Origin of the sequence: Streptomyces sp. CBMA152, from assembly GCF_014596475.1 — a bacterium.
GTDB lineage: Bacteria > Actinomycetota > Actinomycetes > Streptomycetales > Streptomycetaceae > Streptomyces.
In genome coordinates this window covers 1-115,343 of sequence record NZ_MECJ01000025.1, presented here as the reverse complement: position 1 = coordinate 115,343, position 115,343 = coordinate 1, and the positions used below count along the sequence as shown (strand labels likewise).

Genomic DNA, 115,343 nt, shown 5'->3' with positions numbered 1-115,343 from the left:
ATCCTGCGCCGGATGTCGACCACACCGGTGCGGCCCGGCGCGCTGCTCACCGCCCAGATGGGGCTGCACGGCGCCGCCGCGCTGGTCTCGGCGCTGCTCGCGCTCACCGTCGGCCGCCTCGCCTTCGACGTGCCGCTGCCGGGTCAACCGGTCGGTTACGTCCTGGCGTTGGCCCTCTCGATCGTCGCGGCCCTCTCGCTCGGCGCCCTGGTCTCCGCGCTCTCGCGTACCGCGAAGGTCGCCAACTCGGCCGGTGCCGCGATGTTCTTCCCGATGATGTTCAGCGCCGGGCTGTGGCTGCCGGTCCGCTCGATGCCGGACGTGCTGGCCCGGATCGTCGAGTCCCTGCCGTTCGGCGCCGCCGCCCAGGCCCTCACCGAGGCGGGCGCCGGGGACTGGCCCGACTGGAAGTACCTCGGCGTGCTCGCCCTGTGGACGGCGGTGCTGTCGGGCGCGGCGACCCGCTGGTTCCGCTGGGAGTGAGGACTTCATGGACCGGGCGGTGTACGAGACTGGGCGCATGGACGACGGGGTGACGGAAGTGGCGGAGCGGCCCACCAGTGCGCGGGTCGAGGAGCGGTGGGGGCTTTTCCACCGCTGGGGCCCCTTCGGGCTGCTCGGCTTCGGCACCCTCGCCTCGGCCGCCACCGCCGACAAGATCATGAACACCGGCACACGGTGGGCGGCGGCCGCGCTGGTCGTCGCGGCCCTGGTGCTGATGGCCGGATGGGACCGCGTACGCCTGCGCCATCCGGGCCCGTCCGCCTCCTCCGCCGTCTACTACTGGGTGCGCTGGGCGATCGCCTTCGCGCTGACCTGGCTCAACCCGTTCTTCGCGTTCTACGCGGTCGTCGGCTACTTCGGGACCGAGCTGCTGCTCCCGCGCCGCTGGTCGCGGGTGGGCGTGTGCGCCTCCGCGGTGACCATGGCCGGTTCGCAGTCCGGCGGGATGCCGCCGCACGGCGCGAGCGGCTGGGTGGTGTTCGGCGCGCTGCTCGTCGTCAACCTCGTCCTGCTCAGCGTCTTCGCCCATCTGGCGGCCCAGGAGGACGAACGGGCCCGCTTCCAGGCCGTCACCATCGACGAGCTGGAGACCGCCAACGCCCGGCTCCAGCAGGCCCTCGACGAGAACGCGGCGCTGCACGCCCAACTCCTCGTCCAGGCCCGGGAGGCGGGCGTCGCCGACGAGCGGCGCCGGCTCGCCGCCGAGATCCACGACACGATCGCCCAGGGACTCGCCGGCATCATCACCCAGCTCCAGGTGGTGACGAACAGCCAGGACCCGGCGGTGGTGAGTACCCACCTCGCCAGCGCACAGTCGCTCGCCCGCGCCAGCCTCGGCGAGGCCCGCCGCTCGGTGCAGAACCTGGGACCCGCGGCGCTTGAGCACGACGCGCTGCCCGAGGCGCTGAAGAAGACCGTCGCGGAGTGGGGCGCGCAGCAGGGGGTACGGGCCGAGTTCACCGTCACCGGCACCGCCGAGCCGCTGCACGACGAGATCGAGGCGACTCTGCTGAGGATCGCCCAGGAGGCGCTGGCGAACGCGGGGCGGCACTCGGGCGCGGGACGGGTCGGGGTGACCCTCTCGTACATGGGTGACGAGGTCTCCCTCGATGTCCGCGACGACGGGCGGGGGTTCGACCCGCTGAAGCTGCCGCCGCGCTCCGGTACCGGCGGCTTCGGTCTTGACGGGATGCGGGCCCGCGCCGAGCGGATCGCGGGCTCGGTGACCGTCGAGGCCGAGCCCGGTCATGGCACGGCGGTCTCGGCCCGCGTACCGTTGGTCCGCCATGGCTGACGAAAAACCCCTCATCACGCTCCTGATCTGCGACGACCATCCCGTGGTACGGGACGGTCTGCGCGGCATGTTCGCCTCCGCCGACGGCTTCGAGGTCCTCGGCGAGGCGTCCGACGGCGTCGAGGGGGTGGAACTCGCCGCCCGCCTCGACCCGGACGTGGTCCTGATGGACCTGCGGATGCCGGGCGGCGGGGGAGTGGCGGCGATCGCCGAGCTCACCCGGCGCGGGCTGCGCGCGAAAGTGCTGGTCCTCACCACGTACGACACGGACTCGGACACGCTCCCCGCGATCGAGGCGGGCGCGACGGGTTACCTGCTCAAGGACGCGCCGCGCGACGAACTCTTCACGGCGGTGCGCGCCGCCGCAGAAGGCCGCACGGTGCTGTCCCCGGCGGTCGCCTCCCGCCTGGTCTCCCGCGTCCGTACCCCGGCCCGCCCCGACGAGTCGCTGTCCGCCCGCGAGCGGGAAGTGCTCGTGCTGGTGGCGAAGGGCACGTCGAACCGTGAGATCGCCCGGGTGCTGTTCATCAGCGAGGCGACGGTGAAGACCCATCTGACGCATATCTACGCCAAGTTGGACGTCAAGGACCGCGCGGCGGCGGTCGCGGTCGGCTACGACCGCAAGATCCTGGGCTAACACCTATTCGGAGCTGTTACGCGGTCACCCGCAGCACCAGCACCGACCGCGCCCCCACCGTCACCCCCTCCCCGCCCCGATGCGTCCGCGCGGGCGCGTCGGACTGCGGCTCCAGGGCCGTGTCCACCAGCACCTCGTACGCCTCGGCCCACGGCGCCCCCGGGACCGTGAAGCGGGCCGGGCGCGGTCCCGCGTGCAGGACGATCAGGAAGCTGTCGTCCGTGATCGGCGCGCCCCGCGCGTCCCGGCCCGGTATGTCACGGCCGGAGAGATAGAGGCCGAGGGTCGCGGTCTGCCCGTACCAGTCCCGCTCGGTCATCTCCTCGCCCCGCACCGTGAACCACGCCAAGTCCCGCAGCCCGTCCGCCCCTTGGGCCCGGCCGGAGAAGAACGCGCGGCGGCGCAGCACCGGGTGGCGGTGGCGCAGCTCGACGAGGCGGCGCGCCAGATCGAGCAGCCCGCTCGGGCCCGGCTGTTCCAGGAGGGACCAGTCGACCCACCCCACCTCGCCGTCCTGGCAGTACGCGTTGTTGTTGCCCCCTTGTGTACGCCCCATCTCGTCCCCGGCGACCAGCATCGGCACCCCGGTCGACACGAGCAGGGTCGTCAGTAAGTTGCGCAGCTGCCGGCGGCGCAGGGCGTTGATCCGGGGGTCGTCCGTCTCGCCCTCGACCCCGCAGTTCCAGGACCGGTTGTCGTCGGTGCCGTCCCGGTTGCCCTCGCCGTTCGCCTCGTTGTGCTTGCGCTCGTACGAGACCAGGTCGCGCAGCGTGAAGCCGTCGTGCGCGGTGATGAAGTTGATCGAGGCGTACGGGCGGCGACCGCCCCACGCGTACAGGTCGCTCGACCCCGACAGGCGATAGCCCAGATCGCGCACGTCCGGCAGCGCCCCGCGCCAGAAATCCCGTACCGCGTCCCGGTAGCGGTCGTTCCACTCGGTCCACAGCGGTGGGAAGGAGCCGACCTGGTAGCCGCCCCGGCCCACGTCCCACGGCTCCGCGATCAGCTTGACCCGACGCAGGACCGGGTCCTGCGCGATCACCGCCAGGAACGGCGAGAGCATGTCCACGTCGTGCATCGAGCGGGCGAGGGCCGCCGCGAGGTCGAAGCGGAAGCCGTCCACGCCCATCTCGGTGACCCAGTACCGCAGTGAGTCCGTGATCAGCCGCAGCACCTGCGGCTGCACCACGTGCAGGGTGTTGCCGCAGCCCGTGTAGTCCGCGTACCGGCGCCCGTCGGACTGGAGGCGGTAGTAGCCCCGGTTGTCGATGCCGCGCAGCGAAAGCGTCGGGCCCAGCTCGCCCGCCTCCGCCGTGTGGTTGTAGACCACGTCGAGGATGACCTCGATGCCCGCCGCGTGCAGTGCCCGCACCATCCGCTTGAACTCGCCGACCTGCTGCCCGGCCGTCCCGGACGCGGAGTAGGCGGCGTGCGGCGCGAAGTAGCCGATCGAGTTGTAGCCCCAGTAGTTGCGCAGACCCCGCCGCAGCAGATGGTCCTCGTGGGCGAACTGGTGCACCGGAAGCAGCTCGACCGCCGTCACCCCCAGCCGTACGAGATGGTCGAGCGCGGCCGGGTGCGCCAGGCCCGCGTAGGTGCCGCGCAGCTCCTCGGGGATGTCCGGGTGCCGCTTGGTGAAGCCGCGTACATGCAGCTCGTAGATGACCGAGTCCGCCCACGGCGTCTTGGGGCGGCGGTCGTCGGCCCAGTCGTCGTCATCGTGGACGACGACGCCCTTGGGGACGTACGGCGCCGAGTCGCGGTCGTCGCGCACGGTGTCCGCGACGTGCTGCTGCGTCCAGTCCCGGACGTGCCCGTACACCTGCGGCGGCAGTGCGAAGTCCCCGTCCACCGCGCGCGCGTACGGGTCGAGGAGCAGCTTCGCCGGGTTCCAGCGCGCGCCCGTCCACGGGTCCCAGCGGCCGTGCACCCGGTAGCCGTACCGCTGCCCCGGCCGGATGCCGGGCACGAAGCCGTGCCAGATCTCATGAGTGAGTTCGGCGAGCGCGAGGCGGCGCTCGGCTCCCTCCGCGTCGAAGAGACACAGCTCGACCGACTCCGCCCCGCCCGCCCACAGCGCGAAGTTGGTGCCCGCCACCCCGTCGGGACCGACCCGGAACCGGGCCCCCAGCGGGGTCGGGGCGCCCGGCCAGACCGGCGGGCGCAGCGCCCCCGGCTCGCCCCGGTGGCCTCGGTGCCCATTGAGCCCGCGGCGCCGTTCCTCCTCCGGAACCGGCCGCTCCACGCCCCGCTCTGCCTCCTGCTCGGCTGCGCTCGACACCCCTCGGCCTCCCGCGGCTCGGCGCCTGGACGGAGCGCGGCGTCCCGGCCGTGCTCCCCACGCGTGTCCTTGCACGTTTTCTTCCCGTTACCCGGCTCGTACTCACGTTTCCCTGGGCGGGGCGCGGTCGTTGAACGGGCGTGAGATTCGTACTGAAGCGGGCAGGAGCGACCGGCGCGGGCGCTCCTACATGGGTGGTGCTGGCGGTCGCACTGGTGGCCGGGCTGAGCGGGTGCAGCGGCGACCGCCTCGACATCGGCGACGTCGGCAAGGTCGGCGACGTGGTCGCGGGCAAGGCGGCCTCGCCCCGGCAAGCGATTCTGGTGACCCCCGACGACGGGGCCAAGGGCGTCAAGGCGGACGGGAGGATCGAGGTGCGGGTGCCGGGCGGGCGCCTGGAGCGGGTCAGGGTGATGAAGGCCGAGGACGCCCAGCCCGAGGAGGTGCCCGGCACGATCGCCGACGACGGGCTCTCCTGGTCGCCGAGCCAGGACGCGCCGGGGCGGCTCGAACTGGCCGCCAAATACACGGTGGACGCGGTGGCGCTGGACGGCCAGGGCCACCGCCAGGCCCGGCACACCAGCTTCACCACGCTGGTGCCCGAGCACCGGTTCATCGGCTACTTCAAGCCCGAGAACCGCTCGACGGTCGGCGTCGGGATGATCGTCTCGTTCAGCTTCAACCAGGCGATCGTGAACCGGGCGGCCGTCGAGCGCGCCATCAAGGTCACCTCGAAGCCGCCGGTCGCGGTGGTCGGCCACTGGTTCGGCAAGGAGCGCCTGGACTTCCGCCCCAAGGAGTACTGGAAGCCCGGCACCAAGGTCACCGTCGACATGAAGCTGCGCGATGTGCCCGCGGCGCCCGGTGTCTACGGCATCCAGGAGAAGAAGGTCGGCTTCACCATCGGCCGCGACCAGGAGTCCCTGGTGGACGCCGAGGCGCACACCATGGAGGTGCGGCGGGGCGGCGAGCTGGTCAGTACGATCCCGATCTCGGCGGGGTCGCCCAAGAACACCACCTACAACGGCAAGATGGTCGCGATGGAGATGTTCGACGTGACCCGGATGAACAGCCGGACCGTCGGCTTCGGCGGCGAGTACGACATCCCGGACGTCCCGCACGCCATCCGGCTCACCGCCACCGGCACCTTCCTGCACGGCAACTACTGGGCCCCCTCCGGCACGTTCGGCAGCTCCAACACCAGCCACGGCTGCGTCGGGCTGCGCGATGTGAAGGGCGGCAGCCCGGACACCCCGGCCGGCTGGTTCTTCGACCGCACGCTCGTCGGGGACGTGGTGGAGGTGGTCAACTCCCGCGACCGGACGGTCGCCGCCGACAACGGGCTCGGTGGCTGGAACCTGGACTGGGCGAAGTGGAGGGCGGGCTCGGCCCTCTGACCGCCCCTCGGCCGGCGTACGGCCCGTACAGGTCCCGATGACGTCCAGATGTCGCCACAGCGAACGCACAGGACCATTGGGACTGAACAGTGACATTCGCGAGGCCTTGAGCGCGCTTCCGGTGTGATTACCTAAGCAACCGTGCGCGCGCGAGGACGCGCGCGGGGGTGATTGTTCAGTGCGGGCCGTGGCGTGAAGCAGGCCGTGCGAGGGGAGAGAACTGTCGTGAACGGGCAGCCAATTTCGGGGGCTCCACACAGAGCGGCGGGACGTCGGCGGGGTACGCCGGGTCTGCTGGCTCTGCTGCTGGGGGCGCTGCTTCTGCTGGTCACCGCGTGCGGTGGCGGCGACGACTCGGGCAGCGGCGACGGCAAGGGCAAGGGCGGCGCCGGCAAGGCGGCCGAGGACACCAAGGCCTCGGCCGCCGTCGTGACGATCGCGCCCAAGGACGGCGCCGGCGATGTGGAGACCAGCGGGGCGCTGAAGATATCCGCTGCCCAGGGCAAGCTCTCCGCCGTCGCGGTCGCCGACACCAAGGGCAACGCGGTGGCCGGAAAGATATCCGCCGACGGCAGCTCCTGGGCCCCGGACCTGCACCTCGCCGCGGCCACCAAGTACAAGGTCCACGCGGTCGCCAAGGACGACAAGGGCCGTGAATCGGCCAAGGACACCACCTTCACCACGCTGGTCCCGAAGGACACCTTCGTCGGCCAGTACACCCCGGAGGACGGCGACACCGTCGGCGTCGGGATGCCGGTCTCCATCAACTTCAGCCGGGGCATCACCAACCCGGACGCCGTCCAGAAGGCCATCAAGGTCACGGCCGAGCCGGCCGTCCCGGTCGAGGGCCACTGGTTCGGCAACGACCGCCTCGACTTCCGCCCCGAGAAGTACTGGGCGGCGGGCACCAAGGTGACCGTCAAGTTCGACCTCGACGGCGTCGAGGGCCGGCCCGGCGTCTACGGCAAGCAGACCCGTACGGTGAAGTTCACCGTCGGCCGCTCGCAGGTCTCCACGGTCGACGCCAAGGCCCACACCATGACGATCGTGAACGACGGCAAGGCCCTCAAGACCATCCCGATCAGCGCGGGTGCGCCCTCGACGACCACGTACAACGGCCAGATGGTCATCAGCGAGAAGTACGAGATCACCCGGATGAACGGCGCCACCGTGGGCTTCGGCGGCGAGTACGACATCAAGGACGTGCCGCACGCGATGCGCCTGTCCAGCTCGGGCACCTTCATCCACGGCAACTACTGGGGCGACCCGTCGGTGTTCGGCTCGACCAACACCAGCCACGGCTGCGTCGGCCTGGAGGACGACCGCGGCGCGGGCAACCCCTCGACCCCGGCGGCGTGGTTCTACAACCACTCGCTGATCGGTGACGTGGTCATCGTCAAGAACTCCAAGGACAAGCAGATCGAGCCGGACAACGGCCTCAACGGCTGGAACCTGTCCTGGGCGGAGTGGACCAAGAAGTAGCCGTACAGGACACGCCTGACGGGACGGACCCGGTCGCTGTGACGCACAGCACCGGGTCCCTCGTCGTTAACGCCGATTAACCTGCTGCCATGACTGTGACCCTCGAAGTCTCCGAAGGCGTCGGCACCATCCGCCTGGACCGCCCCCCGATGAACGCCCTGGACATCGCGATCCAGGACCGGCTGCGCGAGCTCGCCGAGGAGGCGACCCGGCGCGACGACGTGCGCGCGGTCGTCCTCTACGGAGGGGAGAAGGTGTTCGCGGCCGGCGCGGACATCAAGGAGATGCAGGCGATGGACCACACGGGGATGGTCCTGCGGTCCCGCGCCCTGCAGGAGTCCTTCACCGCCGTCGCCCGTATCCCCAAGCCCGTCGTCGCGGCGGTCACCGGCTACGCGCTGGGCGGCGGCTGCGAGCTCACGCTCTGCGCCGACTTCCGTATCGCCGCCGACAACGCCAAGCTCGGTCAGCCGGAGGTCCTGCTCGGCCTGATCCCGGGCGCGGGCGGCACCCAGCGCCTCGCGCGCCTGATCGGCCCGTCCAAGGCCAAGGACCTCATCTTCACCGGCCGGATGGTCAAGGCGGACGAGGCGCTCGCGCTCGGCCTCGTCGACCGCGTGGTCGCGGCGGACAAGGTGTACGAGGAGGCGCACGCGTGGGCCGCGAAGCTCGCCCAGGGTCCGGCGCTGGCGCTGCGCGCGGCCAAGGAGTGCGTGGACGCGGGTCTGGAGACGGACATCGAGACCGGGCTCGCCATCGAACGGAACTGGTTCGCGGGCCTGTTCGCGACCGAGGACCGCGAGCGCGGGATGCGCAGCTTCGTCGAGGAGGGCCCGGGCAAGGCCAAGTTCCTCTGAGAGGCGGCCGGTTGACGGGTGCGGGCGTGCGGTGGACGGCCTTGCGGACAACAGCCGTCCACCCTGCGGGTGGATTAGCCTGGCCTTAAAGAAACCTTAAGTACGACCGCTTCCGAACGCTTGGTGATCATTCGGGTGCGGGCTGTCAGCGCAGGCCGGGGGTGGTTTGTGCGGAGTCGACCGCCCCCGGCATATGCTGAACGGGCCCTGCGGAACCTCTGGTTCCGGGGGCCGTTTTCCCCGGGAACGGCCCCGCGGACCCCTTCGGGCGGCCATGATGGGTCCATGGCGGGGCTGGAGGGTGTGGAACAACCGCGGCAGCGCGGCAGCGCGACCGCGGCTCGGTGGACGCCGGCCGTCGAGGACGAACGGGCGCTCCAGGCACTGGAGTTGTTCGGCAACCCGACGGAAGAAGAGGTGCGGCTGCCGTCCCGCCCCGAGTCCGCGGCCACCGCGAGACGGCTCACCCAGTGCGTGATACTGCGCCAGTGGGGCCTGTCCCCGGCGCTCGCCGAGCAGGCGATCCTGCTCGTCTCCGAACTCGTCGGCAACGCCGTGCGGCACACCGGCGCGCGCGCCTTCGGGCTGCGGATGCTGCGCCGCCGGGGCTGGATCAGGATCGAGGTGCGCGACCCCTCACGTGGGCTGCCCTGTCTGATGCCGGTCCATGAGATGGACACCAGCGGCCGCGGGCTCTTCCTCGTCGACAAGCTCTCCGACCGGTGGGGCGTCGACCTGCTGCCCCGGGGCAAGACGACGTGGTTCGAGATGCGCGTCGCCGACCGCTGAGCCGGGCCGTCGAGCCGGGCCACGGCCGTGCCCCGGATGCGCCGAAGCCCCCGTGCGCGCCGGGGTGGGGCATGGCTGCGGGGGCTTCTGCGGAGCGCCGCCGCGGACCGAAAGGGGTGTGATCCACGGCGACTGAAGACGACCGAACTCGGGTCAATGAGGGGTCGTGTCCCCGACTATGGCAGACGGGGGGCCTTCACGCCAAAAGTCCTTACTCGGACAAACTTCCACAGACCGCCACAGTTTAGCTGTGAATCGTAGGTGAGCTAGAGCACGGACCTTCCAAATGATGAATAAGTATCGAACTCTATGGGTGATTCCTCGATCCAGACGATCTCGATCATGGCGTGTCCGGGGCGACCCGCAAAGGTCCTCAATTGGGTCAATCATTACGTTCCGCCCCCCGCCGCACTTAAATGTCCATGTGCTGAATCCATTTCCCCGTGGGGTCGACCGCCGCAGCGCACTGCGAGCCGGGGCGGGGGCGGCCGTCGCGGGGGCCTTCGCCGCCGCCTGCTCGGACGACAAGGGCGGCGCGGCCCCGGCGTCCCGCTCGCCCACCCCCGCCGCGTCCCGGGCCTCCGCCCGTCCCGGCACCACCCGCGCCGCCCCCGCGCCCCGCTCGTATCCCGGTCAGCCCGGCCAGATCGCGCACGGGCCGAGAGACCGCCCGATGGTCGCCCTCACCTTCCACGGCCAGGGCGACCCCAAGATCGCCAACGCCGTCCTCGCCGAGGCCGAGCGCGGCGGCGCCCATGTCACGGTCCTCGCCGTCGGCAGTTGGCTCGACGAACACCCCGAGATGGCCCGCCGCATCCTCGACGGCGGCCACGACCTCGGCAACCACACCCAGCGCCACATCGACATCTCGGCCCTGCCGGAGCAGGAGGCGTACGCGGAGATCAGCGAGTGCGCGGACCGGCTGCGCCGGCTCACCGGCTCCGTCGGGACCTGGTTCCGCCCGTCCCGCACCCAGTACGCGACACCGCTCGTGCTGCGACTGGCCCGGCGGGCCGGGTACCCGCACGTCCTGTCGTACGACGTCGACTCGCTCGACTTCACCTCGCCCGGCGCGTCGGCCGTGACGCGCAACGTCACCGGGCGGATCCGCAACGGATCCGTGGTGAGTCTGCACTTCGGCTACGCGGACACGGTCGCCGCGCTGCCGGCCCTCCTCGCCGACCTCGACCGCCGCCATCTGCGCGCGGTGACCACCACGGAGTTGCTGACCTGATGCTGACCGCCACCAAGAGGACCGCCGCGCTGCTCGCCGGCCTCCTGCTCGCCGCGCTCGCCGGCTGTTCGTCCGGGGACAAGGGCGGGGACGAGGCCCTGGGCACCAAGGCCGTCGCGCCGCCCGTGCAGAAGAAGGCCGCGGTGCAGGGCCTGCCCGGGATGCCGCCGGTCCTGGACCCCAAGGACGCCTACGCCGCCGACCGGCCGAACGCCCTCCAGCCCGCAGTGAAGGACTTCCTCGACCGCGTCTACGTGCCCAACACCAACTCCAACACGGTCTCGGTGATCGACCCCAAGACGTACAAGGTCATCGAGACCATCAAGGTCGGCCACCAGCCCCAGCACGTGGTCCCCTCCTGGGACATGAAGACGCTGTGGGTCAACAACGACCTCGGGGACAGCCTCACCGCCATCGACCCGGCGACCGGCAAGGCCGGCCGCACGGTCCAGGTCTCGGACCCGTACAACCTCTACTTCACGCCCAACGGCAAGTACGCGGTCGTCATGGCGTCGATGGACCGCGAGCTGGCGTTCCGCGACCCGGTCACCATGAAGCGGGTCAAGACCGTCCCGGTGCACTGCGCGGGCGTCAACCACGCCGACTTCTCCATGGACGGGCGGTACTTCATCGTCTCCTGCGAGTTCTCCGGCGAACTGCTCAAGGTCGACACCGAGAAGATGGAGGTCGTCGCCCATCAGAAGCTGCCGTTCGACGGGGCGATGCCGCAGGACGTCAAGATGTCCCCGGACGGCAAGACCTTCTACATCGCCGACATGATGGCGCACGGGATGTGGGTGCTCGACGGCGACCGGTTCGGCACGCCGACGCTGCTGCCCACCGGCAAGGGCTGCCACGGCCTCTACATCAGCCGCGACTCGAAGGAGATGTACATCTCCAACCGCGGCGAGGGCTCCATCTCCATCTTCGACTTCGGCCAGAACAAACTCACCAAGAAATGGCATCTGCCGGACGGCGGCAGCCCCGACATGGGCGGTGTCTCGGCGGACGGCAAGGTCCTGTGGCTGTCGGGCCGTTACGACGGCGAGGTGTACGCGATCGACACCGCCACCGGCCAGGAGCTCGCCCGGATCCCGGTCGGCTCCGGCCCGCACGGCCTGGCGGTCTACCCGCAGCCCGGCCGCTACTCGCTGGGCCACACCGGCATCTTCCGCTGAGGCAGGGCGCGTTCGTACGTACGGCTGCCCCCGGGGATCGCCCGGGGGCAGCCGTGTGTCCGCCGTCCTCCGGGTTCACCAGAGGACGGGCAGCCGCTCCGGCAGACGCTTGATGAAGCCGGTGCGCCACACCAGTTGCTCGGGCGGGACCGCCAGGCGCAGCCCCGGCAGCCGCTCGACCAGGGCGGTGAGCGCGATCTCCGCGTGCACCCGGCCCAGGCCCGTCGCCGGGCAGAAGTGGCGGCCCGCGCCGAAGGAGAGGTGCGGGTTGTGCTCGCGGTCCAGGTCGAGGCGGTCCGGGTCGGTGAAGACCTCCGGGTCGAAGTTGGCCCCCTCGACCAGGACGAGCACCAACTCGCCCTTCTTCACCAGGACTTCGCCGACCTGGGCGTCCTCGGTCGCCAGCCTCGGCAGGCCGTCGCCGATGGACAGGTTCCAGCGCAGCAGCTCGTCCACGGCCCGGCCGATGCGCTCCGGGTGCTCCCGCAGATACGTGATGAGCTCGGGGTGCTGGAGCAGCGCGAGCACCGCCAGGACCAGGAACGCGGACGTCGACACCGCTCCCGCGCCGAAGAGCGAGACCGCGACCGTCGCCAGCATCTCGTCGGTAAGATGCGCGGACTCCTCCTCCGTACGCAGGTCGGCGAGGCGGGCGAGCAGGCCCGCGCGCTGGTCCGGGGGCGCGTTGAGCCGGTCGACCATGTAGCCGAGGTCCTTGTACCAGTTGAGGCGGGAGCCCTCGAAGGAGTGCGGGCTGGTCATGAACGCGATGTCCAGGCCCGACATCAGGCGGCGCCAGTCCGCGAACGGCACGCCGATGACCTTGCAGTGCAGCGCCGCCGAGAAGGGGTCGGCGAACCCCGCCCGGAAGTCCGCCGGAGGCCCCTCGGCGAGCAGCCCGTCGACGAACTCGTCGGCCCGCTCCCGCAGCCACTCGCGCAGGTCGTCGGTGCGCGGATTGAGCGCCTTCATCACGGCGCCGCGCAGCCCCGCGCTGTTGATGTTGCCCATGTTGTTGACGACTTCCGGCGGGATCGTCAGCGCGTACTGGCGCGGCGCGTCGGGGGCGGCGGTGTCCTTGAGGCTGAACCGGTCGTCCTCCAGGACCCGTTTGGCCAGCGCGTAACTGCTCACCAGCCAGGCGGTGTCGCCGGTCATGGTGCGCACCTTGGCCACCGGCTCCTTGGCGCGCAGCGCGGCGCACTCCTCGGGGAGTACGTCGCCGCGCCGGCCGAGCGGGAAGTCGAGCAGCCGCTGGGTGCCGGTGCCGGTGTCGGTCGTGCCGCTCATGCCGCGACTCCTTCCGCGGGAACGGGGTGCGGGCGCACGACCGCGTACGCCTGGTTGCGTGAGGCGCGCAGGCCGCCGCCCTTGGCGTACAGCAGCTCGGTGAGCGGGATCAGCGCGTGGTAGCAGGACACCGAGGACGGGACGCCGAGGATGCCCGGGGTGTCGAGGAAGAAGGGCAGTTCGGCGGCGATGTAGTCGAGGCAGGCGGCCAATTGCTCGGGGCTCGCCTGGGTGCCGTCGGCCTTGCCCGAGAGGAACGCCGCGGCCATCTCCTCGCAGCCCGTGCGGAATTCGCGGTCGATGGCGAGGAAGTGCCGCACCCGGCGGTGCAGCAGGTCGTACACCTGGTTCCCGGCGAACTCCGAGAGCGCGTGCACGCCGACCGGCAGACCCGGCCGGGCCGCCTCCTCGACACCGCGCACGATGCGCCTGCGGACCGCCTTCAGCTCCTTCGACGCCCGCCGCTCGGCGTGCTCCTCGTCGTAGCCGAACGCGGCGAACATCCGGGCCACATGGCGGTCGGCGTAGACGAGATCGACCCGGTCGAAGCGGGTGGAGGCCCAGCGGACGAGTTCGGCGATGCGGTCCGCGCTGAAGTAGCTGTTGCCCGGGCTCACCCCGATGAGGACGTGATCGCCCTCGTCCCAGATGAAGCGGCAACTGCGGGTGAATGGCTGGAAGGTAAACGTGGTGGTTGCTTCAGTGGTGGCAGTCACTCCTGAATCGCCCCAGCGCCGCGAGTCCCTGGGAGCCCTGTGCTCCCGGTGTGGCGGCGACAGCACGAAGTTATCGCCCGGGTGCGGAGCGTAGGGAAGGGGGTCCCGGCCTTTTGGCGGGAATTCGCCCCCTCGAAACACCGGGGGTGATGTTTGCGGGCGGGGCGACGACCAAGTGCGTTGGCGACCGGCCGCCGCACCGGGCGGGCCCGGGGCCCGTTAGTCTGACCCCCGTCAAAAACGCACCAAGATAGGGGTGGACCCAGTGGCGGACATCGAAGAGGCCCGCAAGGCGTTCGCGAAGCTCGACATCAACGGCGACGGTGAGATCACCGCGGCCGAGTACAAGCAGGTCATGGCGCAGCTGGGCGACTACCACGTCACCGAGACCGTGGCCAAGGCGATCATCGCGGCCAAGGACGCCAACGGCGACGGCAAGCTCTCCTTCGAGGAGTTCTGGGCGTCCCTGAACAAGTGACCCCGCCTCCGGCCGGGCGGCCCGCCAGATTCGTGCCGCCCGCCCGGAATTTCCTTCCGGCCACCCGAGTTGTGGATCTCGCAACACAAGGCAACGACACGGGGAAGGCCAGTTTCATGAAGATCGGCATCATCGGCGCGGGCAACATCGGCGGCAACCTGACCCGTCGTCTCACCGCGCTCGGGCACGACGTCTCCGTCGCCAACTCGCGCGGCCCGCACACCCTGACGGCCCTCGCCGAGGAGACCGGGGCCACGCCCGCCGACATCGCGGACGTCGCCAAGGGCGCGCGGCTCGTCGTCGTCACCATCCCGCTCAAGAACGTCCCCGACCTGCCCGCCGGGTTCCTGGACGGCGCGGACGAGAACGTCGCCGTGCTCGACACCGGCAACTACTACCCCCAGCAGCGCGACGGCCTGATCGCCGAGATCGAGGCGGGGCTCACCGAGAGCCGCTGGACCGAGCAGCACATCGGCCACGCGGTCGTGAAGGCGTTCAACGGCACGTACGCCGAGGACATCATCACCAAGGCCCTGCCCCAGGGCGACCCCGACCGCGTCGCGCTGCCGGTGGCGGGCGACGACAAGGCCGCCAAGCAACTGATCCGCGACCTCATCGACGAGCTGGGCTTCGACACCGTGGACGCGGGCGGCATCGACGAGTCCTGGCGCCAGCAGCCCAACACCCCGGTGTACGGGCTCCGGGGCGGCGTCGAGGAGATCACCGAGGCGCTCGCGGCGGCCTCGCCGGAGCGCACGGACGACTTCAAGGCGTAACGGTTCATCCCGTACCACGCACGACGGGCGCGCCCCGCAAGGAGCGCGCCCGTCGCGTACGTACGGATCAGTGAGCGATCAGCATTCGATGATGTTGACCGCGAGCCCGCCGCGCGCGGTCTCCTTGTACTTGACCGACATGTCCGCGCCGGTCTCCTTCATGGTCTTGATGACCTTGTCGAGGGAGACCTTGTGGCTGCCGTCGCCGCGCATCGCCATCTTCGCGGCGGTCACGGCCTTCACGGCCGCCATGCCGTTGCGCTCGATGCACGGGATCTGGACCAGACCACCGACGGGGTCGCAGGTCAGGCCGAGGTTGTGCTCCATGCCGATCTCGGCGGCGTTCTCGACCTGCTCGGGGGTGCCGCCCAGGACCTCGGCGAGGGCGCCCGCGGCCATCGAGCAGGCGGAGCCGACCTCGCCCTGGCAGCCGACCTCGGCGCCGGAGATCGAGGCGTTCTCCTTGAAGAGCATGCCGATCGCGCCGGCCGAGAGCAGGAAGCGGACCACGCCCTCGTCGTCGGCGCCGGGCACGAAGTTCATGTAGTAGTGCAGCACGGCCGGGATGATGCCCGCGGCGCCGTTGGTGGGCGCGGTGACCACGCGGCCGCCCGCCGCGTTCTCCTCGTTCACCGCCATCGCGTACAGCGTCGCCCACTCCATCGCGTGCGCGTCCGGGTTGCCCTCGGCGCGCAGCTGGCGGGCGGTGGTGGCGGCGCGGCGGCGGACCTTCAGGCCGCCCGGCAGGATGCCCTCGCGGGACATGCCGCGCGAGACGCACGCCTGCATCACCCGCCAGATCTCCAGCAGCCCGGTGCGGATCTCGTCCTCGGTGCGCCAGGCCTTCTCGTTCTCCAGCATCATCGCGGAGATCGACAGACCGGTCTCCTTCGCCAGGCGCAGCAGCTCGTCACCGGTGCGGAAGGGGTACTTCAGGACGGTGTCGTCCGGCATGATCGGGTTCTCGCCCGCGACCGCGTCCTCGTCCACGACGAAGCCGCCGCCGACCGAGTAGTACGTCTTCTCCAGGACCAGCGCGCCCTCGCTGTCGTACGCGAAGATCGTCATCCCGTTGGCGTGGTACGGCAGCGCCTTGCGGCGGTGCAGGATCAGGTCCTCGTCGAAGTCGAAGGGGATCTCGTGGGCGCCGAGCAGGTTGATCCGCCCGTCCGCCTTGATCCGCTCGACCTGCTCGTCGGCGCTCTCCACGTCGACCGTGCGCGGCGAGTTGCCCTCCAGGCCCAGCAGGACCGCCTTGGGGGTGCCGTGGCCGTGGCCGGTGGCGCCGAGCGAGCCGTACAGCTCGGCCCGTATCGAGGCGGTGTGGGCCAGCAGGCCCTCGTTCTTCAGGCGGCGCGCGAACATCCGGGCAGCACGCATCGGGCCGACCGTGTGGGAGCTGGACGGGCCGATGCCGATCGAGAACAGGTCGAAGACCGAGATGGCCACGAGAGACTCCTTGGTGAGGTAGACGCCGTTGTCTGCCAGGTGGTGCAGAGCGAGCAGGTGGAACGGGCGGTGCAAGGGTTCGGGGCACCGCACTCACTGTCCAGTGTGCGCGGTGCCCCGAAGGTTCGTACGAATAAAAGGGTACGAAACTACTTCAGGCCGGGGTACAGCGGGTGCTTCGCGGCCAGGGCGGAGACCCGGGCGGCAAGGGCGTCCTTGTCGAAGTCCGGCTTCAGGGTCTCGGCGATGATGTCGGCGACCTCACGGAAGTCGTCCGCGCCGAAACCGCGGGTGGCCAGCGCCGGGGTGCCGATCCGCAGGCCCGAGGTGACCATCGGGGGCCGCGGGTCGTTCGGGACGGCGTTCCGGTTGACCGTGATGCCGACCTCGTGGAGGCGGTCCTCGGCCTGCTGGCCGTCGAGCTCGGAGTTGCGCAGGTCCACCAGGACCAGGTGCACGTCCGTGCCGCCGGACAGGACCGAGACGCCGTGCGCGGTGACGTCGTCCTGGACCAGGCGCTCGGCCAGGATGCGGGCGCCGTCCAGGGTGCGCTGCTGGCGCTCCTTGAACTCCTCCGAGGCGGCGACCTTGAAGGACACCGCCTTGGCCGCGATCACGTGCTCCAGCGGGCCGCCCTGGAAGCCCGGGAAGACCGCGGAGTTCAGCTTCTTCGCGAAGTCCTTGTTCCGGGCCAGGATGATGCCGCCGCGCGGGCCGCCGAGCGTCTTGTGCGTGGTGGAGGTGACCACGTCCGCGAACGGCACCGGGTTCGGGTGCAGCCCGGCCGCGACCAGCCCTGCGAAGTGCGCCATGTCGACCCACAGGAGGGCCTCGACCTCGTCCGCGATGCGGCGGAACTCCGCGAAGTCCAGCTGGCGCGGGTAGGCGGACCAGCCCGCGATGATGACCTTGGGACGGTACTCCTTGGCCAGGCGCTCGACCTCGGCCATGTCGACCAGACCGGCCTCGTCGACGTGGTACGGGACCACGTTGAACTGCTTGCCGGAGAAGTTCAGCCGCATGCCGTGGGTGAGGTGGCCGCCGTGCGCCAGGTCCAGGCCGAGGATCGTGTCGCCGGGCTGGGCGATCGCGAACAGGGCGGCCTGGTTGGCGGAGGCGCCGGAGTGCGGCTGGACGTTGGCGTACTCCGCGCCGAACAGGTCCTTGACCCGGTCGATCGCGATCTGCTCGGTCACGTCCACGTGCTCGCAGCCGCCGTAGTAGCGGCGTCCCGGGTAGCCCTCGGCGTACTTGTTGGTAAGGACCGTGCCCTGGGCCTCCATGACCGCGACCGGAGCGAAGTTCTCCGAGGCGATCATTTCGAGGGTGGACTGCTGACGGTGGAGCTCGGCGTCGACGGCGGCGGCGACGTCCGGGTCCAGCTCATGGAGGGGGGTGTTCAGAAGCGACATCGGAAGATCAGTCCTTACGCCGGGGTCAGCTGCCTGCGAACGCGGTGTACTCGTCGGCGGAGAGCAGGTCGTCCGGCTCGCCCTCGACGCGCACCTTGAACAGCCAACCGCCCTCGAACGGGGCCGAGTTGACCAGCGAGGGGTCGTCCACGACGTCCTGGTTGGCCTCGACGACCTCGCCCGAAACCGGCGAGTACAGGTCGCTGACCGACTTGGTCGACTCCAGCTCACCGCAGGTCTCGCCCGCGGTCACCGTGTCACCGACCGCCGGGAGCTGGACGAACACGACGTCACCGAGCGCGTTGGCCGCGTGCTCCGTGATGCCGACCGTCGAGACGCCGTCCTCGGCGCCCGACAGCCACTCGTGCTCCTTGCTGTAGCGCAGCTGCTGGGGGTTGCTCATGACCTGAATTCTCCTGTACGAGGGGGAGTGGTGGTGAACAAGGAAGTGGTGCGGGGTGTGTGCGAGGGGTCACTTCTGGCGCTTGTAGAACGGCAGCGCCACGACCTCGTACGGCTCATGCGTACCGCGAATGTCCACGCCGACGCCGGAGGTGCCCGGTGCGGCGTGCGCGGCGTCCACGTACGCCATGGCGATCGGCTTGCCGAGGGTCGGGGACGGGGCGCCCGAGGTCACCTCGCCGATCATCTGACCGTCCGCGACCACGGCGAACCCGGCGCGCGGCACCCGGCGGCCCTCGGCGATCAGGCCGACCAGCTTGCGCGGGGCCTTGGCGGCGGCGCGCTCGGCGGCGGCCTCCAGGGCGGCGCGCCCCACGAAGTCGCCCTCCTTCTCGAACTTCACGACCCGGCCGAGCCCCGCGTCGAACGGGGTCAGCGAGGTGGTGAGCTCGTGCCCGTACAGCGGCATGCCCGCCTCAAGGCGCAGTGTGTCGCGGCAGGACAGGCCGCACGGCACCAGGCCCGCGTCCTTGCCCGCCTCCGTCAGCGCCTGCCACAGCTTCTCGGCGTCGGCCGGGGCCACGAAGAGCTCGAAGCCGTCCTCACCGGTGTACCCCGTACGGGCGATCAGCGCCGGGACGCCCGCGACGGTGCCGGGCAGGCCCGCGTAGTACTTCAGACCGTCGAGGTCGGCGTCGGTGACGGACTTCAGGATGCCGGGGGACTCGGGGCCCTGGATGGCGATCAGCGCGTAGTTGTCGCGGTCGTCGCGGACCTCGGCGTCGAAGCCGGCCGCGCGCTCGGTGACCGCGTCCAGGACGACCTGGGCGTTGCCCGCGTTGGCGACGACCATGTACTCGCTCTCGCCGAGGCGGTAGACGATCAGGTCGTCGACGATGCCGCCGTCCTCCTGGCAGATCATCGTGTACCGGGCGCGGCCGACGCCGATGGTGGCCATGTTGCCGACCAGCGCGTAGTCCAGGGCCTTGACGGCCTCCGGGCCGGTGACGGTGATCTCGCCCATGTGGGAGAGGTCGAAGAGACCGGCCTTGGTGCGTACGGCGGTGTGCTCGTCGCGCTCGCTGCCGTACCGCAGCGGCATGTCCCAGCCCGCGAAGTCGGTCATGGTCGCGCCCAGCGAACGGTGCAGCGCGTCAAGGGCGGTGAGACGGGGGGCGTTGCTCATAAGGATGTGGCTCCCAGGGCATGACGGCGAGGACGATCCTCCCCATCTGTCATCGGAACCTGAGAGGTTCGCCGGACGCCCGTCGGGGTCACGGCTTGCACCTTGGGTGGAGCCACACGCGTGGGCTCGCTTTTCAGATCTGCCTCATCCACGCGGTACGGGGCCTGAGAGATTCAAGGGAGGGACTTGCTCCTTCGGCGCCCCAGGGCAACACGTACTGGGGACTCTCCCGCGCGGATTCAAGCGGCCGGTATGCAGTTGGCGCGCACATCATTGCACGCATCCCCGGGGCGGCAAACGCCTGCGTCGCATTACCGGTTCTTTACACTGCCTGGGCAGGGTCCGTACGACCCGGCAGGGGGAGGGCCGATGAAGGTTCACAGGCAGGCGGCGGCGCAGGGGTACGCCGCACAGTGCTCGGCCGTGCCCGCGCGCACCAAGGTGGTCTGGGATCTGCGCGGCCGCGGCGGGCGCACCCCGCACACGCTGTCGTTCGCCGAGGGCGACGTGGTGGTGGTCTCCGGGCTGCCGGGCAGCGGCAAGACGACACTACTGCGCCGGGCCGCCGCGGGCCTGGGCATCGACTCCCAGGACACCCGCCGGGCCTGGGAGGCCCGGATGGGCCCGGTGCCGTATGTGCTGTACCGCCCGGTGGTACGGGTCGCCCACTTCCTGCGGACGCACTGGAGGCTGCGGTCGGGCGCGAGCCTGGTCGTCCACGACTGCGGCACGCACGCGTGGGTGCGCTGGTCCCTGGCCCGGGGCGCGGCCCGCGACGGCCGCGCGCTGCATCTGGTGCTGCTCGACGTCCCCCCGGAGCTCGCCCTGGAGGGCCAGCGCTCCCGGGGCCGCAAGGTCTCCGCGTACGCCTTCGCCCGCCACCGCAGGGCGGTCCCGCGCCTCATAGACGAGGTGGCGGAGGGCCGCCTGCCGCGCGGGGTGGCGTCGGCGGTGCTGCTTGACCGGGAGGCGGCGGAGGTGGTGGGGCGGATCGCCTTCGAGGAGAGCCCGCGCCGACGCTAGAGTTCGGTGCCGGGGGACTTCAGGTGCCGGGGCACCCGTACCCCCTTGTTGTTTTGCTTTTAGGGGCGCGGGGCTGTGACATTTGCGGCTCCGCCGCGTGGGCGCGACCAGCCACTGACGGCCAGCAGACAAAGGACGACGGCACATGGAATTCCCCCACCCGCTGGGCGGCGGCGGTTGGCCGGGCAACGAGCTGGAAGAGGCCCTGGCGGCGGCCCTGGGCAACCCCACGGCGGGCCCGAGGCTGATAGAGGTCCTGGGACGCAACGCGGTATGGGTCCCGCTGCCGAACGGTGGCGCCCAGGACAGCCGCGACCTCGACCTCCCCACGATGGAGATCGACGGCGCCCCCTACGTTCCGGTGTACAGCTCCGAGCAGCAGTTCCTCCAGTGCGTCGGCCCCCATATGTCGTTCGCGATCGCCCCCGCCGTGGAGTTCGCCCGCGGACTGCCCCCGCAGCTCGGCATCGCGGTGAACCCCGAGGGCGCGGTCGGCGTGCCCCTGCCGCCGCCCGCCGTCGCCGAGTTGTGCCGTACGGGACGCACCGCACTGGACGGCCCCGCCACCGGCGGCCGGGTGCGGCTCTTCGAGCCGGACTGGCAGGAGGACCCGGTCGACTTCCTGACCGCCGCCGCCGCCGAGTTCGAGGCGACCGGCGTGGTGCGCACCGCCCGCCGCGCGCTCGCCTCCATCGAGGGCAACGCGCCGACCCTGTTCATCGGCGTCGAGTTCTCCACCTGGGACGGGGCGGGCCGCAACGCCCCCATGGAGGCGCTGGGCCGGGCGCTCGGCCGCGTCCCGGTGGGCTGGCCGGTGAACCTGGTCCTGCTCGACGTGGCCCAGGACCCGGTGGTCACCTGGATGCGCGAGCGCGTACGCCCCTTCTACACAAGGGCCACGGCCCAGTAGTCCCGCATAAGCTGGTTTCATAATCCGTAGACCCCCACGGCGGCACGCCTGTGCACCGGCGGCGCGGGGGACCGAAGAGGGGCGGGACCCAGGGTGAGTGCGTCAGGCACCGCGGCGGCCGGGCAGGTCGAGCACATGCTGCGCCAGGTGGCCCCCGGACGCTACGACGCGTACGAGGCGCTCCTCCACGCCCTCGCCGACCCCTCCGCCGGCCGGCTCTGGATGCTGCTCTGGCACGGCCGGGCCGGTGCCCCCGACGCCCAGTACGGGAACATGGAGGTCGACGGCATCGCGTACGCGCCCTGTGTGACCTCCGCCCAGGAACTCGCCGCCAGCGGCTGGAACCGCGAGCACGAGGTGGTCACCGGCCGCGACATCGCGCGTGCCCTCTACCCCGACCGGTACGGGATCTGGCTGAATCCACACGCCCCCGGCGGCGGCGTCGGCATCCCCTGGCCCGATCTGCGCCGGATCGCCACCGGCCTCGACCGGATGCCCGCCGGGCCCCTGCGGCTGTCCGAACCGGCCGTGGAGATCCCGCAGTTCTACGCCCTGCTCGCGCAGAACGCGCACCGCACCCCGGCCGTCCGCTCGCTGCGGCGCGCCTGGGTGCAGCCCGCGATCGGCGCGCCCTATCTGGCCATCGGCCTCGATCTCTACGACACCGGTCGCCAGTCCGTGGACGCGGTGCGCGCCATGATGCAGCAGTCCGTGGCCGCCGTACCGGACGGGCTGCCGGTCTCCACGGTCGCGATGTCGGACGAGTACGACCCGGTCGGGATGTGGCTGCGCGCCCACGCGCGCCCGTTCTACGACCGCGAGGCGCACGCCGCCCCGGCTCCCACCGGCGGATACGGCTACCCGCCGGCCGCCCCGCGCGCGTACTGATCCGGCAGCCCCGCCCGCCCCCGCGCACTTACTGACGGTAGCCACCGTGTGCGTCCACCGACGCCACTCCTTTTTCTCCCGCACCGCCTCTCTGTATTTCTCCCGCGCCCTCGCTCCCTTCAAATGCGACGGACAATTCCCCCACCCGCCTTTCTATCCGAGGCGGTGACCCCCCTTGCTCCGGCATTGCACTCAAATACGCTCCGCTTCAAGGGAGTTGGGTGACATGACCGTTCTGGTCGCTTAGTGCCCGACTGGTCCGCTCAGACGATCACGACGTCCGGATAACGGAAGCTGTCTGACCGCATCACGTTTAGGCAACCATTCCCCGCCAGGTCTGGCGGGTGATCGCAAACGCGTTGAAGACTCCCGGCTAACAGAGGGCCGGTTGGCCCGTCGCAGCATCACCGCACCACCTGATGGAACAAGCCGCCACAGCGGCTGGTACGGGCCGGCCACCGCCGGCCGGGAGGGGTCAGAGGCACTGTGACCGCACCGCTGGAGACCACCGGATCGGCTGCCGAGGTGCCGCCGGAGGCAGTACTCACGGGGGCCAAGCAGAGCCAGATCGAAGGCCGTTCGCTCGGACAGATCGCCTGGACGCGCTTCAAGCGCGACAAGCTTGCCGTCGCGGGTGGAGTGGTCGTCGTCCTGCTCATCCTGCTCGCCGTTCTCTCCAAGCCCATCCAATGGGCGTTCGGGCTCGACCCGAACGAGTTCCACCAGGACCTGATCGACCCGGCCCTCCTGGCACCCAAGGGCGCCTGGGGCGGCATGAGTTGGGAGCACCCGCTGGGTGTCGACCCGCAGTACGGACGCGACATCCTCTCCCGCATCATCGAGGGCTCCTGGGTGTCGCTGCTCGTCGCGGGCGGTGCCACGCTGCTCTCCGTGGTCATCGGCGTGATCATGGGCGTCACGGCAGGTTTCTACGGCGGTTGGGCGGACAGCCTGATCAGCCGTGCGATGGACGTCTTCCTGGCGTTCCCGCTCCTGCTGTTCGCCATCTCCATCTCCGCGTCCCTCCAGGACGGAGCGTTCGGCATGTCGGGGCTGCCACTGAGGATCAGCGTGCTGATCTTCGTGATCGGCTTCTTCAGCTGGCCGTACATGGGCCGTATCGTCCGGGCCCAGACGCTCAGCCTGCGGGAACGCGAGTTCGTCGAGGCCGCCAAGAGCCTCGGCGCCCGTGGTCCGTTCATTCTGATCCGGGAGCTGCTGCCGAACCTGATCGCTCCGATCCTGGTCTACGCGACGCTCCTGATCCCCACGAACATCCTGTTCGAGGCCGGACTCAGCTTCCTCGGCGTCGGTATCTCGCCGCCGCAGGCCTCCTGGGGCGGAATGCTCAGCACCGCGACCGACCTGTACCAGGCGGACCCGCAGTACATGATCGTGCCGGGCCTGGCGATCTTCATCACCGTCCTGGCGTTCAACCTGCTGGGCGACGGGCTGCGAGACGCCCTCGACCCGCGCAGCAAGTAAGCACGCGGCACCGCCACATGCTCACGTCCGCCGCAACCATCCAAAGAGGGGGCTTCCTCAGGTGAAGTCAAGAAAAGCAACCCTTGTGCTCGCCACTGGCGTGGCGCTGACCCTTGGTCTGTCCGCGTGCAACGACTCGAAGAGCAACAGCGGCGATGGCAAGAAGGGCGTCACTGACGCCGCTCTGAGCTCCATCGTCAACAAGTCCGACAAGAAGGGGGGCACGGCCACCTACGCACTGTCGGACGTGCCGGACTCCCTGGACCCGGGCAACACGTACTACGGCTGGGTGCAGAACTTCTCCCGTCTGTACGGCCGCACCCTCACCACGTTCAAGCCGGCCGCCGGCAAGGACGGCCTGACCGTCGTCCCGGACCTTGCGGAAGGGCTGGGCAAGGCCAGCCCCGACGCGAAGACGTGGACGTACACCCTGCGCAAGGGTCTGAAGTACGACGACGGCACGCCGATCACCTCGAAGGACGTCAAGTACGCCGTCGAGCGCTCGAACTTCGCCCCCGAGGCGCTGTCCAACGGCCCGACGTACTTCAAGTCCCACCTGGAGGGTGGCGACAAGTACCAGGGTCCGTACAAGGACAAGAACCCGAACGGCATCGCGTCGATCGAGACCCCCGACGACAACACCATCGTCTTCAAGCTGAAGGACGCCTTCGCGGACTTCGACTACCTGGCGACCTTCTCGCAGACGGCCCCCGTGCCGCAGTCGAAGGACAAGGGCGCGGCGTACGTCCAGCACATCGTCTCCTCCGGCCCGTACAAGTTCGAGTCGTACGAGGAGGGCAAGGGCGCGACCCTCGTCCGCAACCCGCAGTGGGACCCGAAGACCGACCCGATCCGCCCGGCCCTGCCGGACAAGATCGACATCCGCTTCAAGGTCAACGGGGTCACGGTCGACAACGACCTGCTCGCCGACAACCTGACCGTCGACGCGGCCGGTACCGGTGTCTCCCCGCAGACCCAGCCGAAGGTGCTCCAGAGCACCAAGTACAAGTCGCAGACGGACGGTTCGTACGCCGGCGCGACCTCGTACATCGGTCTGAACGTCAACGTCGCGCCGTTCGACAACATCCACTGCCGCAAGGCCGTCCAGTGGGGCATCGACAAGGCGTCGGTCCAGGCCGCCGCCGGTGGCGCGCCCAAGGGTGACGTCGCCACGACGCTGCTGCCGCCGACCGTCAACGGGTACAGCAAGTTCAACCTGTACGAGACCCCCGGTGACAAGGGCGACGAGGCCAAGGCCAAGGACGAGCTCAAGCAGTGTGGTCAGCCGAACGGCTTCACCACCAGCCTGACCGCTCGCTCGGACCGCGCTTCCGAGATGTCGATGGCGACCGCCGTGCAGGCGTCGCTGAAGAAGATCGGCATCAACATGGACATCAAGTCCTTCCCCGCGGGCAAGTACTTCCAGAACTTCGCCGGCAACCCGCAGTACGTGCACGACCACAAGCTCGGCATGATCATGACCGCGTGGGGTGCCGACTGGCCGACCGGCTTCGGCTTCCTGGACCAGATCGTCAACGGCGCGGCCATCAAGCCGTCCGGTGGCAACAACGTCCAGGAGCTGAACGACCCGGCGATCAACAAGGCGCTGAACGACGCCATCGCCAACACGGACAAGGCCGGCCGTGAGAAGGCCTGGGGCGACATCGACAAGATGGTCGCCGAGAACGCCTCCGCCGTTCCGCTGATCTACCGCAAGAACCTGCTGTTCCGCCCGACGTCGGCCACCAACGTCACCGTCACCCAGGCGTACCTCGGTATGTACGACTACCTGCTGATGGGTTCCTCCAAGTAAGCAAGCGGCTGAACCCCCGAGTTCTTTTGAAAGGCAGGTGAAGGCACCGGTGCCCGCCGGGTCGGGAGACCCCCGGCCGGGCGGGCACCGGTTGCCGGACAGCTGTGGCTGCGTACATCATCCGACGCGTTTTCGGCGCGGTGCTCCTGCTGCTGATCGTCAGCGCGGTCACCTTCGCGATTTACTTCCTGGTGCCCCGGCTCGCCGGCCAGACGATGGACCAGCTGGCCGCCCAGTACGTGGGCAAGGACGCCAATGCCAGTGCGATCGCAGCGGTGAAGAAGAACCTCGGGTTCGATCAACCGCTCTACACCCAGTACTGGCACTTCATCAAGCAGATCTTCGTCGGCGCGACCTACAAGTTCGGTCCCGACGCCTCGGTCTGCCACGCCCCCTGCTTCGGCTACTCGTTCAAGAACCACGTCGAGGTCTGGCCGCAGCTGACCGCACGTATCCCGGTCACCTTCTCGCTCGCCATCGGTGCGGCCGTCATCTGGCTGATCTCCGGTGTGGGCGTGGGTGTGGTCTCCGCCCTCAAGCGCGGATCGCTCCTGGACCGGTTCTTCATGGGCGTCGCCCTCGCCGGCGTCTCCCTCCCGATCTTCTTCACCGGAATGCTGTTCCTCGGACTGTTCACGGTCCAATGGCCCATCTGGTCCGGAGTGAACTACGTATCGTTCACGGACAATCCGGCCGACTGGGCATGGAACCTGCTGATCCCCTGGTGCAGCCTCGCCTTCCTCTACTCCGCGCTCTACGCCCGGCTCACCCGGGCCGGAATGCTGGAGACCATGGGGGAGGACTACATCCGCACCGCCCGCGCCAAGGGCCTGCGGGAGCGGACCGTCATCGGCAAGCACGGCCTGCGTGCCGCGCTCACCCCGATCGTCACCATCTTCGGCATGGACTTCGGTCTGCTGATCGGCGGCGCGGTCATCACCGAGCAGGTCTTCTCCTTCCAGGGCCTCGGCTTCTACGCGGTCGACGGCGTCCGCAACAACGACCTCCCGGTCGTCATGGGAGTGACCCTGGTCGCCGCCTTCTTCATCGTTCTCTGCAATCTGCTGGTGGACCTGGTGTACGCCGCGATCGACCCCAGGGTGAGGCTCTCGTGAGCGACCTGAACAAGACCGGCGCCGCCGTGGGCGAGCCCGAGGCCGAGCGTCCCGCCGACGCCGGTGACGCGTTCCTGTCCGTACGGGACCTGCGCATCCACTTCGACACCGACGACGGCCTGGTCAAGTCCGTCGACGGGGTCAGCTTCGACATCAAGCCCGGCCAGACCCTCGGCATCGTGGGCGAGTCCGGCTCCGGCAAGTCGGTGACCTCGCTCGGCGTGATGGGGCTGCACCGCAGCGCCAACGCCAAGATCTCCGGCGAGGTCTGGCTGGACGGCGAGGAGTTGATCGGCGCCGACCCCGAACGCGTACGGCGCCTGCGCGGCCGGAAGATGGCGATGATCTTCCAGGACCCGCTCTCCGCGATGCACCCGTACTACTCGGTCGGCGCGCAGATCGTGGAGGCCTACCGGGTCCACAACGAGGTCTCCAAGAAGGTCGCCCGCACCCGGGCCATCGAGATGCTCGACCGCGTCGGCATCCCCGAGCCCGGCAAGCGGGTCGACTCCTACCCGCACGAGTTCTCCGGCGGTATGCGCCAGCGCGCGATGATCGCGATGGCGCTGGTCAACAACCCGGAGCTCTTGATCGCGGACGAGCCGACCACCGCCCTGGACGTCACCGTCCAGGCACAGATCCTGGACCTGATCCGGGATCTGCAGAAGGAGTTCGGCTCCGCCGTCATCATGATCACGCACGACCTGGGCGTCGTCGCCGAGATGGCGGACAACCTGCTGGTCATGTACGGCGGCCGGTGCATCGAGCGGGGCCCTGCCGAGCAGGTCTTCTACGAGCCCCAGCACCCGTACACCTGGGGCCTGTTGGGGTCCATGCCGCGCATCGACCGCGAGGAGACGGACCGGCTCATCCCGGTCAAGGGCTCCCCGCCGTCCCTGATCAACGTGCCGTCCGGCTGCGCCTTCAACCCGCGCTGCCCGTACGCGGACATCCCCAAGGACGACGTCACGCGCACTGTGCGTCCCGAGCTCAAGCAGTGGGACGACACCGAGGGGCACTTCTCGGCCTGCCATATGTCGCAGGAGGAGCGGACCCGTATCTGGACCGAAGAGATTGCGCCGAAGCTGTGAGCGAGAAGAAACCCACTGAGGGCACTCCTGTCGAGGACACTCCTGCCGCGAGTGCCGAGAAGGCGATCCCGGCGCAGTCGGCCGCCTCGCCCGAGCCGCTTCTCAAGGTGGAAGGGCTGGTCAAGCACTTCCCCATCAAGAAGGGCCTGTTCGGGCGGCAGTCCGGCGCGGTCAAGGCGGTCGACGGCATCTCGTTCGACGTGCTGCCGGGGGAGACCCTCGGCGTCGTCGGCGAGTCGGGCTGCGGCAAGTCGACGATGGGCCGCCTGGTGACGCGCCTCCTCGAACCGACCGGCGGCAAGGTCGAGTTCCAGGGCAACGACATCACGCACATGTCGGCCGGGCAGATGCGTCCGCTGCGCCGCGACATGCAGATGATCTTCCAGGACCCGTACGGCTCGCTCAACCCGCGCCACACCATCGGCGGGATCGTCTCCACCCCGTTCCGGCTACAGGGCGTCACGCCCGAGGGCGGGGTGAAGAAGGAGGTCCAGCGGCTGATGGAGCTGGTGGGCCTCAACCCCGAGCACTACAACCGCTATCCGCACGAGTTCTCCGGCGGCCAGCGCCAGCGCATCGGCATCGCCCGCGCTCTCGCGCTCAACCCGAAGCTGGTCGTGGCGGACGAGCCGGTCTCCGCGCTCGACGTGTCGATCCAGGCGCAGGTGGTCAACCTGCTGGACGACCTCCAGCAGGAGCTCGGCCTCACGTACGTGATCATCGCCCATGACCTGTCGGTGATCCGGCACGTCTCGGACCGGATCGCGGTGATGTACCTCGGCAAGATCGTGGAGCTCGCCGACCGCAAGTCGCTGTACTCGGCGCCCATGCACCCGTACACCAAGGCGCTGCTCTCGGCCGTGCCGGTGCCGGACCCCAAGCGCAAGGGTGTCAAGAGCGAGCGGATCCTGCTCAAGGGCGATGTCCCCTCGCCGATCTCGCCGCCGAGCGGCTGCCGCTTCCACACCCGGTGCTGGAAGGCGACGGAGATCTGCAAGACGCAGGAGCCGCCGCTGATCGCGCTGAAGACCGGCCACCAGGTGGCCTGCCACCACCCGGAGAACGCGCCGGACCAGGCCCCGGGCGAGACGGTGCTGCCGTCGGCGCGGGAGTCGGTGGAGGTGGTGTCGGTGACCAAGGACGCGGTTCCGGCGGAGGCCGAGGAGGCTGCGGCTGTGGCTTCGGAGGCTCCTGCGTCGGCCGGGGCCGAGGCTGCCGCGACGGCCGAGGAGCCCGAGGCGGAAGCGGCTGCCGACGCCTCGACGGAGGCAGCACCGGTGGCCGAAACCGGACCGGACTCCGCCGTTCAGGAGTCAACCGACAAGTAACGCATGACAGTTCGGCAAAGTCATGTTCATGCCGATACGGGAGAGTGCAGAGTCTGCGTGTCCGTACCCACGGAAACGCGTTCGAAGGGCAGACTCATGGCACTCTCCCGTTCGGCCCGTCGTACCAGCAGGCTGCTCGCCCTCGCCACCGCGGCGGCATCGGCCTTCACCATCGCCGCCGCCCCCGGCGGCGGCTCGCCCGGCGCCCCGGGCATTGGCGACCCCTACTTCCCCAACCTCGGCAACGGCGGCTTCGACGCCCTCCACTACGACCTCGGCGTCAGCTACAACCCCGACTCCGGGCGGCTCGACGGGCGTACGACCCTCACCGCCCGCGCCACCCAGACGCTGACCAGCTTCGACCTCGATCTGCAGAAGCTCACCGTCGACACGGTACGGGTGGACGGCAGACCTGCCGACTTCACGCGCAAGGGCGACGAGATCGTCATCACGCCCCGTCACAAACTGCGCAAGGGCCATGAGTTCGATGTCACCGTCGCCTACGGCGGCGTGCCGATGCCGCTCAACGGCCCGATCGTCTTCGGCTCCGACTACGGCTGGATGAAGACCAAGGACGGCGTGTTCGTCGCCTGCGAACCCAACGCCGCCTCCACCTGGTTCCCCTCCAGCGACCACCCCGCCGACAAGGCCACGTACGACATCCGCATCGACGCGCCCAAGGGCCTGACCGGCGTCTCCAACGGCCACCTCGTCTCGTCGTACGACAAGGGCGACCGCTCGTACTTCCACTGGCGCGAGAACAAGCCGATGGCGACGTACCTGGCGACCGCGACCATCGGCAAGTTCGATGTGCAGACCGGAAAGACGCCCGCCGGGACGCCGATCTACGTGGCCATCGACCCGGTGCTCAAGGGGCAGAACCAGGTCGACGTGTACGCGGTGACGGCCGAGGCGACCGACTACTGGTCCAAGCTCTTCGGCCCGTACCCGTTCGAGGAGACCGGCGCGATCGTCGACGACATGCCGCAGGCGGGCTTCTCCCTGGAGGTGCAGTCCAAGCCCGCGTACTCGGCGGTGCGCAACGAGACGACCATCGTCCACGAGCTCGCCCACCAGTGGTTCGGCGACTCCGTCTCGGTGGCCCAGTGGAAGGACATCTGGCTCAACGAGGGCTTCGCGAGCTACGCGCAGTGGCTGTGGGAGGAGCACAAGGGGCGGGGCACCGCGCACGACTTGGCCCGTGCCTACTACAACCGGGTGCCGGCCACGGACGCGTTCTGGAAGACCGAGGTCGCCGATCCGCAGCGCGACACGATGTTCGCCTCGGCCGTCTACCGGCGTGGCGCGATGACGCTCCAGGCGCTGCGCGAGCGCATCGGCGACGACGCGTTCTTCAAGCTGCTGCCCGCGTGGACGAAGTCGCACCGCTACGGCAACGGGAACACGGCCCAGTTCGTGAAGCTCGCGGAGAAGATCTCGGGCCAGCAGCTCGGTGACCTGTTCCAGAAGTGGATCTACACGACGGGGAAGCCGACGTGGTCGTAACGGCTTGGCCGTGTCGGCCCGGTCGTAGTGGCGTGGTCCTGACAGGCGCACCCGGCGGGTGCTGCATTTCCCGGGGGCCAACCCCCGGACCCCCGGCCGGTTGGTCCTGACAGGAGCACCCGGCGGGTAAAAATGTCGGGTGCTCCACGAACTGTTCACCCCCTCCGTCCAGCATGCGCTCGACCTCGTCGGGATCTTCGTCTTCGCGATCTCCGGCGCGCTGCTCGCCGTACGCAAGAACTTCGACGTGTTCGGCATCGCGGTACTGGCCGAGGTCACCGCGCTGGGCGGAGGGCTGTTCCGGGACCTGATCATCGGCGCGGTGCCGCCCGCCGCGTTCAGCGATCTCGGCTACTTCCTCACCCCGCTGTTCGCCGCCGCCCTGGTGTTCTTCCTCCACCCGGAGGTCGAGCGCACCCAGAACGCGGTCAACGTCTTCGACGCGGCGGGCCTCGGCCTGTTCTGCGTCACGGGCACGACGAAGGCGTACGACTACGGGCTCGGGCTCACCTCGTCCGCGACCCTGGGGCTCGCGACGGCGGTCGGCGGCGGTGTGCTGCGCGACATCCTGGCCAACGAGGTCCCCTCGCTGCTGCGCTGGGACCGCGATCTGTACGCGGTGCCGGCGATCGTGGGCGCCACGATCGTGGCCCTGTGCATCCGTTTCGACGCCCTGAACGCGGCGACCAGCGGCTTCGCCATCGTCACCGCGTTCGGACTCCGGCTCGCGGCGATGCGCTACCACTGGCGGGCGCCGAGGGCGTGGAACCGCAGGAGCGCGGCGGAGGAGGAGTAGTACGGGGGCGGTCCGCTTGGCGGCTGTTGGTGGACGCAAAAGAAAAGCTACCGCTCAGTAACGTAAGCGTGTACCGTACGCCGCATGGCACAGGCAACGATCGGGGACAGCGAGTTCGACCGGGACACCGCAGTCATCCCGCGTGAAGACGAAGAAGGCGTCTACGACGCCCACCTCTCCGCCGGCTGGACGATCATCCAGGCCGTCAACGGCGGCTACCTCCTCGCGCTGCTCGGCCGCACACTCGGCCAGGCGCTCCCGCATCCGGACCCGTTCAGCGTGACGGCGCACTACCTCACGCCGTCCGCCCCCGGCCCGGCCGTGGTGCGCACCCAGCGCGTACGCACCGGCCGCACGCTCTCCACCGGTCAGGCGTCGCTGTTCCAGTACGACGAGAACGGCGCCGAGGTCGAGCGGATCCGCGTCCTCGCCTCCTACGGCGACCTGGACGCGCTCCCCGACGACGTGCGCACCACCGCCAAGCCGCCCGCGATCCCGCCGCTCGAACACTGCCTCGGCCCGGCCGACGGCCCCTCGCCGATCCCCGGCAGCTCGGCGATCACCGACCGCCTGATGTTGAAGCTCGACCCGACCACGCTCGGCTGGGCGGTCGGCGCGCCCTCCGGCAAGGGCGAGATGCGCGGCTGGTTCGGCCTGGCCGACGGGCGTGACGCCGATCCGTACTCGCTGCTGCTCGCGGTCGACGCGCTGCCGCCCACCGCGTTCGAGATGGGCCTGACGGGCTGGACCCCGACGGTCGAACTCACCGCCCACATCCGCTGCCGCCCCGCCCCCGGCCCCCTCCGCGTCTCCATCACCACCCGCAACCTGGCGGGCGGCTTCCTGGAGGAGGACGCGGAAGTCTGGGACAGCGCGGACCGGTTGGTGGCGCAGTCGCGCCAGTTGGCGCGGGCTCAGCGCTAGACGCTCCGCGGGGGTGCGGATTTTCGTCTGCGGATCGTTCTGGGTTGCTCGCGCAGTTCCCCGCGCCCCTTGATGGGCCCTTCGGGCCCTCCTTAGGGGCGCGGGGAACTGCGCGACAAGCCCCCACCGGCCCGCACCCGACCAACCAGGCTCAATCCAGCCAGTGGCGACGGCCGAGCGTGACGAGCCGCAACTGCCGCCGCGCCGTGGCGATAACGGCCTCCTCGGCCTGCAGGGCGGCGACCGAATCGCCGCACGAGGCGCCCGCCTCAAGGATCGCCGACGCAGTCATCACCATGTGATCGACGTACACCCCCGCCAGCATCCGCAGATCCTCCGCGCTCCACCCGCGCGCCTCCGGATCCGCCCCCAGCGCCGCCGCAACCTCGTCGGCGAACCGGCGCAGCTGGACGCCGATGGCCTCCCGGACCGGGGCGACCCCACCGTGCCGCTCGCGCGCGATGAAGCGCACATGCGCCGGATGCGCCCGCACATGCGCGGCGATCAGGGCCACCGCCCGATCGATCCGCTCCTCACTGCCCCCGGTCGTCACGATCGCCGCCCGGATCGTCTCGTGCAGGCTCCCGAGGGCCTCCTCGACCAGGGCCACTCCGAGGTCCGCGGTGTCCTTGAAGTGCCGGTAGAACGCGGCGGGCGCGACCCCCACGGCCCGGGTCACCTCGCGCAGCCCCAGGCTGCTGAGGCTCTGGTGCTCCAACAGCCCGAGCGCCGCGTCCAGGAGTGCCTGACGCGTCTTCTGCTTCTGGGCCTGCCGGATCCCGAGAGTGTGGCTCATACCACTCAGTAAACAGCTGTTCGCCCAATTTGGAAAGGCTAGACTGAGGAGTCAGTGAACAGTCGTACTCTGAAATCGACTTGAGAGGCACGTCATGCTTTTCCTCGTCGCAGCCCTCCTCCTGCTGGGGGTCGTGCTGGGCTCAGCGGCGCACCTTCCGCTCCCGGTCACGCTCGTCGCCGCAGGCGCCATCGGCGTCTGGCTGCTCGTCTTCGCCGTACGTGAACGACTCGCATCACACCGGAGGGCCTGACCATGGAACTCGTCCTGAAGAGCAGCCGCGTCCGCGACAAGGACGCCGACGGCATGGCCGTCGCCGCCTTCGTCCTCGGTCTGCTCGGGCTGCTCGTCATGAACATCGTGCTCGGCCCGATGGCCATCGTGCTGGCCGGACTGGCCCTGCGGTACGGCACCGCACGGCGCGGCCGCGCCTGGCTCGGCCTGGCGCTCGGTGTCGCCGATCTCGCGGTGCTCGCGGGTCTGGTCATGGCCGACGGAACCGTCTCCTGGGGGCTCGGCGGCTGAGAGCCGACGGCAGGGGAGTCCCTTGGTAGGGCCTTGGGGCCCCTTGTAGGGGGCTCGGCGCCGGGGTCCGCTCCGGGTGACTCGTAGAATCGGGCCCACCATGGCTTACCTCGACCACGCCGCGACCACTCCGATGCTTCCCGAGGCGGTCCGGGCGATGACCGCCCAGCTGGCCGTCACCGGCAACGCGTCCTCACTGCACGCCGCCGGACGCCGCGCCCGCCGCACCGCCGAGGAGGCCCGCGAGGAACTCGCCGAGGCACTCGGCGCGCGCCCCAGCGAGGTCGTCTTCACGGCCGGCGGCACCGAGGCCGACAACCTCGCCGTCAAGGGCCTGTACTGGGCCCGCCGCGACGCCGACCCGCGCCGGGTCCGCGTCCTGGCCAGCCCCGTCGAGCACCACGCCGTGCTCGACGCGGTCGACTGGCTCGCCGAGCACGAGGGCGCCACCGTGGAGTACCTGCCGGTGGACTCGTACGGACGGGTGCACCCCGCGGCCCTGCGCGAGGCGATCGAACGCGACCCCTCCGACGTGGCCCTGGCCACCGTGATGTGGGCCAACAACGAGATCGGCACGGTCCAGCCGGTACGTGAACTCGCCGATGTGGCCCGGGAGTTCGACATCCCGCTGCACGCGGACGCGGTCCAGGCGGTCGGCCAGCTCGACGTCGACTTCGCGGCGTCCGGCCTCGCGGCGATGACCGTGTCGGGCCACAAGATCGGCGGCCCGTACGGTATCGGCGCGCTCCTCCTCGGCCGTGAGTACACCCCCGTCCCCGTGCTGCACGGCGGCGGCCAGGAGCGGCACGTGCGCTCCGGCACGCTCGACGTCCCGGCGATCGCCGCGTTCGCCGTGGCGGGCCGCCTGGCCGCCGAGCGCCGCGCCGACTTCGCCCGCGAGGTCGGCGGGCTGCGCGACGCCCTGGTCGACGCGGTCCGCACGGCGGTCCCGGACGCGATCCTCGGCGGCGACCCGGCCCCCGGCGGCCGCCTCCCCGCCAACGCGCACTTCACCTTCCCCGGCTGCGAGGGCGACTCCCTTCTGCTCCTCCTGGACGCCCAGGGCATCGAATGCTCCACCGGCTCCGCGTGCACGGCGGGCGTGGCCCAGCCCAGCCACGTCCTCCTGGCCACCGGCACCCCCCCGGACCTGGCCCGAGGCACCCTCCGCTTCTCCCTCGGCCACACCTCGACGCGGTCGGACATCGAAGCGGTGACGAAGGCGATCGGCCCGGCGGTGGAACGGGCACGGACGGCGGGGTTGAGCTAGGCGCTCGGCGGGGTCGTCCTTCGGCTGCGGGCCGGTGGGGGCTGGTCGCGCAGTTCCCCGCGCCCCCAGGAGGGCCCGAAGGGCCCATCAAGGGGCGCGGGGAACTGCGCGAGCAACCCAGCACGATCCGCAGCCGAAGAGATCCGCGGGGTGCAGGGGCCACAGGCCCCGCGAAGGGGTCCGGGGCGAAGCCCCGGGAAACCACCTTCACCCCCACCCGCCCCCGGAGGGTTTAGGGAAGGGGCGGGGTGGGGCCATACTCGCGAGCCACCACCGGCCCGACCCACGTACCCTGGTGGATGCTATGACGAAGACATCCCCGCGCCCCCTCCGCGTGCTCGCCGCCATGTCCGGCGGTGTCGACTCGGCCGTCGCCGCCGCCCGCGCCGCCGAGGCGGGCCACGACGTCACCGGCGTCCACCTCGCCCTGTCCGCGAATCCGCAGTCCTTCCGCACCGGCGCGCGCGGCTGCTGCACCATCGAGGACTCGCGCGACGCACGCCGCGCCGCCGATGTCATCGGCATCCCCTTCTACGTGTGGGACCTGGCGGAACGCTTCCGCGAGGACGTCGTCGAGGACTTCATCGCGGAGTACGAGGCCGGCCGCACCCCCAACCCCTGCCTGCGCTGCAACGAGAAGATCAAGTTCGCCGCGCTGCTCGACAAGGCGCTCGCCCTCGGCTTCGACGCGGTGTGCACCGGCCACTACGCCACGGTCGTCCTCAACGAGAACGGCAGCCGCGAGCTGCACCGCGCCAGCGACATGGCCAAGGACCAGTCGTACGTGCTCGGCGTCCTCGACGAGAAGCAGCTCGCCCACGCCATGTTCCCGCTCGGCGACACCCTCACCACCAAGGACGAGATCCGCGCCGAGGCCGAGCGCCGGGGCCTGGCCGTCGCCAAGAAGCCCGACAGCCACGACATCTGCTTCATCGCCGACGGTGACACCCAGGGCTTCCTGGCCGGACGCCTCGGCAAGGCGGAGGGCGACATCGTCGACGAGTCCGGCGCGAAGCTGGGCACGCACGAGGGCGCGTACGGCTTCACCATCGGTCAGCGCAAGGGTCTGCGCATCGGCCACCCCGCCGCCGACGGCAAGCCCCGCTACGTCCTGGACATCTCCCCGGTGAACAACACGGTCACCGTCGGCCCGGTGGAGGCCCTGGACGTCACCGGACTCACCGCGATCAAGCCCCGCTGGTGCGGCGACGCCCCGACGGGCCCCGGCACGTACACCGCCCAGCTGCGCGCCCACGGCGGCGAGACCGAGGTCACGGCCGAACTCGTCGGCGACGAGCTGCGGGTGAGCTTCACCGAGCCGGTCCGCGGCGTGGCGCCCGGCCAGGCGATCGTCCTGTACGACGACACGCGCGTAGTCGGCTCGGCGACGATCGCGACGACTGCCCGGGCCGCGTCAGCGCTGGCGTAACGGACGAGACCAGGCCCGGGTGCCGGGCTGCGTCGGCGCAGCCCACGTGCCCGGGTGCCGGGCTGCGCCAGCGCCGGCGTAGCCCACGTGCCCGGGCCCGGGGTGCTCAGCCCTCGGTGTCCGTGCTCTCGGCGTCCGCGCTCTCGGACTCCGTCCCGATGAAGCACAGGTGGTCCTTTAGCAGCGTCACGGCCGCCAGCGGCTCGTGATAGGCCCAGGCTATGTCGGGCGCGTCCGGCAGCGACCAGTACGAGGCAACTCCCTTGTACGGGCAGGTGGTCCGGGTGTCGGACGGGGTCAGCAGATCCAGTCGGACATCCTCGGACGGCAGGTAATAGCGGACCGGCAGCCCGTCCTCGCGCACCAGCAGCGGGCGGGTGCTCTCCGCGAGCACCTGCCCGTCCCGCAGGACGCGCACGCGGAGCGCGCCCTCCTCGGCGGCCTCGGCCGTGACGAGGTGATCCGGGTCGTAGGGCGGCCGCGGGCCCGGCGGGGGCGCGGAGGCGTTCGTGGGTTCGGCGAGAATCGTGTAAATCGTCGTCATGCCCGCTCAACGGCCTTTCGCCCGCCGCTTGTTCCCGCGATTCGCCGTTCGGGACATGGTTCATCCGTTCGAGTGCCGGAGGAGTCCCGACGTACGGTTGAGCCATGAACATCTGCGTCTTCCTCTCCGCCGCCGACCTCGACGACCGCTACACCCGCCCGGCCCGTGAGTTCGCCGAGCTGCTCGGCAAGGGCGGTCACACCCTGGTGTGGGGCGGCTCGGACAGCGGGCTGATGAAGGTCGTCGCCGACGGCGTGCAGGAGGCGGGCGGGCGGCTCGTCGGGGTCTCCGTCGACTTCCTGGCCGCCTCCGTCCGTCCGAACGCCGACGAGATGGTCGTCGCCAAGGACCTCGCCGAGCGCAAGGCGCTGCTCCTGGAGAAGTCCGACGCCGTCGTGATCATGGTCGGTGGCACCGGCACGCTCGACGAGGCGACCGAGATCCTGGAGCTGAAGAAGCACGGCAGGACCACCAAGCCGGTCGTCCTGCTGAACACGGCGGGCTTCTATGACGGGCTCAAGGCGCAGTTCCGCCGCATGGAAGAGGAGGGGTTCCTGCCCGTTCCCCTCACTGACCTGGTCTTCTTCGCGGAGGACGGCGTCGGCGCGCTCGCCTACCTGGAGGAGAGCGTGGGCGTCCAGTAGTGCGAGCATTGCGGGTATGGCTACACACCTGATCACCGGGGCAGGCTCTGGCATCGGCGCGGCGGTCGCACGGCGGCTGCACGCGCGCGGCGACGAGCTCGTACTCCTTGCACGCGACGCCGGGCGCGCCAAGGAACTCGCGGGGCGCTTCCCCGGCGCCCGCACCCTCGTCGGCGACCTCGCCGAGCCGGACCGCCTCTCCTGGGCCTTCTCGCACCAGGCGCTGCCCGACCGCCTCGACTCGCTCCTGCACATCGCCGGGATCGTCGACCTCGGGCCCATCGGCGAGCTGCGCCCCAAGACCTGGCACCAGCAGCTCAACGTCAACCTGATCGCACCCGCCGAGATCACCCGCCATGTGCTGCCCCAACTGCGCGCCACCCAGGGCCATGTGGTGTTCGTGAACTCCGGCGCCGGGCTCAACGCGCACGCCGAGTGGGGCGCCTACGCCGCGTCCAAGCACGGCCTGAAGGCGCTCGCCGACTCGCTGCGCCAGGAGGAGCACGCCAACGGCGTCCGCGTCACCTCCGTCTACCCGGGCCGCACCGCCAGCCCCATGCAGGCGAAGGTGCACTCGCAGGAGGGCAAGGAGTACGTCCCGGCCCGGTTCATCGACCCCGAGTCGGTGGCCACGACCGTCGTCATGGCCATCGACCTGCCGCGCGACGCGGAGGTCAACGACCTGACCGTACGGCCCGGCCGATGAGCGACGCCAGCACCGGCTTCCCGTGGGGGGCCGCGACCGGCGTCGGGTCCATGCCCGGCGGCGACGCGCGCGAGGCCGCCAAGACCGTCACCGGGTCCTTCATCGGGGCCGACGGGTCGGCCGGGGACTTCCCGTTCCTGCCCGAGCTGCCCGCGCGCGGCCCCGGCGCCGACATGATCGGGCGCACCACCGGGCTGCTCGTCGAGATGTACGCGCGCGTGGAGCCCAGCGGCTGGCGGCTCGGCGACCGGCCGGGCCGCGACACCAAGCGGGCCGTCTCCTGGCTCGGCGAGGACCTGGACGCCCTGGAGGAGTTCACCCAGGGGTACGAGGGGCCGCTGAAGGTCCAAGCGGTCGGGCCGTGGACGCTCGCCGCGGCCCTTGAGCTGCGCGGCGGCGAGGCGGCGCTCGGCGACCCCGGCGCCTGTCGCGACCTGGCCGGCTCGCTCGCCGAGGGCCTGCGCGGCCATCTCGCGGACGTACGGCGCCGGGTGCCCGGCGCCAAGGTCGTGCTCCAGCTCGACGAGCCGTCGCTGACGGCCGTGCTGCGCGGGCAGATCAGGACCGCCAGCGGCTACCGCACCCACCGGGCGGTCGACCGGCAGGTCGTCGAGGGCGCGCTGCGCGATGTGTTCGCGGTGCACGACGGCCCGGTCGTCGTCCACTCCTGCGCGCCCGACGTGCCGTTCGCCCTGCTGCGCCGCGCCGGAGCCGCCGGTGTCTCGTTCGACTTCTCCCTGCTCACCGAGCGTGACGACGACGCGATCGGCGAGGCGGTGGAGAGCGGCACCAAGCTGCTCGCCGGAGTGGTCGGCGGCGTGGACGGCCCATTGTCAGACCCTGCCGGTAGCGTCATGGGTGTCAGGACGTTGTGGCGCAGGCTGGGGCTGCGACCGGGGACTCTCGCCGAGTCCGTGGTGATCACCCCGTCGTGCGGGCTCGCGGGTGCTTCGCCGGCGTACGCCCGCGCGGCCCTCGCCCACTGCGTCCGGGCGGCGAGATCGCTCGCGGACAACCCTGAGTGACGGGGAAGACGGGAAACGGGAGGACATGACAGTGGCTGGCGAACAGAACGCAGTGGTGCCCGCGGACGCACGGGAGAAGCACGCGCTCCTCGCCGAGCAGGTCGAGGAGCACCGCTTCCGGTACTACGTGAAGGACCAACCGGTCATCAGCGACGGCGACTTCGACAAGCTGTTGCGGTCGCTGGAGGCCCTGGAGGAGGAGTACCCGGAGCTGCGCACGCCGGACTCGCCGACCCAGAAGGTCGCCGGTGCGTACGAGACGGACTTCGCGTCGGTCGAGCACCGCGAGCGGATGCTGTCGCTGGACAACGCGTTCGACGACGAGGAGCTGGCCGCCTGGGCCGAGCGCGTCGCCAAGGACGTCGGCACCGCCGACTTCCACTACCTCTGCGAGCTGAAGGTCGACGGCCTCGCGGTCAACCTGACGTACGAGCACGGGCGGCTGACCCGCGCCGCCACCCGGGGCGACGGCCGCACCGGCGAGGACATCACGCCCAACGTCCGCACCATCGCCGACATCCCCGACCGCCTCAAGGGCGACCGCGTCCCGGACCTCGTCGAGATCCGCGGCGAGGTCTACTTCCCGATGGAGGCGTTCGAGGGGCTGAACGCGCGCCTGGTGGAGGCGGGCGACAAGCCGTTCGCCAACCCGCGCAACGCGGCGGCCGGTTCGCTTCGCCAGAAGGACCCCAAGGTCACCGCCACCCGCCCGCTCCACATGGTGGTGCACGGCATCGGCGCCCGCGACGGCTTCACCATCGACTGCCTCTCGCACGCCTACGAGCTGCTGCGCGAGTGGGGCCTGCCCACCGCCCAGCACAACAAGGTGGTCTCCTCCCTCGACGAAGTACGCGAGTTCATCGGGTACTTCGGGGAGAACCGGCACTCGGTGGAGCACGAGATCGACGGCGTCGTCGTCAAGCTCGACGAGATCCCGCTCCAGGGCCGCCTGGGCTCCACCGCGCGCGCCCCGCGCTGGGCGATCGCCTGGAAGTACGCGCCGGAGGAGGTCAACAGCAAGCTGCTCAACATCCGCGTCGGCGTCGGCCGCACCGGCCGCGTCACGCCGTACGCGCAGGTGGAGCCGGTCACCGTGGCGGGCTCCGAGGTCGAGTTCGCCACCCTGCACAACCAGGAGGTGGTGAAGGCCAAGGGCGTCCTCATCGGCGACACGGTGGTGCTGCGCAAGGCCGGTGACGTGATCCCGGAGATCCTGGGGCCCGTCGCGGATCTGCGGGACGGCACCGAGCGGGAGTTCGTGATGCCCGCCGAGTGCCCCGAGTGCGGCACCGCGCTGCGCCCCATGAAGGAGGGCGACATCGACCTGCGCTGCCCCAACGCGCAGTCGTGTCCCGCCCAGTTGCGCGAGCGGCTGTTCTATCTCGCGGGCCGCAAGAGCCTGGACATCGAGAACTTCGGCTATGTCGCCGCCGCCGCGCTCACCAAGCCGCTGGAGCCGGCCGAGCCGCCGCTGCTCGACGAGGGCGACCTCTTCGACCTCACGATGGACCGGCTGCTGCCCATCAAGGCGTACGTCCTGGACCAGGACAGCGGACTGCCCAAGCGCGATCCGAAGACCGGCGAGGAGAAGATCGCCCTGGTCTTCGCCAATATGAACGGCGAGCCGCGCAAGAACGCGGTCTCGATGCTGGAGAACATCGCGGCCGCCAAGGAGCGCCCGCTGGCCCGGTTCCTCACCGGTCTGTCGATCCGTCATGTCGGCCCGGTCGCCGCCGAGGCGCTGGCGCGCGAGTTCCGCTCCATCGACCGCATCGAACAGGCCACCCAGGAGGAGCTGTCGGCGGTCGAGGGCGTCGGGCCGACCATCGCGGCCTCGCTCAAGGAGTGGTTCGCCGAGGACTGGCACCGCGAGATCCTGCGCAAGTGGAAGGCGGCCGGCGTCCGGATGGAGGACGAAGGCGCAGGTGAGGACGAAGGCCCGCGTCCGCTGGAGGGTTTGACGGTCGTCGTCACGGGAACGCTGGAGCGGCACACCAGAGATGGCGCGAAAGAAGCGCTGCAGAGCCGTGGAGCGAAGGTGACCGGTTCCGTTTCCAAGAAGACATCGTTCGTTGTCGTCGGCGACAACCCGGGTTCCAAGTACGACAAGGCGATGCAGCTGAAGGTTCCGGTTCTCGACGAGGACGGCTTCGCTGTCCTGCTGGAACAGGGTCCGGAAGCCGCCGTCGCCGCCGCTGTGCCGACTGCTCAGGAGGGGGAATAAGAGGAGGGGAGGGCTCCCTTCGGGGCGCCCTCGGTCACCCGTTCAGCGCATACCAGACGGATCAGGGTGGCCAGGCCGCATTCGGGCAAGACCTGTAGACCGCTGCCCGTCAGAGCCTTGTGCGGCCTACTGTTGGGATGTGCGCCGGTCGTGCACGGCTGAAACGGGGTGCCCTCTGCTCATCGTGAGCTTGGGGAAGGGTCCCAGTCGTGGTGCCATGACAACGGGGCCATCGCGTGGCATCGGCACCGCCGGCTGTGAGAGGGACGGGAATGAAACCGACCGAGAGCGCCGCCCCGGCCGCACGGCTGCGCGGGTTCGCGGGATTCTCCTCCAGGCTGACCGCCGGCATCCTCTCGACCGCCGCCGTCGCCCTGGCCGCCGGGTTCTATCGCGCCCTGCACGCCGGAGACGCCCTGTTCCCCGGCTCCACCACGGGCTGGGCGCTGGCCGTCCTGACCGGGATCATCGTGGGCCACCTCGTCGCGCTCGGCCGCGACCGGTGGTGGGGCGGCACCGGCTCCGGCGCCGCCCTCACCCTGGCCGTGCTGCTGCTGTACGGCTGGGTGCCGGCCGGGCTCGTCTCGCTCGCGGTGGTGGCGCTGGTCGGCGCGGCCCGCCGCCACCGCTGGCGCCAGGGCGTGCTGCACGGCTCGGTGGACGTCCTCGGGATCGGCGCGGCCGCGCTGGTGCTCGCCGCGTTCGGCCACACCCCGACCGTCGGCTCCCCCTGGTGGCCCACCGACTGGAGCATCTCCTCGGTGCCCGTGGTGGTGCTCGCCGCCGGTGCGTACCTGGTGGTCACCCGGATGCTGCTCTGGTACGCGCTGGCGCCCCGGGGCGGCGGGCTGCCCACGGTCGCCCGGACGGCCCTGATGCGCCAGGGCCTCGTAGCGGTCGCACTGCTCGGCATCGCCCCGCTGATCTGCGTGGTCGCGATGGCGATGCCGGTCCTGCTGCCGCTGTTCGCGGTGCCGCTGATCGCGCTCGACTCCACGCTGTGGATCGCCCGGGCCCGCGCCGAGGAGCAGCTGCGCGACCCGCTCACCGGTCTGCCCAACCGCCAGTGGCTGCTTGAGCGGACCTGGGCGGCCCTGGAGGAGGCCGAGGACCACGGCGCCCGCGCCGCGCTCGTCCTCATCGACATGGACCGCTTCCGCTCGGTCAACGACACCCTCGGCCACCTCGCGGGCGACCGGCTGCTCCTCCAGATCGCCGACCGGCTGCGGCTCGCCCTGCCGCGCGGCGCGGAGGCGGCCCGGCTCGGCGGCGACGAGTTCGCCGTACTGCTGCCGGTGGCCGACTCCGCGACCAGCACCATGCGCATAGCCCGAGGCCTGGTCGCCGAACTCTCCTCGCCGCTCGACCTCGACGGGCTCACCCTGGTCCTGGAGGCCAGCGCGGGCGTCGCCGTCTACCCCGACCACGCGCTCGACGCGGAAGGGCTGCTGCGCCGCGCGGATGTGGCGATGTACCAGGCCAAGCGCGACCGTACGGGAGTCGAGGTGTACGAGTCGAAGCGGGACTCCAACACCCCTGACCGCCTCGGCCTGTTGGGCGATCTGCGGCGCGCGCTGGACGCGGGCGACGTGGAGCTCCACTACCAGCCGAAGGTCCGCTTCGACGGCCAGGTGGCCGGGCTCGAAGCGCTGGTGCGCTGGGTGCACCCGGAGCGCGGGCGGGTGCCTCCCGACGAGTTCATCGCGATCGCCGAGTCGTCCGGGCTGATGCCGCATCTGACGGAGTACGTGCTTGAGACGGCGCTCGCCCAGGTCGCCCGGTGGCGGGCACAGGGCCTCACCGTCCCGGTCGCCGTGAACGTGTCGCCGCGCGATGTCCACACCCCGGGCTTCGCGGGGGCGGTCGCGGCGCGGCTGGCCCGGCACGGTGTCCCGGCCGGCTCGCTCCAGCTGGAGATAACCGAGCATGTGCTGTTGGAGGACCCGCAGCGGGCCGCCGACACGCTGGCCGGGCTCACCGGCCACGGCGTGAAGATGTCCCTGGACGACTTCGGTACGGGGTACTCGTCGCTGGTCCATCTGCGTCGGCTGCCGGTCAGCGAGCTCAAGATCGACCGCTCCTTCGTGGCCCGCCTCGCCATCGACAACGAGGACGCCGAGATCGTCCGCTGCACCCTTGACCTCGCCCATTCGCTCGGCCTCCTCGTCGTCGCCGAGGGCGTGGAGGACGACGAGACCTGGGAGCGCCTGCGGGACCTGGGCTGCGACGCCGTCCAGGGCTGGCTGGTCGCCGCCGCGATGCCGCCCGCCGAGGCCACGGCATGGCTGCTCGCCCGTGGCTCGCGCGGCTGGCAGCGCCCCGCCGACCTGGAGGCGGCCGCCAGGTCCGCGGCCGCGGCGGAGGAGCCGTCGGGCACCCCGGTCCAGTGACCGGGCGTGCCCGCCCGCCCGAGCCCGACGTCACCGTAACGCCGTAACGGCCTTGGAGGTCACGGCCGTTTCGGGATCGGTCGGGCCGTGATCAAGGGCCCCGGGGGAAACCGTTTAGTGCGGCGGCCACCGCGCCCCATAGGATTGGCCCCAAACCACACACACTCACCCCAGAGGATCGCTGCATGCCTGGCATTACGCGCGAGGAGGTCGCCCACCTCGCCCGGCTGGCACGTCTGGAGCTGAAGAGCGAAGAGCTGGACCACTTCGCCGGACAGCTCGACGACATTCTTGGCGCGGTCGCCCGCGTCTCCGAGGTCGCCGACCAAGACGTACCCCCGACCTCCCACCCGCTGCCGCTGACCAACGTCATGCGCGCGGACGAGGTCCGTCCGTCGCTCACCCCCGCGCAGGCGCTCTCCGGCGCCCCGGCCCAGGAGCAGCAGCGTTTCAAGGTGCCGCAGATCCTGGGGGAGGACTAACCACCATGACGGACAGCAACATCATCAAGCTCACCGCCGCCGAGATCGCCGACAAGATCGCGTCCGGCGAGCTCACGGCCGTCGAGGTCACCGAGGCCCACCTGGCCCGGATCGAGGCCGTCGACGAGAAGGTGCACGCCTTCCTGTACGTCGACCGCGAGGGCGCGCTCGCGCAGGCCCGCGCCGTCGACGAGAAGCGGGCCAAGGGCGAGAAGCTCGGCCCGCTGGCCGGTGTGCCGCTCGCGCTGAAGGACATCTTCACCACCGAGGGCATCCCGACCACCGTCGGCTCGAAGATCCTCGAAGGCTGGATCCCGCCGTACGACGCGACGCTCACCAAGCGGCTGAAGGCTGCCGACGTCGTGATCCTCGGCAAGACCAACATGGACGAGTTCGCCATGGGGTCGTCGACGGAGAACAGCGCGTACGGGCCCACCGGCAACCCGTGGGACCTGACCCGCATCCCGGGTGGTTCGGGTGGTGGGTCGAGTGCGGCCCTCGCCTCCTACGAAGCGCCGCTCGCCATCGGCACGGACACCGGCGGCTCCATCCGCCAGCCCGCCGCCGTCACCGGCACCGTCGGCGTCAAGCCGACCTACGGCGCGGTCTCCCGCTTCGGCATGGTCGCCTTCTCGTCCTCCCTCGACCAGGGCGGTCCCTGCGCCCGTACGGTCCTGGACGCGGCGCTCCTGCACGAGGTCATCGCCGGGCACGACCCGCTCGACTCGACGTCCATCGACGCGCCGGTTCCGCCGGTCGTCGAGGCCGCGAAGAACGGTTCCGTCGCCGGGATGCGCGTCGGCGTCGTCAAGCAGTTCGCGGGCGAGGGCTACCAGGCCGGTGTCGTCCAGCGCTTCAACGAGTCGGTCGAGCTGCTGAAGTCGCTCGGTGCCGAGATCGTCGAGCTGGACTGCCCGTCCTTCGACCTGGCGCTCTCCGCGTACTACCTGATCGCGCCGAGCGAGTGCTCCTCGAACCTCGCCCGCTTCGACGCCATGCGCTACGGCCTGCGGGTCGGCGACGACGGCACGAAGTCGGCCGAGGAGGTCACCGCGCTCACCCGCGAGGCGGGCTTCGGCGACGAGGTCAAGCGCCGCATCATCCTCGGTACGTACGCGCTGAGCTCCGGCTACTACGACGCGTACTACGGCAGCGCCCAGAAGGTCCGCACGCTCATCACGCGCGACTTCGAGAAGGCCTTCGAGCAGGTCGACGTGATCGTCTCGCCGACCACGCCGACCACCGCCTTCCCGATCGGCGAGCGCGCCGACGACCCGATGGCGATGTACCTCGCGGACCTGTGCACCATCCCGACCAACATGGCCGGCAACGCCGCCATGTCGCTGCCCTGCGGCCTCGCGCCGGAGGACGGGCTGCCGGTCGGGCTGCAGATCATCGCCCCCGCCATGAAGGACGACCGCCTGTACAAGGTGGGCGCCGCCGTCGAGGCCGCCTTCGTGGAAAAGTGGGGTCACCCGCTGCTGGAGGAGGCACCGTCGCTGTGAGCGCACTGACCAAGGCCAAGGGCTTCAAGAAGTCGAAGGCCGGTACGTACCTGTCCATCGGCACCACCGCGTTCGGCGCCATCAGCGTGATCAAGCAGGCCAAGAAGGCCCGCACCGAGCAGGACACGCTGAAGCTGCTCGACGCCGTCGTCTCCGCCGCCGCCATCGCCACCGGCATCGCTCTGCTCTACCGCGAGCTGAAGCGCCTGGGCGACGACGACGTCCTGCTGGGCTGAGAGGGAAAGTTTCACCGTGACTGTCACTGATCTGGTCTCGTACGAGGACGCCCTCGCGTCGTACGACCCCGTCATGGGCCTGGAGGTCCATGTCGAGCTCGGCACGAAGACCAAGATGTTCTGCGGCTGCTCGACCGAGCTGGGCGCCGAGCCCAACTCGCAGACCTGCCCCACCTGCCTCGGCCTGCCCGGCTCGCTCCCGGTCGTCAACGCGATCGGCGTCGAGTCGGCCGTCAAGATCGGCCTCGCGCTGAACTGCGAGATCGCCGAGTGGTGCCGCTTCGCCCGGAAGAACTACTTCTATCCGGACATGCCGAAGAACTTCCAGACCTCGCAGTACGACGAGCCGATCGCCTTCAACGGCTATCTGGACGTCCAGCTGGAGGACGGCGAGATCTTCCGTGTGGAGATCGAGCGCGCCCACATGGAGGAGGACACCGGCAAGTCGACGCACGTCGGCGGCGCGACGGGCCGTATCCACGGCGCCTCGCACTCCCTCCTGGACTACAACCGGGCCGGCATCCCGCTCATCGAGATCGTCACCAAGCCGATCGAGGGCGCGGGCGAGCGGGCCCCGGAGGTCGCCAAGGCGTACGTCGCCGAGCTGCGCGAGCTCATCAAGGCGCTCGGCGTCTCCGAGGCCCGGATGGACAAGGGCCAGATGCGCTGCGACGTGAACCTGTCGCTGCGGCCCAACGGGACCGAGAAGTTCGGCACCCGCAGCGAGACGAAGAACGTCAACTCGCTGCGTTCGGTCGAGCGCGCGGCCCGCTTCGAGATCCAGCGCCACGCCGCGGTGCTGAACTCGGGCGGGACGATCATCCAGGAGACCCGTCACTTCCACGAGGAGGACGGCTCCACCACCTCGGGCCGCATCAAGGACAACGCCGAGGACTACCGGTACTTCCCGGAGCCCGACCTCGTCCCCGTCGCCCCGGCCCGCGAGTGGGTCGAAGAGCTGCGCAAGGGGTTGCCCGAGCTGCCGCGCGTGCGCCGCAACCGGCTGCGCGAGGAGTGGGGCGTCTCCGAGTTCGACATGCAGTCGATCCTCAACGCGGGCGCGGTCGACCCGATCGTCGCCACCATCGAGGCGGGCGCGGACTCCGCCGCCGCGCGCAAGTGGTGGATGGGCGAGCTGGCCCGTAACGCCAACGAGCAGGGCGTCGCCCTCGACGAGCTGCCCGTCACCCCGGCGCAGGTCGCTCGCATCGCGGCCCTGGTGGCCTCCGGCGACCTCAACGACAAGCTGGCGCGCCAGGTCATCGAGGGCGTCCTCGCGGGCGAGGGCGACCCGGACGCGGTCGTCGAGAAGCGCGGTCTGAAGGTCGTCTCGGACGAGGGCGCGCTGGGCGCGGCCGTGGACGAGGCCATCGCGGGCAACGCGGCCATCGCGGACAAGATCCGCGGCGGCAAGGTGCAGGCCGTCGGCGCGCTGGTCGGCGCGGTCATGAAGACCACGCGCGGCCAGGCGGACGCGGCCCGCGTCAAGGAGCTCATCCTGGAGAAGCTGGGCGTCAGCGAGGGCTGATCCTCAGCCGAAGCCCTTACGTACGTAGTACGTGTACGACTCGGCCCCGCCGCATCACCTGATGCGGCGGGGCCGAGTCGTATCCGAAGGACCTTCAGGTGATCAGGCGGACTCGGTGGGCAGACCCGCGTCCGTCCAGTCCTCTATGCCTTCCTTGTACTTGCGTACGTTCGTGTAGCCGAGCGCGGTGAGGCGGTCGGCGACCTGGCCGCTGTTGGGGCAGGCGGGGTTGGAGCAGTAGGTGACGATCGCGGCGTCGCGGTCGGGCAGCAGGGCCGGCGCGTGCGCGTCGACGTCCGCCCGGACCAGCGCGATGGCGCCGGGCAGATGCTGCTTCGCGTAGTACTCGCCGCCGAGCGCGTCGACGACGGTCACCGTGCCGGCGTCGATCGCCGCCTTGAGGTCGTCACGGGAAATGAGCGCGGTCATGGGACACCCTCCAGGGTTCCGGACTATAGTCCGCTTGTGATGAACGACAGTACCGGACCGCAGTCCGTTTCTGCTACCCCGCTTGAGCTGCTGCGCACCCGGCCGCCCAAGGAGCGCGCCGACGCGGCCCGCAACCGCGCGGCCGTACTCGACGCGGCGGCGCGGCTCTTCGCCGAGCACGGGGTGACGGCGGTCTCGATGGACCAGATCGCGGCGGCCGCCGGCGTGGGCAAGGGCACGCTCTTCCGCCGCTTCGGCGACAAGGCCGGGCTCGCGACCGCGCTGCTCGACGCGCGCGAGAAGGAGCTCCAGGAGGCGATCATCTCGGGCCCTCCGCCGCTGGGCCCGGGGGCCGAGGCGGGGGAGCGGCTGGTCGCCTTCGTGGAGGCGTACGTGGACTACCTCCTCGACCACCTGGAGCTCGGCCGGATGTCCGAGAACGCCTCACCGGGAGCGCGCTACCGCATCGGCGCCTACCGCTTCTGGCACCAGCACCTGTCGATCCTGCTGTCCGGCACCCCGGACCCGGCGTACACGGCGCACGCGCTGCTGGCCCCGCTGGGGGCCGAGCATGTCACCGCCGCGCTGGCCGAGTTGGGCGAGAAGCGGGTGCGGGAGGGGGCGGTGCGGCTGGCCCGGGCGCTGGCGCCGTGACTATAGGGTGCCGAGCGTGGACGGGCGAGAAGCGGTGAGAGTGCTCGGGCGCCGTACGGCGCTGCGGTATCTGGCGCTGGGGACGGTGTCGGCAGCCGTGTCGGCCTGCACAGGTGCGGGAGCCGTGGAGGGCCCCCGGAAGCAGGCGCTGAAGGCGTTCGTGAAGGGCGACTGGGTCTACCGCTCGAACCGGGACCATGAGGGCGTCCTCAGCGTCACCCCCGACGGGCACTGGTCTGTCACTCAATGGGGTGGACTGTCCGGGCAGTGGGTGCTCGACGGCGCGGTGCTCTCGGTGAGCGCGGACACGCCCACCGCCGACGCGGAGGCCGAGGAGCAGGAGGCCTTCAGGGTGTCGAGCATGCCGGAGAAGGTGTCCCGCTCGTTCTCCGAGCTGCTGACGCTGTCGGGCGGCTGGTCGAGCGTCGGCACGGCCGTCGAGGCCGGGTACAAGAAGGGCGCGCTCACCCTGGCGTTCCGGGGCGACGGCTCGGAGGATCTGCTCGTCACCTGCACGCGCCGCAAGTGACCTCGCGCAAGTGACACATGGGGCCGGTATGGCCCTCGCGCGCGCTTCCCTGTGAGTAAGCCCACGAAACGGGCAAACGATCACTATTCGCTGTCACAGTGGCAGCGCGTAGGTCATGCGTTCTTTGCGGGCTGTTCAATATCGTATCGTCTGCTCCCGTACCGGCTGTTCCCGGGCAAAGATCCACGAACCATCCAGGGAGCACATTCGTTGGCAGCCATCGCACGGTGGTGCATCAGGCACCGCCTCGTCGCCGTCCTGCTCTGGCTCCTCGCGTTCGGCGGCGCCACGGCCGCCTCCGCCGCAGCGGGCTCCGCGTACTCCAACGACTACGAAGTCCCCGGGACCGAGTCCGGCCGCGCCACCGCCCTGCTCGACGCCGGATTCCACGGCGGCCGGGGCGGCGACACCGACACCGTTGTCTGGCACACCGACCACGGCACCGTGCGCGCCCCCGACATCGAGCAGCGCATCGCCAAGACGCTCGACAAGGTGGCCAAGCTGCCCGGTGTGGCGCAGGTGACCGGCCCGTACGGACGGGACGGCGGCGCGCAGATCAGCCGCGACGGGCACACCGCGTACGCCTCGGTCACCTTCGACCGGACCGCCGAAACCCTCCCCAAGGCACAGGCCCAGGCCTTCGTCGAGACCGCGCGGGCCGCCTCCGCGCCCGGCCTCGACGTCGCCGTCGGCGGCAGCGCGGCGGCCCTCACCGAGACCACCTCCGCGCACCTCAGCGAGATCGTCGGCGTGGTCGTCGCGGCCGTCGTCCTCTTCCTCGCCTTCGGCTCGCTCGCCGCCAGCACCCTGCCCATCGTCACCGCCGTGATCTCGGTCGGCACCGCGTACGCGGGCATAGGGCTGCTCGGCCACGCCATGGCCGTCGCCGACTTCGCGCCCATGCTCGGCCTGCTCATCGGGCTCGGTGTCGGCATCGACTACGCGCTGTTCATCGTCACCCGGCACCGGCGCGGACTGCGCCAGGGACTCACCGTCGACGAGGCCGCGACCCGGGCCGTGGCGACGACCGGGCGGGCCGTGGTGTTCGCGGGTGCGACGGTCTGCATCGCGCTGCTCGGGATGCTCATCCTGCGGCTCGGCTTCCTCAACGGCGTCGCCATCGCGGCCTCGCTGACCGTCGTCCTCACCGTCGCCGCGTCCGTCACCCTGCTGCCCGCGCTGCTCTCGCTCATCGGAACGCGCGCGCTCAGCCGCCGCGAACGGCGCAGACTGAGCGAGCACGGGCCCGAGCCGGAGCTGCCCACCGGGTTCGCGGCGCGCTGGTCGGCGTTCGTCGAGCGGCACCCCAAACTCCTCGGGGGCCTGGCCGCCGTGGTGATGCTGGCACTCGCGCTGCCCACGCTCTCGCTCCACCTCGGCACCTCCGACCAGGGCAACAACCCCGCCAAGTCGACCACCCGCGTCGCCTACGACCTGCTCGCCGACGGCTTCGGGCCCGGCGTCAACGGACCGCTGACGCTGGCCGCGAAGCTGGACGGCGCCGACGACCGCATCGCGATGGATCAGCTGCCGCAGCTGCTGCGGCACACCTCCGGCGTCGCCTCGGTCGGGCCGGTGACGTACAACGCCAGCGGCGAGGTCGCCGTCCTCACCGTGGTGCCGGACTCGGCGCCGCAGTCCCAGCAGACCAGCGCGCTCGTCGACCGGCTGCGCCACGAGGTGCTGCCGAAGGCCGAGAAGGGCACCTCGCTCGATGTGTACGTCGGCGGTGTCACCGCGAGCTACGACGACTTCGCAGGCGTGATCATCGGCAAACTGCCGCTCTTCATCGGCGTGGTGATCACCCTCGGCTGCATCCTGCTGCTCCTCGCCTTCCGCTCGATCGGCATCCCGCTGAAGGCCGCCGCGATGAACGTGGCGGCGGTGGCGTCCGCGTTCGGCATCGTCGTCGCGATCTTCCAGTGGGGCTGGGGGAGCGAGCTGTTGGGCCTGGGCCGCTCCGGCCCGATCGAGCCGTTCCTCCCCGTGATCATGGTCTCGGTACTCTTCGGGCTCTCGATGGACTACCAGGTGTTCCTGGTGAGTCGGATGTACGAGGAGTGGCTGGAGACGCGCGACAACCGGCGGGCCGTCCGGGTCGGCCACGCCGAGACCAGCCGCGTGATCAACTCCGCGGCCGTGATCATGATTTCGGTCTTCCTCGCGTTCGTGCTCAGCGGGGAACGGGTGATCGCGATGTTCGGCATAGCACTGGCGGCCGCCGTCGCCCTCGACGCGTTCGTCCTGCGCACCCTGCTCGTACCGGCCCTCATGCACATGCTCGGCGGCGCCAACTGGTGGCTGCCCGCCTGGCTGGACAGACGGCTGCCGAGGATCAGCATCGAACCGCCCGAGTGCCGCCGTGCGACGATCTCCGTGCAGCGCACGAGCGAGCCGGTCGACGAACCGGTGGACGAGCTCGTGGGCTCGTAGACCGGTTGGGTTTTTGGGACGTGAGGGACGGGATGTTCGCGATATCGCTGGGTGACGACGGTGCCGAGCTGCGGCCGCTGGAGCCGCACCACACCGAGGAGTTCCTGGCCCATATGGACCGGGGGCGCGAGTTCATCGGGCAGTTCATCTCGCTGGCCGAGGTGTGCAAGGACCTCGACTCCTCGCGCGCCTTCCTCCAGGCGTACGCGGACAAGACCGCGGCGGACGAGGGGCGGCTGTACGGGATCTGGCTCGACGGCACGCTGGTCGGCGGCGTGCTTTTCCGCACGTTCGACGTGAAGCTCGGCGTGGCCGAGGCGGGGTGCTGGCTGGAGTCGGCGGGGGCCGGGCGTGGGCTTGTGACCCGGGCGATTCGGGTGCTGATCGACTGGGCGATGGATCAGCGCGGGATCCATCGCGTGGAGTGGCGTGTCGCGTCCGGCAACATTCCCAGCATCAATGTTGCGAAGCGGCTTGGCATGGTGCGGGATGGGGTGTTGCGGGACAACCATCCTCATCGGGGTGTGCGGCAGGACACGGAGGTGTGGTCCGTGCTGGCCCCTGAGTGGCGGGCGGCTCGCTGATCGCTTCGCCGAGGTTCGTGTGACAGCTGCGGGCCGGTGGGGGCTGGTCGCGCCCACGCGGCGGAGCCGCAAATGTCACAGCCCCGCGCCCCTGTAGGTCATCGTTAAGGGCTCTCTCAGAAACGGCACCTAGCGTCGGGCGCATGAACGCCACCCCCTCCGACACCAAGACCGACAACGAGACCGACGTCGACGTAGACGTCGAGGAAATCGAAGAGCACGACGACTCGCTCGGCGACGACGTACCGCCCACCGACGCCACCCCCGCCCCCACCCGCATCGGCGCCGGTGCCGCCGCCGTCGTTTCCGCCGCCCTCGGGATCGTCGCGCTCAGCGGGACCTGGATGGGCAAGGTGCTGTCCGAGCGGGAGACCCTGGTCGGGCAGATCAAGACCGCCCAGGGCGGCTCGGCTGCGTCGCAGATTCAGGCGATCTACGGCGACTCCTGGCACACCACCGCCGCCGTGAACGGCGGCTTCGCGCTGCTCGCCCTGCTGGTCGGCGCGTTCGTGCTGGTCCGCCCGGCCTTCGGCGCCCCCGACGCCCACCCGCAGCCCGTGTGGGTGCGGGCGGTCGCGCTGGGCGGGTTGGTCCTCGGCGCGATCGGGCTGCTGATCTCCGTCGGGATGTACTTCGACCTGTTCGCCGCGCTGCCCTCCGCCCCCTCCACCAAGGGGTAGCTCAGAGCGCCGGTGGCGACATCGTGAAGCGGGCGAGTACGGCGGCGCGTACGGTCTGGCGCTGCGGCTCCAGGTCGAGCGGCGGGATGCCCTCCGGCGCGCCGGCCCCGTACGCCGACCGCATCATCCCCGGCGCGGGCGCCGCATAGGGCCGCGCGTCCTCGGCGCCCTCGTCGGCGAGTTCGAGCAGGGCCACCAGGTCGCTGCCCAGCGCCGCCGCGTACTCGCGGGCGCGTTCCACGGCCTGCTCGACGGCCCGGCGGCGCGCCTTCGCGTACGCGGGGGAGGCGGGGCGCAGGCCCCACCAGGGGCCGTCGACGCGGGTCAGCTCCAAGGTGGCCAGGCGCGAGGCGAGTTCGCCGAGCGCGGTGAAGTCGCCGAGCTCGGCGGTCAGCCGCACCTGCCCCTGGTACGCGCGGACCCGCTCGCCCCGGCCGTGCTTGCCCAGCTCGGGGCTGACCGAGAACGAGCCGGTCTCCAACTGCTCCACCGCGTCCCCGTACGACTTCACCAGGTCGAGGACGGCCGCGTTGCGGCGGGTGAGGTCCTCCAGCGCGCTGCGGCGGTCGGTGCCGCGCGCGATCACCGTCACGCCGAGCCGGGCGATCTCCGGGTCCACGTCCAGGACGGCCTCGCCCCGGACCGCGATGCGCGGCGCCTCGGGGGTTCCGTAGGGAAGGTGCGGGGACGGATGGGTCATATCGGCTCCCTGAGTGGGTGGTTGCGGCCACTCTTCCATCGCGGGCCGTCCGCGACGACCGTAGGGAGCCACGGCCTAGGTGTCGTCTAAGGCATCCGCCCCGCGCCTAGGGCATGCCTCCCCCGGCACGTACTCCTTCTAAGGCCCCGCCGCCCCACAGATGCGGCACTCTCCCGATGTGGCGACACCCCCTGGGAAGCGAGAGTTGAGACATCGCAGAGAGCGATGGAAACAACAACGAAGCCCCGGAACGACGGGGCACCAGGGAGCACGAAATGTTCGCGTACGAACTGCACCAGGTGAACCAGGCCGAGCTGCTCCGCGAGGCCGCCGCCCAGCGGCTGGTCCGCGAGGCCCGCCGGGCCCGCCGCACCGCCGGCCACGTTGCGGAGGGGCGGGTGACTCATCTGCGGGACCTGCGCCACCTCTTCGCGCACGCCGCGTGAGCACCCGAGATGACCGTGATCCCGATCAGGGGTGCCGCCGGGCCGGACTGCTGTGCGATGCTCACCGGCGTGGAGACCAGGTCTTTCAGCCCCGTGTTCGTCGGCCGCGCCGGTGAACTGACCGCCTTGAACGAAGCGCTCGCCCGCGCCCACGCGGGCGAGCCGCAGGCGTTGCTCGTGGGCGGTGAGGCCGGGGTCGGCAAGACCCGGCTCGTCGAGGAGTTCACCTCGGCCGCGTGCGCGGCGGGGGCCGTCGTCGCGGTCGGCGGCTGTGTCGAGATCGGCGCCGACGGACTGCCGTTCGCCCCCTTCTCCACCGCCCTGCGCACCCTGCGCCGCCGCCTGCCCGACGAGCTCACCGCAGCCGCTGAGGGCCAGGAGGAAGAGCTCGCCCGGCTGCTGCCCGAGCTCGGCGAGGCCAGCCGCGGGAGCGGCCAGGACGGCACGGCCCGCCTCTTCGAACTCACCGTACGGCTCCTGGAGCGGCTCGCCGCCGACCGTACGGTCGTGCTCGTCCTGGAGGACCTGCACTGGGCCGACACCTCGACCCGGCATCTGCTCGCCTATCTCTTCCGCACCCTGCGGCGCGGCCGTCTCGTCGTCGTCGCCACCTACCGCGCGGACGACATCCACCGCCGCCACCCGCTGCGCCCGCTCCTCGCCGAGCTCGACCGGCTGCGCACGGTGCGCCGTATCGAGCTGGACCGCTTCAACCGGGGCGAGGTCCGCCGCCAGCTCACCGGGATCCTCGCCGCCGAGCCCGAACAGTGGCTGGTGGACGAGATATTCGAGCGCTCCGACGGCAACGCCTTCTTCGTCGAGGAGCTGAGTGTGTGCCTCGATTCGGGCTGCTCCACCGGCGGGATGAGCGACTCCCTGCGCGACCTCTTGCTCGTACGGGTCGAGGCGCTGTCCGAGAACGCCCAGCTGGTGGTCCGCATCCTCGCCGAGGGCGGCTCCATGGTGGAGCACCCGCTGCTCGTCGCCGTCTGCAAGCTCGCCGAGGACGACCTCATCGAGGCGCTGCGGGCCGCCGTCGGCGCCAACATCCTGCTGCCCGCGCCGGACGGCGACGGCTACCGGTTCCGGCACTCGCTGGTCCGCGAGGCCGTCAGCGACGATCTGCTGCCGGGCGAGCGCTCCCGCCTCAACCGCCAGTACGCCGAGGCCCTGGAGGCCGACGCCTCGCTGGTCCGCGCCGACGAGCGCGCCACCCGGCTGGCCAGCTACTGGTACTCCGCGCACGACGCCGCCAAGGCGCTGCCCATGGTGCTGACCGCCGCCGCCGAGGCCCGCAAGCGGCACGCGTACGCGGAGCAGCTGAGCCTGCTTGAGCGCGGCATGGAGCTGTGGGACTCGGTCCCGGCCGAAGTCCGCGCGCGGCTGCGGCCGTTGGACTACGCGGGCGCCTACCCGGCGTGCGGCTGCGACTCCGACACCACGCCCCTGGGCTATCTCGACCTCCTCGCCGAGGCGAGTGTCGCGGCCCGGCTGTGCGGCGAGCGCGAGCGCGCTCTGAAGATCGCCAAGCGCGCGCTGCGGCTGATCGAGGCGGAGAACCAGAACGCGCCCTGCGACGAGCTGTCGTGCGACCCGCTGCGGGCCGCCTGGTTCTGGACCGAGGTGTCCAAGCTGGTGCAGAACCTGGGCCGCGGTGACGGCTGGGACGAGATCGCCACCGCCCAGGAGCTGGTGCGCGGGCTGCCGCCGTCGGCCGTGCACGCGGCGGTCCTGGCCACGGCCGCCGGCTGGGGCATGCTGCACCGGCCCGGCCCCGAGTCGCTGGCCGCCGCCGAACGGGCCGTGGAATACGCCCAGTTGGTCCACGCCGAGGAGATCGAGCTCAACGCCCGGCTCACGCTCGGCGGACTGATGGTCGACGCCGGTGACACCGAGGACGGCATCGCCATGATGCGCGAGGTGGCCGAGCGCTCGCTGCGGATCGGCCTCCTCGGCGAGGCGGGCCGCGGCTATGTGAACCTCTCCTCCAGCCTGGAGTCCATGGGCCGCTACCGGGAGGCCGTGGAGGCCGCCGCCGAGGGGGTGCGGGTCTCCCGGCGGTACGGACTGCTCGACAGCGGGGCGTGGGCCGCGGCGAACGAGGCCTGTGCGCTGCTGGGTCTGGGCGACTGGGACGAGGCCGCCGCCCGCGCCGAGCACGTCCAGCGCTCGGGCGCCAGCGGCAAGCCCCGGGGGCTTGCCGCGCTGATCCGGGCCGAACTGGGCGTACTGCGAGGGGAGTTCGACCTCGCCGCGCACTGTCTGGCCGAGGCCGTCGGCTACTTCGGGCCGCATGACCCGATGCCCCAGCACACCATCCCGATGGCCCGCCTGGAGCTGGGGCTCGCGGCCGGGCAGGGCCGGTTCGCGGACGCCCGCGCCGAGTTCGCCCGTATCGTCGAGGCCGGGTTCCCGCCCGGCACCCAGCGCTACGGCTGGCCGCTGCTGCTGACCGCCGTCTGCGTGGAGGCCGATGTGCGCGGGCTGCCCGCCGCCGAAGAGGGCCGGGCCGCGTCCCTCGCCCTCATCCGGGACTCGGCCAAGAAGATGACCACGCCCGGAGCGCTGGCCAAGGCGTACGCGCTGTGCGTCGAGGCGGAGCTCGCGCGGGCCGAGGGCCGGGACGACGTGGCCCGCTGGGAGGCGGCGGCCACCGCGTTCCGGCCGCTGGAGCGCCCGTACGAACTGGCGCAGGTCTGCCATCGCTGGGCCGCAGCCCTGCTCGCCGAGGGCAAGGACCGCGCGACCGCGGGCACCCTGCTCCGCCAGGCGTACGCGGTCGCTGTGCGCCTGGGGGCCCGGCCGCTGGTGGAGGAGCTGGAACTGCTGGCCCGCCGGGCGCGGTTGGCGCTGGTCGAGGAGGAGAGCGTGGTGCCGGACGAGCCCGTCGATCCGGCCGGGGCGCTCGGGCTGACCAGTCGCGAACAGGATGTACTGCGCCTGGTCGCCGCCGGGCACAGCAACCGGCAGATCGCCGAGGAGCTGTACATCTCGCCGAAGACGGCCAGCGTGCACGTCTCCAACATCCTTGCCAAGCTGGGGGTTTCGGGCCGTGGTGAGGCGGCCGCGCTGGCGCACCGGCTCAACCTGTTCGCACCGAGCGCGGCCTGAGCTGGCCCCTTCTACGTCACGTCGAGTTCCAGGATGCGGTCGTCGCCGGGGCGCGGGGTGCCCCGGCCGTCGGTCGCGCTGGTGACCAGGAGCAGGGTGTGCGGCCCGGTCGCGATCACCGTACGTAGCCTGCCGTACTGCGACGTCAGGAACGCCTCGGGCTCCGCGAGCGGCTTGGCGCCGTCGAGCGGGATGCGCCACAGCCGCTCGCCGCGCAGCGCCGCCATCCAGATGCTGCCCGCCGCGTACGCGATCCCGCTCGGCGAGGCGTCGGCCGTGCGCCACTGCTCCACCGGGTCCACGAACCCCGGTTTGTTCCCCTTGCCCTCGACCAGCGGCCAGCCGTCGTTCTCGCCCGGCCCGATCAGGTTCAGCTCGTCCCAGGTGTCCTGGCCGAACTCCGAGGCCCACAGCCGCCCCGCGTCGTCCCAGGCCAGGCCCTGCACATTGCGGTGGCCGTAGGAGTACACCACCGAGTCCGCCTCGGGGTTGCCGTGCACCGGCTGCCCGTCCGGGGTCATGCGCAGGATCTTGCCGCCCAGCGACTTCTTGTCCTGGGCAAGCCCGCGCTCGCCGGTCTCGCCGGTCCCCACGTAGAGCATCTTGTCCGGCCCGAACGCGATCCGGCCGCCGTTGTGGATGGTGCCCTTGGGAATGCCCCGAAGGACGGTGTCCGGCGCCCCGAGCTGCTGGCCCGCCGGGCGCTTGTCGTCGTAGAGCATCCGGGCGACGCGGTTGTCGGACTCGGTGGTGAAGTACGCGTACACGAGGTGGTCCGAGGCGTACGAGGGGGAGAGCGCGAGGCCCAGCAGGCCGCCCTCGCCGCCGGGTTTGACGCCCGTGACGGTGCCGAGCAGGGTCTTCTTCCCGGCCGCGTCGATCCGCGTGACGGTGCCGTCGTCGCGCGAGGCGACCAGGAGGCCCCCGTCGGGCAGCGGGGCCACGCCCCACGGGGACTTCAGGCCGTCGGCGAGCGTCCGTACGACCTTCACCGAGCCCTTCTTGGGCGGGAGTTGGGCGGTGGAGGTCGCCGAGGGTCCGGAAGTGGCCGTAGAAGGAGTGCCGCCCGGCAGGCGCGGTGAGGTCCCGGACGTACACCCGGCCGCGAGCACCAGCGCGCTAGCGGCCAACAGGGCTCTCACAGCGGGACGTCGCACGGTTCGCTTCCTTTCGGGCGCACGAGCTTCAGGCCTCTACGGTACGGGGCCCGACAACGCCCCCTCAGTCCCACGACCCCCGTGCCGCCGGGAGCCGGGCGATCTCCACCTCGTCCTGCGGGGTGAGGGCGAGCCGGGACGCCGCCGCGTTCTCGCGGGCCCACGCCTCGCGCTTGGTGCCCGGCACCGGCACCACGTGCGGGCCCCGCCCCAGCAGCCAGGCGAGGGCGACCTGCGCCGGGGTCACCTCGTCCCCGTGGCGCGCCGCGACCCGGCGAAGGCCCGCCACCACGGGCTGGTTGGCGGCCATCATCTCGGCGGTGAAACGAGGGTGGCGGGCGCGTACGTCGTCCGGCTCGAAGCCCTGGCCCGGGGTGAGCGTGCCCGTAAGAAAGCCGTTGCCCAGCGGCATCGCGGCCAGGAAGCCGACGCCGCGCGCGGCGCACCACGGCAGCAGCGCGTCCAGCGCCTCCCGCGACCACACCGACAGCTCAGCCTGCACGGCGCTGACCGGGAACACCTGCTGCATCCGCTCCAGTTGACGGATCGTCACTTCGTACAGGGTGCCGGACCTGCGGGCGGCGCGCGCGCCCATCGCGCTCACCCCGAGCGCCCGCACCTTGCCCGCCGTCACCAGCTCCGCCATCGCGCCCCAGGTCTCCTCGACGGGCACCTCAGGGTCGGCGCGGTGCAACTGGTAGAGGTCGATGACGTCGGTGCGCAGCCGCCGCAGCGAGGCGTCGCAGGCGCGCTTCACATAGCCGGGGCGGCCGTTCGCCACCACATGCGCGTCGCCGCCGACGAGCAGCCCGACCTTGGTGGAGACGAAGGCGTCGGCCCGGCGCTCCTTCAGGGCCCGGCCCACCAGGAGCTCGTTCTTGAACGGCCCGTACATGTCCGCCGTGTCGAGCAGTGTGGACCCGGCGTCGAGCGCGGCGTGCACGGTGCGCAGCGAGCGCTCACCATGCTGCTGCGAACTGGTGTAACCCCAGCTCATGGGCATACAGCCGAGGCCGATCGCGCCCACCTCCAGGGCCGCCGCACCGATAGTCCTGCGCTCCAACTCCCCGTACCCTCCTCAAGCCGCACCCCAAAGTAACCTCTGGCCACCGCATCGCCTGACATAGCCTCCGACCATGACTGCAGACGTGTGGCTCCCCCTCCCTCCCGAGGAGATCCCCGGCCTCCCCGACGCCTTCGCCTACCGCTTCTGGGACGGCGGCCCCGACTACCCGGCCGACCCGGCCGACTGCGCGTACTACGTCGTCCCGTACATGAAGGGAGTGGACATCGCCGTACGCCCGCTCGCCGCGATGACCGGGGTGCGGGTCGTACAGACGCTGTCGGCCGGGATCGACCAGATGGAACCGGGTTTGGGCGCACTGGCCCCAGGGGTACTCCTCTGCAACGCGCGCGGGGTGCACGAGGCGTCCACCGCCGAGCTCACCCTCGCCCTGATCCTGGCCTCGCTGCGCGGCATCCCGTCGTTCGTCGCCGGTCAGGACAAGGAGGAGTGGCGCTCCGGCTTCTATCCGGCGCTCGCCGACAAGTCGGTGCTCATCGTGGGGTACGGATCGATCGGCGCGGCCATCGAGGACCGGCTCGCGCCCTTTGAGTGCGCGCGAGTGGCGCGCGTCGCGCGCTCCTGGCGCGCGACCGCGCGCGGCCCCGTGCATCCCCTCACCGAACTGCCGGAACTGCTACCGCAGGCCGATGTCGTCATCCTGTCCACACCGCTCACGGAGCAGACGAAAGGCCTGGCCGGAGCCGCGTTCCTGAGTCGGATGAAGGACGGGGCGCTGCTGGTGAACGTGGCCCGCGGGCCGGTCGTGGACACCGAGGCGCTCCTGGCCGAGCTGGAGAGCGGGCGCCTGCGGGCCGCCCTCGATGTCACCGACCCGGAACCGCTGCCCGCCGGACACCCCCTGTGGCATGCGCCGCATGTGCTGATCAGCCCTCATGTCGGTGGATCCACCTCGGCGTTCATGCCGCGCGCCAAGCGTCTGGTGGTCCGTCAGCTCACCCGGTTCGCGGCCGGGGAGCCGCTCGACAACGTGGTCCTGACGACGTCGTGAAAGGACGTCCCGAAGGCCTACAGACCCCGCCCCGCCTTGGATTGACCACTCTCCGCGTCGGCCCGGGTGCGATCCGTATCCACAACTCCCTTGGTGGTCACGGAGCGTAGAGGGACTATGTCCCTGAGTGACGAGACTGGTGTATCGTCCCGACCGGGGGCTGCGCCGCGCGACTTGACGGCGCGGGGGAGCAATGTCACAGCGAGGGGGGCGACGGGCGATGCACGGCCAATGGACCAACGATCCGACGCGGCGGAGCCGCCGACGGCTACCCCGAGGCGCGCGTGCCGGACTGCCCCGGGCCCATACGCGGCCCCGGCTCCGATGCCGGGCGCGAACCCGGCCCCCGGCCCGGACCGCCCGCCCGCCGGCGCCCCGTCCCCGGGGCGCGCGGGCCCATCCACCGGACCGCGGCGCGGGCCCGGGAGCAACCCGCTGTTGTACGGCGAGCGGGTCCGGAGGGGCCCGGTGAGCGCCCCGGGCGCGGTGCTCGCCCGCCCGCCGGTCCCCGAGATGTCCGACGGCGGATCGGGCCTGGTGTCCCAGCTGGTCCTCGCGGTGGTCTGCGCGGGGTATGCGACCGGGGCGGCGCTCGGCTGGGGATCGCATGAAGTCGCCCTGTTCATGGGGGACTTCGGCCTCAGCGGAGCGGCGCTGATGGCCTCGGCCTCCTGCTTCCTCTACGCGCGCGGAGGCGGCGGGGAAGGGGAGAGCCGTTTTCGGCCGGCCTGGCTGCTGTTCTCCTTCTCCTCCGCCATGGCGGCGAGCGGCAACGGAGTCTGGGGGTGGTACGAGGTGGTGCTCCACTACACGACCGTGCCCTCGCCCTCCCTGGCCGATCTGTTCTTCCTGCTCTTCGCGCCGCCCGCGATCGTCGGCCTGCTGGTGCTCGCCAAGCGTCCGGTCACCCGGGCCGGGTGGGTGTGCCTGGCCCTCGACTCCTGGCTGATCGGCGGCTCGCTGCTGACGCTCTCCTGGAGCCTGGCGCTCGAACACACCGCGCGCACCGAGGGCGAGAGCGTCGCCGGGGCCGCGCTGTCGCTCGCGTATCCGCTGCTCGACATCGTGCTGGTGAGCATGGTGCTCGCGCTGCACTTCCGGCGCTCGTCGGCCAACCGGTCGGCGATCAACACCGCGATCGCCTCGCTGGCGCTGACCGTGCTGTGCGACGCGCTGTTCACCTCGCCGCTGCTGCGCGACACCTACCGCTCCGGGCAGCTCCTGGACGCGGGCTGGTTCGCCGGGTCGCTGCTGCTCGCGTATGCGCCCTGGGGTGCCCGTCGGCTCGCCTCGGCGGGCCGGGTCGTGCCGCCCCCGCCGCGTCGGCCGGGCGCGCCCGCCACCACCCGCCCCATCGCGGGCTCGCTGGGCGCGCTCACGCCGTACCTCGCGGCGGCCGTCTGCACCCTGGGGATCCTCTACAACGTCATCGAGGGCCGCCGGGTCGACCGGGTGGTGGTCTTCACCGGGTGCACGGTGGTGCTCGCGCTCGTCGTGCGCCAGGGCATCATGCTCGTCGACAACATCGCGCTCACGCACGAACTGGCCCAGAAGGAGAACCACTTCCGCTCCCTGGTGCAGGGCTCCAGCGACGTCATCATGATCGCCGCCCCCACCGGAATACTGCGGTACGTGAGCCCCGCCGCCGCGGGCGTCTACGGACGCGACGCGGAGGACCTGGTCGGCTCGGAGCTGGCTTCGATCATCCACCCGGAGGACCTGGGCAGAGTCGTGCACGAGGTGCGGCGCTTTCTGGCCACGTCGCCGCTGGACGAGCCGACCAGCCGCATCGAGTGCCGCTTCAAGTCCGGTACGGGGGAGTGGCTGAACGTCGAGTCCACCATCAACCGCCACCAGGGCGGGCTCATCCTCAACAGCCGGGACGTCACCGAACGGGTGCGCCTGCAGGCCCAGTTGCAGCACAACGCCGAGCACGACCCCCTCACCGACCTGCCCAACCGCGCGCTGTTCACCGAGCGCACCCGCCAGGCGCTGACCGGCAGGCGCGCCGGTGACCCCGGCACGGCCGTGCTCTTCATCGACCTCGACGGCTTCAAGCAGGTCAACGACACCATCGGCCACCAGGCCGGCGACGAGCTGCTGATCCAGGCGGCCCGGCGCCTGCAGGACTCGGTCAGATCCGGGGACACCGCGGCGCGCCTCGGCGGTGACGAGTTCGCCGCCCTGATCGTCGGCGACGGCGGCCGCGACCGCGCGGCCCGCCAGCGCCAGGTGTACGAGATCGCCGACAGACTCCGCCTCACGCTCTCGCAGCCGTACCAGATCGACGGCAACGAGGTGCGGGTCGCGGCCTCCATCGGGGTCGCCTTCGCCGAGCGCGACATCAGTGCCCGCGAGCTGATGCGCAACGCCGACCTCGCGATGTACCGGGCCAAGTCGGGAGGCAAGAACCGGGTCGAGATGTACGCGCCGCAGATGCAGGCCGAGGTCGTGCGCAAGTCCGAGGTCGCGGCCCGGCTGCGCACCGCGCTGCACGACGGCGAGTTCACGCTGCTGCACCAGCCGGTGGTCAACCTCACCACCGGGCGGGTGGCCGCCGTGGCCGCGCAGGCGCGCTGGAGATCGGCCCAGGGGATCCTGTTCACCCCGGCCGAGTTCCTGCGGGTCGCCGACGACAGCGAGCGCACCGCCGAGCTGGGCCGCTGGCTGCTCGAAGAGGCCGTGGAGCAGGCCGCCGAGCGGTGCAGGGCCGGGCACGAGGCCCCGGTGGCGGTCCGCCTGCCGGCCCGCCGGCTCCTCGACAGGTCGATGCCGCTGGGGTCCGTGGAGTCCCTGCTGACCCGGCACGGGCTGCCGTCCGGCGCCCTGGTCATCGAGCTGGCCGACAGCGACCCCAGGATCTCCTTCGACGACCTGGAGCGGCGTCTGGTGAGCCTGCGCCGGCTCGGGGTGCGGATCGCCCTGGACGGCTTCGGCAGCGGCTACGCGGCGATCAACGCCCTGCGTCGGCTCCCCATCGACGTACTGAAACTGGACAGGGGACTGGTCGAGGGCGTGGTCGAGTCCGCCCGGCTGCACAAGATCACCAGTGGGCTGCTGCGGATCGCCTGCGACCTGGGGATGCAGTCCGTGGCCGACGGGGTGGACGTGCCGGAGCAGGTCCTCGCGCTGCGGGCCATGGGATGCACCCATGGGCAGGGCATGGCGTTTTCCGGCCCTCTGGACGAGTACCGGCTGCGGCGGGCCCTGGTGCGCGGTACTTTCCCGGTGCCGGGCGGGGCCGCGTTGCCCGTGCTCAGCGGCCGGAAGGTGCCCGCCGTCCGGGTCAATCACTCAAATAGTGAGACACCCGTCCCACCCACTTGACACGTCCAGGGCGCCGGGGGGAGGGTCAATGCCATGCGCACCCGAATTCTCGTACTTGGAAAGCGCGTCGGCTGAAGCCGGGCCCCGTCGTGGGCCCAGCGGACCATCCCCGACGCGCTCCCCTCGCTTGCCTCACGGCACGAGGGGTTTTTTGTTGCACCGGCACCCCCGGGGCGGCAGAGCGAACTCGACCAAACCCCCGCAAAAACCCTCAGCTTCGAGAAGAGATTGCCGATGACCGAGCAGGCCTCCGGGGCCCACCATCCGCAGCCGCGGGCCCGTAACGGCGGACACCACGCAACCCCCGTCGAGCACGTCACGGGTGCGCAGTCCCTCATCCGCTCTCTTGAGGAAGTCGGGGCCGAGACCGTGTTCGGCATTCCGGGCGGCGCGATCCTCCCGGCGTACGACCCGATGATGGACTCCACCCGGGTCCGCCACGTCCTGGTCCGCCACGAGCAGGGCGCGGGTCACGCGGCCACCGGTTACGCGCAGGCCACCGGCAAGGTCGGCGTCTGTATGGCGACCTCCGGCCCGGGTGCCACCAACCTGGTCACGCCGATCGCCGACGCGCACATGGACTCCGTGCCGCTGGTCGCGATCACCGGCCAGGTCTCCTCCAAGGCGATCGGCACCGACGCCTTCCAGGAGGCGGACATCGTCGGCATCACGATGCCCATCACCAAGCACAACTTCCTGGTCACCAAGGCCGAGGACATCCCGCGCACCATCGCCGAGGCGTTCCACATCGCCTCCACCGGCCGCCCGGGCCCGGTCCTGGTCGACATCGCCAAGGACGCCCTCCAGGCGCGCACCACCTTCTCCTGGCCGCCGCACACCGACCTGCCGGGCTACCGGCCGGTCACCAAGCCGCACGCCAAGCAGATCCGCGAGGCCGCCAAGCTGATCGTCGCGGCCAAGCGCCCGGTCCTGTACGTCGGCGGCGGCGTCCTGAAGGCCGGTGCCACGGCCGAGCTGAAGGTCCTCGCGGAGCTCACCGGAGCGCCCGTCACCACCACCCTGATGGCGCTCGGCGCCTTCCCCGACAGCCACCCGCTGCACGTGGGAATGCCCGGCATGCACGGTGCGGTCACCGCCGTCACCGCGCTGCAGAAGTCCGACCTGCTGGTCGCGCTCGGCACCCGCTTCGACGACCGCGTCACCGGCAAGCTGGACAGCTTCGCCCCGTACGCGAAGGTCATCCACGCGGACATCGACCCGGCCGAGATCGGCAAGAACCGCGAGGTCGACGTCCCGATCGTGGGCGACGCGCGCGAGGTCATCGCCGACCTGGTCCAGGCCGTCCAGGCCGAGCACACCGAGGGTCACACCGGCGACTACACCGCCTGGTGGAACGACCTGAACCGGTGGCGCGAGACCTACCCGCTCGGCTACGACCAGCCCGACGACGGCAGCCTCTCGCCGCAGCAGGTCATCCAGCGCATCGGCGAGCTCGCCCCGGCCGACACCATCTACGCGGCCGGCGTCGGCCAGCACCAGATGTGGGCGGCCCACTTCGTCAACTACGAGCTCCCGGCCACCTGGTTGAACTCCGGCGGCGCCGGAACCATGGGCTACGCGGTCCCGGCCGCGATGGGCGCCAAGGCCGGTATGCCGGACCGTACGGTCTGGGCGATCGACGGCGACGGCTGCTTCCAGATGACCAACCAGGAGCTCACCACCTGTGCGCTCAACAACATCCCGATCAAGGTCGCCATCATCAACAACGGCGCCCTCGGGATGGTCCGCCAGTGGCAGACCCTCTTCTACAACGAGCGCTACTCCAGCACGGTCCTGCACGCCGACGACACGGGCCACGACACCATCGGCTCCCAGGTCGGCGCGTCCACCGGACCCCGCAAGGGAACCCGCGTCCCCGACTTCGTGAAGCTGTCGGAAGCCATGGGCTGCTACGCGATCCGCTGCGAGCGCCCCGAGGACCTGGACAAGGTCATCGAAGAGGCCAACTCGATCAACGACCGCCCGGTCGTCATCGACTTCATCGTCCACGAGGACGCCCAGGTCTGGCCGATGGTGGCCGCCGGCACCTCCAACGACGAGGTCATGGCCGCGCGCGGCGTCCGCCCCGACTTCGGCGACAACGAAGACTGAGAGAGCAGGAAGACCGCCACCATGTCCACCAAGCACACGCTCTCCGTCCTCGTGGAGAACACCCCCGGCATCCTCGCCCGGATCGCCGCGCTCTTCTCCCGCCGCGGCTTCAACATCGACTCGCTCGCGGTCGGTGTCACCGAACACCCCGACATCTCCCGCATCACCATTGTGGTCAATGTCGAGGACCTGCCCCTGGAGCAGGTGACGAAACAGCTCAACAAGCTGGTCAACGTCCTGAAGATCGTCGAATTGGAGCCCAGCGCTGCGATCCAGCGCGAGCTCGTTCTGGTGAAGGTGCGGGCCGACAACGAAACGCGCTCCCAGATCGTCGAGATCGTCCAGCTGTTCCGCGCCAAGACCGTCGACGTCTCGCCCGAGGCCGTCACCATCGAGGCCACCGGCGGCGCGGACAAGCTGGAGGCGATGCTCAAGATGCTGGAGCAGTTCGGCATCAAGGAGCTCGTGCAGTCCGGCACGATCGCCATAGGGCGCGGCTCGCGCTCGATCACCGACCGCAGCCTGCGGGCCCTGGACCGTACGGCCTGATCCCGCCCCCTCGCGGTGTTCGCATCGCGAGACTTGAAACGTCCCGACGCATCCCCGCCGTACGGTGGGACGCAACACCAGCACACCAAGGAGATATCCCAGTGGCCGAGCTGTTCTACGACGACGACGCCGACCTGTCCATCATCCAGGGCCGCAAGGTCGCGGTGATCGGTTACGGCAGCCAGGGCCACGCCCACGCGCTGTCGCTCCGTGACTCGGGTGTCGACGTCCGCGTCGGTCTGCACGAGGGCTCCAAGTCCAAGGCCAAGGCCGAGGAGCAGGGCCTGCGCGTGGTGACGCCCGCCGAGGCCGCCGCCGAGGCCGACGTCATCATGATCCTGGTCCCGGACCCGATCCAGGCCCAGGTCTACGAGGAGTCCATCAAGGACAACCTGAAGAGCGGCGACGCGCTGTTCTTCGGCCACGGCCTCAACATCCGCTTCGGCTTCATCAAGGCCCCCGAGGGTGTCGACGTCTGCATGGTCGCCCCGAAGGGTCCGGGCCACCTGGTCCGCCGTCAGTACGAGGAGGGCCGCGGCGTTCCGTGTATCGCGGCCGTCGAGCAGGACGCGACCGGCAACGGCTTCGCGCTCGCGCTCTCGTACGCCAAGGGCATCGGCGGCACCCGGGCCGGCGTCATCAAGACGACCTTCACCGAGGAGACCGAGACCGACCTGTTCGGCGAGCAGGCCGTGCTCTGCGGCGGTACCTCCGCGCTGGTCAAGGCGGGCTTCGAGACCCTGGTCGAGGCGGGCTACCAGCCGGAGATCGCGTACTTCGAGTGCCTGCACGAGCTGAAGCTCATCGTGGACCTCATGTACGAGGGCGGCCTGGAGAAGATGCGCTGGTCGGTCTCCGAGACCGCCGAGTGGGGCGACTACGTCACGGGCCCGCGCATCATCACCGCCGACACCAAGGCCGAGATGAAGAAGGTCCTCACCGAGATCCAGGACGGCACCTTCGCCAAGAACTGGATGGACGAGTACCACGGCGGTCTGAAGAAGTACAACGAGTACAAGACCCAGGATGAGAACCACCTCCTGGAGACCACCGGCAAGGAGCTGCGCAAGCTCATGAGCTGGGTGAACGACGAGGAGGCGTAAGCCTTCACGGGGGCCGCGGCACTGCGCCGCGGCCCCTTTGTCCATCCCGTCCACCCCCGGACGAGTGGTTTTCCGCCACGGCGGAAATCCCCACCTTGAGCACCACTACACTGCTGCTCAACACATCGCGTTCAGGCCCACAGCGTCGTGCGTCTTCCACGCGGCTAGCAAACCTCCACCGCCTGCGGCCGTCGGGACGGCAGTCCGCAGCATTGGACTTGTGAGGACTCACGTGAGCTCGAAACCTGTCGTACTCATCGCTGAAGAGCTGTCGCCCGCCACCGTCGACGCCCTCGGTCCGGACTTCGAGATCCGGCACTGCAACGGCGCGGACCGCGCCGAACTGCTGCCCGCCATCGCGGAAGTGGACGCGATCCTGATCCGCTCGGCGACCAAGGTCGACGCCGAGGCGATCGCCGCCGCGAAGAAGCTGAAGGTCGTCGCCCGCGCGGGCGTGGGCCTCGACAACGTGGACGTCTCCGCCGCCACCAAGGCCGGCGTGATGGTCGTGAACGCGCCGACCTCCAACATCGTCACCGCCGCCGAGCTCGCCTGCGGTCTGCTCGTGGCCACCGCGCGCAACATCCCGCAGGCCAACACCGCGCTGAAGAACGGCGAGTGGAAGCGGAACAAGTACACCGGCGTCGAGCTGAGCGAGAAGACCCTCGGCGTCGTCGGCCTCGGCCGCATCGGCGTCCTGGTCGCGCAGCGCATGTCGGCCTTCGGCATGAAGATCGTGGCGTACGACCCCTACGTACAGCCCGCGCGGGCCGCGCAGATGGGCGTGAAGCTGCTGACCCTGGACGAGCTCCTGGAGGTCGCGGACTTCATCACCGTGCACCTGCCCAAGACCCCTGAGACCCTTGGCCTGATCGGCGACGAGGCGCTGCACAAGGTGCAGCCGCACGTACGGATCGTGAACGCGGCGCGCGGCGGGATCGTCGACGAGGCCGCGCTGTTCTCGGCGCTGAAGGAGGGACGCGTCGCGGGCGCGGGCCTGGACGTGTACGCCAAGGAGCCCTGCGTGGACTCCCCGCTCTTCGAGCTCGACCAGGTCGTGTGCACCCCGCACCTGGGCGCCTCCACCGACGAGGCCCAGGAGAAGGCGGGCATCGCGGTCGCCCGCTCGGTGCGCCTGGCGCTCGCCGGTGAGCTGGTGCCGGACGCGGTGAACGTCCAGGGCGGCGTCATCGCCGAGGACGTGAAGCCGGGCCTGCCGCTCGCCGAGCGCCTGGGCCGGATCTTCACCGCGCTCGCGGGCGAGGTCGCGGTCCGCCTCGACGTCGAGGTGTACGGCGAGATCACCCAGCACGACGTCAAGGTGCTCGAACTCAGCGCGCTCAAGGGCGTGTTCGAGGACGTGGTGGACGAGACGGTGTCGTACGTCAACGCCCCGCTGTTCGCGCAGGAGCGCGGCGTGGAGGTCCGGCTGACCACGAGCTCGGAGTCCCCGGACCACCGCAACGTGGTCACCGTGCGCGGCACGCTCTCGGATGGCGACGAGGTGTCGGTCTCCGGCACCCTGGCCGGTCCCAAGCACCTCCAGAAGATCGTGGCCATCGGCGAGTACGACGTGGACCTGGCGCTCGCCGACCACATGGTCGTGCTGCGCTACGAGGACCGCCCCGGCGTCGTCGGCACGGTCGGCCGCGTCCTGGGTGAGGCGGGCCTCAACATCGCGGGCATGCAGGTCGCTCGCGCGTCGGAGGGCGGGGAGGCGCTGGCCGTCCTCACGGTCGACGACTCGGTCCCGCAGCCGGTCCTCACCGAACTGGCCGAGGAGATCGGCGCGGCGTCGGCGCGCTCGGTGAACCTGGTCTGAGAGTCCAGAACGGTTCCCGACCCGGCCCGTAGACGCTTGTCTTAGACATCCGTCTACGGGCCGAGTACGCTCCCCGTATGGGACACCGTGAAGATCTGCTAGAGGGCGCCAAGCGCTGCCTGCTGGAGAAGGGTTTCGTGCGCACCACCGCGCGCGACATCGTGAAGGAGTCCGGGACCAACCTGGCCTCGATCGGCTACCACTACGGCTCCAAGGACGCCCTGCTCGCGCAGGCGTACGTGGAGATGATCGAGAGCATCGGCGAGGACTTCGAGGGCGGGCACGGCGTGGAGCCGACCGGTACGCCCGGCTCGCTGGAGCGGTTCCAGGAGGTGTGGGCCAACGTCATCGCGACCATGGACACGGCCCGCCCGATCTGGCTGCTCAGCCTGGAGGTCGTCACCCAGGCCGACCGGATGCCCGGGGTGCGCGAGCACCTGGCGAAGGCGTCCATCCAAGGGCGCTCGGGGCTGATCCCGATGTTCCAGGGCGGCGCCGAGCCCGACGGGAGCGACCCCGTGGTCTCCTCGCTCGGCGGGCTCTACCAGGCGCTGCTCAACGGCCTGATGATCCAGTGGACGTTCGACCCGGACACGGCCACCGACGCCGCGAAGCTCACCGAGGGAATGCGCCTGCTCATCGAGGGCGCCCGCAAGGCGGAACAGTCCTCACAGGCGTGACGCCTTCAGCGCCATATGGAGCAGCAGCCGGTCCTCCCCGTCGTCGAGGTCGAGCCCGGTGAGCTGTTCGACCCGGGAGAGCCGGTAGTAGAGGGTCTGGCGGTGGATGCCGAGCGCCGCCGCCGTACGTCCCGCCTGGCCCGCGCAGTCGAGGAACACCTCGGCGGTGCGGGCCAGTTCGGTGTGGGCGGGGGAGAGCAGGGCACGGACCGCCACGTCGTGCGGCGCGGTGTCGGGGAGCGCGGTCAGCAGCCGGTACGGGCCGATGCCGCTCCACTGCGCCACCGGCCCCAGCCGGGCCTCGGCGCGGGCCGCCCGGGCCGCGGCGGTCGCCTCGTGCCAGGAGGTGGGGAGCTCGGCAAGTCCCCGGCGGGGGACGGCGACCCCGGCGGCCGCGCCCGGCCCCGCCGAGGCGCGCAGCCGCTCGGCGGCGGTCAGCGCGGGCGCGAGCGCGTCGGCGGACCGCAGCCGCACGAGCGCGGCGAGCGCCTGCGGTACGGCGTCGCCCGCGTCCTCGTCCGAGGGAGCCTCCCCGTACGACCCCCACGGCACCACGCACAGCGCCGCCGTGCCCGCCACCGTGCGCACCGACGGGGCCTCGCCGGGCCAGGGGGTCGTGCAGACCACCGCGTGCAGGCCGTCCGCGTCCGGGCCGAGCGCCGCGCGCAGGGCCGCCATCGCCATGTCGCGCTGCCAGCCCCGCCCCGCCGTCAGGACCGCCCGGAACTCCCGGGAGAGATCGGCGCCCGCCTGGGCCTCGTCCGCGAGCAGACCGCCGATCCGGGACGCCACCTCCATCGCGGCCGCGAGCCGGTCCTCGGCCGGGCCGGGGTCGGCGTCGAGCAGCCATACGTAACCGAGCACGATGCCCCGATGGCGCACCGGCAGACAGACCCGGTCGCGGTTGACGCCCGCCTCGGGGGCGGCCGGGATGCGCACCGGGCCGGTGGCACGCGTGATGCCGAACCCCTCGAACCAGGCGCGGACCGCCGGGGTCGAGCGACGGGTGAGGATCGAGCGGGTGCGCACGGGGTCCATGGCGGTGTCGTCGTCGGAGTCGTGCGCGCCGAAGGCGATCAGCTTGAAGTCCCGGTCCTCCAGGGTCGCGGGGGCGCCGAGCAGCGCCGAGATCTCATCGACCAGGTCCTGGTAGTCGCCCTTCACGTCAGACATTCTCGCGCACATCGGCGCTGCCTTCAGACATCTGTCTGAGATGCGGGGCACGGATGCGTGACAGGTGTCGATGGCAGAGGATCGAAACGGTCCCTAGGTTTCACGGTGGTTCTCCGTGCCGTTCCCCATTAGTCGGGTTTCGGCCTCCTGCTACCCCTTTCCATGGAGGTGCCCCGTGCTGGGTCCCGTGATCCTCGCCGCGTCGCGCAGCGACAAGATGCGCCGTTTCATCTCGGCCGCACCCGGCACCAAGCAGGTCGTCGACCGGTTCATCGCCGGTGAGACGGTCGACCAGGTCGTGCCGATCGTCAAGGACGCCGCCGGCAAGGGCCTGGAGGTCACCCTGGACGTGGTGGGCGAGGACATCACCACGGTCGAGCAGTCGCACGCCGCCCGGGACGCCTACCTGGAGCTCATCGGCCGCCTCAAGGACCTGGACCTGGGCGCCCGCGCCGAGATGTCCGTGAAGCTCTCCATGTTCGGCCAGGCGCTGGAGGGCGGCCACGAGCTCGCCCTCGCCAACGTCCGCCCGGTCGTCGAGGCCGCCGCCGAGATCGGCACCACGGTCACCCTGGACGCCGAGGACCACACCACCCTCGACTCGATGTTCGCCATCCACGAGGAGCTGCGGAAGGACTTCCCGCAGACCGGCTGCGTCATCCAGGCGTACCTCTTCCGCACCGAGGACGACGCGCGCCGCCTCTCCGCCGCCGGCAGCCGGGTCCGGATCGTGAAGGGCGCCTACAAGGAGCCCGCCTCCGTCGCGTACCAGGACAAGGCCGAGATCGACAAGGCGTACGTCCGCATCCTGAAGATCCTGATGGAGGGCGAGGGCTACCCGATGATCGGGTCGCACGACCCGCGCCTGATAGCCATCACCCAGGAGCTCGCGCGGCGCGCCGGGCGCAAACTGGACGAGTACGAGTTCCAGATGCTGTACGGCATCCGCAGCGACGAGCACGTCCGGCTCGCGGCCGAGGGCCACCGGATGCGCGTCTACACCGCGTACGGCACCGACTGGTACGGCTACTTCATGCGCCGCCTCGCGGAGAAGCCCGCCAACCTGCTCTTCTTCGCCCGCTCCATCCTCACCAAGGGCTGAGCCCACCCCTCACAAAGGAGTTCAGAGACTCATGGACGCTGTAACCCAGGTCCCCGCTCCCGTCAACGAGCCGGTGCACGGCTACGCCCCCGGTTCCCCGGAGCGCGCGCGCCTCGAAGCCAAGCTCAAGGAGCTGGCCGAGAACCCCGTCGAGCTGCCGATGACGATCAACGGCGAGCGCCGGATGGGCGGCGGCGAGCGCTTCGACGTCGTGCAGCCGCACAACCACAAGGCCGTCATCGGTACGTACGCCAACGCGACGACCCAGGACGCCCAGGACGCGATCGACGCCGCCCTCGCCGCCGCCCCGGCGTGGCGCGCGATGTCCTTCGACGACCGCGCCGCGATCATCCTGCGCGCCGCCGAGCTGCTCGCCGGCCCGTGGCGCGAGACGCTGGCCGCTTCCACGATGCTCGGCCAGTCGAAGACCGCCCAGCAGGCCGAGATCGACACCCCGTGCGAGCTCGTCGACTTCTGGCGCTTCAACGTCCACTACGCCCGCCAGCTGCTCGCCGAGCAGCCCCCGGCGAACGCACCGGGCGTGTGGAACCGCATGGACCACCGTCCGCTGGAAGGTTTCGTCTACGCGATCACGCCGTTCAACTTCACGGCCATCGCGGGCAACCTGCCCACCGCCCCGGCCCTGATGGGCAACGTCGTAGTGTGGAAGCCGTCCCCGACGCAGACCCACGCCGCCGTGCTGCTGATGCAGCTCCTGGAGGAGGCGGGCCTGCCCAAGGGCGTCATCAACCTGGTCACCGGTGACGGCCTCGCGGTCTCCGAGATCGCGCTGAACCACCGCGACCTGGCGGGCATCCACTTCACGGGTTCCACCAAGACCTTCCAGCACCTGTGGAAGACGGTCGGCACCAACATCGAGAAGTACCGCACCTACCCGCGTCTGGTCGGCGAGACCGGCGGCAAGGACTTCGTCGTCGCGCACCCCAGCGCCGACCGCGCCGTCCTGAAGACCGCGCTGACCCGCGGTTCCTTCGAGTACCAGGGCCAGAAGTGCTCGGCGTCGTCGCGTGCGTACGTCCCGGCGTCGATCTGGAACGACGGCTTCAAGGAGGAGTTCGCGGCCGAGGTCGACGGCATCACCATGGGTGACGTCACCGACCTGTCGAACTTCATCGGCGCGGTCATCGACGAGCGCTCGTTCGCCAAGAACAAGGCGGCCATCGACCGTGCGAAGGCCGACGCCTCCTGCACGATCGTCGCGGGCGGCACCTACGACGACTCGGTCGGCTACTTCGTCCGCCCGACCGTCATCGAGTGCTCGGACCCGGCCAACGAGGTCTTCACGACCGAGTACTTCGGCCCGATCCTGGCGATCCACGTTTACGACGACGCGAAGTACGACGAGATGCTGACCCAGATGGAGTCGGTCTCGGACTACGCGCTGACGGGTGCGGTCATCTCCAACGACCGCGCCGCGGCCGCGTACACGATGGACAAGCTCCGCTACGCCGCGGGCAACTTCTACATCAACGACAAGTCGACCGGCGCCGTCGTCGGCCAGCAGCCCTTCGGCGGCGGCCGCGCGTCCGGCACCAACGACAAGGCGGGCGCGCCGCAGAACCTGATGCGCTGGACGCTGACCCGCGCCATCAAGGAGACCCTGGTGCCTCCGACCGACTACACGTACCCGCACATGGGCTGACGAGCAGTCACTTTCTGAACCCCGCCCCCGTCCTTGGTCCCCCAACCGAGGACGGGGGCGGTTTCCATTTCTGCTGGTGTTCAGACCTTCCGGGCCAGGAAGTCGCCGATGAGGGCGCCGATCTGGCGGGCGTGGGTCTCCAGGGCGAAGTGGCCGGTGGGCAGGAGGTGGACCTCCGCCTGCGGCAGGTCGCGCTGGAAGGCGAGGGCCCCGGCCGGGACGAAGATCTCGTCGTGCGCGCCCCAGGTGGCGAGGACCGGGACCTGGGTGGTGCGGAAGTACTCCTGGAACGCCGGGTAGAGGTCGAAGTTGGACCCGTAGTCGGCCATCAGGTCGAGCTGGATCTCGTCCTGGCCGTCGCGGGCCATGAGGGCGGCGTCGTAGTGGTACGCGTCCGGGCTGACCAGTGACGGGTCCGGAAGCCCGTGCAGGTACTGCCACTTGATGCCCTCCAGCGACCGGATCTCGCGCACCGGCGCCTCGGTCTCCGGGGTGCGCTCCGCGATCAGCGCGAGCGGTGCTTCCCAGGCCTCGCCCAGGCCCTCGGTGTAGGCGTTGCCGTTCTGCGTGACGATCGCGGTGACGCGCTCGGGGTGCTTGAGGGCGAGCCGCAGCCCGATGGGGGCGCCGTAGTCCTGGATGTACAGCGCGTACCGGCTGAGCCCGACCAGCTCGGTGAACTGGTCGGTCAGATCGGCCAGGTTGGCGAAGGTGTACGCGAACTCCTTGGCCGACGGCGCCGAGGAGTAGCCGAACCCCAGGTGGTCGGGGGCGATCACGCGGTACCGGTCGGCCAGCAGGGGGATCAGGTCCCGGAACATGTGCGAGCTGGTGGGGAAGCCGTGCAGCAGCAGGATCGCGGGGGCGTCGGGCGCGCCGGCCTCCCGGTAGAAGATCTCCTGACCGTCGACGGTCACGCTCCGGTAGTGGATCTGCCCTGCGTCCATCTCTAACCCCTCATGACGCTATGACTGGTTGTTGCGGTGCGCGTACAGCTAACCGCACCCATCTATAACCTGTCAATGTTTGTTCAGTGGTTAGATCTCGATCAGTACCTGATCGAGCGACTTACGGACCAGGTCCGGGACTTGGCAGTCGTCCGCCGGATACCCGACCGGGATCACCGCGAACGCCTTCTCGTTGACGGGCCGGCCGAGCACCTCGGACAGGAACCGCATCGGGCTCGGGGTGTGGATCAGCGCGGCCAGTCCGCACTGGTGCAGCGCCGACAGCAGCATGCCGACGGCCATCCCGACCGACTCGTCCACGTAGTAGTGCTTGTGCTTGGTGCCGTCCTCGGCCAGCCAGTACCGCTGCTGGAAGACGACGATCAGGGCCGGGGCGTCGGTGAGATGCGCCTTCACCGCGTCGGTGCCGAGCGGGCGCAGCGCCGCCAGCCACTCCTCGCCGAGCCGGCCGTCGTAGGAGCGGCGCTCCTCGTGCTCGGCGGCCTCACGGATCCGCCGCCGCACCTCGGGGTCGCGGACGAGTACGAAGGTCCAGGGCTGCTGGTGCGCGCCCGACGGGGCGGTCGCGGCGCACGCGATGGCGTCGCGGATCGCCTGCTCGGGGACCGGGTCGGTGGAGAACTGCCGTACGGTCCGGCGCCGGTCCATCGTGGCGCGCAGCTCGGCCGCCCGCGCCAGGGATTCGGTGGCGGGCATCCGGTCGGGCCGGTAGGGGACGGGGCGGTAGGGATCGCCGTGGGTGGGCGTCCACCGCTGCTCTGTCGACGGTGACATGCCACCGAGTCTGCGGCACGGCCGCCGGGCACGGTAGATCGCGAACCGGCCTGCCACAGTGGGCGCATGACTGAGTCACAGCACACCGCCCACACCTCGCAGCTCGGCCCGGACGGCCTGCCGAGGATCCGCGCGCTGCTCGACGCGGCCTTCGAGGGCGACTTCGGCGACGAGGACTGGGACCACGGTCTCGGCGGTGTCCACTCCTTCCTCGACGACGAGTCGGGGCTCGCCGCGCACGGCAGCGTCATCATGCGCCGGGTGCTGCACGGCGGCCGTTCGTACCGCATCGGCTATGTCGAGGCCGTCGCCGTGCGCGCGGACCGCCGTCGGCAGGGGCTCGGCGGGCGGGTCATGGCCGCGCTTGAGCATGTGATCGACGAGGCGTACGAGTTCGGCGCGCTCTCGGCGTCCGACGACGGCGTGGCGCTCTACCGGGCGCGCGGCTGGCAGGTCTGGGAGGGGCGGATCGAGGTGCTGAGCCCGGACGGGGTGGTGCGGCTCGCCGAGGAGGAGGGCAGCACGTACGTCCGCGCGGCGGCGGGCCGTCCGCTGCCCGACCCCGCGCAGCCGCTGATCTTCGACTGGCGCGACGGCGACGTGTTGTGAGAGTGCTGCGCGGGGCGGCGGTACGGACCCCCGTGCCGTACCGCCGCCCCGTAACTCTGTAACGGCGTTACAGAACCCCCGCGTCCCGTGCCGTCCACACCGACGGGTACAGCGGGCGGAAGCCCAGCTCGTCCCGGATCCGCAGCGTCGACACGATCGTGTAGAACGGGTCCGGGTCGGTGCGCTCGGCCAGCTCCGGCGGCACCTCGACCCCGTTGAGCTGGAGCAGTTCGACCGCCGTCACGGGGCTGTCGTCCGCGATGTTGTACTTGCGGCCCGCGACGCCGGGCGCGTAGAGGAGTCGCGTCAACCCCTGGGCCACGTCCGCGTGGTGGACCATCGGCAGCCGCTGGTGTCCGGCCCACTGGGACGCCCAGTACACCGACGCCGCCAGGTGCGGGTCGCCCTCGCCGTAGACGAAGGCGAGCACGCCGATGCGTACGTCGAGGCCGTGGTCGCGGTGGAGCGCGAGCAGCCCGGCCTCGGCCGCCACCTTGGACTCCGAGTACGGGCCCCACAGCGGGCCGCCGGGCCGCGGTTCGTCGTCCTCGGTCAGCGGCCGCCCTCGCCCGAGCCCGTACGCGAGGTTCGAGGACACCTGGACGAACCGGCTCACCCCGGCCTCCAGCGCGGCCCGGCCGAGCGCGATGGCCGCCGCGCCGTTGACCGCCCGGTTCTCCTCCTCCGGCACATCGCGGTAGGCGACCGCCAGGTTCACCACCGCGTCGACCCCGGCCAGCGCCTTGCGCACCGACTCCGCGTCCCGTACGTCGCCGACCACCACTTCATGGGCGCCGAGCGCGTGGCCACGGGCTTCGTCGCGCACCAGGACGCGCACCACGTCGGACCGTTGCAACAGCCTCGGCACATACCGCCGACCGACCTGGCCCGTCGCGCCCGTCACCAGAATCCGCATGGTCCGCTCCTCTCGGTTGCCTGGCCCAAGGCTGGCGCGAGGTGGCCGACGGCGGGAGGGACGTACGTATCCAGGGAGCGGCACTCCCTGGTTACGGGTCGGGACCGACCGTCATGATGTGGGCGTGGACAGAGAAGAACTCGCGGACTTCCTGCGGCACTGCCGGGCCCGTCTGGAACCCTCGGACGTGGGCCTGGCGGCCGGGCCCCGGCGGCGTACGGCGGGGCTGCGCAGGGAAGAGGTCGCCCAGCTCACCGGGATGTCGGTCGACTACTACACCCGGCTTGAGCAGGCTCGCGGCTCGCGCCCGTCCCGGCAGATGCTGACCGCGCTGGCGCGGGCGCTGAGGCTGAGCCAGGACGGGCGCGATCACCTCTTCCATCTCGCGGGCGAGGAGCCGCCGCGCGAGCGGCACGGCTCGGTCCATGTGCGCCCCGGTCTGATGCTGATCCTCGACCGGCTGCACGACGCGCCCGCGCAGGTGATGAGCGACTGGGGCGAGGTGCTGGCCCAGAACGCCATGGCGGCCGCCCTGGTCGGCGAGGCCATGCCCGGCCGGAACATCGTCCGCGGCTACTTCACCGAGCCCTCGGTGCGCCGGCTCTTCCCGCCCGAGGACCACGCCGAGCACGCCCGCAACCATGTGGGCCAGCTGCGCGCGGTGCTCGCGGCCCGCCCGGACGACCCGGGACCGGCGGCCCTGGTCGCCGAACTGCGCGCGGCCAGCGAGGAGTTCGCGGCGCTGTGGGACGAGCACGAGGTGGCGGTGCGGCGCTCCAAGGTGAAGCGGTTCGTCCATCCGGTGGTCGGCCTCCTGGAGCTCGACTGCGAGGTGCTGCTGAGCTCCGAGCACGGCCAGTACCTGGTGGTGCACTCGGCCCGGCCCGGCACGGAGGCCCACCAGCGGCTCGAACTGCTGCGGGTGGTGGGCCTCCAGGACCTCACCGTCAGCCGCTGACCGAGGTGTCGCCGGTCTCGATGTGGCCGGTGTAGCGCCGCGACCACGTCGAGTCGACGTCCGCCGTGATCGTGAGGTCGTACCAGCCGTTCTGGTACGCCACCGCGTTGAAGTAGTCCTCGGTGGAGGCGCCCGCCGCGACCTGGTACGTCCAGGGGCCGTCCGTACGGTAGTTGTTCGGCTTGACCGTGAAGGTCACCGGCGCCGAGGAGGTGTTGGTCATCTTGAACCAGATCGCCATCTTGCCGGTGCCGCTCTCCACGCCGTACCGGGCCGCGACCTCGATCGCCTTGCCGGCCGCGTTCGCGTCCCCGGTGAAGCGGCGCTGGAAGCGGTTGGGGCCGACCATGGTGAAGTCGTACTTGCCGCTGCCGAAGCCGAAGCCGATGTTGAAGTAGTCGGTGGCGGTGCCGCCCGGGTCGACCGTGTACTGCCACGGCGTGGTGTCGCGGTTGGCGTTGGGCTGGAGGGAGAAGTGGGCGGCCGAGGTCGCCGGGTCGCCCTGGTTGGCCATGGTGAACCAGGCCAGGACCTTGCCCGCGGCCCCGTACTCGAAGTGGTCGAGGTTGCCGCCCGGCTGGTACGGCAAAGCGCGGGCCGGGCGGGTGCCGCTCTCCTGCACGGGCAGCGCGTTGTTCTGCGGCGACGGGTTGGGCAGCGGGCCGCAGTTCACGCCGAGCGCCTTGGTGGCGGGCAGGCCGGACGGGACGCCGTAGACCGGGTTCGTGAAGTCGAAGACGCCGGTCAGGTCGCCGGTCACCTTGCGGCGCCAGGGGCTGATGTTCGGGCAGGTGGCGGGGGTGCCGAGCGCGGCGGTCCAGGTCTCCAGGAAGCGCAGCACCGAGGTGTGGTCGAAGACCTCGGACGACACCCAGCCGCCGCGCGTCCACGGTGACATCACCAGCATCGGCACGCGGAAGCCGAGGCCGATGGGAACGCCGCTGACGAACTCCCCGGCCGCGCCCGCGGGCGGTGACGGCGGCGGGACATGGTCGAAGAAGCCGTCGTTCTCGTCGTAGTTGAGGAACAGGACGGTCGAGTCGAAGACCTCGGGGCTGGCCGCGAGCGCCCGGTACACCAGGTCGACGAAGTGCGCGCCGTCACCGGGCGGGGCGTAGGGGTGCTCGGAGAACGCCTGGTTGGCGACGACCCAGGAGACCTGGGGCAGTGTGCCCGCGAGCGCGTCGGCCTTGATGGCGGCGGCGATGTCGTCCGGAGTCGAGCCGGTGGTGGCCGGGACCGAGGACATGCCCCGGTCGTGCAGCGGGTCGCCGGCCGGGGCGCTGGTGAACCTGGTGAAGTACGCCAGACCGTTGTCGCCGTAGTTGTCGTTGGCGTTCTGGTACACCTTCCAGCTGACCCCGGCCCGCTGGAGCGCCTCCGCGTACGTCTCCCAGGTCAGGCCCGACTCGTCGCCGCCGTCCTTGCTGGCCGCGTCGACCTTGCCGCTCCACAGGAACGTACGGTTGGGGCCGGTGGCGCTCATCGCGGAGCTGAAGTAGGCGTCGCAGATGGTGTAGTTGTCGGCGAGCGCGTAGTGGAACGGGATGTCGTCGCGGTCCAGGTAGCCGAGCGAGCGGACGTTGCCGACGCCCAGGACCCAGTTGTCCATCCGGCCCTTGTTCCAGGCGGAGTGCTGCGAGGTCCAGCTGTGCGGCAGATCGCCGTTGCACTGGGCGAGCGTCTCGCCGTCGACGCCGCCCGAGGCCGGGGTGGAGCTGAGCTTCCACGGGTACTGCCGGTTCAGCCCGTTGGGCTGGTTGAAGACCGACTGCCCGCCCGAGAGCAGGATCCCGCTGCGGTCGCCGAAGCCGCGTACGCCCTTGAGGCGGCCGAAGTAGTGGTCGAAGCTGCGGTTCTCCTGCATCAGGATCACCACGTGCTTGACGTCCTTGACCGTGCCGGTGGCCGAGGCGGCGGCCGTGCCGGTGACCGCCGTGCCGGTGACCGCCGTGCCCCCGGCCGCGCAGGCCGTCCCCATGGGCAGTACGGCGCCCGCCGCCACGCCCGCGCCCAGTGCCACGAACCCTCTACGACTGATCGGTGTCATTCCCGAACCGCCCGCCCTCTTGGCCTGCTTGTGCCCCGGTGGCACACCGAGCAGAAGGGTGGACCGTCCAAAGGTATGAAGCCATACCTCTAGCGGGAGAGAAGGGTGAACACTCGGTCAACGGGCGGTATGTTTGCGTAACGCGGTGGCCGGATGTGTGTTCTCGTACCGGTTTCGCTCACCGCTCGCGGTCATACGTCCTCGACGCCCGCAGCGACCTCGCGCTTGATCCGGCGGAAGCCGAACGCCGTCCCGATCACCGCCGAGAGCATCGCCGCAACGAAGAAGAACGGGAGGATGCCGTCGCCCGCGTAGTGGATCGCCACGGCCGTCACCGTGCCCGAGGCCACCGCGCCCGCGGCCATCTGCTTCAGCTTGCCCCGGTAGGTACGGCTGAGGAAGAGCTGCTTGGCGGGCGGCGCGACGAGCTCGTCGAGCTCGGCGGCGGGACCGGCGCTCGCGGCCTTGGGGCGCTTGAAGTACATGAAGAGCATCCAGTGCCCGCACGGCTCCCAGCCGTCCGGGGCCAGCGTCGCGGTGACCGACTCGCGCTCGGCCGGGTTGTTGGCGGCCTCGCGCCGGTACTCCCAGCGCAGCGCCGCCGACGGGTCGCGGCGGCACACGAACCGGCCGAGCCGGTCCAGGCCCTCGACCTCCCAGCCCTGGTCGCCGTAGTGGTTGAGGTGCTTGCGGTCGGTGTAGATGTCGGTGGCCCACTTCCAGGTCTCCGCCTCGGCGGCCGGCTCCTCGGCCGCCCGGCCCCCGGTGAGCCGGGCCGCGAAGTCCTTGGGATCGCCGAACTCCTCGTACGCGTCCGTCGATCCGGTCTCCGTGAGATACCCGGTGAGCTCGGCGACGGTGGTCGTCGCCTGCTCCTCGGACATGCCCCCGGTCAGCAGCCAGGCGGCGAGCTCGATGAAGTAGTCGGGCCGTGCGGCCTCGTCCGTCCCGGTCATGCGGTTCCCCCTGATGTCGCGTTCTTCAGCATGGTCTGTACGGCGGTGTGGAACTCCAGCCAGGACGCGCCCTGTTCGGCGAGTGCCCGGTGCCCGTCGTCGGTCAGCCGGTAGTACCGGCGGCCCGGCCCGCGCTCGGCGGCACGGAACTCCCCGACGGCGAGCCCGGCCTCTTCGAGTCGGTTCAGTACGGGGTAGAGCGTTCCGCCCTTGATCTCGCCGAGTCCGGCTGCGGCCAGGGCCTTGGAGATCTCGTAGCCGTAGCTTTCGCCCTCGGTCAGACAGGTGAGGACGAGGAGGTCAAGGACGCCCTTGAGCCAGCTGGATCTGCGGTCTGCGGCCATGCATGTATTCCACCACCAGCTAGATAGGAATGCAACCTAGGTGGTGGTGTCGAACCAGGGGGTACGCGATGAGTGAGGGGGTGGCGGCGATTCGGGAGCGGGCGGCGGGCTACTCGCCGACGCGGATCAGCATCTTCCCCGTGTTGCCGCCGCGCAGCATGCCGATGAAGCCCTCCACCGTCCGCTCGATCCCGTCGACGACCGTCTCGTCCGAGGTCACGCGTCCGGACCGCAGATGCGGGACCAGGAACTCCTCCAACTCGCCCTGTGCGTCCCGGTGGTTGCGTACGAGCACGCCCTCCAGGCGCAGGCTCTTCTCGACCACGTCGTACAGGTTGCGGGGCGCGGCGGGCGGTGTGGCGAGGTTGTTGTACTGGGCGACCGCGCCTACCCACGCGATCCGGCCATGATCACGCAGTGCCGAGATCGCGCCCTCCAGATGGTCGCCGCCCACGTTGTCCACGTACGCGTCGATGCCCTCCGGGGCCGCCTTCGCCAGCTGCTCGCCGACCGGGCCGTCGTGGTAGTCGAACGCGGCGTCGTAGCCGACCACTCGGGTCAGGAAGCCGACCTTCGCGGCCGAGCCCGCGCTGCCCACGATCCGCCCCGCGCCGAGCAGTCGCGCGATCCGCCCCGCCGCCGTGCCCACGCCGCCCGCGGCCGCCGAGACGAACAGGTCCTGGCCGGGCCGGAGTTGCAGGGTGCGGGTGAGCGCCACGTACGCGGTGAGGCCGGTGCCGCCGAGGATGCCCAGATGCGCGGAGAGCGGGACGCCTTCGTACGACCGGATCGTGCGGGTGCCGTCCGTGCCGAGGGTGACCAGGGCGTGGGTGCGCCAGCCCTGGCGGTGGAAGACGAGGTCGCCCTCGCGCAGCCCGGGGTCGCGGGAGGCGACGACACGGCCGAGCGCGCGGCCCTCCAGCGGCTCGTGCAGCGGATCGAAGTCCATGGCCTCGCGGTGGTACGGGTCCACGGAGAGGTAGAGGTTCTCCACCAGCGCGGTGCCGGGCGCCGGGTCGGGGACCGGGGCCTCGACGAAGGCGAAGTCGTCGGGGGTCGGCAGGCCCGTGGGGCGGGCGGTCTGGTGCACGGTGATCGAGGTCGTCGTCATGGATGAGGACGGTAGGCAGGAATGCGCGGGGTGGGCAGGGGGTTGCGTCGATGGAACGTGCCGATCCATCAATTCCGCTCATACGTCCAGGTGGGAGCCCCATGCCGAACGATCTCGCCCCGCGTGAACTACGGGTGCTCGTCGCGGTCGAGGAGGAGCGCAGCTTCTCCGGCGCCGCAGCGCGGCTCAGTATGGCCCAGTCGGCGGTCTCGCACTCGGTGCGTTCCAGCGAGGCGAAGATCGGCGCGGTGCTCTTCGAGCGGGGTCGCAGCGGCGCGGCCCCGACACCTGCGGGGGTGCGGGCCGCCGCTCATGCCCGGCGAGTGCTGCGGCTTCTCGACATGCTGGTGGCGGAGGCGCGCGGGGCGGCGCCGGATCCGGCCGACGACACCGTGGCGGGACCGCTGCGGATCGCCGCCTTCCGCAGCGCCGCGCTGCATCTGCTGCCGCCCGCCCTGGAACGGCTCACTGCCCGCCACCCCGGGATCGTGCCCGAGGTCAGGCTCGTACGGGAGGTGGGGCCGGGGACGGCGGGGGAGGTCGCGGCGGGGCGGGCGGATCTGGGCATCGCGACGATCGGGACGACCTCGCCGGTGCCGTCGGGGCTGGTCGGGGGCGTCCTGCTGGAGGAGGGGTATGCGCTGGTCCACCCGGCCGGGCACCCGGCGCCGCGCTCGCTGCCGCTGGTGGACTGGACCGAGAACTGCACCTCGTACACCAGGGAGTGGTGGGCCGGTCAGGAGTGGATCCCGGCGGCGACGGTTCGGGCCGAGGATGACGGAGCAGTGCTCTCGATGGTGAGCAGTGGTTTCGGTATGGCGATCATGCCGGAGTTGTCGCTGGTCGGAGCACCGCACACGGTCGAGATCACTGATCTCGGTCCGGAGCGCCCGACGCGGGACGTCGGCTATGTGACCACGCCCGAGCTCGCCTCGACGGTCGCCGTACGCGCCCTGATCCGGGAGCTGCGGGCGCTGCGGCGCTGAAGCCGCCGTCTCAGATAGTAGGAAGTCCGAGTAATTGTGGAGACAGGAGCGGGGTCCTCCCTTAGCTTTGTAGAAGCCGAACGTCTCGCTAGATCCAGCGAATGGCGGTCGCGAGCGCGGTGCCCCTTGGCAGGCAACCCCTGCGGCAGCGCTCCCCGCCCCTTCCGGCGCCCTGATATCCCCGTGATCTCAAGGAGTCGATCCCTCATGTCCGAGACGATGAACGTCCGCCGTGTCCGTCACGCTTCCCGTACGAGCGATGCCGACCGCAAGAACGCGGCGGCCGCGCTTCAGCGCGCGCTTGACCGCCGTGACAACGGGGGTGCGACCGGGCATGGGCGCGGGTAGTTGCGCGCGTTGTCGGGTGCGGGCCGGTGGGGGCTGGTCGCGCCCACGCGGCGGAGCCGCAAAATGTCACAGCCCCGCGCCCCTAAAAGCCGAAGGCCTAGGGGCGCGGGGGGACCGTTGACCTCTGCCCCTACCTACCGCGGCTGATCTCGAAGTGGTCGATCCTCGCGCCGGACTCTGCCAGGGCCGAGACCTTCATTGACGGGTGGCGGCCTGCCGACACCTCCACCGCGAGGAACGAGTAGCCGGTGTAGCGCACGCGCGACCACTCCACCGTTTCCTTCACCTTCGCGCCGCCCTTGGCCCAGTGGTACGTCGGGACGCTCTCCTGGTCCTTGACGTGGCCCTCGTAGCTGTCGGGGGCCGGGAAGTCGTAGAGCGAGCGGCCCGCGCCGCCGGCCGTGACGTAGACGATGCCGTCGCGCGTCGGGTCGGTGCGCTCGCCGACCGGGACCTTGCGGCCGACCGCGTTCGCCTTGATGGCGTCAGTGCGCTCGTACACGTGGTTGTGGCCGTTGATGACCAGGTCGACCTGGTGCTTCTCGAAGAGCGGCACCCACACGTCGCGCGCGCCGCCGTCCGAGGCGTGCCCGTTGGTGGTGGAGAAGGCGCAGTGGTGGAAGAACGCCACGATGAAGTCGACGTTCCGGTCCGCGCGCAGCTCGGCCAGACGCCGGTCCAGCCACTGGGTCTGCTTGCCCGCGCTGATCCCGAAGTTGGCGGGGATCTCGTACGAGATGTCGTTGGCGTCCAGCGCCACGACACCCACGTTGCCGTGCACGAACGAGTAGACGCCGGGCTGGTTCACCGGGTCCGGGCCGTTGCGCGGCAGGGACCAGCGGGCGTTCTGGCCGCCGTAGCCGTCGGGCGAGTACCAGGCCTCCATGTCGTGGTTGCCGGTGGTCACCATCCACGGCACGGTCTTGGCGACCGACTCCGTCTGGGCCAGGAACTGGTCCCAGGTGCGGGCGTCGTAGGTGTCGCCCGAGGTGCCCGAGCCCGACGGGTCGGCGTAGCAGATGTCGCCCGCGTGGAGGTGGAACGACGGGTTCTGACCGAGGATCAGCTGGTCGTTGCCGAGCGCGTGGTAGCTGACGCCCTGGTCGCCGAAGGCCGTGAAGGTGAACGACTCGGCGCGCTCGGGCGCGGTGGTGAAGGTGCCGAGCGTGCCCAGGTTGCGCGGGTCCGCCGGGTCGAAGCCGTCGTGGCCGACGCCGTAGTAGTACGTGGTGCCGGGCCGCAGCCGCTCCAGGCCGGCGTGCACGTAGTACTGCTCGGCCGCCGCGATCTTCCCGCCGTTGAGCGCGGGCGTGGTGAGGTGACGCACCTCGGCGCCGATGCGGTGGCTGAGCGACCACGGCTTGAGGCCGATGCGGATGTACGGACGGCGCACCGCGAACGGGACCTGCCAGGAGACCGTCATCTGGGTCTTGGCGTCCGCCCCGTACTGGAGGTGGCGGCCGAACGGCGCGACCAGCGAACCGTCCACCTGCGGCGCCGAGTTGCGCGAGGTGAGCACGGTGGGCGCGGCGTAGGCCGGCGACGACGTGGCCAGTCCGGTGCCCACCCCGGCACCGGCGATCGCTGCGGTCGCCACGGAAGTACGCAGTACGCCGCGCCTGGTCAGACGCGTCCGCAGGTACTCGTGCTGCTCGGCCATGGTCATGCGGCCGGCGAGCTTCTCGGGTATACCGAAACGAGGGATGTCCATGGCCGAAACGTCCTCTTCCCAGGCGACGCGAATCTCACCAACAGGTGAACGGGGTGCATACAGCTCCCCATGCAACTCCCCCGAATCTCCCCGCACATCACCTTGTCCAGCCATTCGGCGGCCGCCCGGAGGAACTACGTACGGGCCGTTGAGCACTACCGGGCCCGGACCGGCTCCACCGTCCGGGGGAGCGACGGGTGTCCGCATGGTGGACTCGACATGTCAACGAATGGGACGCGGAGTACGGTGCTTCCATGTCTCGCAGCATCGATCTCGCAGTGATCCCCGGTGACGGCATCGGCCAGGAAGTCGTGGCGCAGGGCCTCAAGGTCCTGAACGCGGTCCTTCCGGCGGACGTGAAGCTGGAGACCAAGGAGTACGACCTCGGCGCCCGGCGCTGGCACCGCACCGGCGAGACCCTGCCGGACGCGGAGCTCGAAGCGCTCAGGACCCACGACGCGATCCTGCTCGGCGCGATCGGCGACCCGAGCGTGCCGTCCGGCGTCCTGGAGCGCGGGCTGCTCCTCAAGCTGCGCTTCGCCTTCGACCACTTCATCAACCTGCGCCCGTCGAAGCTGTTCCCGAACACCGCGACCCCGCTGGCCGGGCGTCCCGACATCGACTTCGTGGTGGTCCGCGAGGGCACCGAGGGCCCGTACACGGGCAACGGCGGCTCGCTGCGCACCGGTACGCCGGCCGAGGTCGCCACCGAGGTCAGCGTCAACACCGCGTACGGCGTGGAGCGGGTGGTGCGGGACGCGTTCGCGCGGGCCCAGGCGCGGCCGCGCAAGAAGCTGACGCTGGTCCACAAGAACAACGTCCTCGTCTTCGCCGGCCACCTGTGGAAGAACATCTTCGACACGGTGGCGAAGGAGTACCCGGACGTCACCACCGACTATCTGCACGTCGACGCCGCGACGATCTTCTTCGTCACCCAGCCCGAGCGCTTCGACGTGATCGTCACCGACAACCTCTTCGGCGACATCCTGACCGACCTCGCCGCGGCCGTGACCGGCGGCATCGGCCTGGCCGCGTCCGGCAACATCAACCCGACCGGCGCGTTCCCCTCGATGTTCGAGCCCGTGCACGGCTCGGCGCCGGACATCGCGGGCCAGGGCAAGGCCGACCCGACCGCCACGGTCCTCTCGGTCGCCCTGCTCCTGCGCCACCTCGGTTACGAGGCCGAGGCGGCCCGGATCGAGGACGCCGTCCAGGCCGATCTGGCCGCGCGGGACGGCTCCGCCCGCACCACGGACGAGATCGGCGACGCGCTCGCCGTACGCGTATCGGGCTGACCCGAGCGCTCTTCCTCACGAAAGCCGCCGGGTCGCACCAGAACCCGGCGGCTTTTCCTGTACGGCCCCGGGGTGCCACCATCATTCCCGGGCCGCAACCACACCACTTCTGTCATGGTCCCGCACGAGCGATAATCGAACGTGGGACCGCGGCATGCGGAAAGCTCGGACGTCCAAGCAGTAGGGGACGTGCGGGCTGCGGTCCGACCCACACAACCGGTGAAGGACACGCAACCATGACGACGCCCACGATCGAGCTCAAGCCCTCCGCGAACCCGCTGTCGGACGCGGAGCGTGACGCGATCCTGGCCGGCCCCGGATTCGGCCGCCACTTCACCGATCACATGGTGACGGTGAAGTGGACCGAGGGGCGCGGCTGGCACGACGCGGAGCTTGTCCCGTACGCGCCGCTGTCGATGGACCCGGCGAACATGACGCTGCACTACGCGCAGACGATCTTCGAGGGCCTGAAGGCCTACCGCCAGCCCGACGGTACGGTGGCGACCTTCCGCCCCGAGGCCAACGCGGAGCGCTTCCGCGCCTCGGCCCGCCGGATGGCGATGCCCGAGCTGCCGGACGAGCTGTTCATCGGCGCCTGTGACGCGCTGATCCAGCAGGACAAGGCGTGGGTGCCGCCGTCGACCGGCGAGGCGTCGCTGTACCTGCGCCCGTTCATGATCGCGAGCGAGGTCGGGCTGGGTGTGCGCCCGGCCAACGAGTACCTGTTCATCGTGATCGCCTCGCCCGCCGGGGCGTACTTCCCGGGCGGCGTGAAGCCCGTCTCGGTCTGGCTCTCCGAGGAGTACGTGCGGGCCGTCAAGGGCGGCACGGGCGCGGCCAAGACCGGCGGCAACTACGCGGCGTCCCTCGTCGCCCAGGCCGAGGCGGCCGAGCACGGGTGCGACCAGGTGGTCTGGCTGGACGCGGTGGAGCACCGGTGGATCGAGGAGATGGGGGGGATGAACCTGTACTTCGTGTACGGCGACCGCATCGTGACACCCTCTCTGACGGGCTCGCTGCTCCCGGGCATCACCCGCGACTCCCTCCTGAAGATCGCCCGTGACCTCGGCTACACGGCGGAGGAGGGGCGGATCTCCACGGACGACTGGAAGCGGGACAACGAGGCCGGGACGCTGACGGAGGTGTTCGCCTGCGGTACGGCCGCGGTGATCACGCCGGTGGGTTCGGTTAAGTCGGCCCGGGCGAACTGGACGCAGGGGGACGGTGAGCCGGGCGAGGTCACGATGCGTCTGCGCCAGGCGCTCTTGGACCTCCAGATGGGCCGGTCCGCGGACACGCACGGCTGGATGCACCCCCTGGGCTAGGGGCTTTCACCTGCGGATCGTGCTGGGTTGCTCGCGCCCACGCGGCGGAGCCGCAAATCGACACAGCCCCGCGCCCCTAAGAGGGCCCTCCGGGCCCATCAAGGGGCGCGGGGAACTGCGCGACCAGCCCCCACCGGCCGGCAGGCAAAACGCGGGCCTCAACTCACCTCCACCCCCGGAGGGTTCAGGGAAGGGGTGGGGTGGGGGACTCGGCCTCGGGTCAGGGTCGCGTACGTGGCGCCTCCCACCAGCCCCGACAGCAGGAAGCTGACGTCCACCCCGCCCGTGAACCGGAGCAGCGGACCCTCGTAGCCCGGCAACGACACCGCCAGCAGGCCCGCCCCGGCGCCGAGCGCCCACGCAACCACGGCCCGCCAGTTCCACCCGCCCCGGTACCAGTACACCCCGCCCCGCGAACGCCGGTTGAAGACCTGGAGCGCGTCCGCGTCGTACACACCCCGGCAGCGGACGAAGCCGATCAGAGTGATCACCGCCCACGGCGTGCCTATCGCCGTCAGGAGCAGCACGAACGACGTCATCGCCGCCTGCGCGTCCCACGCGTAATGGCCCGCGAAGACGCACACCGTCGCCACCCCCGCCACCGCGAACGTCGCCTGCGTCCGCGACGCACGCGGCAGGATCGCGTCCAGGTCGAGGCCCATCGAATACAGCATCAGGCCCGCGTTGCCCACCGAACCCGCCGACGCCGCGAGCAGGAGCGGGACCAGGTACCAACCGGGGGACGCGGCGACCAGCGGGCCCGCGTAGTCCGCCGCCGCCCGCGCCGCGTACGCCGTGAACGTGCCGAACAGCTGCGGCACCAGAAGTCCCGCGACCAGGCCCAGCCACGTCGCGTGGAGCACGCGGCGCGGGGTGTGGCGGGTGGGGGAGATGTAGCGCGTGTAGTCGCCGAGCAGCGTGATGAACGCGATCGGGCCGCTCAGACCCGCTGCCACCAGCCCCAGCAGCCACGTCGGCCAGAACGAGCCGAGGAGGTAGCCGCCCGCGTCCGGGAGCGCCGCCGAAGTGAAGTGGGGGGCGTACGCCGCCACGCCCAGGACCAGCAGCGCCGTCATCCCGAACGCCAGGAACCGCGACAGCCGCAGCAGCACCCGGTACCCGTACACCGCGCCGATCACCGTCGCCGCCGCCAGCACCGCGTACACGATCCCGTACGAGACTCCGCCCGTCGGCAGGCCGAAGAGGCGGTGCAGCACGCCCGTCATCGCGTCGCCGCCGATCCACACCGTGAGCGCGGTGTAGCCGAGGGACAGCAGCAGGCCGACCACCGAACCGACCAGGCGGCCGCGTACGCCGAACTGCGCGCCCGACGACGTCGACAGGTTCGTCGCCGTGCGCAGGGACACCAGCGCCAGCGGGGCGGTGAGCAGCGTGCCGACCAGCGTGCCCGCGACGATCGCGGTCACCGACGCCCACCAGCCGAGGCCGAAGGAGACCGGCAGCCAGCCGAAGACGATCACGCCGAGGCAGAGGTTGGAGCCGAGCAGGATCGACACCAGATCGCGGGGGCCGCTGGTGCGTTCCGCCTCCGGGATCGTGTCGACTCCGCGTTGTTCGATCTGCATGGGCTGCCCCTGACGCTCGACGGCCGTGACGCTCGATGGCCTGATTTCGACGTTCCGGTTATTTGAGTGGCGTTCAATGTCGGCCATCGTCGCTGGACGCGTCAACCCCTTGTCTCACGGATTTATGCGGTTAGAGTGGTGTTCTAATCGGAGGTGTGGTGCGTGCGACTTACCCCTACAGAACGTGACCGGCTGCTGCTCTTCGGCGCCGCCGAGCTCGCCCGGGCCCGCCGGGCGCGCGGCCTGAAGCTGAACGTCCCGGAGGCGACCGCGCTCATCGCGGACACCGTCTGCGAGGCGGCCCGCGACGGGCACCGGCTCGCCGACGCGATCGCGGCGGCCCGGAGCGTGCTCGGCCCCGACGACGTGCTGCCGGGCGTCGCCGACGTGGTCACCGAGGTGCATGTCGAGGCCGTCTTCGACGACGGCTCGCGGCTCGCCGTGGTCCCCGCGCCGATCCGAGGTGGCGAACCGCTCGGCGAGGACGCGCCCGGCGCCGTACTGCCCGGGCCGCAGAGCCCGGACCCCGAGCCCGCCGTCCGGCTGACCGTGCGCAACACCGCCGCCGTCCCCGTCAGCGTCACCTCGCACTTCCACTTCTTCGAGGCCAACCCGCGTCTCGACTTCGACCGCGCCGCCGCGTACGGGATGCGGCTGTGCGTACCCGCCGGGTCCTCGGTCCGGTTCGACCCCGGCGGCGAGGGCGAGGTCGGGCTCGTCCCGATCGGCGGCGCCCGGATCGCCATCGGCTTCGCCGGACTGGTCGACGGGCCGCTGGACGCGCCCGGCGCCAAGGAAGAGGCCCTGCGCCGGGCCGCCGCCTGCGGCTATCTCGGCGTGCCCGGAGGCGTCCCCGAAGGCGTCCGCGAAAGCGTCACCGAAGGCCCCGAAGGAGGAACCGCATGAGCAGGCCCAGCAGTCACAGCGACCACTGCGCGCCCGGCAGCCGCCATATCGACCCGCAGGAGTACGCGGCCGTCTTCGGACCCCGGGCCGGGGACCGGATCAGGCTCGGCGACTCGGGGCTCACCGTCCGCGTCGAGTCCGACGCCCAGCGCCCCGGCGACGAATTCCTCGCCGGGTTCGGCAAGACCGCACGCGACGGGCTGCACCTGAAGGCCGCGGCCGTCCGCGAGACCTGTGACGTCGTGATCAGCAACGTCGTCGTCATCGACGCCGTCCTCGGCATCCGCAAGGTCTCCATCGGCATCCGCGAGGGCCGTATCCACGCGATCGGGCGGGCCGGGAACCCGGACACGCTCGACGGGGTGGACGTCGTCGTCGGCACCGGGACCAGCATCGTCTCCGGCGAAGGGCTCATCGCCACCGCCGGAGCCGTGGACACCCATGTGCATCTGCTCTCGCCGCGCATCATGGAGGCCTCGCTCTCCTCCGGGGTCACCACGCTCATCGGCCAGGAGTTCGGGCCGGTGTGGGGCGTGGGCGTCAACTCGCCCTGGGCGCTGCGCAACGCCTTCGCCGCCTTCGACGCCTGGCCCGTCAACATCGGCTTCCTGGGCCGGGGTTCGTCCTCCGACGGCGCCCCGCTGGTGGAGGCGCTGGCCGAGGGCGGGGCCTGCGGCTTCAAGGTGCACGAGGACATGGGCGCGCACACCCGCGCCCTGGACACGGCCCTGCGCGTCGCCGAGGAGCACGACGTCCAGGTCGCCCTGCACAGCGACGGCCTCAACGAGTGCCTGTCGGTGGAGGACACCCTGCGCGTGCTGGAGGGGCGTACGATCCACGCCTTCCACATCGAAGGGTGCGGCGGCGGGCATGTACCCAATGTGCTGAAGATGGCGGGCGTGCCCAACGTCATCGGCTCGTCCACCAACCCGACCCTGCCGTTCGGCCGGGACGCGGTCGCCGAGCACTACGGGATGATCGTCTCCGTACACGGCCTCAAGCCCGATCTGCCCGGCGACGCCGCCATGGCGCGCGACCGCATCCGGGCCGGGACGATGGGCGCCGAGGACGTGCTGCACGACCTGGGCGCGATCGGCATCACCTCGTCCGACGCCCAGGGCATGGGCCGTGCGGGCGAGACGGTGCGCCGCACCTTCGCCATGGCCGGGAAGATGAAGGCCGAGCTCGGCCCCATGGAGGGCGACGGCGAGGGCGACGACAACGCGCGCGTGCTGCGCTACATCGCCAAGCTGACCATCAACCCCGCGATCGCGCACGGCCTTTCGCACGAGATCGGCTCCATCGAGGTCGGCAAGCTCGCCGACATCGTGCTGTGGCGGCCCGCCTTCTTCGGCGCCAAGCCGCAGATGGTGCTCAAGTCCGGCTTCCCCGCGTGGGGCGTTACGGGTGATCCGAACGCGGCCACCGAGACCTGTGAACCGTTGGTCCTCGGCCCGCTGTTCGGCGCCCACGGTGCCACGCCCGCCGAGCTCTCCGTCGCCTTCGTCGCCCGGGCCGCCGTCGAGCAGGGCGGCGACCTGATGCCGACCCGCCGGCGCCGGGTCGCCGTGCGCGGCACCCGGGGCATCGGCCCGGCCGACCTGCTGCTCAACTCCCGTACCGGAGCCGTGGACGTGGACGGCCGCACCGGTCTGGTCACCCTCGACGGCGACCCGCTGCGCTCCGAGCCCGCCGAGTCCGTCTCCCTCAACCGCCTCTACTTCCTGTAAGGATCCCTCTCATGACTGCTGCCGCCGACGGCTTCCGGATGCCCGCCGAGTGGACCCCGCACGAGCGGACCTGGATGGCCTGGCCGGGCCCCAACGTCACGTTCCCGAACGAGGCCGAGCTCGCCGAGTCGCGCGCGGCCTGGGCCGCCGTCGCCCGGGCCGTACGCCGCTTCGAGCCGGTCACCGTCGTCTGCGGCCCCGGCCAGAGCGCCGAGGCGGCCGCCCTGCTCGGCCCGGACATCGACCTGGTGGAGCGCGAGCTCGACGACGCCTGGATGCGCGACATCGGCCCCACGTTCCTGACCAACGGCTCGGAACTGGCCGCCGTGGACTGGACGTTCAACGGCTGGGGCGCCCAGGACTGGGCGCGCTGGGAGCACGACGCCAAGATCGGCGCGTATGTCTCGGATCTCGCCGGGGCGCGTACGTACACGTCTCAGCTGGTCAACGAGGGCGGCGCGATACACGTCGACGGCGAGGGCACGGTGCTGCTCACCGAGACCGTGCAGCTCGGGCCCGAGCGCAATCCGCACTGGACGCGCGAGGAGGTCGAGGCGGAGATCCACTCCATGCTCGGCACCCGCAAGGCGATCTGGCTGCCGCGCGGCCTGACCGCCGACTACCCCCCGCACGGCTACGGCACGCTCGGCCACGTCGACATCGTGGCCGCGTTCGCCCGCCCCGGCGTGGTCGTCGCGCACACCCAGCCCGACCCGGCCCACCCCGACCACGAGGTGTGCAAGGAGAACGTGGCGCTGCTGCGCTCCCAGACCGACGCCCGGGGCCGGAGCCTCGAAGTCGTCGAGATCCCCGCCCCGACCGTGGTCGCCGACGACGAGGGCTGGGTCGACTACTCGTATATCAACCACTACCTCTGCAACGGCGGCGTCGTCCTGTGCGGCTTCGACGACCCCAGGGACGAGCAGGCGGCCGGGATCTTCCGGCGGCTGTTCCCGGAGCGGACCGTGACCCTCGTGGACGCACGTACGATCTTCGCGGGGGGCGGTGGCATCCACTGCATCACCCAGCAGCAGCCCAGGGTGGGATCCAGAGGGATCTAGGAGGAGTGGCATGGCCGGTCCGGCCCGCGCGCGCAGGAACGCGCCGCCGCGCGAGGAAGTGCTGGCCGCCGCCATGGCCACGATCGCCGAGCGCGGTCTGGACGGCCTGACCATGGCCGGACTCGGCCGCGAGGTCGGCATGTCCAGCGGCCATCTCCTCTACTACTTCCACAGCAAGGACGAGCTGCTGCTCCAGACCCTGGAGTGGAGCGAGGGGCAGCTCGGCGGCGAGCGCCGGGCGCTGCTCTCGCGGCCGGGCACGGTCCGCGAGCGCCTGGACGGCTATGTCGACCTGTACGTCCCGGACGGGCCGCGCGATCCGCACTGGATCCTGTGGCTGGAGGTCTGGAACCGCTCGCAGAACGCCGACGGCGAGGCCCGCGCCCGCCAGGCCGCCATCGAGGGCGCCTGGCACCGCGACCTGGTCGCGCTGATCGCCGAGGGCGTCTCCCACGGCGAGTTCCGCCCGGTCGACGCGGACCGTTTCGCGGCCCGCCTGCGCGCGCTGCTCGACGGCTTCAGCGTCCATGTGGCGGTCGGCCTGCCGGGCACCGGACGGGCCCAAGTGCTCGACCACGTACGGGAGTTCGTGGACGAGTCGCTGGCCGCGCCCGCGACCGGCCGCTGAACACAACGTACGCAAGTACGCCTTATCGTTGCGTCCACCACCCTTGTCGGCCCGTCCGACCTGGGCCAACGTGATCGTTCATGGGACGAGAGCAGTGGAAGAAGATCTGGGTCGGCTCGGCCGGGAACATGGTCGAGTGGTTCGACTGGTTCGTGTACGCGACCTTCGCGGTGTACTTCGCGGACGCGTTCTTCCCCAAGGGGAACGACACCGCGAACCTGATGAACACCATGGGGATCTTCGCCGTCGGCTTCTTCATGCGGCCGGTGGGCGGCTGGTTCCTCGGCCGCATCGGCGACCGGCGCGGCCGCAAGGCGGCGCTCACCCTGACCGTCACGCTGATGTCGGCCTCCGCGATCCTGATCGCGGTGGCGCCGACGTACGGCGTGGCCGGATACGGGGGAGTGGCGGTCCTGCTCGTCGCGCGACTGCTCCAGGGCCTGTCGGTGGGCGGTGAGTACGCGGCCAGCGCGACCTATCTGACCGAGGCGTCCACCCCCGAGCGGCGCGGCTTCGCCTCCAGCTTCCAGTACGTGTCGATGACCGCGGGCCAGCTCGTCGGCCTCGGCCTCCAGATCGTCATGCAGCGCACGATGTCCGAGGACGCGCTGCACAGCTGGGGCTGGCGCATCCCGTTCATCGTGGGCGCGCTCGGCGCGGCGATCGTCTTCTATCTGCGGCGCTCGATGCTGGAGACCGAGGTGTACGCGGAGTCGGGCGCGGCGCGCGACGACGACCGGGGCACGCTGAAGGCGCTGTGGCGCCACCGCCGGGAGGCGTTCCTGGTAGTCGCGCTGACGATGGGCGGCACGGTCGCGTACTACACGTACACCACGTATCTGACGAAGTTCCTCTCCAAGAGCGCGGGCATGGAGAAGCAGACGGCCTCGCTGGTCAGCTTCTGCGCGCTGTTCGTCTTCATGTGCCTCCAGCCGCTGGCCGGGATGCTCTCGGACCGGATCGGGCGCCGCCCGCTGCTGATCACCTTCGCGGTCGGCTCGACGTTCCTGACCGTGCCGATCATGACCATGCTCAAGCACGCGGGCACGTTCTGGCCCGCCTTCGGCCTGGCGCTGCTCGCGCTGGTCGTGGTCACCGGCTACACCTCGATCAACGCGTGCGTGAAGGCGGAGCTGTTCCCGACCGGCATCCGAGCCCTGGGCGTCGCCCTCCCGTACGCCGTCGCCAACGCCCTGTTCGGCGGCACGGCGGAATACGTGGCCCTGTGGTTCAAGAAGGGCGGCATCGAGTCGGGCTTCTACTGGTACGTGGCGGGCTGCGCGGCGGTGAGCCTGGTGGTGTACCTGACGATGCGCGAGACGCGGGACATCGACCTGAACCGTGTCACCGCGCCCGCCGCCGTCACTCCCGCTCCCGCCGAGGCGGACGGGGTGCCCGCATCCTGAGACCCCGGCCCACCCCTCGTGCGGCGTATGGCAGACTGCGGACCGTGCTCGCTTTCATGATGATTATGGACAGCAGCGCGCCGGTCCGCAGTGACCGCTGAAACCGCGGCAAACCCCCGCGGCAGCGGACATCGTGCCCCAGACCCGCGCGCAGACCCTTCGCACCCGCGAGGGGTTTTTTCGTTTCCCGGCCCACCACGGCCGGAGGCGAGCGGCACGCGATGATGGGGGCAAGTGGAGCCAGACGAATCCGGAGCCACTCACCCGACAGGAGTCACCGAGCATGACGACCAACGAGGCATCCGAAGAGAGCCATCGCGTCGACGACAGCTTCCACGTCTTCGACACGACGCTGCGCGACGGCGCCCAGCGCGAGGGCATCAACCTCACTGTCGCGGACAAGCTCACGATCGCACGGCACCTGGACGACTTCGGGGTCGGTTTCATCGAGGGCGGCTGGCCGGGCGCCAACCCCCGCGACACCGAGTTCTTCGCCCGCGCCAAGCAGGAGATCAGCTTCAGGAACGCCCAGCTGGTCGCGTTCGGCGCCACCCGCCGCCCGGGCGGCAGCGCGGCCACGGACCCGCAGGTCAAGGCGCTGCTGGCGTCCGGTGCGCCGGTGATCACGCTGGTCGCCAAGTCCCATGACCGCCATGTCGAGCTCGCCCTGCGCACCACGCTGGACGAGAACCTGGAGATGGTCCGGGACACGGTCTCGCATCTGCGCGAGCAGGGACGGCGGGTCTTCGTCGACTGCGAGCACTTCTTCGACGGCTACCGGGCCAACCCCGAGTACGCCAAGTCGGTCGTCCGGGCCGCCAGCGAGGCGGGCGCCGACGTCGTCATCCTCTGCGACACCAACGGCGGCATGCTGCCCGCCCAGATCCAGGCCGTGGTCGCCACCGTCCTCGCCGACACCGGCGCCCGGCTCGGCATCCACGCCCAGGACGACACGGGCTGCGCCGTCGCCAACACCCTCGCGGCCGTCGACGCGGGCGCCACCCACGTCCAGTGCACCGCCAACGGTTACGGCGAGCGCGTCGGCAACGCCAACCTCTTCCCGGTCGTCGCCGCCCTGGAGCTGAAGTACGGCAAGACGGTGCTGCCCGAGGGCGCGCTCGCCGAGATGACCCGGATCTCGCACGCGATCGCCGAGGTCGTCAACCTCACCCCCGCCACCCACCAGCCGTACGTCGGCGTCTCCGCGTTCGCGCACAAGGCCGGGCTGCACGCCTCCGCGATCAAGGTCGACCCGGACCTCTACCAGCACATCGACCCGGGCCTGGTGGGCAACCGGATCCGGATGCTGGTCTCCGACATGGCGGGCCGCGCCTCCATCGAGCTCAAGGGCAAGGAGCTCGGCGTCGACCTCGGCGGCGACCGCGAACTGGTCGCCCGCGTCGTCGCCCGCGTCAAGGAGCGCGAGCTCAAGGGCTATACGTACGAGGCCGCCGACGCCTCCTTCGAGCTGCTGCTGCGCGCCGAGGCGGAGGGCCGGGCCCGCAAGTACTTCCGGGTCGAGTCCTGGCGCGCCATCGTCGAGGACCGCCCCGACGGCACCCACGCCAACGAGGCGACGGTGAAGCTGTGGGCCAAGGGCGAGCGGATCGTGGCGGTGGCGGAGGGCAATGGCCCCGTCAACGCGCTCGACCGGGCGCTGCGGGTGGGCCTTGAGCGCATCTACCCGCAGCTCGCCAAGCTGGAACTGGTCGACTACAAGGTCCGCATCCTGGAGGGCCGCCACGGCACCGACTCCACCACCCGCGTCCTGATCACCACGACGGACGGCTCCGGCGAATGGTCCACGGTAGGAGTCGCCACCAACATCATCGGCGCGTCCTGGGGCGCGCTTGAGGACGCGTACACCTATGGCCTGCTGCGGGCCGGGGTGGTTCCGGCGGAGTAAGGGGCCCGGGGTTCGTCTGCGGGTGAGTGGGGGCTGATCGCGCAGTTCCCCGCGCCCCTAAAGATCTCGGGCTGAGCTGAGTACCCCGGCTGCGGCCGACTACCTGAGGGGCGCGGGGAACTGCGCGACCAGCCCCCACCGGTCCGCAGGTGAACTCAGGGGCCGGGGCGCAGCCCCGGAGGGTTTGTCCGTTTCGTGAGGTAGCTTCGGAAGCATGAGGTTCCGCGTACTGCTCGCGTCCACCGCCGCCGCACTGATCGCCCTGGCCCCCGTGGCCACGGCCACCGCCGTGCCCGCCGCCCCCGCCGCATCCGGCGTGGCCGAGGTCGCCGCCGCGCTCAAGAAGGCGCCGGTGTACGTCGACCCCGCCGCCGCCGGACAGCTCTCGACGGCGCAGGCCGACGCGCTCGCCAAGAAGATCAAGGACGCCGACAAGCCGCTGTTCGTCGCCGTGCTGCCCGCGACCTCCGCGTTCCCCAAGGACACGCTGCTGCGGAACCTGCGCACCGACACCGGCGTCACCGGTCTGTACGCGGTCCGCCTCGGCGACGCGTTCAACGCGGGCGCGGACCGCAAGGTCATGCCGCAGCAGGCCGTCGAGAACCTGAAGAGCGCGGTACGGGCGCCGGGCACCGCCGCCGACGCGTCGACGCAGCTCAACGCCTTCGTCGACCAGGCGCTTCCGACCATGCGCGGCCGCGCCCCGTCCTCCTGGGGCGGCGGCTCGGGTTCGAACGGAGGGGTGTCGTCCACCGCGCTGATCGCCACCGGCGCGGTCGTCGTCGCGGGCGGCGCCGGGGCGTACGCGCTGGTGCGGCGCAGCCGCAGGAAGAAGGCCGAGGAGGAGCGGGCCGCGCTCCAGCGGCTCCAGGTGGTCGTCGACGAGGACATCACCGCGTTCGGCGAGGAGCTGGACCGGCTCGACTTCCACCCGGCCGAGGCGGGCGCCGACGACGCGATGCGCGCCGACTACGAGCGCGCCCTCGACTCGTACGAGACCTCCAAGACCTTGATGGCGGCGGCTCAACACCCCAGTGATGTGCGCGGGGTGACGCAGGCGCTTGAGGACGGGCGGTTCTCGCTCGCCACGCTCGCCGCCCGCCGCGAGCACAAGCCGCTGCCCGAGCGGCGCGCGCCCTGCTTCTTCGACCCGCGCCACGGGCCGTCCGTCCAGGACGCCACCTGGGCCCCGGCGGGCGGGGCGGCGCGCGAGGTGCCGGTGTGCCTGGCGGACGCGACCCGGCTGCGCGACGGCCAGGACCCGATGGTCCGCGAGGTCGACACCGACCAGGGCCGCCGCCCGTACTACGACGCCGGTCCCGCGTACGGCCCCTGGGCCGGCGGCTACTTCGGCGGCGGCATCCTGCCCGGCCTGCTGATGGGCACGATGCTCGGCTCGATGCTCTCGACCCCGGCGTACGCGGCCGACTACGGCGGCGCCGACTTCGCGGGCCAGAACTACGACGGCGGCGACGTCTCCGGCGCCGACTTCAACTCCTCCGATTTCGGCGGGGGTTGGGGCGACGGAGGAGGCGGTGGCGGCGACGGTGGCGGCTTCGGGGGCGGGGACTGGTAGAAGCCGGCCTGCCGGTGGACGAGGCGACGGCGGCCTTCCTCGCGGCGGCCGCCGCCCGGCTCACGCGGACTTGATGGCGGAGATGTCGAAGGTCAGCTTCACCTTGTCGCTGACCACGACGCCGCCGGTCTCCAGGGCCGCATTCCAGGTCAGGCCCCAGTCGGAGCGCAGGATGTCGGCGCTGCCCTCGAAGCCGACGCGCTGGTTGCCGTAGGGGTCGGTCGCCGAGCCGTTGAACTCCAGGTCGATGGCGAGCGGGCGGGTGACGTCCTTGATGGTCAGGTCGCCGATGATCCGGTAGCTGTCGCCGCCGAGCTGCTGGGCCTCGGTGGAGCGGAAGGTCATCAGCGGGAACTGCTCGGCGTCGAAGAAGTCGCCGCTGCGCAGGTGGTTGTCACGGTCGGCGATGCCGGTGTCGACGGTGGCGACCTTGACGTCGAGCACGGCGGAGGAGGCGGCCGGCGCGGCGCCGTTCAGCTCCAGGGTGCCCTCGAAGCCGGCGAACGAGCCGCGCACATTGGTGACCATGGCGTGCCGGACGGTGAAGCCGATCCGGGAGTGCGCCGGGTCGATGGTGTACGTGCCGGTCAGCGCGGCCAGGGCCGGGTCGACCTCGGCGACGGCGGTGGCGACGGCGGTGCTCTTGCGGCCGAAGAGAGCCATGACGTTCTCCTTTGAAGGACGCGCTGCGGCCGGATGCCCAGCGGTTTAACTTTCAACAAGAACGACCGTAGACCCATTCCGTACGAGATTCAACTACTACTTTGGGTGTGTCCTCGCGTACTTTCCGTACGTCCCGTTCGCTACGGCCGCACGCGCGGCGGTGCCGGGGCCGGGCCCAGGGTCGTGGTGCCCGGGGCCGCGCGATGGCCAAGGCCCGTGCGGTAGGCGTCCATGGCCGCTTCCGTGCGGCCGGTGCGGCGCAGCAGATCGCCCAGCAGGCGGCACAGGTCCGCCAGGTCGCCGCTCGCGCCGCTGCGCTCCAGCAGGCCGAGCGCCGTCACATAGTGCTCCTCGGCCGACTCCAGCTCGCCGTGCTCCTCGCGGATCAGGCCGAGCAGGCGGTGCGCGCCCCCCGCGTGGACCGCGCCGTGCCGGTCGCCCAGCTCCGGCGCCGTCTCCACCAGCGGATCGAGCAGTGCTGCCGCCTCCGTGAAGCGGCCCAGGCGCCGCAGCACATCGGCGAGCTCGACCTCCACCTGGCAGGTGAAGAGCGCGGCCCGCTTCGCCGCGAGCATGTCGCGCGCGGTCCGCAACTCCCGCTCGGCAGCGCCCAGTTCGCCGTCCTGCGCGTACACATAGCCGCGCATCCAGTGGCAGTGCGCCAGATCCGTACGCAGCCGCAGCTGGCGGTAGACCGCCTGGGCCTTGGCGAGCGAGGCGTCGGCGTCGGCCGTGCGGCCCTCGGCGAGGAACGTGCGGGCCACCTGGCGGTGCATCCCGGCGACCAGGGCGGGGTCGGAGACCTGCGGCGCGAGCGCGAGCGCCAGCTCGGCGGCGTGCGCGGCGCGGGCCTGCGCGCCCATGTCCAGATACGGGCCGATGATCGCCGAGTAGAGCAGCACCAGCGACTCGGGGTCGTCCAGCCCCGAGGTGCCCAGCTCGTCGATGGTGGACTCAAGGAGATAGCAGGCGTAACGGAGCTCGCCCGCCAGTACGTGGGCGATCGCCCGGCCCCGGATCGCGCGGGTGCGGCGGGGCAGCGGCTCGCCCGACTGCTGGCGCTCGGCGGCCTCGAAGTGGCGGATGGCGTCGGCGAGTTCACCGGACTCCAGGGCGCACTCGCCCAGGCCCAGCAGTGCCTCGGCCTGTTCGGGGGCCAGCTCGTGCAGCTCGGCCTCGGTGAGCAGCTGGCGGTAGCGCACGGCGGCCTCGTCCGCGTCGCCGGTGGCGAGCAGGCGCTGGGCGTCAGTGAGGGCGAGCCGCAGCTCGGTGGCGAGGTGTGCGGGGCGGCCGGTGGCCAGCTCCTCGTAGCTGGTGCCGAGCCGTTCGGCGAGATGGCGAAGGGCCGCCTCGGACGGTCTGACCTTGCCGGACTCCAGGGTCGACACATAGGCCGGGGTGTAGGCGGGCTCGGCCAACTGTCGCTGGGTCAGACCCCGTTCGGCCCGCAGCCGCTGCACCCTGCGGCCGATCACGGCAGGTTCGTCCATCGTGTCCCCCTGGTCCCAGGGCATTGCGCCCGCCTCGTGCGCCCCCTAACTTAAGCACGCCGATCAACAGAGTTAATCGACCGCTTAACTTCCGACTTAACTTCCGTCACTGGGGGAGGACTTCATGCGCTCAGCCATGCGTCCGTCGCTGCGCAGAACCATAGCGGCGACCGCGCTCACCGCCGCCGCCGCGGCCGCGCTCATATCGGGGCCCGGCACCGCGGCCGCCGTCGACCCGGACCGGCCGGCGCCCCGGCCGCAGGTCCAGGTCGAGATACCCGGCCCGGAGACCGGCGGCGAGGCCGGCTCCGGACATACGCTCGTCCCGGTCACCGGGCAGAGCCACGGCCGCCCCGCGCCCGCGCTCACCGGCCGCGCCGCCGCGGCCGACGGCCAGGTCACCAAGATCGTCGACAATGGCTCGACGGCCGACCGCCTCGACATCGTCATCGTCGGCGACGGCTACACCGCCGACCAGCTCGACCAGTTCCACGCGGACGCCAAGGAGAAGTGGGGCGAGGTGACCGGCGTCGAGCCGTACACCACGTACCAGAACCTCTTCAACGTATGGACCGTGGACGCCGTCTCCGCCCAGTCCGGTGTCTCCGGCGACCCGGCCAAGGGCGATGTGAAGAACACCGCGCTCGGCGCCTACTTCTGGTGCGACGGGGTGGAGCGGCTGCTCTGTGTCGACCAGGACAAGGTCGACTCGTATGTGGCGAAGGCGCCGCAGGCCGACCTGGTGATCGTCCTCGCCAACAGCGCCAAGTACGGCGGCGCGGGCTACAACGAGCCCAGCAAGAAGCTCGGTTACGAGGGGATCTCCACCGCGTCGGCCGGCAACGCCAAGTCCGGCCAGGTCGCCATCCACGAGACCGGCCACTCGCTGGGCAAGCTCGCGGACGAGTACGCCTACCCGGGCACGCCCGGCTACGAGCACTACTCCGGCCCCGAGGCCACCCAGCCCAACATCTCGGTGCTCAGCGCGGAGCAGATGACCGCGCAGAGGACCAAGTGGTACCGCTGGCTCGGCGAGACGTCGCCGGACGGCGGCACGGTCGGGGCGTACGAGGGCGGCGGCTACTACGTCACCGGCCTCAACCGCCCCACCGACAACTCGATCATGCGCATCCTGGGCAAGCCCTTCAACCTGCCCGGGCGCGAGGCGATGATCGGCGGGTTCTACCGGCACGCGTCGATCGCGACGGCGGCCGTGCGCACCGACCGCACGCTGCGGGCGTACGACAGCGCGAAGGTCACCGTGCCGCGCCTGGTGGGCGAGGGCGTCAAGCAGCTGCGGGTGCGCTGGTACCTGGACGGCAAGGAGCTGCGCTGGTTCGAGGGCCGCACTTCGCTGAAGGTCGCCCAGGCCGTGCTGAACCTGTGGGACCACAAGGCGCACAAGCTGTCGGCCACGGTCTCCGACCCGACGGCCTCGGTGCGCGATCCTCGGATCGCCGCGACGCTCGCCGACACGGTGACCTGGACCGTACGCCGCTGACCCCGGTCGACGGTCGGCACTCGTACAACAAGCGCTTTCTACAAGGTGCGTCCGGGGCATTGAACGCCTCGGGCGCACCGTGCTACACCAGCGGGCAGCGGTCTATACCACCTCCCCGGGAGCCCCTGTGTCCGAGTCGCCCGCACTGCCCGCGTGGTCCCGTCGCACGTTCCTCGCCGCCACCGGAGCAAGCGCTCTCCTGCTCGGTACGGCGCCGGGGGCCCGGGCCGCCGACGACGAGTACGCGGTCCTGCGCAAGCGCTGGCGGGATCTGTCGCTGGGCACCGGGTTCGACGCGGGCGCCGAGCCGTTCGCCTCGCGACTCAAGGAGACCGGCGACCTCGCGCGCACCTTCCGCGCCTCGATGGCCCCGGCGGCCACCTCCCTGTGGCCCGACGCCCCGTTCGACCCGCCGGCCGGGATCACCCAGAGCTACTCCCGGCTGTGGACCATGGCCCAGGCCTACCTCCAGCCCGGCACCGGACTGACCGGCGACGCCTCCCTGTTCGCCGATGTCGTCACCGGCCTCGACCATGTCTCCGCGAAGGTCTACAACCCCACCACCACCCGCTACGGCAACTGGTGGGAGTGGCAGATCGGCAGCCCCAGACTGCTCATGGACCTCGTCAACGCGCTCCACGACGAGCTCACCGACGACCGCGTCCAGGCGGCCTGCGCGGCCGTCGACCACTTCGTCCCCGACTCCGCGCTCGCGGTCTACTCGGGCACCTCCACCGGCGCCAACCGCGTCGACCTGTGCCGCTCGGTAGCGGTGCGCGGCGCCGTCGGCCGCGCCCCCGCCAAGCTCGCGCTCGCCCGCGACGCCCTCTCCCCGGTCTTCCCGTACGTCACCAAGGGCGACGGCCTCTACGCCGACGGATCGTTCGTCCAGCACACCTCGATCGCCTACTCCGGTACGTACGGACAGGTCATGCTCGACGGGCTCGGGCGGCTGTTCACGCTGCTCGCGGGGTCGAGCTGGGCGGTGACCGACCCCAACCGGCAGATCATCCTGGACAGCGTGGAGCACGCGTACGCGCCGACGATCCACAACGGTCTGGTGATGGACAGCGTCAACGGGCGTGCGGTGAGCCGGGGTTATCTGCTGAACGACGATCTGCGGGTGATGCGCAGTGACCACTTCCACGGGCAGGGGCTGATCGCCGCGATCGCGGTGCTCGCGGGCGGCGCCTCCGAGGCCGAGCGGACCCGCTGGTACGGGATGGTCAAGGGCTGGGCCGAGCGCGACCCCGGCCATCTCGACCTCGCCGCCCGCCAGTTCGGCGTGGCCGACCTCGCCCGGCTCCAGGCCGTCGCCGACTCGCCGGTGGCGGCCGCGCCCGAGCCGGTCGGGCACACCCTGTTCGCCGCGATGGACCGGGCCGTCCACCGCCGCCCCGGCTGGACCGCGAACATCTCGATGGCCTCGGAGCGGATCTCGTACTACGAGTGCGGCAACGGCGAGAACCCGCGCGGCTGGCACACCGGTGCCGGGATGCTCTACTGGTGGCCCGGCGAGCAGGGCAACGACCAGTACACCGACTGGTTCTGGCCAACCGTCGACCCGTACCGGCTGCCGGGGACGACGGTCTCCACCAAGCGGCTCGCCGACAAGGCGGGCGGCGAGTGGGGCGCGGCCAAGCCCGCCGTGACCTGGGTGGGCGGGGCGAGCGACGGCGAGTTCGCGGCGGTGGGCCAGCACGTGAAGGGGCTCGGTTCGACCCTTGAGGCCCGTAAGTCCTGGTTCTGCACGGCCGGTACGGTCGTCTGCCTCGGCGCCGGGATCACCGCGAGCGACGGCGTTCCGGTCGAGACGGTCGTCGACAACCGCAACCTGGGGGAGGGCGGCACCGACGCGTTCACGGTCGATCCCGGCCCCCGCCCGCGCTGGGCGCATCTCGACGGGCACGGCGGCTGGGCCTTCCCCGGCGGCACGGGCGCGCTGCACACCCTGCGCGAGGCCCGGACCGGGGCGTGGGGCGACATCAACACCGGCAGCTCGACCGAGCGCCGCACCCGGACGTATCAGACGCTGTGGCTGGACCACGGGGTCGACCCGGTGGGCGCCTCGTACCATTACCAGCTGCTGCCGGGCGCCTCGGCGGCCACCGTCGCGGCGCGCGCGGCGGACCGGGGATGGCTGTCGGTGCTGGCCAACACGGCCGCCTGCCAGGCCGTCTCGGTGCCCTCGCTGGGGCTTGTCGGCGCGAACTTCTGGCAGGCGGGGAGCGCGGGCCCGCTCGCGGTCACCGCACCGGCGAGCGTGCTCGTACGGAGCAAGGGGGCGAGCGCCGAGCTGCGGACGAGCGAGCCGCCGCGCACCGGTCGGCCCTTCGAGCTGACCTGGCACCATCCCGTACGACGGGTGACCAGCGCCGATCCGTCGGTCGAGGTGCTGGCCACCGGAGCGGTGCTGCGGCTGCGGATCACGCCGGGCACGGCCGGTGCGAGCCACCGGTGTGACGTGGGTCTCATGTGACCCGGTTGTTGGACCCCAACAAAGCCGGACGGGCCTGAGCTGGCACTTCGCCTGCATCGCGGGATAGTTCTGTTCAGGGGTACCAGGAAATAGGTCCGGAGACTGTGTGAAGTCGACGGCGGGAAATTCTTGGTCGACTTCGTAGGGTCGATGCATGACCGTTGTGGACGAAACCCCGGGTGAGCCGAGTGACGCGCGTGGCCGCGTGGCCGAGCTGCTGGCCCTGCGCGAGCAGGCCCGGCGCGGGCCGAGTGAGCGCGCGACCGAAGCGCAGCACGCCAAGGGCAAGCTGACCGCGCGCGAGCGCATCGAGCTGCTTCTCGACCCGGGTTCGTTCAAGGAGGTCGAGCAGCTGCGCCGCCACCGGGCGACCGGGTTCGGCCTGGAGGCCAAGAAGCCGTACACGGACGGTGTCATCACCGGCTGGGGCACGGTCGAGGGCCGTACGGTCTTCGTCTACGCGCACGACTTCCGGATCTTCGGCGGTGCGCTGGGCGAGGCCCACGCGACGAAGATCCACAAGATCATGGACATGGCCATCGCGGCCGGTGCCCCGCTGGTCTCCCTGAACGACGGTGCCGGCGCCCGTATCCAGGAGGGCGTCTCGGCGCTCGCCGGGTACGGCGGCATCTTCCAGCGCAACACGCGGGCCTCGGGTGTCATCCCGCAGATCTCCGTGATGCTCGGCCCGTGCGCCGGTGGCGCGGCCTACAGCCCCGCCCTCACCGACTTCGTGTTCATGGTCCGCGAGACCTCGCAGATGTTCATCACCGGCCCGGACGTCGTCCGTGCGGTGACGGGCGAGGAGATCTCGCAGAACGGCCTGGGCGGCGCGGACGTGCACGCCGAGACGTCCGGTGTGGCGCACTTCGCGTACGACGACGAGGAGAGCTGCCTCCAGGAGGTGCGCTACCTCCTGTCGATGCTGCCGTCCAACAACCGCGAGAACCCGCCCTCGCACCCCGCCGAGGACCCGGCCGACCGGCGCGGCGACGTGCTGCTCGACCTGGTGCCCGCCGACGGCAACCGCCCGTACGACATGCACAAGGTCATCGAGGAGCTCGTCGACGACGGCGACTACCTGGAGATCCACGAGCGCTGGGCCCGCAACATCATCTGCGCGCTGGCCCGACTCGACGGCCAGGTCGTCGGCATCGTGGCCAACCAGCCGCAGACGCTGGCGGGCGTCCTGGACATCGAGGCGTCGGAAAAGGCTGCCCGTTTCGTCCAGATGTGCGATGCTTTCAACATTCCGATTATCACCCTTTTGGACGTACCCGGGTTCCTGCCCGGCGTCGATCAGGAGCACGGTGGAATCATCCGGCACGGCGCCAAGCTGCTGTACGCGTACTGCAACGCCACCGTGCCCCGGATCTCGCTGATCCTGCGCAAGGCCTACGGCGGGGCGTACATCGTCATGGACTCCCAGTCCATCGGCGCCGACCTCACCTACGCCTGGCCGACCAACGAGATCGCGGTCATGGGCGCCGAAGGTGCCGCCAACGTCATCTTCCGCAAGCAGATCGCGGAGGCCGAGGACCCCGAGGCGATGCGTGTACGCATGGTCAAGGAGTACAAGGCCGAGCTGATGCACCCCTACTACGCGGCCGAGCGGGGCCTGGTCGACGACGTCATCGACCCCGCCGAGACCCGCGAGGTGCTCATCGCCTCCCTCGCGATGCTGCGCACCAAGCACGCCGACCTGCCGTCCCGCAAGCACGGCAATCCGCCTCAGTAACGAGGAGCCCGAGTGAACACCCCGACTTCCGTCCCTTCCGCGTCCGTCCTGCGGGTCGAGAAGGGCGACGCCGCCCCGGAGGAGCTGGCTGCCATCACGGCCGTCCTGCTCGCCCGCGCCGCCGCCCGGACCACCACGACCCCGTCCCGGGGCCGCGACACGGCCGGCTGGCGCCGCCTGGAGCGCACGCCCGGCTTCCGCGCACCGCACTCCTGGCAGGGCTAGGCCCGTAAACGCCTGAGAAGGCCCCGCCGCTCCTCTTGGAGCGGCGGGGCCTTCTGCGTTCTTGAACGGCTTCCCCGGACAGCACGAACGCCGGGACCCGTGGCGGGTCCCGGCGTCGGTGAAGGGGGGTGGGCTGCTAGCGCAGCCGGGCCATCAGCGCGTGCTCGACCAGAGTGATCAGCGCGCTCTTCGCGTCCGCGCGGTGGCGGGCGTCGGTGGTGATGATCGGGGTGTCCGGGCCGATCTGGAGGGCCTCGCGGACTTCGTCGGGGGTGTACGGCTGGTGGCCGTCGAAGCCGTTGAGGGCGATGACGAACGGCAGGCCGCTGTTCTCGAAGTAGTCGACCGCGGGGAAGCAGTCGGCGAGGCGGCGGGTGTCGACGAGCACGACGGCGCCGATGGCGCCGCGTACCAGGTCGTCCCACATGAACCAGAAGCGGTCCTGACCGGGGGTACCGAACAGGTACAGGATCAGGTCCTGGTCGAGCGTGATGCGGCCGAAGTCCATCGCGACCGTGGTGGTCGTCTTGTCGCCCGTGTGCGTGAGGTCGTCGATGCCCGCCGAGGCGGACGTCATGACGGCTTCGGTGCGCAGGGGGTTGATCTCCGAGACCGCGCCGACGAACGTGGTCTTGCCCACGCCGAAGCCGCCCGCCACCACGATCTTCGCGGAAGTAGTGGAGCGGGCAGCACCGCCGCTAGAGCTTGCGAAGTCCACTGAGCACCCTTTCGAGCAGTGTCACATCTGGCTGGCCGCCGGCGGACTCGTCGCCGCCGGGCTGGTGGATGGCGACAAGTCCGGCCTCGGCCAGGTCGGCGACGAGGATTCGGGCGACGCCGAGGGGGATGGAAAGGAGTGCCGAGATCTCGGCGACCGACTTGATCTCACGGCACAGATGGCAGATCCGCTGGTGCTCGGGCAACTGCCCTTGCAGCCGCGACGGTTCCGCCGTGGTGTGCACCAGCGCCTCGATGGCGAGCTGGTAGCGCGGCCGGGTGCGGCCGCCGGTCATGGCGTACGGACGCACAAGGGGGTTGTGCGTGCCGCCCGCCGGGGAAGGCTTGGGGACCTGCCGCGGCGCCACCGGCTCGATGCGGGGCTGCGGCGGCTGGTCGTAGGGGCTGGGCTGCCGGTGCGGCTGCTGGTAAGGCTGCTGACCCTGGCCGTGTCTGCTGGGCGCGGAGGGAAAGTTGAACCGGTTGTGCCCGTGCTCACCCGGAGACTGCTGGCCACCGCTGTATGGGTGTCCGCCTGGGGGTGTTGTCACGTTTCCTCCTCCGACTGCCGGTCGCCCATCGCATTGGGGCCGCGCCACCGCACCTTATGGCGCGGTGGCGAGAAACGCACTGCCTGTCTGCCGGTTGAGAACCGGAATTTCACAATTAATTGAGAAGGCTGCCCTGGAGTTCCGCCCGCAGGTCGGGGGTGAGAACCGTGCCCGCACGGTCCACGAGGAGAGCCATCTCATAGCCCACCAGACCGATGTCGGCCTCGGGGTGGGAGAGTACGGCGAGCGAGGACCCGTCCGAGATGGACATGATGAAGAGGAAGCCGCGCTCCATCTCCACGACCGTCTGGTTGACGGCGCCGCCCTCGAAGATCCGGGAGGCTCCCGCGGTCAGGGACGTCAGACCGGAGGCGACCGCCGCCAGCTGATCGGCCCGGTCCCGGGGGAAGCCTTCGGACATCGCCAGCAGGAGTCCGTCGGCGGAGACCACCACCGTGTGGGACACCCCGGGGGTGTTGTCCACGAAGTTGGTGATCAACCAGTTCAGATTCTGCGCCGCCTGGCTCATCGGGCTCACACTAACGCTCCTGGTTGTAGGTGTTACTGGTGTCCGACCCCGCGCTGCGGCCCTGCTGGACGCCGCGGCGCAGGTTGCTCAACCTGCCGCGTACGTCCTCCGGAGCGCGGGAGACCTGTGGGCCGCCCTGCGGGGTCTGCTCGGCCGCGCCCTCGACCAGGTTGGCCTTGGGCACCCGCCGGGGGAGACCGGAGGGGGTGACCCCGCCGGCCTTCGGCTCACGCAGCTTCTCGGCGCGCGTCCAGCGCTCGTCGTTGGTCGAACGCCAGTCGCCCGTCGGCCCGTCGCCGGTGGCCGGGGCGTCGTCGGTGGCGGCGCCGGACTCGGGAGAGGTTCCGTTTCGGGAGCCGTCACGGGTCGCGGGGCCGCTGCCGTTGACGGGCTGCTGCGGCTGCTCGGGGCGCTGCGGCTCGGACTGCTGCTGCGGCTCCTGAGCGGCGGGCTGCCAGCGCTGCTGGTGCGGCTGCTGGCTGCCGCGCCGGGGCAGACCGGCGCCGGTCAGCTCGTGGGCGGAGGCCGGGGTGGGGCCCGGCCGGTCGAAGCCTACGCGCTCGTTGCTGTTCACGGGAACGTCCGGAGCGGATTCCGCTTCCTGGCCGCCCTGCTGGTACTCGGAGGCGTACGGCGCCTGGTAGGAGCCGGTCTCGCTCTCCTGGTAGGAGGTGCTGCCCGGCCAGTCGTCCTGCTGGGACGTGGTGCCGTAACCGCCGTCGTAGTGCTGCCCGTCGGCCGTCGGCGCCTGGTAGGCGGCGTCCGCGTAACCCTGCTCGGCGTAGCCCTCGCGGTGGCCGTTCTGCTGGCCGTACGACTCCTGCTGGTATCCGTCGGAGTAGTCCTGCGCGTACTGCTGCGAGCCGTCGTACTGGCCCTCGTAGCCGCCCTGTTGCGGGTTGTACGCGTCGAACTGGGCCGTCTCGCCCTGGCCCTCGTAGGACTGCTGGTCGTAACTGTCGTCGTACTGCTGCCGGCCGTCGACCTCGTCGCGGAAGAGCGGGCGGTCGCCGCCGTGCGCCTGGGCCTCCAGGGCCGCGCGGCGCTCCTCGCGCATCAGCGAGCGGTTGACCGGGTCGAGCTGAAGGGCCTCGCCCTGCTCGCCCGTCTCGTAACGGGAGTCGTCGAAGCCGAGCTCGGCGGCGGTGCGCATCGCCGGGGCGGCCGGGGCCTCGAAGCTCTGCTGCTCCGGGATGATCTGCGAGACCGTGAAGTCGTCGCCGGGCAGCGCCTGGCCACCGCCACCGTGGGTGATCGCGTCCGGGAGCATGACCAGCGAGGTGGTGCCCGCCTGCTCGCCGGAGGGACGCAGCTGCACGCGGATGCCGTGGCGGTCGGAGAGCCGGCCGACCACGAACAGGCCCATGCGCTGCGAGACGGCCGCGTCCACGGTCGGCGGGTTCGCCAGCTTGTGGTTGATGTCCGCGAAGTCCTCGGCGGTGAGGCCGATGCCCTTGTCGTGGATCTCGACCATGACGCGACCGTCCGGGAGCCGGGTGGCGGTCACGCGAACCTTGGTCTGCGGGGAGGAGAACGTCGTGGCGTTCTCCAGGAGCTCGGCGAGCAGGTGCACGAGGTCGGTCACGGCCTGGCCGTGGATCTCGCTCTCCGGCACACCGGTCAGCTCGATGCGCTCGTACGACTCCACCTCGGAGGAGGCGGCGCGCAGCACGTCGACCAGCGGGACCGGCTGGTTCCAGCGGCGGCCCGGCTCCTCGCCGGCGAGGACCAGGAGGTTCTCGCCGTTGCGGCGCATACGGGTCGCGAGGTGGTCCAGCTTGAAGAGGCTTTCGAGCTGGTCCGGGTCGGCCTCGTTGTTCTCCAGGTCGGTGATGAGGGTCAGCTGGCCCTCGATCAGGGACTGGTTGCGGCGCGACAGGTTGGTGAAGATCGCGTTGACGTTGCCCCGCAGCAGCGCCTGCTCGGCGGCGAGCCGGACGGCCTCGCGGTGGACCTGGTCGAAGGCGCGGGCGACCTCGCCGATCTCGTCCGTGGAGGTGATCGGTATCGGCTCGACGCGGGTGTCGACCCGGCCGGGCTCGGTGCGCGAGAGCTGGTCGACGAGCATCGGCAGGCGCGTCTCGGCCACCTCGAAGGCGGCGGAGCGCAGGCGGCGCATCGAGCGGCTCATCTGGCGGGCCACCATGCCGGCCAGGATGAACGCGGCGAGCAGCGAGACCACGACGATCGCGCCGTTGATGTACGCGGAGGTCTTGGCGTCGTCGGCGATCTGACCGGCCTCGGTCACGGCCCGGTCGACCAGGTCGGTCTCGATCTCGGTGTAGCCGTCGAACTTGGCGGTGGCGGCGGACATCCACGCGTCGGGGGAGATCTTCTGGGCCTTGAGCTCCTTGACGCTCGTGGCCTCGCCGAGGGCCGCAGCCATGCCGTTGTAGACCGAGCCGTCACGGACCGGGGCGGCACCGATGTGCGCGCCGGTGTCGGGCTGCTGGGTCGCACCGGGGAAGTCCTTGGCGGACTGCGCGGCCTTGGCGGCCATGACCTGCTTGAGGTGCGCGCTGTCGGCGTCCGTACCACCGGCGTCGAACTCGCCCAGCGCGATGAACTCCAGGTAGTTGTACGAGTTGAACGCCTTGACCTGCATCTGGAAGGTCTGCGGGTCCTCGCTGGGGCGGATCAGCAGGTGCATGCCGATCGAGCGCTGCAGCGACTCCGCGGCCTTGGCGAGGTCGACGGCGTACACCATGCGGCCGTAGCTGGTGATGTTGCCGGTGCCGAGGCCGAGCTCGTTGGAGAAGGTGCTCAGGTAGTGCGGGATGGCCGTGTAGCCCTCCTCGGTGAGCACCGGGTTCTTCGCCTCGACGCCCTTGGTGAAGGCCGTCTTGCGGAGCATGTCGAGGTTCTTCTCGGCGTCGCGGACCTTGGCCAGACGGCGCTTGAGGCTCGCGGTGTCCGGCATGCCCTTGACGACGTCGTCGAACTTGGCGCGGGCCGCGTCCGAGGTGGCGTACGCCTTGTTGATGACGTCGCTGTCGCGCTTGTTCTGCAGCAGCGGCTGAGCGGTGAGGTCACGCTCGTTGAGCAGGGCCTGGCCGTACTCCGAGGCGGCGCGCACGATGAGCGCCGTCTTCTCGGCGTCCTTGGCCTCGGTCCAGGTGTCGATGGACCCCTTGACCTCGAAGCCGCCCATGACGAGGCCGACGAGGACGGGGATGAGGAGGATGGCGTTCAGACGGGTGGCCACCCGCCAGTTGCGCGGCGAGAACTTGCTCTGGCTGCCGGTGTCGGGACCGGAAGCCTTGCCCCCGCCCTTGCCCCCGGAGGGCGTCGGCAACTCGTCAGGCTGCACCGCATTGCGCTGCGGCGGGGTGAAGTTGCCCCGCGCCTGCTGCGTCGCGGAGCTCGTCGTGCTTCGCCTCACTCGACCAACAACCTCTCGGCGCCGGCACCTCTCGCGGTGTGCCTTTAAATGTTCTGAGCCGTACTACTCGGGAGTTCGTCGAATTCCAGCACGCCGGGCGGTTCCGTTCCAAACAGCTGGAATCTGCGGTTCCGAGTGGCACACGCCTCAGATAAAACGGGCATAAAGAGCGAGCCCCGTCAAAAGGCGGGGCCAATGTGAGCGCAGCGACACCGTGTGAACGCGCCGGGTGTCCGTGACGTGCGAATTCTCTGTCGAAACGTTATGAACACAGGGGCGGATCGTGTCAAAGGACACAGTCCGCCCCCCGTTCCTCTACGACAACTGCCGTATGACCCTGCCTACTTGAGTCGTGCCATCAGTGCGTGCTCCACCAGCGTGATCAGCGCACTCTTCGCATCGCCGCGGTGGCGGGCGTCGGTGGTGATGATCGGGGCGTCCGGACCGATCTGCAGCGCCTCGCGCACCTCGTCCGGCGTGTACGGCTGGTGGCCGTCGAAGCCGTTCAGCGCGATCACGAACGGCAGGCCGCTGTTCTCGAAGTAGTCGACCGCCGGGAAGCAGTCGGCCAGGCGGCGGGTGTCGACCAGGACCACGGCGCCGATCGCGCCGCGCACCAGGTCGTCCCACATGAACCAGAAGCGGTCCTGACCCGGAGTACCGAACAGGTACAGGATCAGGTCCTGGTCCAGGGTGATGCGGCCGAAGTCCATGGCGACGGTCGTCGTCGTCTTGTCCCCGGTGTGCGTCAGGTCGTCGATCCCGGCGCTCGCGCTCGTCATCACGGCTTCGGTACGCAGAGGGTTGATCTCCGAGACCGCGCCGACGAACGTGGTCTTGCCCACGCCGAAGCCGCCCGCCACCACGATCTTCGCGGAAGTGGTGGAGCGGGCAGCACCGCCGCTAGAGCTTGCGAAGTCCACTGAGCACCCTTTCGAGCAGCGTCACATCCGGCGTGCCGCCGGCCTCTCCATTGCCCGGCTGGTGGATCGCCACCATGCCGGCCTCCGCCAGGTCGGCGACAAGAATCCGGGCGACGCCGAGTGGCATCTGCAGCAGCGCCGAGACCTCCGCCACCGACTTGACCTCGCGGCACAGGTGGCAGATGCGCTGGTGCTCGGGCAGCAGCGTGGCCAGGTGCGCGGGGTCCGCGGTCGTGCTGACCAGTGCCTCGATGGCGAGCTGGTAGCGCGGCCGGGTGCGGCCGCCCGTCATGGCGTACGGGCGGACCAGCGGCTGGTCGCCATCACTGTCGTAGTGCGCGTCGTGCAGAGCGCCGTACGAATCGTGTGAGGCGGGTGGCGGGGTCATGGATCCTCCGGGCGGGACAGCAGTGACAGCGAGTGTCTTCGAGCCGTCTGATGTGGCCGGTGGGGGGCGATGTGCGGCCGGACGGTGGTTTCTGACTGAGTGGGGGGCCTCAGTGGAGCAGGCTCCCCTGGAGTTCCGCGCGCAGGTCCGGGGTGAGGACGGAGCCGGCACGGTCGACCAGGAGGGCCATCTCGTATCCCACCAGGCCGATGTCGCACTCGGGGTGTGCGAGCACGGCCAGGGAGGAGCCGTCGGAGACGGACATCAGGAAGAGGAAACCGCGCTCCATCTCGACCACGGTCTGGGCGACGGTGCCGCCCTCGAAGATCCGGGACGCACCCGCGGTCAGCGAGGTGAGACCGGACGCCACGGCCGCGAGCTGGTCGGCCCGGTCCCGCGGGAATCCCTCGGACATGGCCAGCAGCAGGCCGTCGGCGGAGACCACCACCGTGTGGGACACCCCGGGGGTGTTGTCCACGAAGTTGGTGATCAACCAGTTCAGATTCTGCGCCGCCTGGCTCATCTGACTCAACTAACGCTCCTGCTGGTGAGTGGGGTCCATCGAGAAACTGCCGGTCGACGGGCCGTTGCCGGCCTGTCGCCCCTGCTGGATACCCCGGCGGAGATTGGTCAGGCGACCGCGCACATCGTCGGGCGCACGCGAGACCTGGGGGCCTGCCTGGTTCTGCTGTTGCTGGGCGGTGCCCGCGACCAGGTTGGCACGCGGGACCCGCTTGGGCAGACCGGAAGTGGTGATACCGCCGGCCGCGGGCTTGCGGGCCCGCTCGGCCTGGCGGACGAGTTCGTCGTTGGGCGAGGGGCGCCAGGAGCCGCTGCCGCCTGCGCCGTTGGCACCGGCGTCGCGGGACGCGGGCGCCGGACGGCGCTCGGCGGGCTGCTGCGGCGCGGCCGGGCGCTGCGCGGGACGCGCACCCTGCTGCGGACCGCCCTGACCGCCCTGGCCCTGCGGGGCCTGGCCGTCCTGCTGACCGCCCTGCTGGTTGAACCAGTTGGTTTCCAGCGTGTCGTACAGCGGCGTACGGCCGTCACCGGCATTGGGGGCCGGCGGCAGAGCCTCGGGCTGCGTCCGCTCCGGCAGGTTACCGGAGGCCGGACGCGGTCCCTGGTTCTGCCGGGGCTGCTGCGGCTGCTGGTACTGCTGGGGCTGAGGCTGCTGTGGGACGGGCGGACGCGGCGCGTCGAAGTCCGGCCGCGCGAACTCGGAGGTCGCCCCCGGGCCTTGGCGGTCGTCCATCGGCGGCCGGGCGAACTGGCCGGTGTGCTGACCGGCGTTCTGGCCGCTGCTCGGTCCCGCGTTCTGGCCGTTGTACGAGGTGGGGCTCGGGAACTGGCCGGTCTGCGACGGGTCCTGGTTGCCCTGGCCCTGGTTGCTCTGGCTCTGGTTGCCCTGGGGCGCGCCGAACACGTCGCCGCGGACGAACTGACCGCCCGCCTGCGGCGGCTGGGGCGTGGTGCCCTGGCCGGGCGGCGGCCCGTCGAAGTCGGGGCGGGCGAACTCGGCGGTGGAGCCGGGGCCCTGGCGGTCGTCGAGCTGCGGCACCGGGTACTGACCGGTGTGCTCCTCGTGGCCGCGCGGCACGTCCAGCGACGGCTGGTCGTTGCCCCAGCTCGCTGCCTGCGGGCGCTGCTGCTGCGGGTTGCCGCCGGGCAGCTCGGCGCGCGGGGCGCCGGGCGGCGGGGTCAGCGGACGGTCGCCGCGGCGCGGGGCCGGG

Annotated in this window: 100 protein-coding genes, 1 pseudogene and 1 riboswitch (1 of these 102 running past the window's edge); of the genes and pseudogenes, 68 read left to right on the top strand and 33 right to left on the bottom strand. The window is 70.9% G+C overall.

Annotated features, from left to right (window positions below):
- The 3 genes in view from BG418_RS21960 to BG418_RS21950 are tightly spaced (at most 37 nt apart) and all read left to right on the top strand, a layout consistent with a single transcriptional unit that may run on beyond the window.
- Window positions 1–483, top strand: the 3' portion of a protein-coding gene (locus BG418_RS21960) for an ABC transporter permease (RefSeq protein ID WP_188275661.1). 291 nt of this gene lie to the left of the window's left edge; the window shows 483 of its 774 coding nt (coding positions 292–774); its start codon lies off the left edge, out of view; its stop codon occupies window positions 481–483.
- Window positions 484–520: 37 nt separating this feature from the next.
- A complete protein-coding gene (locus BG418_RS21955; RefSeq protein ID WP_223185233.1) occupies window positions 521–1,798 on the top strand; it encodes a sensor histidine kinase in 1,278 nt (425 codons plus the stop codon).
- Entirely contained in the window at window positions 1,791–2,435 is a 645-nt protein-coding gene (locus BG418_RS21950; RefSeq protein ID WP_188275659.1) for a response regulator transcription factor, read from the top strand. The genes BG418_RS21955 and BG418_RS21950 overlap by 8 nt, the downstream gene beginning before the upstream one ends.
- 16 nt (window positions 2,436–2,451) lie before the next feature.
- Here the strand turns inward: BG418_RS21950 and glgX are convergent, their stop codons facing one another.
- Window positions 2,452–4,716, bottom strand: coding sequence for a glycogen debranching protein GlgX (gene glgX, locus BG418_RS21945; RefSeq protein WP_398999764.1), 2,265 nt, complete (start codon window positions 4,714–4,716; stop codon window positions 2,452–2,454).
- A 140-nt stretch (window positions 4,717–4,856) separates the two neighbouring features.
- On the opposite strand from glgX, the gene BG418_RS21940 reads away from it, so the two are divergent.
- The 6 genes from BG418_RS21940 to BG418_RS21915 all read left to right on the top strand — a co-directional run bounded on the left by BG418_RS21940 (window position 4,857) and on the right by BG418_RS21915 (window position 11,653).
- The gene (locus BG418_RS21940; RefSeq protein WP_188275658.1) at window positions 4,857–6,113 is read left to right on the top strand and encodes an Ig-like domain-containing protein; all 1,257 of its coding nucleotides are present in this window, start codon (window positions 4,857–4,859) and stop codon (window positions 6,111–6,113) included.
- Between the two features lie 225 nt (window positions 6,114–6,338).
- On the top strand, window positions 6,339–7,595 hold the full coding sequence (locus BG418_RS21935; protein WP_188275657.1) for an Ig-like domain-containing protein: 1,257 nt from the start codon (window positions 6,339–6,341) through the stop codon (window positions 7,593–7,595).
- A gap of 89 nt (window positions 7,596–7,684) precedes the next feature.
- The gene (locus tag BG418_RS21930) at window positions 7,685–8,452 is read left to right on the top strand and encodes an enoyl-CoA hydratase/isomerase family protein (RefSeq protein ID WP_188275656.1); all 768 of its coding nucleotides are present in this window, start codon (window positions 7,685–7,687) and stop codon (window positions 8,450–8,452) included.
- A gap of 168 nt (window positions 8,453–8,620) precedes the next feature.
- Complete coding sequence (locus BG418_RS21925) at window positions 8,621–9,241, top strand: ATP-binding protein (RefSeq protein WP_188275655.1); 621 nt, start codon at window positions 8,621–8,623, stop codon at window positions 9,239–9,241.
- 424 nt (window positions 9,242–9,665) lie between these two features.
- Window positions 9,666–10,475 (top strand): polysaccharide deacetylase family protein, encoded by an 810-nt coding sequence (locus BG418_RS21920; RefSeq protein WP_398999758.1) that lies wholly within the window; start codon window positions 9,666–9,668, stop codon window positions 10,473–10,475.
- Window positions 10,475–11,653: a YncE family protein gene (locus BG418_RS21915; protein WP_188275654.1), complete on the top strand. Its 1,179-nt coding sequence runs from the start codon at window positions 10,475–10,477 to the stop codon at window positions 11,651–11,653. Before BG418_RS21920 ends, BG418_RS21915 begins: the two co-directional genes overlap by 1 nt.
- A gap of 75 nt (window positions 11,654–11,728) precedes the next feature.
- Here BG418_RS21915 and BG418_RS21910 read toward each other — a convergent pair whose 3' ends face one another.
- Both BG418_RS21910 and BG418_RS21905 read right to left on the bottom strand, forming a co-directional pair.
- The gene (locus tag BG418_RS21910; RefSeq protein ID WP_188275653.1) at window positions 11,729–12,943 is read right to left on the bottom strand and encodes a cytochrome P450; all 1,215 of its coding nucleotides are present in this window, start codon (window positions 12,941–12,943) and stop codon (window positions 11,729–11,731) included.
- A complete protein-coding gene (locus tag BG418_RS21905) occupies window positions 12,940–13,659 on the bottom strand; it encodes a tRNA-dependent cyclodipeptide synthase (protein ID WP_188275652.1) in 720 nt (239 codons plus the stop codon). Before BG418_RS21905 ends, BG418_RS21910 begins: the two co-directional genes overlap by 4 nt.
- Window positions 13,660–13,924: 265 nt before the next feature.
- Here BG418_RS21905 and BG418_RS21900 point away from each other — a divergent pair, with 265 nt between their 5' ends.
- Window positions 13,925–14,137 (top strand): EF-hand domain-containing protein, encoded by a 213-nt coding sequence (locus BG418_RS21900; protein ID WP_188275651.1) that lies wholly within the window; start codon window positions 13,925–13,927, stop codon window positions 14,135–14,137.
- A gap of 116 nt (window positions 14,138–14,253) precedes the next feature.
- Window positions 14,254–14,913 (top strand): NADPH-dependent F420 reductase, encoded by a 660-nt coding sequence (locus BG418_RS21895; RefSeq protein ID WP_188275650.1) that lies wholly within the window; start codon window positions 14,254–14,256, stop codon window positions 14,911–14,913.
- Window positions 14,914–14,991: 78 nt separating this feature from the next.
- Here BG418_RS21895 and BG418_RS21890 read toward each other — a convergent pair whose 3' ends face one another.
- The 4 genes from BG418_RS21890 to gcvT all read right to left on the bottom strand — a co-directional run bounded on the left by BG418_RS21890 (window position 14,992) and on the right by gcvT (window position 19,362).
- Window positions 14,992–16,362, bottom strand: coding sequence for an L-serine ammonia-lyase (locus tag BG418_RS21890; protein WP_188275770.1), 1,371 nt, complete (start codon window positions 16,360–16,362; stop codon window positions 14,992–14,994).
- A 149-nt stretch (window positions 16,363–16,511) separates the two neighbouring features.
- Window positions 16,512–17,774, bottom strand: coding sequence for a serine hydroxymethyltransferase (glyA, locus tag BG418_RS21885; protein WP_223185231.1), 1,263 nt, complete (start codon window positions 17,772–17,774; stop codon window positions 16,512–16,514).
- Between the two features lie 25 nt (window positions 17,775–17,799).
- A complete protein-coding gene (gene gcvH / locus BG418_RS21880) occupies window positions 17,800–18,177 on the bottom strand; it encodes a glycine cleavage system protein GcvH (protein ID WP_188275649.1) in 378 nt (125 codons plus the stop codon).
- A gap of 69 nt (window positions 18,178–18,246) precedes the next feature.
- A complete protein-coding gene (gcvT, locus tag BG418_RS21875; RefSeq protein ID WP_188275648.1) occupies window positions 18,247–19,362 on the bottom strand; it encodes a glycine cleavage system aminomethyltransferase GcvT in 1,116 nt (371 codons plus the stop codon).
- A 143-nt stretch (window positions 19,363–19,505) separates the two neighbouring features.
- Window positions 19,506–19,604, bottom strand: a riboswitch (glycine riboswitch).
- Between the two features lie 127 nt (window positions 19,605–19,731).
- Between gcvT and BG418_RS21870 the strand changes: the two genes are divergently transcribed.
- The 11 genes from BG418_RS21870 (at window position 19,732) to BG418_RS21820 (ending at window position 32,241) form a co-directional block, all read left to right on the top strand.
- The gene (locus BG418_RS21870; protein ID WP_188275647.1) at window positions 19,732–20,385 is read left to right on the top strand and encodes an AAA family ATPase; all 654 of its coding nucleotides are present in this window, start codon (window positions 19,732–19,734) and stop codon (window positions 20,383–20,385) included.
- 145 nt (window positions 20,386–20,530) lie between these two features.
- A complete protein-coding gene (locus BG418_RS21865; protein WP_188275646.1) occupies window positions 20,531–21,295 on the top strand; it encodes an enhanced serine sensitivity protein SseB in 765 nt (254 codons plus the stop codon).
- Window positions 21,296–21,388: 93 nt separating this feature from the next.
- Window positions 21,389–22,183 (top strand): enhanced serine sensitivity protein SseB C-terminal domain-containing protein, encoded by a 795-nt coding sequence (locus tag BG418_RS21860; protein WP_188275645.1) that lies wholly within the window; start codon window positions 21,389–21,391, stop codon window positions 22,181–22,183.
- A gap of 486 nt (window positions 22,184–22,669) precedes the next feature.
- On the top strand, window positions 22,670–23,668 hold the full coding sequence (locus tag BG418_RS21855) for an ABC transporter permease (protein ID WP_188275644.1): 999 nt from the start codon (window positions 22,670–22,672) through the stop codon (window positions 23,666–23,668).
- Between the two features lie 61 nt (window positions 23,669–23,729).
- Window positions 23,730–25,481 (top strand): ABC transporter substrate-binding protein, encoded by a 1,752-nt coding sequence (locus BG418_RS21850; RefSeq protein ID WP_188275643.1) that lies wholly within the window; start codon window positions 23,730–23,732, stop codon window positions 25,479–25,481.
- A 104-nt stretch (window positions 25,482–25,585) separates the two neighbouring features.
- Window positions 25,586–26,596 (top strand): ABC transporter permease, encoded by a 1,011-nt coding sequence (locus BG418_RS21845; RefSeq protein WP_188275642.1) that lies wholly within the window; start codon window positions 25,586–25,588, stop codon window positions 26,594–26,596.
- Window positions 26,593–27,687: an ABC transporter ATP-binding protein gene (locus BG418_RS21840; protein ID WP_188275641.1), complete on the top strand. Its 1,095-nt coding sequence runs from the start codon at window positions 26,593–26,595 to the stop codon at window positions 27,685–27,687. The genes BG418_RS21845 and BG418_RS21840 overlap by 4 nt, the downstream gene beginning before the upstream one ends.
- 65 nt (window positions 27,688–27,752) lie before the next feature.
- On the top strand, window positions 27,753–29,015 hold the full coding sequence (locus BG418_RS21835; protein WP_317453725.1) for a dipeptide ABC transporter ATP-binding protein: 1,263 nt from the start codon (window positions 27,753–27,755) through the stop codon (window positions 29,013–29,015).
- Between the two features lie 96 nt (window positions 29,016–29,111).
- Window positions 29,112–30,521, top strand: coding sequence for a M1 family metallopeptidase (locus BG418_RS21830; RefSeq protein WP_188275639.1), 1,410 nt, complete (start codon window positions 29,112–29,114; stop codon window positions 30,519–30,521).
- Between the two features lie 139 nt (window positions 30,522–30,660).
- Window positions 30,661–31,317, top strand: a complete 657-nt coding sequence (locus tag BG418_RS21825; RefSeq protein ID WP_188275638.1) for a trimeric intracellular cation channel family protein — start codon at window positions 30,661–30,663, stop codon at window positions 31,315–31,317.
- An 84-nt stretch (window positions 31,318–31,401) separates the two neighbouring features.
- Entirely contained in the window at window positions 31,402–32,241 is an 840-nt protein-coding gene (locus tag BG418_RS21820) for a thioesterase family protein (RefSeq protein WP_188275637.1), read from the top strand.
- Window positions 32,242–32,392: 151 nt separating this feature from the next.
- Here BG418_RS21820 and BG418_RS21815 read toward each other — a convergent pair whose 3' ends face one another.
- Window positions 32,393–33,037, bottom strand: a complete 645-nt coding sequence (locus tag BG418_RS21815) for a TetR family transcriptional regulator (RefSeq protein WP_188275636.1) — start codon at window positions 33,035–33,037, stop codon at window positions 32,393–32,395.
- A 94-nt stretch (window positions 33,038–33,131) separates the two neighbouring features.
- Here BG418_RS21815 and BG418_RS21810 point away from each other — a divergent pair, with 94 nt between their 5' ends.
- From BG418_RS21810 to mnmA, 4 genes are all read left to right on the top strand, one after another.
- Complete coding sequence (locus BG418_RS21810; RefSeq protein ID WP_188275635.1) at window positions 33,132–33,290, top strand: hypothetical protein; 159 nt, start codon at window positions 33,132–33,134, stop codon at window positions 33,288–33,290.
- A gap of 2 nt (window positions 33,291–33,292) precedes the next feature.
- A complete protein-coding gene (locus BG418_RS21805; RefSeq protein ID WP_188275634.1) occupies window positions 33,293–33,562 on the top strand; it encodes a DUF4190 domain-containing protein in 270 nt (89 codons plus the stop codon).
- A 100-nt stretch (window positions 33,563–33,662) separates the two neighbouring features.
- Window positions 33,663–34,832, top strand: a complete 1,170-nt coding sequence (locus tag BG418_RS21800; RefSeq protein WP_188275633.1) for a cysteine desulfurase family protein — start codon at window positions 33,663–33,665, stop codon at window positions 34,830–34,832.
- A gap of 304 nt (window positions 34,833–35,136) precedes the next feature.
- Window positions 35,137–36,261 carry a tRNA 2-thiouridine(34) synthase MnmA gene (gene mnmA, locus BG418_RS21795; RefSeq protein ID WP_188275632.1) on the top strand — a complete coding sequence of 375 codons (1,125 nt, stop codon included), beginning with the start codon at window positions 35,137–35,139 and terminating at the stop codon, window positions 36,259–36,261.
- Window positions 36,262–36,367: 106 nt separating this feature from the next.
- Here the strand turns inward: mnmA and BG418_RS21790 are convergent, their stop codons facing one another.
- A complete protein-coding gene (locus tag BG418_RS21790; RefSeq protein WP_317453724.1) occupies window positions 36,368–36,679 on the bottom strand; it encodes a DUF427 domain-containing protein in 312 nt (103 codons plus the stop codon).
- 230 nt (window positions 36,680–36,909) lie between these two features.
- Between BG418_RS21790 and BG418_RS21785 the strand changes: the two genes are divergently transcribed.
- From BG418_RS21785 to gatB, 9 genes are all read left to right on the top strand, one after another.
- A complete protein-coding gene (locus tag BG418_RS21785) occupies window positions 36,910–37,449 on the top strand; it encodes a TIGR00730 family Rossman fold protein (protein WP_188275630.1) in 540 nt (179 codons plus the stop codon).
- A gap of 16 nt (window positions 37,450–37,465) precedes the next feature.
- Window positions 37,466–38,155 (top strand): SDR family oxidoreductase, encoded by a 690-nt coding sequence (locus BG418_RS21780; protein ID WP_188275629.1) that lies wholly within the window; start codon window positions 37,466–37,468, stop codon window positions 38,153–38,155.
- Window positions 38,152–39,180, top strand: coding sequence for a methionine synthase (locus tag BG418_RS21775; RefSeq protein ID WP_188275628.1), 1,029 nt, complete (start codon window positions 38,152–38,154; stop codon window positions 39,178–39,180). The genes BG418_RS21780 and BG418_RS21775 overlap by 4 nt, the downstream gene beginning before the upstream one ends.
- Window positions 39,181–39,205: 25 nt before the next feature.
- On the top strand, window positions 39,206–41,404 hold the full coding sequence (gene ligA / locus BG418_RS21770) for an NAD-dependent DNA ligase LigA (protein WP_223185230.1): 2,199 nt from the start codon (window positions 39,206–39,208) through the stop codon (window positions 41,402–41,404).
- 272 nt (window positions 41,405–41,676) lie between these two features.
- Complete coding sequence (locus tag BG418_RS21765; RefSeq protein ID WP_188275626.1) at window positions 41,677–43,794, top strand: bifunctional diguanylate cyclase/phosphodiesterase; 2,118 nt, start codon at window positions 41,677–41,679, stop codon at window positions 43,792–43,794.
- Between the two features lie 185 nt (window positions 43,795–43,979).
- Window positions 43,980–44,276, top strand: a complete 297-nt coding sequence (gene gatC, locus BG418_RS21760) for an Asp-tRNA(Asn)/Glu-tRNA(Gln) amidotransferase subunit GatC (protein WP_188275625.1) — start codon at window positions 43,980–43,982, stop codon at window positions 44,274–44,276.
- Window positions 44,277–44,281: 5 nt separating this feature from the next.
- The gene (gene gatA / locus BG418_RS21755) at window positions 44,282–45,781 is read left to right on the top strand and encodes an Asp-tRNA(Asn)/Glu-tRNA(Gln) amidotransferase subunit GatA (RefSeq protein WP_188275624.1); all 1,500 of its coding nucleotides are present in this window, start codon (window positions 44,282–44,284) and stop codon (window positions 45,779–45,781) included.
- Complete coding sequence (locus tag BG418_RS21750; RefSeq protein ID WP_317453721.1) at window positions 45,778–46,017, top strand: hypothetical protein; 240 nt, start codon at window positions 45,778–45,780, stop codon at window positions 46,015–46,017. Before gatA ends, BG418_RS21750 begins: the two co-directional genes overlap by 4 nt.
- 16 nt (window positions 46,018–46,033) lie before the next feature.
- Window positions 46,034–47,545, top strand: coding sequence for an Asp-tRNA(Asn)/Glu-tRNA(Gln) amidotransferase subunit GatB (gatB, locus tag BG418_RS21745; RefSeq protein ID WP_188275622.1), 1,512 nt, complete (start codon window positions 46,034–46,036; stop codon window positions 47,543–47,545).
- Between the two features lie 102 nt (window positions 47,546–47,647).
- On the opposite strand, the gene BG418_RS21740 is transcribed toward gatB, so the two are convergent.
- A complete protein-coding gene (locus tag BG418_RS21740) occupies window positions 47,648–47,974 on the bottom strand; it encodes a rhodanese-like domain-containing protein (RefSeq protein ID WP_188275621.1) in 327 nt (108 codons plus the stop codon).
- 39 nt (window positions 47,975–48,013) lie between these two features.
- Between BG418_RS21740 and BG418_RS21735 the strand changes: the two genes are divergently transcribed.
- The 5 genes from BG418_RS21735 to BG418_RS21715 all read left to right on the top strand — a co-directional run bounded on the left by BG418_RS21735 (window position 48,014) and on the right by BG418_RS21715 (window position 52,854).
- A complete protein-coding gene (locus BG418_RS21735; protein ID WP_188275620.1) occupies window positions 48,014–48,628 on the top strand; it encodes a TetR/AcrR family transcriptional regulator in 615 nt (204 codons plus the stop codon).
- A 16-nt stretch (window positions 48,629–48,644) separates the two neighbouring features.
- Window positions 48,645–49,157: a hypothetical protein gene (locus BG418_RS21730; protein WP_188275619.1), complete on the top strand. Its 513-nt coding sequence runs from the start codon at window positions 48,645–48,647 to the stop codon at window positions 49,155–49,157.
- A 210-nt stretch (window positions 49,158–49,367) separates the two neighbouring features.
- A complete protein-coding gene (locus tag BG418_RS21725) occupies window positions 49,368–51,590 on the top strand; it encodes an MMPL family transporter (RefSeq protein ID WP_188275618.1) in 2,223 nt (740 codons plus the stop codon).
- A 32-nt stretch (window positions 51,591–51,622) separates the two neighbouring features.
- Entirely contained in the window at window positions 51,623–52,174 is a 552-nt protein-coding gene (locus tag BG418_RS21720) for a GNAT family N-acetyltransferase (protein WP_188275617.1), read from the top strand.
- 143 nt (window positions 52,175–52,317) lie between these two features.
- Complete coding sequence (locus tag BG418_RS21715; RefSeq protein ID WP_188275616.1) at window positions 52,318–52,854, top strand: hypothetical protein; 537 nt, start codon at window positions 52,318–52,320, stop codon at window positions 52,852–52,854.
- Between the two features lies 1 nt (window position 52,855).
- On the opposite strand, the gene BG418_RS21710 is transcribed toward BG418_RS21715, so the two are convergent.
- Window positions 52,856–53,554 (bottom strand): SIMPL domain-containing protein, encoded by a 699-nt coding sequence (locus BG418_RS21710; RefSeq protein ID WP_188275615.1) that lies wholly within the window; start codon window positions 53,552–53,554, stop codon window positions 52,856–52,858.
- A 275-nt stretch (window positions 53,555–53,829) separates the two neighbouring features.
- On the opposite strand from BG418_RS21710, the gene BG418_RS21705 reads away from it, so the two are divergent.
- Both BG418_RS21705 and BG418_RS21700 read left to right on the top strand, forming a co-directional pair.
- Window positions 53,830–54,000, top strand: coding sequence for a hypothetical protein (locus tag BG418_RS21705; protein WP_188275614.1), 171 nt, complete (start codon window positions 53,830–53,832; stop codon window positions 53,998–54,000).
- 9 nt (window positions 54,001–54,009) lie between these two features.
- Entirely contained in the window at window positions 54,010–57,111 is a 3,102-nt protein-coding gene (locus BG418_RS21700; protein WP_223185229.1) for a helix-turn-helix transcriptional regulator, read from the top strand.
- Window positions 57,112–57,122: 11 nt separating this feature from the next.
- Here BG418_RS21700 and BG418_RS21695 read toward each other — a convergent pair whose 3' ends face one another.
- A complete protein-coding gene (locus tag BG418_RS21695; RefSeq protein ID WP_317453720.1) occupies window positions 57,123–58,268 on the bottom strand; it encodes a PQQ-dependent sugar dehydrogenase in 1,146 nt (381 codons plus the stop codon).
- Between the two features lie 64 nt (window positions 58,269–58,332).
- The gene (locus tag BG418_RS21690; RefSeq protein ID WP_188275613.1) at window positions 58,333–59,331 is read right to left on the bottom strand and encodes an aldo/keto reductase; all 999 of its coding nucleotides are present in this window, start codon (window positions 59,329–59,331) and stop codon (window positions 58,333–58,335) included.
- A gap of 73 nt (window positions 59,332–59,404) precedes the next feature.
- Between BG418_RS21690 and BG418_RS21685 the strand changes: the two genes are divergently transcribed.
- The 7 genes from BG418_RS21685 (at window position 59,405) to BG418_RS21655 (ending at window position 69,936) form a co-directional block, all read left to right on the top strand.
- Window positions 59,405–60,343, top strand: coding sequence for a 2-hydroxyacid dehydrogenase (locus tag BG418_RS21685; RefSeq protein ID WP_188275612.1), 939 nt, complete (start codon window positions 59,405–59,407; stop codon window positions 60,341–60,343).
- Window positions 60,344–60,811: 468 nt separating this feature from the next.
- Window positions 60,812–63,670 (top strand): bifunctional diguanylate cyclase/phosphodiesterase, encoded by a 2,859-nt coding sequence (locus BG418_RS21680; RefSeq protein ID WP_188275611.1) that lies wholly within the window; start codon window positions 60,812–60,814, stop codon window positions 63,668–63,670.
- A 234-nt stretch (window positions 63,671–63,904) separates the two neighbouring features.
- On the top strand, window positions 63,905–65,782 hold the full coding sequence (locus BG418_RS21675) for an acetolactate synthase large subunit (protein ID WP_223185228.1): 1,878 nt from the start codon (window positions 63,905–63,907) through the stop codon (window positions 65,780–65,782).
- Window positions 65,783–65,803: 21 nt separating this feature from the next.
- Window positions 65,804–66,331, top strand: coding sequence for an acetolactate synthase small subunit (gene ilvN / locus BG418_RS21670; protein WP_067164603.1), 528 nt, complete (start codon window positions 65,804–65,806; stop codon window positions 66,329–66,331).
- Between the two features lie 101 nt (window positions 66,332–66,432).
- The gene (gene ilvC, locus BG418_RS21665; RefSeq protein ID WP_188275609.1) at window positions 66,433–67,434 is read left to right on the top strand and encodes a ketol-acid reductoisomerase; all 1,002 of its coding nucleotides are present in this window, start codon (window positions 66,433–66,435) and stop codon (window positions 67,432–67,434) included.
- A 232-nt stretch (window positions 67,435–67,666) separates the two neighbouring features.
- The gene (gene serA, locus BG418_RS21660) at window positions 67,667–69,256 is read left to right on the top strand and encodes a phosphoglycerate dehydrogenase (protein WP_188275608.1); all 1,590 of its coding nucleotides are present in this window, start codon (window positions 67,667–67,669) and stop codon (window positions 69,254–69,256) included.
- Window positions 69,257–69,333: 77 nt separating this feature from the next.
- Window positions 69,334–69,936, top strand: coding sequence for a TetR/AcrR family transcriptional regulator (locus tag BG418_RS21655; RefSeq protein WP_188275607.1), 603 nt, complete (start codon window positions 69,334–69,336; stop codon window positions 69,934–69,936).
- Here the strand turns inward: BG418_RS21655 and BG418_RS21650 are convergent.
- Window positions 69,925–71,100 carry a helix-turn-helix domain-containing protein gene (locus BG418_RS21650; RefSeq protein WP_317453723.1) on the bottom strand — a complete coding sequence of 392 codons (1,176 nt, stop codon included), beginning with the start codon at window positions 71,098–71,100 and terminating at the stop codon, window positions 69,925–69,927. The genes BG418_RS21655 and BG418_RS21650 overlap by 12 nt on opposite strands.
- Window positions 71,101–71,284: 184 nt before the next feature.
- Between BG418_RS21650 and BG418_RS21645 the strand changes: the two genes are divergently transcribed.
- Both BG418_RS21645 and pruA read left to right on the top strand, forming a co-directional pair.
- Complete coding sequence (locus BG418_RS21645) at window positions 71,285–72,211, top strand: proline dehydrogenase family protein (RefSeq protein WP_188275605.1); 927 nt, start codon at window positions 71,285–71,287, stop codon at window positions 72,209–72,211.
- A 31-nt stretch (window positions 72,212–72,242) separates the two neighbouring features.
- Window positions 72,243–73,874: an L-glutamate gamma-semialdehyde dehydrogenase gene (gene pruA, locus BG418_RS21640; protein ID WP_188275604.1), complete on the top strand. Its 1,632-nt coding sequence runs from the start codon at window positions 72,243–72,245 to the stop codon at window positions 73,872–73,874.
- Between the two features lie 80 nt (window positions 73,875–73,954).
- Here the strand turns inward: pruA and BG418_RS21635 are convergent, their stop codons facing one another.
- The gene (locus BG418_RS21635) at window positions 73,955–74,821 is read right to left on the bottom strand and encodes an alpha/beta fold hydrolase (RefSeq protein ID WP_188275603.1); all 867 of its coding nucleotides are present in this window, start codon (window positions 74,819–74,821) and stop codon (window positions 73,955–73,957) included.
- Between the two features lie 90 nt (window positions 74,822–74,911).
- The gene (locus BG418_RS21630; RefSeq protein ID WP_188275602.1) at window positions 74,912–75,616 is read right to left on the bottom strand and encodes a nitroreductase family protein; all 705 of its coding nucleotides are present in this window, start codon (window positions 75,614–75,616) and stop codon (window positions 74,912–74,914) included.
- A 66-nt stretch (window positions 75,617–75,682) separates the two neighbouring features.
- On the opposite strand from BG418_RS21630, the gene BG418_RS21625 reads away from it, so the two are divergent.
- Complete coding sequence (locus BG418_RS21625; RefSeq protein WP_188275601.1) at window positions 75,683–76,225, top strand: GNAT family N-acetyltransferase; 543 nt, start codon at window positions 75,683–75,685, stop codon at window positions 76,223–76,225.
- A gap of 67 nt (window positions 76,226–76,292) precedes the next feature.
- Here BG418_RS21625 and BG418_RS21620 read toward each other — a convergent pair whose 3' ends face one another.
- Complete coding sequence (locus BG418_RS21620) at window positions 76,293–77,141, bottom strand: NAD(P)-dependent oxidoreductase (protein ID WP_188275600.1); 849 nt, start codon at window positions 77,139–77,141, stop codon at window positions 76,293–76,295.
- Between the two features lie 124 nt (window positions 77,142–77,265).
- Here BG418_RS21620 and BG418_RS21615 point away from each other — a divergent pair, with 124 nt between their 5' ends.
- Window positions 77,266–78,099, top strand: coding sequence for a helix-turn-helix domain-containing protein (locus BG418_RS21615; RefSeq protein ID WP_188275599.1), 834 nt, complete (start codon window positions 77,266–77,268; stop codon window positions 78,097–78,099).
- On the opposite strand, the gene BG418_RS21610 is transcribed toward BG418_RS21615, so the two are convergent.
- From BG418_RS21610 to BG418_RS40580, 4 genes are all read right to left on the bottom strand, one after another.
- The gene (locus BG418_RS21610) at window positions 78,089–80,149 is read right to left on the bottom strand and encodes a phosphocholine-specific phospholipase C (RefSeq protein WP_188275598.1); all 2,061 of its coding nucleotides are present in this window, start codon (window positions 80,147–80,149) and stop codon (window positions 78,089–78,091) included. The genes BG418_RS21615 and BG418_RS21610 overlap by 11 nt on opposite strands.
- A 191-nt stretch (window positions 80,150–80,340) precedes the next feature.
- On the bottom strand, window positions 80,341–81,105 hold the full coding sequence (locus tag BG418_RS21605) for a hypothetical protein (RefSeq protein ID WP_188275597.1): 765 nt from the start codon (window positions 81,103–81,105) through the stop codon (window positions 80,341–80,343).
- Window positions 81,102–81,449: a PadR family transcriptional regulator gene (locus BG418_RS21600; protein ID WP_188275596.1), complete on the bottom strand. Its 348-nt coding sequence runs from the start codon at window positions 81,447–81,449 to the stop codon at window positions 81,102–81,104. The genes BG418_RS21605 and BG418_RS21600 overlap by 4 nt, the downstream gene beginning before the upstream one ends.
- A 109-nt stretch (window positions 81,450–81,558) precedes the next feature.
- Window positions 81,559–82,560 carry an NADP-dependent oxidoreductase gene (locus tag BG418_RS40580; RefSeq protein WP_188275595.1) on the bottom strand — a complete coding sequence of 334 codons (1,002 nt, stop codon included), beginning with the start codon at window positions 82,558–82,560 and terminating at the stop codon, window positions 81,559–81,561.
- Window positions 82,561–82,661: 101 nt separating this feature from the next.
- Here BG418_RS40580 and BG418_RS21590 point away from each other — a divergent pair, with 101 nt between their 5' ends.
- The gene (locus BG418_RS21590; RefSeq protein WP_188275594.1) at window positions 82,662–83,546 is read left to right on the top strand and encodes a LysR family transcriptional regulator; all 885 of its coding nucleotides are present in this window, start codon (window positions 82,662–82,664) and stop codon (window positions 83,544–83,546) included.
- A 207-nt stretch (window positions 83,547–83,753) separates the two neighbouring features.
- The gene (locus BG418_RS21585; protein ID WP_188275593.1) at window positions 83,754–83,894 is read left to right on the top strand and encodes a hypothetical protein; all 141 of its coding nucleotides are present in this window, start codon (window positions 83,754–83,756) and stop codon (window positions 83,892–83,894) included.
- Between the two features lie 130 nt (window positions 83,895–84,024).
- Here the strand turns inward: BG418_RS21585 and BG418_RS21580 are convergent, their stop codons facing one another.
- The gene (locus tag BG418_RS21580; protein WP_188275592.1) at window positions 84,025–85,605 is read right to left on the bottom strand and encodes a metallophosphoesterase family protein; all 1,581 of its coding nucleotides are present in this window, start codon (window positions 85,603–85,605) and stop codon (window positions 84,025–84,027) included.
- Between the two features lie 254 nt (window positions 85,606–85,859).
- Between BG418_RS21580 and BG418_RS21575 the strand changes: the two genes are divergently transcribed.
- Window positions 85,860–86,900 (top strand): 3-isopropylmalate dehydrogenase, encoded by a 1,041-nt coding sequence (locus BG418_RS21575; RefSeq protein WP_067161675.1) that lies wholly within the window; start codon window positions 85,860–85,862, stop codon window positions 86,898–86,900.
- A gap of 236 nt (window positions 86,901–87,136) precedes the next feature.
- Complete coding sequence (locus BG418_RS21570) at window positions 87,137–88,225, top strand: branched-chain amino acid aminotransferase (protein WP_188275591.1); 1,089 nt, start codon at window positions 87,137–87,139, stop codon at window positions 88,223–88,225.
- A gap of 158 nt (window positions 88,226–88,383) precedes the next feature.
- On the opposite strand, the gene BG418_RS21565 is transcribed toward BG418_RS21570, so the two are convergent.
- Entirely contained in the window at window positions 88,384–89,811 is a 1,428-nt protein-coding gene (locus tag BG418_RS21565; RefSeq protein ID WP_188275590.1) for a cytosine permease, read from the bottom strand.
- Window positions 89,812–89,973: 162 nt separating this feature from the next.
- Here BG418_RS21565 and ureA point away from each other — a divergent pair, with 162 nt between their 5' ends.
- From ureA to BG418_RS21530, 7 genes are all read left to right on the top strand, one after another.
- Window positions 89,974–90,717, top strand: a complete 744-nt coding sequence (gene ureA / locus BG418_RS21560; RefSeq protein ID WP_188275589.1) for an urease subunit gamma — start codon at window positions 89,974–89,976, stop codon at window positions 90,715–90,717.
- The gene (locus BG418_RS21555) at window positions 90,714–92,447 is read left to right on the top strand and encodes an urease subunit alpha (RefSeq protein WP_188275588.1); all 1,734 of its coding nucleotides are present in this window, start codon (window positions 90,714–90,716) and stop codon (window positions 92,445–92,447) included. The genes ureA and BG418_RS21555 overlap by 4 nt, the downstream gene beginning before the upstream one ends.
- 11 nt (window positions 92,448–92,458) lie before the next feature.
- Window positions 92,459–93,508: an agmatine/peptidylarginine deiminase gene (locus tag BG418_RS21550; protein ID WP_188275587.1), complete on the top strand. Its 1,050-nt coding sequence runs from the start codon at window positions 92,459–92,461 to the stop codon at window positions 93,506–93,508.
- Between the two features lie 10 nt (window positions 93,509–93,518).
- The gene (locus BG418_RS21545) at window positions 93,519–94,136 is read left to right on the top strand and encodes a TetR/AcrR family transcriptional regulator (protein WP_188275586.1); all 618 of its coding nucleotides are present in this window, start codon (window positions 93,519–93,521) and stop codon (window positions 94,134–94,136) included.
- A gap of 80 nt (window positions 94,137–94,216) precedes the next feature.
- Window positions 94,217–95,542, top strand: coding sequence for an MFS transporter (locus BG418_RS21540; RefSeq protein ID WP_188275585.1), 1,326 nt, complete (start codon window positions 94,217–94,219; stop codon window positions 95,540–95,542).
- A 283-nt stretch (window positions 95,543–95,825) separates the two neighbouring features.
- Window positions 95,826–97,448: a citramalate synthase gene (cimA, locus tag BG418_RS21535; RefSeq protein WP_188275584.1), complete on the top strand. Its 1,623-nt coding sequence runs from the start codon at window positions 95,826–95,828 to the stop codon at window positions 97,446–97,448.
- Window positions 97,449–97,662: 214 nt separating this feature from the next.
- Window positions 97,663–99,024 (top strand): hypothetical protein, encoded by a 1,362-nt coding sequence (locus BG418_RS21530; protein WP_188275583.1) that lies wholly within the window; start codon window positions 97,663–97,665, stop codon window positions 99,022–99,024.
- A gap of 60 nt (window positions 99,025–99,084) precedes the next feature.
- Here BG418_RS21530 and BG418_RS21525 read toward each other — a convergent pair whose 3' ends face one another.
- Window positions 99,085–99,687 (bottom strand): YceI family protein, encoded by a 603-nt coding sequence (locus tag BG418_RS21525; RefSeq protein ID WP_188275582.1) that lies wholly within the window; start codon window positions 99,685–99,687, stop codon window positions 99,085–99,087.
- Between the two features lie 140 nt (window positions 99,688–99,827).
- On the bottom strand, window positions 99,828–101,177 hold the full coding sequence (locus BG418_RS21520) for a helix-turn-helix domain-containing protein (protein ID WP_188275581.1): 1,350 nt from the start codon (window positions 101,175–101,177) through the stop codon (window positions 99,828–99,830).
- A 124-nt stretch (window positions 101,178–101,301) separates the two neighbouring features.
- Between BG418_RS21520 and BG418_RS21515 the strand changes: the two genes are divergently transcribed.
- From BG418_RS21515 to BG418_RS21500, 4 genes are all read left to right on the top strand, one after another.
- Window positions 101,302–102,678 carry a M64 family metallopeptidase gene (locus tag BG418_RS21515; protein WP_223185227.1) on the top strand — a complete coding sequence of 459 codons (1,377 nt, stop codon included), beginning with the start codon at window positions 101,302–101,304 and terminating at the stop codon, window positions 102,676–102,678.
- Window positions 102,679–102,805: 127 nt separating this feature from the next.
- On the top strand, window positions 102,806–105,157 hold the full coding sequence (locus BG418_RS21510) for a polysaccharide lyase 8 family protein (protein ID WP_317453719.1): 2,352 nt from the start codon (window positions 102,806–102,808) through the stop codon (window positions 105,155–105,157).
- A gap of 154 nt (window positions 105,158–105,311) precedes the next feature.
- A complete protein-coding gene (locus BG418_RS21505) occupies window positions 105,312–106,895 on the top strand; it encodes an acyl-CoA carboxylase subunit beta (protein WP_188275580.1) in 1,584 nt (527 codons plus the stop codon).
- Window positions 106,896–106,907: 12 nt separating this feature from the next.
- A complete protein-coding gene (locus BG418_RS21500) occupies window positions 106,908–107,120 on the top strand; it encodes an acyl-CoA carboxylase subunit epsilon (protein ID WP_188275579.1) in 213 nt (70 codons plus the stop codon).
- Between the two features lie 136 nt (window positions 107,121–107,256).
- Here the strand turns inward: BG418_RS21500 and BG418_RS21495 are convergent, their stop codons facing one another.
- From BG418_RS21495 to BG418_RS21460, 8 genes and pseudogenes are all read right to left on the bottom strand, one after another.
- Entirely contained in the window at window positions 107,257–107,838 is a 582-nt protein-coding gene (locus tag BG418_RS21495) for an ATP/GTP-binding protein (RefSeq protein WP_069978110.1), read from the bottom strand.
- Complete coding sequence (locus tag BG418_RS21490; RefSeq protein WP_188275578.1) at window positions 107,819–108,388, bottom strand: DUF742 domain-containing protein; 570 nt, start codon at window positions 108,386–108,388, stop codon at window positions 107,819–107,821. Before BG418_RS21490 ends, BG418_RS21495 begins: the two co-directional genes overlap by 20 nt.
- Before the next feature lie 115 nt (window positions 108,389–108,503).
- Complete coding sequence (locus BG418_RS21485; RefSeq protein WP_148006640.1) at window positions 108,504–108,917, bottom strand: roadblock/LC7 domain-containing protein; 414 nt, start codon at window positions 108,915–108,917, stop codon at window positions 108,504–108,506.
- A 10-nt stretch (window positions 108,918–108,927) separates the two neighbouring features.
- Window positions 108,928–112,299 (bottom strand): nitrate- and nitrite sensing domain-containing protein, encoded by a 3,372-nt coding sequence (locus BG418_RS21480; protein ID WP_188275577.1) that lies wholly within the window; start codon window positions 112,297–112,299, stop codon window positions 108,928–108,930.
- Between the two features lie 341 nt (window positions 112,300–112,640).
- Complete coding sequence (locus BG418_RS21475; RefSeq protein ID WP_067164660.1) at window positions 112,641–113,222, bottom strand: ATP/GTP-binding protein; 582 nt, start codon at window positions 113,220–113,222, stop codon at window positions 112,641–112,643.
- The gene (locus BG418_RS21470) at window positions 113,203–113,610 is read right to left on the bottom strand and encodes a DUF742 domain-containing protein (RefSeq protein ID WP_188275576.1); all 408 of its coding nucleotides are present in this window, start codon (window positions 113,608–113,610) and stop codon (window positions 113,203–113,205) included. Before BG418_RS21470 ends, BG418_RS21475 begins: the two co-directional genes overlap by 20 nt.
- 109 nt (window positions 113,611–113,719) lie before the next feature.
- Window positions 113,720–114,133 carry a roadblock/LC7 domain-containing protein gene (locus BG418_RS21465; RefSeq protein ID WP_067164664.1) on the bottom strand — a complete coding sequence of 138 codons (414 nt, stop codon included), beginning with the start codon at window positions 114,131–114,133 and terminating at the stop codon, window positions 113,720–113,722.
- Window positions 114,134–114,142: 9 nt separating this feature from the next.
- Window positions 114,143–115,343, bottom strand: a pseudogene (locus BG418_RS21460) (hypothetical protein); the annotation flags it as partial.

Bases quoted from the DNA above. Each gene is read 5' to 3' on its own strand.
- BG418_RS21955 (WP_223185233.1), top strand. From the start codon at position 521: ATGGACGACGGGGTGACGGAAGTGGCGGAGCGGCCCACCAGTGCGCGG.
- BG418_RS21950 (WP_188275659.1), top strand. From the start codon at position 1,791: ATGGCTGACGAAAAACCCCTCATCACGCTCCTGATCTGCGACGACCAT.
- BG418_RS21930 (WP_188275656.1), top strand. From the start codon at position 7,685: ATGACTGTGACCCTCGAAGTCTCCGAAGGCGTCGGCACCATCCGCCTG.
- BG418_RS21915 (WP_188275654.1), top strand. From the start codon at position 10,475: ATGCTGACCGCCACCAAGAGGACCGCCGCGCTGCTCGCCGGCCTCCTG.
- BG418_RS21910 (WP_188275653.1), bottom strand. From the start codon at position 12,943: ATGAGCGGCACGACCGACACCGGCACCGGCACCCAGCGGCTGCTCGAC.
- BG418_RS21895 (WP_188275650.1), top strand. From the start codon at position 14,254: ATGAAGATCGGCATCATCGGCGCGGGCAACATCGGCGGCAACCTGACC.
- glyA (WP_223185231.1), bottom strand. From the start codon at position 17,774: ATGTCGCTTCTGAACACCCCCCTCCATGAGCTGGACCCGGACGTCGCC.
- gcvH (WP_188275649.1), bottom strand. From the start codon at position 18,177: ATGAGCAACCCCCAGCAGCTGCGCTACAGCAAGGAGCACGAGTGGCTG.
- gcvT (WP_188275648.1), bottom strand. From the start codon at position 19,362: ATGAGCAACGCCCCCCGTCTCACCGCCCTTGACGCGCTGCACCGTTCG.
- BG418_RS21870 (WP_188275647.1), top strand. From the start codon at position 19,732: ATGAAGGTTCACAGGCAGGCGGCGGCGCAGGGGTACGCCGCACAGTGC.
- BG418_RS21865 (WP_188275646.1), top strand. From the start codon at position 20,531: ATGGAATTCCCCCACCCGCTGGGCGGCGGCGGTTGGCCGGGCAACGAG.
- BG418_RS21830 (WP_188275639.1), top strand. From the start codon at position 29,112: ATGGCACTCTCCCGTTCGGCCCGTCGTACCAGCAGGCTGCTCGCCCTC.
- BG418_RS21820 (WP_188275637.1), top strand. From the start codon at position 31,402: ATGGCACAGGCAACGATCGGGGACAGCGAGTTCGACCGGGACACCGCA.
- BG418_RS21815 (WP_188275636.1), bottom strand. From the start codon at position 33,037: ATGAGCCACACTCTCGGGATCCGGCAGGCCCAGAAGCAGAAGACGCGT.
- BG418_RS21810 (WP_188275635.1), top strand. From the start codon at position 33,132: ATGCTTTTCCTCGTCGCAGCCCTCCTCCTGCTGGGGGTCGTGCTGGGC.
- BG418_RS21805 (WP_188275634.1), top strand. From the start codon at position 33,293: ATGGAACTCGTCCTGAAGAGCAGCCGCGTCCGCGACAAGGACGCCGAC.
- BG418_RS21800 (WP_188275633.1), top strand. From the start codon at position 33,663: ATGGCTTACCTCGACCACGCCGCGACCACTCCGATGCTTCCCGAGGCG.
- mnmA (WP_188275632.1), top strand. From the start codon at position 35,137: ATGACGAAGACATCCCCGCGCCCCCTCCGCGTGCTCGCCGCCATGTCC.
- BG418_RS21785 (WP_188275630.1), top strand. From the start codon at position 36,910: ATGAACATCTGCGTCTTCCTCTCCGCCGCCGACCTCGACGACCGCTAC.
- BG418_RS21780 (WP_188275629.1), top strand. From the start codon at position 37,466: ATGGCTACACACCTGATCACCGGGGCAGGCTCTGGCATCGGCGCGGCG.
- BG418_RS21775 (WP_188275628.1), top strand. From the start codon at position 38,152: ATGAGCGACGCCAGCACCGGCTTCCCGTGGGGGGCCGCGACCGGCGTC.
- ligA (WP_223185230.1), top strand. From the start codon at position 39,206: ATGACAGTGGCTGGCGAACAGAACGCAGTGGTGCCCGCGGACGCACGG.
- BG418_RS21765 (WP_188275626.1), top strand. From the start codon at position 41,677: ATGAAACCGACCGAGAGCGCCGCCCCGGCCGCACGGCTGCGCGGGTTC.
- gatC (WP_188275625.1), top strand. From the start codon at position 43,980: ATGCCTGGCATTACGCGCGAGGAGGTCGCCCACCTCGCCCGGCTGGCA.
- gatA (WP_188275624.1), top strand. From the start codon at position 44,282: ATGACGGACAGCAACATCATCAAGCTCACCGCCGCCGAGATCGCCGAC.
- BG418_RS21740 (WP_188275621.1), bottom strand. From the start codon at position 47,974: ATGACCGCGCTCATTTCCCGTGACGACCTCAAGGCGGCGATCGACGCC.
- BG418_RS21735 (WP_188275620.1), top strand. From the start codon at position 48,014: ATGAACGACAGTACCGGACCGCAGTCCGTTTCTGCTACCCCGCTTGAG.
- BG418_RS21720 (WP_188275617.1), top strand. From the start codon at position 51,623: ATGTTCGCGATATCGCTGGGTGACGACGGTGCCGAGCTGCGGCCGCTG.
- BG418_RS21715 (WP_188275616.1), top strand. From the start codon at position 52,318: ATGAACGCCACCCCCTCCGACACCAAGACCGACAACGAGACCGACGTC.
- BG418_RS21710 (WP_188275615.1), bottom strand. From the start codon at position 53,554: ATGACCCATCCGTCCCCGCACCTTCCCTACGGAACCCCCGAGGCGCCG.
- BG418_RS21705 (WP_188275614.1), top strand. From the start codon at position 53,830: ATGTTCGCGTACGAACTGCACCAGGTGAACCAGGCCGAGCTGCTCCGC.
- BG418_RS21700 (WP_223185229.1), top strand. From the start codon at position 54,010: ATGACCGTGATCCCGATCAGGGGTGCCGCCGGGCCGGACTGCTGTGCG.
- BG418_RS21685 (WP_188275612.1), top strand. From the start codon at position 59,405: ATGACTGCAGACGTGTGGCTCCCCCTCCCTCCCGAGGAGATCCCCGGC.
- BG418_RS21675 (WP_223185228.1), top strand. From the start codon at position 63,905: ATGACCGAGCAGGCCTCCGGGGCCCACCATCCGCAGCCGCGGGCCCGT.
- ilvN (WP_067164603.1), top strand. From the start codon at position 65,804: ATGTCCACCAAGCACACGCTCTCCGTCCTCGTGGAGAACACCCCCGGC.
- BG418_RS21655 (WP_188275607.1), top strand. From the start codon at position 69,334: ATGGGACACCGTGAAGATCTGCTAGAGGGCGCCAAGCGCTGCCTGCTG.
- pruA (WP_188275604.1), top strand. From the start codon at position 72,243: ATGGACGCTGTAACCCAGGTCCCCGCTCCCGTCAACGAGCCGGTGCAC.
- BG418_RS21635 (WP_188275603.1), bottom strand. From the start codon at position 74,821: ATGGACGCAGGGCAGATCCACTACCGGAGCGTGACCGTCGACGGTCAG.
- BG418_RS21630 (WP_188275602.1), bottom strand. From the start codon at position 75,616: ATGTCACCGTCGACAGAGCAGCGGTGGACGCCCACCCACGGCGATCCC.
- BG418_RS21625 (WP_188275601.1), top strand. From the start codon at position 75,683: ATGACTGAGTCACAGCACACCGCCCACACCTCGCAGCTCGGCCCGGAC.
- BG418_RS21620 (WP_188275600.1), bottom strand. From the start codon at position 77,141: ATGCGGATTCTGGTGACGGGCGCGACGGGCCAGGTCGGTCGGCGGTAT.
- BG418_RS21610 (WP_188275598.1), bottom strand. From the start codon at position 80,149: ATGACACCGATCAGTCGTAGAGGGTTCGTGGCACTGGGCGCGGGCGTG.
- BG418_RS21605 (WP_188275597.1), bottom strand. From the start codon at position 81,105: ATGACCGGGACGGACGAGGCCGCACGGCCCGACTACTTCATCGAGCTC.
- BG418_RS21600 (WP_188275596.1), bottom strand. From the start codon at position 81,449: ATGGCCGCAGACCGCAGATCCAGCTGGCTCAAGGGCGTCCTTGACCTC.
- BG418_RS40580 (WP_188275595.1), bottom strand. From the start codon at position 82,560: ATGACGACGACCTCGATCACCGTGCACCAGACCGCCCGCCCCACGGGC.
- BG418_RS21590 (WP_188275594.1), top strand. From the start codon at position 82,662: ATGCCGAACGATCTCGCCCCGCGTGAACTACGGGTGCTCGTCGCGGTC.
- BG418_RS21585 (WP_188275593.1), top strand. From the start codon at position 83,754: ATGTCCGAGACGATGAACGTCCGCCGTGTCCGTCACGCTTCCCGTACG.
- BG418_RS21580 (WP_188275592.1), bottom strand. From the start codon at position 85,605: ATGGACATCCCTCGTTTCGGTATACCCGAGAAGCTCGCCGGCCGCATG.
- BG418_RS21575 (WP_067161675.1), top strand. From the start codon at position 85,860: ATGTCTCGCAGCATCGATCTCGCAGTGATCCCCGGTGACGGCATCGGC.
- BG418_RS21570 (WP_188275591.1), top strand. From the start codon at position 87,137: ATGACGACGCCCACGATCGAGCTCAAGCCCTCCGCGAACCCGCTGTCG.
- BG418_RS21565 (WP_188275590.1), bottom strand. From the start codon at position 89,811: ATGCAGATCGAACAACGCGGAGTCGACACGATCCCGGAGGCGGAACGC.
- BG418_RS21555 (WP_188275588.1), top strand. From the start codon at position 90,714: ATGAGCAGGCCCAGCAGTCACAGCGACCACTGCGCGCCCGGCAGCCGC.
- BG418_RS21550 (WP_188275587.1), top strand. From the start codon at position 92,459: ATGACTGCTGCCGCCGACGGCTTCCGGATGCCCGCCGAGTGGACCCCG.
- BG418_RS21545 (WP_188275586.1), top strand. From the start codon at position 93,519: ATGGCCGGTCCGGCCCGCGCGCGCAGGAACGCGCCGCCGCGCGAGGAA.
- BG418_RS21540 (WP_188275585.1), top strand. From the start codon at position 94,217: ATGGGACGAGAGCAGTGGAAGAAGATCTGGGTCGGCTCGGCCGGGAAC.
- cimA (WP_188275584.1), top strand. From the start codon at position 95,826: ATGACGACCAACGAGGCATCCGAAGAGAGCCATCGCGTCGACGACAGC.
- BG418_RS21530 (WP_188275583.1), top strand. From the start codon at position 97,663: ATGAGGTTCCGCGTACTGCTCGCGTCCACCGCCGCCGCACTGATCGCC.
- BG418_RS21525 (WP_188275582.1), bottom strand. From the start codon at position 99,687: ATGGCTCTCTTCGGCCGCAAGAGCACCGCCGTCGCCACCGCCGTCGCC.
- BG418_RS21520 (WP_188275581.1), bottom strand. From the start codon at position 101,177: ATGGACGAACCTGCCGTGATCGGCCGCAGGGTGCAGCGGCTGCGGGCC.
- BG418_RS21515 (WP_223185227.1), top strand. From the start codon at position 101,302: ATGCGCTCAGCCATGCGTCCGTCGCTGCGCAGAACCATAGCGGCGACC.
- BG418_RS21505 (WP_188275580.1), top strand. From the start codon at position 105,312: ATGACCGTTGTGGACGAAACCCCGGGTGAGCCGAGTGACGCGCGTGGC.
- BG418_RS21485 (WP_148006640.1), bottom strand. From the start codon at position 108,917: ATGAGCCAGGCGGCGCAGAATCTGAACTGGTTGATCACCAACTTCGTG.
- BG418_RS21470 (WP_188275576.1), bottom strand. From the start codon at position 113,610: ATGACCCCGCCACCCGCCTCACACGATTCGTACGGCGCTCTGCACGAC.
- BG418_RS21465 (WP_067164664.1), bottom strand. From the start codon at position 114,133: ATGAGCCAGGCGGCGCAGAATCTGAACTGGTTGATCACCAACTTCGTG.